The sequence below is a fragment of the Paraburkholderia sp. D15 genome (genome assembly GCF_029910215.1).
In the GTDB taxonomy this organism is placed as follows: domain Bacteria; phylum Pseudomonadota; class Gammaproteobacteria; order Burkholderiales; family Burkholderiaceae; genus Paraburkholderia.
The window spans coordinates 397,114-510,504 of sequence record NZ_CP110396.1; the positions used below are offsets into that span (position 1 = coordinate 397,114).

General features: G+C 64.2%; 101 protein-coding genes, 2 tRNA genes, 3 rRNA genes and 3 pseudogenes (1 of these 109 only partly in view). 55 read left to right on the top strand and 54 right to left on the bottom strand.

All coding sequences use genetic code 11. The features are described from left to right. The first annotated feature begins 215 nt into the window (after window positions 1-215). The 5 genes from LFL96_RS21465 to hutC (LFL96_RS21485) all read left to right on the top strand — a co-directional run bounded on the left by LFL96_RS21465 (window position 216) and on the right by hutC (LFL96_RS21485) (window position 4,196). Window positions 216-1,043 carry a transporter substrate-binding domain-containing protein gene (locus tag LFL96_RS21465; protein ID WP_281002719.1) on the top strand — a complete coding sequence of 276 codons (828 nt, stop codon included), beginning with the start codon at window positions 216-218 and terminating at the stop codon, window positions 1,041-1,043. A 25-nt stretch (window positions 1,044-1,068) separates the two neighbouring features. Continuing rightward, entirely contained in the window at window positions 1,069-1,719 is a 651-nt protein-coding gene (locus LFL96_RS21470) for an amino acid ABC transporter permease (protein ID WP_281002720.1), read from the top strand. Window positions 1,720-1,773: 54 nt separating this feature from the next. After that, window positions 1,774-2,436 (top strand): amino acid ABC transporter permease, encoded by a 663-nt coding sequence (locus LFL96_RS21475; protein WP_281002721.1) that lies wholly within the window; start codon window positions 1,774-1,776, stop codon window positions 2,434-2,436. A 19-nt stretch (window positions 2,437-2,455) separates the two neighbouring features. Next, window positions 2,456-3,316, top strand: a complete 861-nt coding sequence (locus LFL96_RS21480) for an amino acid ABC transporter ATP-binding protein (RefSeq protein WP_281002722.1) — start codon at window positions 2,456-2,458, stop codon at window positions 3,314-3,316. 106 nt (window positions 3,317-3,422) lie between these two features. Next, the gene (hutC, locus tag LFL96_RS21485; protein ID WP_281002723.1) at window positions 3,423-4,196 is read left to right on the top strand and encodes a histidine utilization repressor; all 774 of its coding nucleotides are present in this window, start codon (window positions 3,423-3,425) and stop codon (window positions 4,194-4,196) included. Window positions 4,197-4,246: 50 nt separating this feature from the next. Here hutC (LFL96_RS21485) and hutC (LFL96_RS21490) read toward each other — a convergent pair whose 3' ends face one another. The 8 genes and pseudogenes from hutC (LFL96_RS21490) to LFL96_RS21525 all read right to left on the bottom strand — a co-directional run bounded on the left by hutC (LFL96_RS21490) (window position 4,247) and on the right by LFL96_RS21525 (window position 12,150). Then, window positions 4,247-4,930, bottom strand: a complete 684-nt coding sequence (gene hutC / locus LFL96_RS21490) for a histidine utilization repressor (RefSeq protein ID WP_281002724.1) — start codon at window positions 4,928-4,930, stop codon at window positions 4,247-4,249. 487 nt (window positions 4,931-5,417) lie between these two features. Beyond that, a pseudogene (gene hutH / locus LFL96_RS21495) lies at window positions 5,418-6,932 on the bottom strand (histidine ammonia-lyase); the annotation flags it as partial. 17 nt (window positions 6,933-6,949) lie between these two features. Further along, window positions 6,950-7,741: an ATP-binding cassette domain-containing protein gene (locus tag LFL96_RS21500; protein ID WP_281002726.1), complete on the bottom strand. Its 792-nt coding sequence runs from the start codon at window positions 7,739-7,741 to the stop codon at window positions 6,950-6,952. Window positions 7,742-7,788: 47 nt separating this feature from the next. Then, window positions 7,789-8,544 (bottom strand): ABC transporter permease subunit, encoded by a 756-nt coding sequence (locus tag LFL96_RS21505; RefSeq protein WP_281002727.1) that lies wholly within the window; start codon window positions 8,542-8,544, stop codon window positions 7,789-7,791. 14 nt (window positions 8,545-8,558) lie between these two features. Further along, entirely contained in the window at window positions 8,559-9,281 is a 723-nt protein-coding gene (locus LFL96_RS21510; protein WP_281002728.1) for an ABC transporter permease subunit, read from the bottom strand. 94 nt (window positions 9,282-9,375) lie between these two features. Continuing rightward, window positions 9,376-10,236 carry a transporter substrate-binding domain-containing protein gene (locus LFL96_RS21515; RefSeq protein WP_281002729.1) on the bottom strand — a complete coding sequence of 287 codons (861 nt, stop codon included), beginning with the start codon at window positions 10,234-10,236 and terminating at the stop codon, window positions 9,376-9,378. Window positions 10,237-10,541: 305 nt separating this feature from the next. Continuing rightward, window positions 10,542-11,222: an isoprenylcysteine carboxylmethyltransferase family protein gene (locus LFL96_RS21520; protein ID WP_281002730.1), complete on the bottom strand. Its 681-nt coding sequence runs from the start codon at window positions 11,220-11,222 to the stop codon at window positions 10,542-10,544. A gap of 61 nt (window positions 11,223-11,283) precedes the next feature. Next, on the bottom strand, window positions 11,284-12,150 hold the full coding sequence (locus LFL96_RS21525; protein WP_281002731.1) for an arylamine N-acetyltransferase: 867 nt from the start codon (window positions 12,148-12,150) through the stop codon (window positions 11,284-11,286). Window positions 12,151-12,661: 511 nt separating this feature from the next. On the opposite strand from LFL96_RS21525, the gene LFL96_RS21530 reads away from it, so the two are divergent. From LFL96_RS21530 to LFL96_RS21555, 6 genes are all read left to right on the top strand, one after another. Continuing rightward, on the top strand, window positions 12,662-14,185 hold the full coding sequence (locus tag LFL96_RS21530) for a carbohydrate porin (protein ID WP_281002732.1): 1,524 nt from the start codon (window positions 12,662-12,664) through the stop codon (window positions 14,183-14,185). A gap of 100 nt (window positions 14,186-14,285) precedes the next feature. After that, window positions 14,286-15,437: a hypothetical protein gene (locus tag LFL96_RS21535; protein ID WP_281002733.1), complete on the top strand. Its 1,152-nt coding sequence runs from the start codon at window positions 14,286-14,288 to the stop codon at window positions 15,435-15,437. Window positions 15,438-15,474: 37 nt separating this feature from the next. Then, window positions 15,475-16,914, top strand: a complete 1,440-nt coding sequence (locus LFL96_RS21540; RefSeq protein ID WP_281002734.1) for a Dyp-type peroxidase — start codon at window positions 15,475-15,477, stop codon at window positions 16,912-16,914. Between the two features lie 133 nt (window positions 16,915-17,047). Beyond that, complete coding sequence (locus LFL96_RS21545; protein ID WP_281002735.1) at window positions 17,048-18,079, top strand: iron ABC transporter substrate-binding protein; 1,032 nt, start codon at window positions 17,048-17,050, stop codon at window positions 18,077-18,079. Next, window positions 18,080-19,684 carry an iron ABC transporter permease gene (locus LFL96_RS21550; RefSeq protein WP_281002736.1) on the top strand — a complete coding sequence of 535 codons (1,605 nt, stop codon included), beginning with the start codon at window positions 18,080-18,082 and terminating at the stop codon, window positions 19,682-19,684. A 75-nt stretch (window positions 19,685-19,759) separates the two neighbouring features. Next, on the top strand, window positions 19,760-20,818 hold the full coding sequence (locus LFL96_RS21555; RefSeq protein ID WP_281002737.1) for an ABC transporter ATP-binding protein: 1,059 nt from the start codon (window positions 19,760-19,762) through the stop codon (window positions 20,816-20,818). On the opposite strand, the gene LFL96_RS21560 is transcribed toward LFL96_RS21555, so the two are convergent. Then, complete coding sequence (locus tag LFL96_RS21560) at window positions 20,803-21,699, bottom strand: LysR family transcriptional regulator (RefSeq protein ID WP_281002738.1); 897 nt, start codon at window positions 21,697-21,699, stop codon at window positions 20,803-20,805. The two genes, LFL96_RS21555 and LFL96_RS21560, sit on opposite strands and share 16 nt — an antisense overlap. 115 nt (window positions 21,700-21,814) lie before the next feature. Between LFL96_RS21560 and LFL96_RS21565 the strand changes: the two genes are divergently transcribed. Continuing rightward, entirely contained in the window at window positions 21,815-22,735 is a 921-nt protein-coding gene (locus LFL96_RS21565; protein WP_281003825.1) for a DMT family transporter, read from the top strand. 82 nt (window positions 22,736-22,817) lie between these two features. On the opposite strand, the gene LFL96_RS21570 is transcribed toward LFL96_RS21565, so the two are convergent. Continuing rightward, window positions 22,818-24,116: an MFS transporter gene (locus tag LFL96_RS21570; protein ID WP_281003826.1), complete on the bottom strand. Its 1,299-nt coding sequence runs from the start codon at window positions 24,114-24,116 to the stop codon at window positions 22,818-22,820. Between the two features lie 157 nt (window positions 24,117-24,273). Between LFL96_RS21570 and LFL96_RS21575 the strand changes: the two genes are divergently transcribed. The 9 genes and pseudogenes from LFL96_RS21575 to mdcH all read left to right on the top strand — a co-directional run bounded on the left by LFL96_RS21575 (window position 24,274) and on the right by mdcH (window position 31,706). Next, a complete protein-coding gene (locus LFL96_RS21575; RefSeq protein ID WP_281003827.1) occupies window positions 24,274-25,050 on the top strand; it encodes a GntR family transcriptional regulator in 777 nt (258 codons plus the stop codon). 8 nt (window positions 25,051-25,058) lie between these two features. Further along, window positions 25,059-26,741 (top strand): malonate decarboxylase subunit alpha, encoded by a 1,683-nt coding sequence (mdcA, locus tag LFL96_RS21580; protein WP_281002739.1) that lies wholly within the window; start codon window positions 25,059-25,061, stop codon window positions 26,739-26,741. Window positions 26,742-26,743: 2 nt separating this feature from the next. Next, the gene (locus LFL96_RS21585) at window positions 26,744-27,802 is read left to right on the top strand and encodes a triphosphoribosyl-dephospho-CoA synthase (protein ID WP_281002740.1); all 1,059 of its coding nucleotides are present in this window, start codon (window positions 26,744-26,746) and stop codon (window positions 27,800-27,802) included. Further along, window positions 27,790-27,900: pseudogene (locus LFL96_RS21590) on the top strand (malonate decarboxylase acyl carrier protein); the annotation flags it as partial. The gene LFL96_RS21585 and the pseudogene LFL96_RS21590, both read left to right, overlap by 13 nt. Window positions 27,901-28,062: 162 nt before the next feature. Further along, window positions 28,063-28,257, top strand: a pseudogene (locus tag LFL96_RS21595) (malonate decarboxylase acyl carrier protein); the annotation flags it as partial. Next, entirely contained in the window at window positions 28,254-29,138 is an 885-nt protein-coding gene (locus LFL96_RS21600) for a biotin-independent malonate decarboxylase subunit beta (RefSeq protein WP_281002741.1), read from the top strand. The pseudogene LFL96_RS21595 and the gene LFL96_RS21600, both read left to right, overlap by 4 nt. Continuing rightward, window positions 29,135-30,061 (top strand): biotin-independent malonate decarboxylase subunit gamma, encoded by a 927-nt coding sequence (mdcE, locus tag LFL96_RS21605; protein ID WP_281002742.1) that lies wholly within the window; start codon window positions 29,135-29,137, stop codon window positions 30,059-30,061. The genes LFL96_RS21600 and mdcE overlap by 4 nt, the downstream gene beginning before the upstream one ends. Next, a complete protein-coding gene (locus LFL96_RS21610) occupies window positions 30,061-30,774 on the top strand; it encodes a malonate decarboxylase holo-ACP synthase (RefSeq protein ID WP_281003828.1) in 714 nt (237 codons plus the stop codon). Before mdcE ends, LFL96_RS21610 begins: the two co-directional genes overlap by 1 nt. Then, the gene (gene mdcH / locus LFL96_RS21615) at window positions 30,774-31,706 is read left to right on the top strand and encodes a malonate decarboxylase subunit epsilon (RefSeq protein WP_281002743.1); all 933 of its coding nucleotides are present in this window, start codon (window positions 30,774-30,776) and stop codon (window positions 31,704-31,706) included. Before LFL96_RS21610 ends, mdcH begins: the two co-directional genes overlap by 1 nt. Before the next feature lie 130 nt (window positions 31,707-31,836). Here mdcH and LFL96_RS21620 read toward each other — a convergent pair whose 3' ends face one another. Then, the gene (locus LFL96_RS21620) at window positions 31,837-32,436 is read right to left on the bottom strand and encodes an alpha-ketoglutarate-dependent dioxygenase AlkB (RefSeq protein WP_281002744.1); all 600 of its coding nucleotides are present in this window, start codon (window positions 32,434-32,436) and stop codon (window positions 31,837-31,839) included. A gap of 212 nt (window positions 32,437-32,648) precedes the next feature. Here LFL96_RS21620 and LFL96_RS21625 point away from each other — a divergent pair, with 212 nt between their 5' ends. Further along, on the top strand, window positions 32,649-33,233 hold the full coding sequence (locus LFL96_RS21625; RefSeq protein ID WP_281002745.1) for a malonic semialdehyde reductase: 585 nt from the start codon (window positions 32,649-32,651) through the stop codon (window positions 33,231-33,233). A 167-nt stretch (window positions 33,234-33,400) separates the two neighbouring features. Here LFL96_RS21625 and LFL96_RS21630 read toward each other — a convergent pair whose 3' ends face one another. Further along, window positions 33,401-33,730 carry a hypothetical protein gene (locus LFL96_RS21630; RefSeq protein WP_281002746.1) on the bottom strand — a complete coding sequence of 110 codons (330 nt, stop codon included), beginning with the start codon at window positions 33,728-33,730 and terminating at the stop codon, window positions 33,401-33,403. A gap of 558 nt (window positions 33,731-34,288) precedes the next feature. Here LFL96_RS21630 and LFL96_RS21635 point away from each other — a divergent pair. Continuing rightward, window positions 34,289-35,452, top strand: coding sequence for a metallophosphoesterase (locus LFL96_RS21635; protein WP_281002747.1), 1,164 nt, complete (start codon window positions 34,289-34,291; stop codon window positions 35,450-35,452). Between the two features lie 44 nt (window positions 35,453-35,496). On the opposite strand, the gene LFL96_RS21640 is transcribed toward LFL96_RS21635, so the two are convergent. Then, entirely contained in the window at window positions 35,497-36,033 is a 537-nt protein-coding gene (locus LFL96_RS21640; protein ID WP_281002748.1) for a hypothetical protein, read from the bottom strand. Window positions 36,034-36,685: 652 nt separating this feature from the next. Here LFL96_RS21640 and LFL96_RS21645 point away from each other — a divergent pair. Both LFL96_RS21645 and LFL96_RS21650 read left to right on the top strand, forming a co-directional pair. After that, window positions 36,686-37,393 (top strand): MgtC/SapB family protein, encoded by a 708-nt coding sequence (locus tag LFL96_RS21645; RefSeq protein WP_281002749.1) that lies wholly within the window; start codon window positions 36,686-36,688, stop codon window positions 37,391-37,393. A gap of 174 nt (window positions 37,394-37,567) precedes the next feature. After that, window positions 37,568-37,822: a GlsB/YeaQ/YmgE family stress response membrane protein gene (locus LFL96_RS21650; protein ID WP_105509570.1), complete on the top strand. Its 255-nt coding sequence runs from the start codon at window positions 37,568-37,570 to the stop codon at window positions 37,820-37,822. Window positions 37,823-37,943: 121 nt separating this feature from the next. Here the strand turns inward: LFL96_RS21650 and LFL96_RS21655 are convergent, their stop codons facing one another. The 3 genes from LFL96_RS21655 to LFL96_RS21665 form a co-directional block, all read right to left on the bottom strand. Further along, window positions 37,944-39,476 carry an acetyl-CoA hydrolase/transferase family protein gene (locus LFL96_RS21655; RefSeq protein WP_281002750.1) on the bottom strand — a complete coding sequence of 511 codons (1,533 nt, stop codon included), beginning with the start codon at window positions 39,474-39,476 and terminating at the stop codon, window positions 37,944-37,946. Window positions 39,477-39,625: 149 nt separating this feature from the next. Further along, a complete protein-coding gene (locus tag LFL96_RS21660; protein ID WP_281002751.1) occupies window positions 39,626-39,847 on the bottom strand; it encodes a hypothetical protein in 222 nt (73 codons plus the stop codon). A gap of 257 nt (window positions 39,848-40,104) precedes the next feature. After that, complete coding sequence (locus tag LFL96_RS21665; RefSeq protein WP_281002752.1) at window positions 40,105-42,357, bottom strand: FUSC family protein; 2,253 nt, start codon at window positions 42,355-42,357, stop codon at window positions 40,105-40,107. 256 nt (window positions 42,358-42,613) lie between these two features. Here LFL96_RS21665 and LFL96_RS21670 point away from each other — a divergent pair, with 256 nt between their 5' ends. Beyond that, the gene (locus LFL96_RS21670; RefSeq protein WP_281002753.1) at window positions 42,614-43,585 is read left to right on the top strand and encodes a LysR family transcriptional regulator; all 972 of its coding nucleotides are present in this window, start codon (window positions 42,614-42,616) and stop codon (window positions 43,583-43,585) included. A 399-nt stretch (window positions 43,586-43,984) separates the two neighbouring features. Here the strand turns inward: LFL96_RS21670 and rrf are convergent. The 14 genes from rrf to LFL96_RS21740 all read right to left on the bottom strand — a co-directional run bounded on the left by rrf (window position 43,985) and on the right by LFL96_RS21740 (window position 59,616). Further along, window positions 43,985-44,098, bottom strand: a 5S ribosomal RNA gene (gene rrf / locus LFL96_RS21675). 215 nt (window positions 44,099-44,313) lie between these two features. Continuing rightward, window positions 44,314-47,193 (bottom strand): 23S ribosomal RNA (locus LFL96_RS21680). 323 nt (window positions 47,194-47,516) lie between these two features. Further along, window positions 47,517-47,592: transfer RNA gene (locus LFL96_RS21685), tRNA-Ala, on the bottom strand. 89 nt (window positions 47,593-47,681) lie between these two features. After that, window positions 47,682-47,758, bottom strand: a tRNA-Ile gene (locus tag LFL96_RS21690). 77 nt (window positions 47,759-47,835) lie between these two features. Then, window positions 47,836-49,366: ribosomal RNA gene (locus LFL96_RS21695) — 16S ribosomal RNA — on the bottom strand. The 16S, 23S and 5S rRNA genes sit together here with 2 tRNA genes alongside, the layout of an rRNA operon. Before the next feature lie 546 nt (window positions 49,367-49,912). Then, window positions 49,913-50,479, bottom strand: a complete 567-nt coding sequence (locus tag LFL96_RS21700; protein WP_281002754.1) for a phosphonate degradation HD-domain oxygenase — start codon at window positions 50,477-50,479, stop codon at window positions 49,913-49,915. A gap of 4 nt (window positions 50,480-50,483) precedes the next feature. Next, window positions 50,484-51,935 carry a phosphonoacetaldehyde dehydrogenase gene (phnY, locus tag LFL96_RS21705; protein ID WP_281002755.1) on the bottom strand — a complete coding sequence of 484 codons (1,452 nt, stop codon included), beginning with the start codon at window positions 51,933-51,935 and terminating at the stop codon, window positions 50,484-50,486. After that, the gene (gene phnA / locus LFL96_RS21710; protein WP_281002756.1) at window positions 51,932-53,254 is read right to left on the bottom strand and encodes a phosphonoacetate hydrolase; all 1,323 of its coding nucleotides are present in this window, start codon (window positions 53,252-53,254) and stop codon (window positions 51,932-51,934) included. The genes phnY and phnA overlap by 4 nt, the downstream gene beginning before the upstream one ends. A 77-nt stretch (window positions 53,255-53,331) precedes the next feature. Next, a complete protein-coding gene (locus LFL96_RS21715; protein WP_281002757.1) occupies window positions 53,332-54,075 on the bottom strand; it encodes a phosphonate utilization associated transcriptional regulator in 744 nt (247 codons plus the stop codon). A gap of 84 nt (window positions 54,076-54,159) precedes the next feature. Further along, window positions 54,160-55,023 carry a 2-aminoethylphosphonate ABC transport system, membrane component PhnV gene (gene phnV / locus LFL96_RS21720; protein ID WP_281002758.1) on the bottom strand — a complete coding sequence of 288 codons (864 nt, stop codon included), beginning with the start codon at window positions 55,021-55,023 and terminating at the stop codon, window positions 54,160-54,162. Then, window positions 55,013-55,969: a 2-aminoethylphosphonate ABC transporter permease subunit gene (locus tag LFL96_RS21725; protein ID WP_281002759.1), complete on the bottom strand. Its 957-nt coding sequence runs from the start codon at window positions 55,967-55,969 to the stop codon at window positions 55,013-55,015. Before LFL96_RS21725 ends, phnV begins: the two co-directional genes overlap by 11 nt. Next, on the bottom strand, window positions 55,947-57,047 hold the full coding sequence (gene phnT / locus LFL96_RS21730) for a 2-aminoethylphosphonate ABC transport system ATP-binding subunit PhnT (protein ID WP_281002760.1): 1,101 nt from the start codon (window positions 57,045-57,047) through the stop codon (window positions 55,947-55,949). The genes LFL96_RS21725 and phnT overlap by 23 nt, the downstream gene beginning before the upstream one ends. Window positions 57,048-57,176: 129 nt before the next feature. Then, window positions 57,177-58,268, bottom strand: a complete 1,092-nt coding sequence (gene phnS / locus LFL96_RS21735; protein WP_281002761.1) for a 2-aminoethylphosphonate ABC transporter substrate-binding protein — start codon at window positions 58,266-58,268, stop codon at window positions 57,177-57,179. 592 nt (window positions 58,269-58,860) lie between these two features. Next, entirely contained in the window at window positions 58,861-59,616 is a 756-nt protein-coding gene (locus LFL96_RS21740) for a DeoR/GlpR family DNA-binding transcription regulator (RefSeq protein WP_281002762.1), read from the bottom strand. 181 nt (window positions 59,617-59,797) lie between these two features. On the opposite strand from LFL96_RS21740, the gene LFL96_RS21745 reads away from it, so the two are divergent. Beyond that, entirely contained in the window at window positions 59,798-61,357 is a 1,560-nt protein-coding gene (locus LFL96_RS21745; protein ID WP_281002763.1) for an AarF/UbiB family protein, read from the top strand. 194 nt (window positions 61,358-61,551) lie between these two features. Beyond that, window positions 61,552-62,424 (top strand): DMT family transporter, encoded by an 873-nt coding sequence (locus LFL96_RS21750; RefSeq protein ID WP_281002764.1) that lies wholly within the window; start codon window positions 61,552-61,554, stop codon window positions 62,422-62,424. A 17-nt stretch (window positions 62,425-62,441) separates the two neighbouring features. Here LFL96_RS21750 and LFL96_RS21755 read toward each other — a convergent pair whose 3' ends face one another. Then, window positions 62,442-63,548 (bottom strand): L,D-transpeptidase, encoded by a 1,107-nt coding sequence (locus tag LFL96_RS21755; protein ID WP_281002765.1) that lies wholly within the window; start codon window positions 63,546-63,548, stop codon window positions 62,442-62,444. A 468-nt stretch (window positions 63,549-64,016) separates the two neighbouring features. Here LFL96_RS21755 and nadE point away from each other — a divergent pair, with 468 nt between their 5' ends. Continuing rightward, window positions 64,017-64,877, top strand: a complete 861-nt coding sequence (gene nadE, locus LFL96_RS21760; protein WP_281002766.1) for an ammonia-dependent NAD(+) synthetase — start codon at window positions 64,017-64,019, stop codon at window positions 64,875-64,877. Between the two features lie 195 nt (window positions 64,878-65,072). On the opposite strand, the gene LFL96_RS21765 is transcribed toward nadE, so the two are convergent. From LFL96_RS21765 to LFL96_RS21790, 6 genes are all read right to left on the bottom strand, one after another. Then, the gene (locus LFL96_RS21765; protein WP_281002767.1) at window positions 65,073-65,339 is read right to left on the bottom strand and encodes an RNA-binding protein; all 267 of its coding nucleotides are present in this window, start codon (window positions 65,337-65,339) and stop codon (window positions 65,073-65,075) included. Between the two features lie 5 nt (window positions 65,340-65,344). After that, entirely contained in the window at window positions 65,345-65,503 is a 159-nt protein-coding gene (locus tag LFL96_RS21770) for a hypothetical protein (RefSeq protein WP_281002768.1), read from the bottom strand. Between the two features lie 294 nt (window positions 65,504-65,797). Beyond that, window positions 65,798-66,148: a hypothetical protein gene (locus LFL96_RS21775; RefSeq protein WP_281002769.1), complete on the bottom strand. Its 351-nt coding sequence runs from the start codon at window positions 66,146-66,148 to the stop codon at window positions 65,798-65,800. A gap of 187 nt (window positions 66,149-66,335) precedes the next feature. After that, window positions 66,336-66,989 (bottom strand): hypothetical protein, encoded by a 654-nt coding sequence (locus tag LFL96_RS21780; protein WP_281002770.1) that lies wholly within the window; start codon window positions 66,987-66,989, stop codon window positions 66,336-66,338. A gap of 230 nt (window positions 66,990-67,219) precedes the next feature. After that, window positions 67,220-68,926: a peptidase S1 gene (locus LFL96_RS21785; protein WP_281002771.1), complete on the bottom strand. Its 1,707-nt coding sequence runs from the start codon at window positions 68,924-68,926 to the stop codon at window positions 67,220-67,222. Window positions 68,927-68,994: 68 nt separating this feature from the next. Continuing rightward, a complete protein-coding gene (locus LFL96_RS21790) occupies window positions 68,995-70,554 on the bottom strand; it encodes a S53 family peptidase (protein WP_281002772.1) in 1,560 nt (519 codons plus the stop codon). A 381-nt stretch (window positions 70,555-70,935) separates the two neighbouring features. On the opposite strand from LFL96_RS21790, the gene LFL96_RS21795 reads away from it, so the two are divergent. Continuing rightward, complete coding sequence (locus LFL96_RS21795; RefSeq protein ID WP_281002773.1) at window positions 70,936-71,445, top strand: DUF1993 domain-containing protein; 510 nt, start codon at window positions 70,936-70,938, stop codon at window positions 71,443-71,445. 1 nt (window position 71,446) lies between these two features. Here LFL96_RS21795 and LFL96_RS21800 read toward each other — a convergent pair whose 3' ends face one another. Next, complete coding sequence (locus LFL96_RS21800; RefSeq protein WP_281002774.1) at window positions 71,447-71,767, bottom strand: YnfA family protein; 321 nt, start codon at window positions 71,765-71,767, stop codon at window positions 71,447-71,449. A gap of 144 nt (window positions 71,768-71,911) precedes the next feature. On the opposite strand from LFL96_RS21800, the gene LFL96_RS21805 reads away from it, so the two are divergent. After that, complete coding sequence (locus tag LFL96_RS21805) at window positions 71,912-72,085, top strand: DUF1289 domain-containing protein (protein ID WP_281002775.1); 174 nt, start codon at window positions 71,912-71,914, stop codon at window positions 72,083-72,085. Between the two features lie 21 nt (window positions 72,086-72,106). Here LFL96_RS21805 and LFL96_RS21810 read toward each other — a convergent pair whose 3' ends face one another. Beyond that, entirely contained in the window at window positions 72,107-72,751 is a 645-nt protein-coding gene (locus tag LFL96_RS21810) for a LysE family translocator (RefSeq protein ID WP_281002776.1), read from the bottom strand. A gap of 155 nt (window positions 72,752-72,906) precedes the next feature. On the opposite strand from LFL96_RS21810, the gene LFL96_RS21815 reads away from it, so the two are divergent. Both LFL96_RS21815 and LFL96_RS21820 read left to right on the top strand, forming a co-directional pair. After that, complete coding sequence (locus LFL96_RS21815; RefSeq protein ID WP_281002777.1) at window positions 72,907-73,374, top strand: Lrp/AsnC family transcriptional regulator; 468 nt, start codon at window positions 72,907-72,909, stop codon at window positions 73,372-73,374. Window positions 73,375-73,450: 76 nt separating this feature from the next. Then, window positions 73,451-73,684, top strand: a complete 234-nt coding sequence (locus LFL96_RS21820) for a hypothetical protein (RefSeq protein ID WP_281002778.1) — start codon at window positions 73,451-73,453, stop codon at window positions 73,682-73,684. 178 nt (window positions 73,685-73,862) lie between these two features. Here LFL96_RS21820 and LFL96_RS21825 read toward each other — a convergent pair whose 3' ends face one another. Then, window positions 73,863-75,263, bottom strand: a complete 1,401-nt coding sequence (locus LFL96_RS21825; RefSeq protein ID WP_281003829.1) for a carbohydrate porin — start codon at window positions 75,261-75,263, stop codon at window positions 73,863-73,865. Window positions 75,264-76,634: 1,371 nt separating this feature from the next. Here LFL96_RS21825 and LFL96_RS21830 point away from each other — a divergent pair. Both LFL96_RS21830 and LFL96_RS21835 read left to right on the top strand, forming a co-directional pair. After that, window positions 76,635-76,778 (top strand): hypothetical protein, encoded by a 144-nt coding sequence (locus LFL96_RS21830; RefSeq protein ID WP_281002779.1) that lies wholly within the window; start codon window positions 76,635-76,637, stop codon window positions 76,776-76,778. A gap of 160 nt (window positions 76,779-76,938) precedes the next feature. Then, window positions 76,939-78,603, top strand: coding sequence for an NRAMP family divalent metal transporter (locus LFL96_RS21835; protein ID WP_281002780.1), 1,665 nt, complete (start codon window positions 76,939-76,941; stop codon window positions 78,601-78,603). A 77-nt stretch (window positions 78,604-78,680) separates the two neighbouring features. On the opposite strand, the gene LFL96_RS21840 is transcribed toward LFL96_RS21835, so the two are convergent. Then, window positions 78,681-79,157 carry an OsmC family protein gene (locus LFL96_RS21840; protein ID WP_281002781.1) on the bottom strand — a complete coding sequence of 159 codons (477 nt, stop codon included), beginning with the start codon at window positions 79,155-79,157 and terminating at the stop codon, window positions 78,681-78,683. Window positions 79,158-79,341: 184 nt separating this feature from the next. Next, a complete protein-coding gene (locus tag LFL96_RS21845) occupies window positions 79,342-79,704 on the bottom strand; it encodes a hypothetical protein (RefSeq protein ID WP_281002782.1) in 363 nt (120 codons plus the stop codon). A gap of 215 nt (window positions 79,705-79,919) precedes the next feature. On the opposite strand from LFL96_RS21845, the gene LFL96_RS21850 reads away from it, so the two are divergent. The 5 genes from LFL96_RS21850 to LFL96_RS21870 all read left to right on the top strand — a co-directional run bounded on the left by LFL96_RS21850 (window position 79,920) and on the right by LFL96_RS21870 (window position 86,746). Next, entirely contained in the window at window positions 79,920-80,564 is a 645-nt protein-coding gene (locus LFL96_RS21850; RefSeq protein ID WP_281002783.1) for an HD domain-containing protein, read from the top strand. A 124-nt stretch (window positions 80,565-80,688) separates the two neighbouring features. Beyond that, on the top strand, window positions 80,689-81,456 hold the full coding sequence (locus LFL96_RS21855) for a glycine zipper 2TM domain-containing protein (RefSeq protein ID WP_281002784.1): 768 nt from the start codon (window positions 80,689-80,691) through the stop codon (window positions 81,454-81,456). Window positions 81,457-81,551: 95 nt separating this feature from the next. Then, window positions 81,552-83,558 carry a bifunctional DedA family/phosphatase PAP2 family protein gene (locus tag LFL96_RS21860; protein ID WP_281002785.1) on the top strand — a complete coding sequence of 669 codons (2,007 nt, stop codon included), beginning with the start codon at window positions 81,552-81,554 and terminating at the stop codon, window positions 83,556-83,558. A 504-nt stretch (window positions 83,559-84,062) separates the two neighbouring features. Further along, window positions 84,063-86,453: a DUF6531 domain-containing protein gene (locus LFL96_RS21865; protein ID WP_281002786.1), complete on the top strand. Its 2,391-nt coding sequence runs from the start codon at window positions 84,063-84,065 to the stop codon at window positions 86,451-86,453. Beyond that, entirely contained in the window at window positions 86,453-86,746 is a 294-nt protein-coding gene (locus tag LFL96_RS21870; protein WP_281002787.1) for a hypothetical protein, read from the top strand. Before LFL96_RS21865 ends, LFL96_RS21870 begins: the two co-directional genes overlap by 1 nt. A 265-nt stretch (window positions 86,747-87,011) precedes the next feature. Here LFL96_RS21870 and LFL96_RS21875 read toward each other — a convergent pair whose 3' ends face one another. Further along, complete coding sequence (locus tag LFL96_RS21875) at window positions 87,012-87,938, bottom strand: phytanoyl-CoA dioxygenase family protein (RefSeq protein WP_281002788.1); 927 nt, start codon at window positions 87,936-87,938, stop codon at window positions 87,012-87,014. Window positions 87,939-88,141: 203 nt separating this feature from the next. Between LFL96_RS21875 and LFL96_RS21880 the strand changes: the two genes are divergently transcribed. From LFL96_RS21880 to LFL96_RS21915, 8 genes are all read left to right on the top strand, one after another. Beyond that, a complete protein-coding gene (locus tag LFL96_RS21880; RefSeq protein WP_281002789.1) occupies window positions 88,142-89,308 on the top strand; it encodes a Dyp-type peroxidase in 1,167 nt (388 codons plus the stop codon). Beyond that, window positions 89,301-90,104 (top strand): family 1 encapsulin nanocompartment shell protein, encoded by an 804-nt coding sequence (locus tag LFL96_RS21885; protein ID WP_281002790.1) that lies wholly within the window; start codon window positions 89,301-89,303, stop codon window positions 90,102-90,104. The genes LFL96_RS21880 and LFL96_RS21885 overlap by 8 nt, the downstream gene beginning before the upstream one ends. Window positions 90,105-90,184: 80 nt before the next feature. Continuing rightward, on the top strand, window positions 90,185-90,859 hold the full coding sequence (locus LFL96_RS21890) for an HAD family hydrolase (protein ID WP_281002791.1): 675 nt from the start codon (window positions 90,185-90,187) through the stop codon (window positions 90,857-90,859). Between the two features lie 63 nt (window positions 90,860-90,922). Next, a complete protein-coding gene (locus tag LFL96_RS21895) occupies window positions 90,923-91,237 on the top strand; it encodes a DUF6566 family protein (RefSeq protein WP_281002792.1) in 315 nt (104 codons plus the stop codon). Between the two features lie 104 nt (window positions 91,238-91,341). Further along, window positions 91,342-91,707: a DUF2946 domain-containing protein gene (locus tag LFL96_RS21900; RefSeq protein WP_281002793.1), complete on the top strand. Its 366-nt coding sequence runs from the start codon at window positions 91,342-91,344 to the stop codon at window positions 91,705-91,707. A gap of 191 nt (window positions 91,708-91,898) precedes the next feature. After that, window positions 91,899-94,004: a TonB-dependent receptor gene (locus LFL96_RS21905; RefSeq protein WP_281002794.1), complete on the top strand. Its 2,106-nt coding sequence runs from the start codon at window positions 91,899-91,901 to the stop codon at window positions 94,002-94,004. A gap of 164 nt (window positions 94,005-94,168) precedes the next feature. After that, window positions 94,169-94,486: a helix-turn-helix transcriptional regulator gene (locus LFL96_RS21910; RefSeq protein ID WP_281002795.1), complete on the top strand. Its 318-nt coding sequence runs from the start codon at window positions 94,169-94,171 to the stop codon at window positions 94,484-94,486. Window positions 94,487-94,574: 88 nt separating this feature from the next. Then, a complete protein-coding gene (locus tag LFL96_RS21915; RefSeq protein WP_281002796.1) occupies window positions 94,575-95,636 on the top strand; it encodes an alkene reductase in 1,062 nt (353 codons plus the stop codon). 170 nt (window positions 95,637-95,806) lie between these two features. On the opposite strand, the gene LFL96_RS21920 is transcribed toward LFL96_RS21915, so the two are convergent. Then, window positions 95,807-96,340 carry a GNAT family N-acetyltransferase gene (locus LFL96_RS21920; RefSeq protein WP_281002797.1) on the bottom strand — a complete coding sequence of 178 codons (534 nt, stop codon included), beginning with the start codon at window positions 96,338-96,340 and terminating at the stop codon, window positions 95,807-95,809. Between the two features lie 143 nt (window positions 96,341-96,483). Between LFL96_RS21920 and LFL96_RS21925 the strand changes: the two genes are divergently transcribed. Together LFL96_RS21925 and LFL96_RS21930 are read left to right on the top strand one after the other, a co-directional pair. Continuing rightward, entirely contained in the window at window positions 96,484-97,125 is a 642-nt protein-coding gene (locus tag LFL96_RS21925; protein ID WP_281002798.1) for a VTT domain-containing protein, read from the top strand. 18 nt (window positions 97,126-97,143) lie between these two features. Then, window positions 97,144-97,755: a LysE family translocator gene (locus LFL96_RS21930; protein ID WP_281002799.1), complete on the top strand. Its 612-nt coding sequence runs from the start codon at window positions 97,144-97,146 to the stop codon at window positions 97,753-97,755. 1 nt (window position 97,756) lies between these two features. On the opposite strand, the gene LFL96_RS21935 is transcribed toward LFL96_RS21930, so the two are convergent. The 7 genes from LFL96_RS21935 to LFL96_RS21965 all read right to left on the bottom strand — a co-directional run bounded on the left by LFL96_RS21935 (window position 97,757) and on the right by LFL96_RS21965 (window position 104,548). Then, the gene (locus LFL96_RS21935; RefSeq protein WP_281002800.1) at window positions 97,757-98,278 is read right to left on the bottom strand and encodes an SRPBCC domain-containing protein; all 522 of its coding nucleotides are present in this window, start codon (window positions 98,276-98,278) and stop codon (window positions 97,757-97,759) included. After that, the gene (locus tag LFL96_RS21940; RefSeq protein WP_281002801.1) at window positions 98,275-98,613 is read right to left on the bottom strand and encodes a metalloregulator ArsR/SmtB family transcription factor; all 339 of its coding nucleotides are present in this window, start codon (window positions 98,611-98,613) and stop codon (window positions 98,275-98,277) included. The genes LFL96_RS21935 and LFL96_RS21940 overlap by 4 nt, the downstream gene beginning before the upstream one ends. A 3-nt stretch (window positions 98,614-98,616) precedes the next feature. Further along, a complete protein-coding gene (locus tag LFL96_RS21945; protein ID WP_281002802.1) occupies window positions 98,617-99,078 on the bottom strand; it encodes a VOC family protein in 462 nt (153 codons plus the stop codon). A gap of 252 nt (window positions 99,079-99,330) precedes the next feature. Continuing rightward, window positions 99,331-99,654, bottom strand: coding sequence for a hypothetical protein (locus tag LFL96_RS21950; protein WP_281002803.1), 324 nt, complete (start codon window positions 99,652-99,654; stop codon window positions 99,331-99,333). 18 nt (window positions 99,655-99,672) lie between these two features. After that, on the bottom strand, window positions 99,673-103,149 hold the full coding sequence (locus tag LFL96_RS21955) for a DEAD/DEAH box helicase (protein WP_281002804.1): 3,477 nt from the start codon (window positions 103,147-103,149) through the stop codon (window positions 99,673-99,675). Window positions 103,150-103,301: 152 nt separating this feature from the next. After that, a complete protein-coding gene (locus LFL96_RS21960) occupies window positions 103,302-104,255 on the bottom strand; it encodes a zinc-binding alcohol dehydrogenase family protein (protein WP_281002805.1) in 954 nt (317 codons plus the stop codon). Beyond that, on the bottom strand, window positions 104,252-104,548 hold the full coding sequence (locus tag LFL96_RS21965; protein WP_281002806.1) for a hypothetical protein: 297 nt from the start codon (window positions 104,546-104,548) through the stop codon (window positions 104,252-104,254). Before LFL96_RS21965 ends, LFL96_RS21960 begins: the two co-directional genes overlap by 4 nt. 120 nt (window positions 104,549-104,668) lie before the next feature. Here LFL96_RS21965 and LFL96_RS21970 point away from each other — a divergent pair, with 120 nt between their 5' ends. Beyond that, window positions 104,669-105,499, top strand: coding sequence for a helix-turn-helix transcriptional regulator (locus LFL96_RS21970; RefSeq protein ID WP_281002807.1), 831 nt, complete (start codon window positions 104,669-104,671; stop codon window positions 105,497-105,499). A gap of 31 nt (window positions 105,500-105,530) precedes the next feature. Here LFL96_RS21970 and LFL96_RS21975 read toward each other — a convergent pair whose 3' ends face one another. Next, window positions 105,531-106,538 (bottom strand): sterol desaturase family protein, encoded by a 1,008-nt coding sequence (locus LFL96_RS21975; RefSeq protein ID WP_281002808.1) that lies wholly within the window; start codon window positions 106,536-106,538, stop codon window positions 105,531-105,533. Between the two features lie 16 nt (window positions 106,539-106,554). Further along, complete coding sequence (locus LFL96_RS21980; RefSeq protein ID WP_281002809.1) at window positions 106,555-107,580, bottom strand: beta-propeller fold lactonase family protein; 1,026 nt, start codon at window positions 107,578-107,580, stop codon at window positions 106,555-106,557. 267 nt (window positions 107,581-107,847) lie between these two features. Here LFL96_RS21980 and LFL96_RS21985 point away from each other — a divergent pair, with 267 nt between their 5' ends. Genes LFL96_RS21985 through LFL96_RS22000 form a run of 4 tightly spaced genes read left to right on the top strand, consistent with a single transcriptional unit; the run spans window position 107,848 to window position 112,384 of the window. Next, complete coding sequence (locus LFL96_RS21985; protein WP_281002810.1) at window positions 107,848-108,993, top strand: porin; 1,146 nt, start codon at window positions 107,848-107,850, stop codon at window positions 108,991-108,993. A gap of 10 nt (window positions 108,994-109,003) precedes the next feature. Beyond that, window positions 109,004-109,684: an ABC transporter ATP-binding protein gene (locus tag LFL96_RS21990; protein WP_281002811.1), complete on the top strand. Its 681-nt coding sequence runs from the start codon at window positions 109,004-109,006 to the stop codon at window positions 109,682-109,684. Between the two features lie 13 nt (window positions 109,685-109,697). Next, window positions 109,698-110,672 (top strand): ABC transporter substrate-binding protein, encoded by a 975-nt coding sequence (locus LFL96_RS21995; protein WP_281002812.1) that lies wholly within the window; start codon window positions 109,698-109,700, stop codon window positions 110,670-110,672. Continuing rightward, window positions 110,672-112,384 carry an iron ABC transporter permease gene (locus tag LFL96_RS22000; RefSeq protein ID WP_281002813.1) on the top strand — a complete coding sequence of 571 codons (1,713 nt, stop codon included), beginning with the start codon at window positions 110,672-110,674 and terminating at the stop codon, window positions 112,382-112,384. The genes LFL96_RS21995 and LFL96_RS22000 overlap by 1 nt, the downstream gene beginning before the upstream one ends. Window positions 112,385-112,559: 175 nt before the next feature. On the opposite strand, the gene LFL96_RS22005 is transcribed toward LFL96_RS22000, so the two are convergent. Then, window positions 112,560-113,391 carry the 3' portion of a hypothetical protein gene (locus LFL96_RS22005; RefSeq protein WP_281002814.1) on the bottom strand. It continues 38 nt past the right edge of the window, so only the last 832 of its 870 coding nucleotides appear in the window; its start codon lies beyond the right edge, outside the window — the gene reads right to left on this strand; it ends in the stop codon at window positions 112,560-112,562.

A 113,391-nucleotide genomic window follows, 5' to 3' on the forward strand; every position in this document is an offset into this window, starting at 1 on the left:
ATATACCGCCAAAAGCGCGCTCGCAAGCTGCGTTGCAATGCGCGCCGCGCTCGTGCTTCGCACGCGGACGGTGCATGACGTTAGGGCTTTTCTCTACTCGCGCGTTTATTTATTTCGCGCGAAAAACGCGGTATATACTGCCTCGCATGACTCGCGCCGGCCCGCGACATGGGCGCCGTTTTCGCGCGACACCGCTTTGCCAACCGGAGAATCCCATGCGTATCCCTGCAGGCTGGAAGTGTCGTCTCGTGATGCTGGCGTTGTGCGCGGCGAGCGTCGCCGCGCATGCGGAAGACCAGCTCGCCAAAGTGAAGAAAGCCGGCGAACTGGTGGTGGGCACCGAGATGCAATTCGCCCCGTTCGACTTCCTCGAAAACGGTCAGCAGGCCGGCTTCAATAAAGACCTGTTCGCCGAGGTCGGCAAGGAAATGGGCGTGAAGGTGCGCTTCATCGACCTGCCGTGGCCGAGCGTGCTGCCCGGACTCGAAGCCGGCAAGTTCGACATGGTGGGCGGCCCGCTCACCGTCACCAAGGCGCGCATGGAACGCTACACGTACACGCTGCCCGTCGCGGATGCCACCGACGCGCTGCTCAAGCGCGCCAACGACAGCGCCCTCAAGCAATCGTCGGATATCGCCGGCAAGACCGTGGGCGCGGGCAAGGGTTCGGCCCAGCTCGATCAATTGAAGGCCTACGTCGCCACCTTGCCGAAGGCGCCGGAAATTCGCGAGTACGTCGACAACAACCAGGCCTACGCCGACCTCGCGGCCGGCCGGATCGCGGCCGTCGCGAATTCCATGACCAATATCGCGTACGTCGCCAAGCAGCGGCCGGAAACCTTCGCGGTGGTGCAGCCGCCGTTCGGCGCGAAGGTGTACTTCGCCTACTGCCTGCGTAAGGACGCGGACAGCAAGCCGCTCGCCGATGCATTCAACGCCGCGCTCGTGAAGATGCACAACGACGGCCGCCTCGCGACGCTGCAGAAGAAATGGTTCGGTGTGGCGATGGATGCGCCCACCACCATGCCGACGCCGAACTACTGACGGCCTCGCGGCGAGTGCGGCGCTCATGTTCAGCACCACGGTCTTCGTTCAGGGTTTGCCGCTGCTGCTGCATGCGGCGCTCGCCACCATCGGCATCTCGCTGACGGGACTCGCGATCGGCTTCTTCGTCGCGATCGGCGTGTGCGCGGCGCGGCTCTCGCCGAATCGCGCCGCGCGACTGTCCGGCGGCGCTTACGTGTTCTTCTTTCGCGGCGTGCCGATGCTGGTGCAACTGCTGCTGGTGTACTACCTGCTGCCGTTCGCGGGCATCAACGTATCGCCGCTCGTCGCCGCCATCAGCGCGGTCTCGCTGTGCTCCGCGTCGTATATCGCCGAGATTCTGCGTGGCGGTTTTCTCAACGTGCCGCCAGGTCATCTCGAAGCCGCGCGCATGCTCGGTCTCTCGCCGTTCGACATGCTGCGGCGCATTCTCGTGCCGCAGGCCTTCCGTTCGACGCTGCCTTCGCTAGTGAACGAAATGGTGCTGCTGATCAAGGCTTCGTCGCTGATCTCGGTGGTCGGCGTGGCCGAGTTGACGCGTACCGCGCAGAACATCGCGGCGAGTACGTATAGGCCGCTCGAAGCGTATGTCGCCGCCGGGCTGATCTACTTCGTGATCTGCGGCACGCTCGCGCTGCTCGCGCACGCCGCCGAATACCGGTTGCAGCACGCCTGATCCGAACCGGCCGAATGTGCAACGCCACCTTCCCACCCACATCGAGCCCGCGTCATGCAACAGTTCGACCCGACCGTCATCACGCACAATCTCCAGCCGATCGCGGCCGGTCTCGCGACGACGCTCGGCACCTGGCTCGCGGGCGTCGCGCTCGGCATGGCGATCGGCTTTCTGATCGCCGTGCTGCAGCTCTTTTGCGGACGCTGGGTACGCGGCATCCTGCGCTTTTACATCGAACTGTTTCGCGGCACGCCGTTTCTCGTGCAACTGTTTCTGCTGTACTACGGCGGTCCGTCGTTCGGCCTCACGCTCGAACCGTTGACGGCCGGCGTGCTCGGTTTAGGCCTGTATGGCAGCGCGTATTTCGCCGAGGCGTTCCGTTCGGGATTTCAATCGGTGCCACCGGGTCATCTCGAAGCGGCATCGTGTCTCGGCCTCACGCGCTGGCAAACGGTGCTGCGCGTCCAGGTGCCGCAAATGCTGGTGCTGATCGTGCCCGCGCTGACCAACCTGATCATCGTGCTGAGCAAGGAGACCGCGGTGCTGTCCATCGTTACCGTGCCCGAACTCACTTTCGTGCTGACCGGCATCGGCTCGGCCACCTTCGCTTTCGTCGAAACCCTGCTGGCGCTGTGCGTGTGTTATCTCGCGCTGGTCGAACTGACTTCGCGCGCGGGCATGTGGGCCGAGACCCGCATCGCGCGCTTCATGGCGTGAACGCACTACGGACTCTCTCATGAACGCTATCGCCGACATGCCCTCTTCCGCCGCCCCCGCCTCGTCCGTCAACGCGCCGCTGATCCAGGTGCGCGATCTGCGCAAACATTTCGGCGACGTCGACGTGCTGCGCGGCATCGATCTCGAGATCGCGCGCTCCGAGGTGGTGTGCATCATCGGGCCGTCGGGCTCCGGTAAAAGCACGCTGCTGCGTTGCCTCGCCGCGCTCGAAACCTACGATCAGGGGGACGTGCGGATCGAAGGCGAACTGCTCGGCTATAGCGAGCGCAACGGCAAACGCGTGCGCGCGTCGCAAGGCGAGATCAATCGCGTGCGGCGCAACGTCGGCATGGTGTTTCAGCAGTTCAATCTGTGGCCGCACATGAGCGCGCTCGGCAACGTCATGGAAGCGCTGCTGCGCGTGCGCCATCTGTCGCGCGACGAAGCGCGCCGCCGCGCGAACGCGATGCTCGATACCGTCGGCCTCGCGCACAAGGGCGATGCCTATCCGGCCAAACTATCGGGGGGTCAACAGCAGCGCGTGGCGATCGCACGCGCGCTGGCAATGGAACCACACATCATGCTGTTCGACGAACCGACCTCGGCACTCGACCCGGAACTGGTCGGCGAAGTCCTGCAGGTGATGAAGCAGCTCGCGCGCGACGGCATGACGATGGCCGTGGTCACGCATGAAATGGGGTTCGCCGCGCAGGTCGCCGACAAGGTGATGTTCATCGATCAAGGTCGCATCGCCGTGCAGGGCAAGCCGCGCGACGTGTTTCACGACGCCAGTCAGCCGCGCTTGCGGCAGTTCCTGCAGAACTACTTCGACCGCAACGCGTTCTGGGCACGCGGTCCCGACGACGCGCCCACGCCATGACGCCGCGCTTGCTCGTGCCGCTTGCGACGCTTGCGACGCTTGCGACGCTCATGTCTTCAGCGCCGCGCCCGCCGCACGCGCGCGTTCGCTAACACCAGACCCGCCGATGTCCACCACCGACCGCAGCCGCTCCCACGACAAACCGCTCGCCGCCGATGCGCCGGCCGCACGCTACGAGCAGGTCAAATCGCACATCCGCCGCCTCGTCGAATCGGGCGAGCGGCAGGCGGGCGACCGGCTGCCGTCCGAGCAGGATCTCGTCACGGCGCTCGGCGTTTCGCGCATGACGGCCAATCGCGCATTGCGCGAGCTCGCCGACGAAGGGCTCGTGACGCGGGTCTCCGGCGTCGGCACGTTCGTCGCGCCGAGCAAACCGCAATCCACGCTGCTGATGATCGCCCACATCGGCGACGAGATCCGCTCGCGCGGCCACGAATATCGCTTCGAGACCGTGCTGTCGCAACGCGAAACCGCGTCCGTGATGGTGTCGAATGCGCTGGGGCTCGCACCGGGCGCGTCGGTGTTCCATGTGATCTGCGTGCACCGCGAGAATGGCCTGCCGGTGCAACTGGAGGATCGCTACGTGAATCCCGCGACCGCGCCGGCGTTTCTCGAACAGGATTTCTCGACGCTCAGGCCGTCCGAGTATCTGTATGAAATCGTGCCGGCGCACGACGTCGAACACGTGGTCGATGCGGGCCTGCCGACGCGCGCCGAAGCCGACCTGCTCGAAATCCGCGCGGAAGAGCCCTGTCTCACGCTGATGCGCCGCACGTGGACGAGCGGCGTGGCGGTGACGTTCGCGCGCTTCGTGCATCCGGGCTCGCGTTACCGGCTGGGTTGCCGGTTTTCGCCGGATCTGTCGCAACGGCAGGGCTGATTCAGCGCCGGGCGCCGCGGCGAAACGCGCAAACCAGACGCGCAAAGCCGCTACACATTCCCCGCCAGATGAAACCGCGAGGCCGGGTGCCACAACTGCACCGACGTCGCGACATCGTCGCCGACCCACGTGCGGCGCCACAATTGCAGACAAGGCTCGCCGATTTCCATCATCAGATGACGGCGTATGTACGCATCCGGCTTCTGCGCATAGATACGAAACTCCGCGCGCTGGATCGGCGCGAGCCTCACCATGTAGTGATTCGGCGTTTCGACCGTGAAGTCCTGCGCGAGATAGTCGGGGAACACTTTCGGGTTGACGTAGCGGTCCTCGTACTGGATCGGCTCGCCCTCCTCGCTGTGCACGATGCACGAGTGAAAGGCCTCGCCGCCCGCGAGGCCGAGCGCTTCGAGCGCCTGCGGATCGTCGCTCGGTTCGAGCGTCAGCACGCGCGCCGAATGACGATGACCGCGTGCGGCGATTTCATCGGCGATATTGCGGATCTCCAGCACCGTCGATTCGTAGCGGCGCGGCGCGACGAACGTGCCCGAACCTTGCACGCGCGTCAGCACGCGCTCGGCGGTGAGTTCGCGCAGCGCGCGCGACACCGTCATGCGCGCCACGCCGAATTCCTTCACCAGTTCCGTTTCGGATGGGATCAAGCCGCCCGGCTTCCAGTCGCCCTCGCTGATGCGGCGGATCACGTAGCGTTTGATCTGTTCGTAGGCGGGCATCGCCTTCGCGGGTGTATCCGGCCGACGCTCCGATGAATGCTCCGGTTGACGCCCGGGATGATGCTGTCTCTCTGCGGCTTGCGCGTCTCGTTGCGCGTCTCGTCGCGCGTTTGTAATTGTGTTCACTCTGACCTCGTGGGTGGTAAGTGGTAGCGGGGCCATCGCGGGTTGCCGGCCCCTAAGGAAGTCCCGCGAACGGGACGCCTCGGCCGGCATGCAAGCGGATAGCCCGCACCCGGCCTTGTCTCCATCAAGCGGTGCGCGCGGCGAGCCGTGCGTCTTCGGGTGTGGGCTGCGCGAGGTTCGCGGCGGCCGCGTTTGCAATCGCGCCTGTAACTTCGTTGGTAATCTCGCCGGCAACCTCGCCCGCAATCTCGCCGGCAACGTTGGCGGCGTTCGCCGCTTCGCGCGGCTCGCCCTGCTGCGTCAGATTGCCGGCGGTTGCGGGCACAACCCGGTCCGCGCCGTTCAGCGCCCCGACCGGACGGGGCCTCATCTTACCAGGGTTCGGCAGCGGCGGCGGCATCTCGTCGGCGAGCAGGCGGAACGCGACGCTCATGTCGTGCGCGAGCGGCCGGTCGTCGCGATAGGTCGGCACCACGCGCCGCACGCGTTGCCACAGCGCTTCCGTATGCGGCGCGCGCGGCGCGTCGATACGTTGCAGGTCGTACGCCTGGGCCGCCGCCAGCAATTCGATCGCGACGATGCGCCCGGCGTTGTCGACGATTTCGAGTGCCTTCAAGGCCGCCGGCGTCGCGTGGCACAGATGGTCTTCCTGCAACGCGGACGTGATGCCGCCGTCGAGACTCGCGGGCAGCGCGAGACGCCGGTTCTGCGCGACCAGCGAGGCCGCCGTGTACTGCGCGATCATGAAGCCGGAACAGGTGCCGCCGGGCTCCGCGAGAAACGCCGGCAAGCCGCTCACCAGCGGATTGACGAGGCGATCCAGGCGCCGCTCGGCCATCGCGGCGACCTGGGCGATCGCGGTGGAGAGGCTGTCCATCGCCAGCGCGATCGATGCGCCCACCGCGTGCGCCTGCGAATACACCCGCGGCGCATCCGGCGTACCGGCGACGATCGGGTTATCGGTGATCGACGCGAGTTCGCGATTGACCACGTCGGCGGTCGCGGCGAGCACGTCGCGCGCGGCGCCGTGCACGTGCGGAATGGTCCGCATGCTGAGCGGGTCCTGGGTGCGCTGGCCGATCACCGACGCGAGAATGCCGCTGTCGGCGAGCGCCGCGCGCATCCGTTCGCCGACCTGATTCAATCCAGGCGAAATGCGCAGCGCGAGCGAATCTTCGTCGAACGCGGCGAGCTGGCCGTGCAGATTCTCGAAGCTCATCGCCGCGACCATGTCGGTCCAGTCGAGCAGACGCGCGGCGCGCGCCAGCGCGAGCGCGGCGAGACCCGTCACGCACGGCGTGCCGTTGACGAGACTCAAGCCCTCCTTCGCTTCCAGCACCAGCGGTTCGAGACCGAGCCGTTGCAGCGCATCGCGGCCCGTGAGCCGTTCGCCGCGATAGCGCACATGCCCTTCGCCGATGCACACCAGCGCGATGTGAGCCATATGACTCAGATAACCGACCGAGCCGAACGCCGGCACTTCCGGCAAACAATCGGCATCGAGCAGGCTGACCAGCTGGTCCACGACTTCGAGGCGCACGCCCGAATGGCCGTGCGCGAAGTTATTCACCGCCGCGGCCATGATCGCGCGCGTCTCGGCGACGCCGAGCGGCACGCCGACGCCGACCGCGTGGCTCATCAGAATATTGCGCGACAGCGTGCGCTGTTCGGACGGCGACACGATCACATCGCACAGCGCGCCGACGCCGGTGTTCACGCCGTACGCGCGAATCCCGCGTTCGACGATCTGCTCGACGAGTACGCGCGCCGCCGCGATGCGCGCGCGGGCCCCGGTGGACAGTTCGAGCGGCTCGCCGGCGGCGACTGCCGCCACCTGAGCCCAGTCGAGAGGACGATCGGAACGGATCACGGCCATGGTTGCGCTCTCTTCGATCAGTGGGTGGTGCGGTCCTGATGGCTCGACACGAATTGCCGGAAGCGTTCCGACTTGCAGTCGACGAACACTTCGTCCGGCGTGCCGTCCGCTTCCACCTGCCCTTGATGCAGGAACATCACGCGATTCGATACGTGGCGCGCGAAACCCATTTCGTGCGTGACGACCAGCATCGTGCGGCCTTCCTCGGCGAGCGAGCGCATCACGCGCAGCACTTCGCCGACCAGTTCCGGATCGAGCGCCGAGGTCGGCTCGTCGAACAGCATCACCTTCGGATGCATTGCCAGGGCACGCGCAATCGCCACGCGCTGCTGCTGACCGCCCGACAGATGAGCGGGATAGTGGTCGCGCTTTTCCGCGAGGCCGACTTTCGCGAGCAGCGCCTCGGCCTCCTCGACCGATTCCGCGCGGCTGCGCTTCTGCACGCGCATCGGTCCTTCGATCAGGTTCTCCAGCACCGTCATGTGCGACCAGAGATTGAAGTTCTGGAACACCATGCCGAGTTGCGAGCGCACCCGGTCCACCTGACGGCGATCGCTCGGTTGCAGTTTGCCGTCGCCGCGACGCTTCATCTTCAGCTCTTCGCCGCCGAGCGCGACCGAGCCGTCGTCCGGCGTTTCGAGCAGATTCAGGCAGCGCAGAAACGTGCTCTTGCCCGAGCCGCTCGCGCCGAGAATCGAAATCACGTCGCCCTGATGCGCGTCGAGCGAAATGCCCTTGAGCACGTGGTGCTCGCCGAACGACTTATGAATGTTCCTGACCGACAGTGCGACGGGTGCCGTAGCGTTCATCAAAATTCTCCAGTTTCATCCGGTTCATGCGGGATCGCGGCGCGCGCTCAGGACGCGGCGCGGCGTGTTTCGGTCGTGGCGGATACCGTGCGGTCCGCGGCACTTTGCGTCGGCGCGGCGCGCAGATGGCGCGACAAACGCGTTTCCAGCAAGCCGAGCAAACGCACGATCACGAAGTTCAGGAACAGATAGATCAGCGCGGCGCAGATAAAGACTTCGGTCGTGCGGTAGGTCTGCTGGATGATCTGCTGCGCGACGCCGGTCACTTCCCACACGGTGACCAGACTCGCGAGCGCGGTCGACTTGACCAGCAGCACCGCCTCGGTCGAATACGCAGGCAGACACTGGCGCAACGCGATCGGCCCGATCACGCGACGCAGCAGCGCGAAACCCGACAGCCCGATCGAATAGCCCGCCTCGATCTGCCCGACCGGCACGGCCATCAACCCGCCGCGAATGATCTCGGCGGTATAGCCCGCCGTGCACAGCGCGAGCGACAGCACCGCGCACATATACGGCTCGCGCAGCACGGGCCACAGAAAACTCTCGCGGATCACGCCGAACTGCCCCATCCCGTAGTACACGAGGAACATCTGGATCAGCAGCGGCGAACCGCGAAACACGAGGATGTAAGCGCGCGCGAAGCGGTTCGGCAGCCAGTGCGGCGACACGCGCATCGTGACGATCACGAGCGACAGCAGGCCGCCCAGGATCAATGAACAGAAGAACAGCCCGAGCGTGGTCGGCACGGCGGCCAGCAACTGCCTGAGCGTGTCGAGCAGAAAAGCGGAATCGAAGGTCATGATGGCCGTCCCGGTCAGTTACGCGCGAAGTTGCGCTTGAAGGACCGGCCCACGCGCGCCTCGGCGTGATTGAAGACCCGGTTCGAGATGCTGGTCATCAGCAGATACAGCGCGCCGCCCACCACGAAGAACGTGAAGTACTGATGCGTGGAGCCGGCCGCCACCTGGCTCGTGCGCAGCAGTTCGGCGAGACCCGTCACCGAGATCAGCGCCGAATCCTTCAGGCTCAACTGCCAGACGTTGCCGATGCCCGGCAGCGCGAAACGCAGCACCTGCGGAATCAGGATGCGGCGCGCCATGGTCAGCGTCGGCATGCCGATCGAACGCGCGGCTTCGAGTTCGCCGCGCGACACCGCCAGCACCGCCGCGCGATACACCTCGGCCTGATAGGCGCCCGAGATCATGCCGACCGCCAGCGCGCCGATCACGAACGGCGGCACGCCGACGAAACCGTCCGCGCCGAACCACTGCCCCACCGTCGTCACCAGCGTCGAGCCGCCGAAGTAGAACAGGTAGATCACGAGCAGTTCGGGCACGCCGCGAAACACCGTGGTGTAGATGTCGCCGATCACGCGCAGCGAGCGCCAGCGCGACAGTTTCGCCGCCGCCACCAGCGCGCCGAATACCGCGCCGACCGCGAGCGCCGCGAGCGTCAGCGCGACCGTCATCAAGGCCGCGAGCAGCAGCACGCCGCCCCAGCCGTCCTGGCCGAAGCCGAGCATCTGTATCAGTGCCATTCCCTACCCCTCATCCGTTACGACGGAGCGAAACCGTGGGCGCGCGGCGTGCGTTCGCCGCGTATCGCGCGCGCCCACTCACGCACTTGACGCATCAAGGCGTGACGTCGGTCTTGAACCACTTGGTGGAGAGCTTCTTGACGGTGCCGTCGGCGAGCGCCGCGCTGATCGCGGTGTCGAACTTCGCCTTCAGGTCGGCGTCCTGCTTGCGGAACGCGAGGCCTTCGCCCGGCCCCCAGATCGGGCCGCCGATCTTCGGACCAGCCATCGAGATCGACGCGGTTTCCTTCTTGTCGATGTTGGCGGCGTAGTAGGTCACGTCGTCGAACGACGCGTCGATGCGGCCGTTCGCCAGGTCGAGATCGCGCTCGGGCGAAGTCTTGTAGACGCGGATCGTGGCGATGTCCTTGAAGCCGTCGTTGATGAACTTCGTGTAGACCGTGCCCGATTGAATGCCGATGGTGCGGCCCTTCAGTTGCTTGCGCAGCGCGTCGACGGTCGGCTGGTCGGCTTTCGGATCGCCCGACAGCTTGACGACGCCAGCGCCCGGCGCGGCTTTCGGCAGCACCTTGGTATCGGCCACCGCGAAGGTGGCCGGCGTGGCCGCGTACGGCTTCGAGAAGGCGATGATTTTTTCACGCTCCGGCGTGATCGAGATCGCGTCCATCAGGACGTCGAACTTGCCCGCCTGCAAGCCCGGAATCATGCCGTCCCAGTCCTGCGCGACGAGATTGCATTGCAGCTTGATGCGCTCGCACAGATTCGCGACCAGTTCCGGTTCGAAGCCACCCAGCTTGCCGCCCGGCAAGGTCAGGTTCCACGGCGCGTAACCGCCTTCCAGCGCGATCGTCACCGTCTTCCAGTCCTTGGCCTCGGCCGGTGCCGAAAACATGGCCGCGGCGCCGAGCACGGCGCCGATCAATGCTGTTGCTAACGTCGTGCGCTTCACTTTCACGTCGAAACTCCTTGGATTGAGGAAACCGTCGAACCGAATGTTTTAACCAACGCCGAATTTGTATAGACAAGCTTGCACGAGTCAAAAAGCGGTCGCAAGGGCTGACGCATAAAAATGCGCGAATCATCGGGTAAGCCCCTAGAAATGGCTTGCCATGGGGCTTCGCGGGGTTCCATGGAGTGGAACATTTGTTACGGGAAGATTGTGACGCGCGTGACAAGCGCATCAGCGCGGTGCATTTTGTCTAGACAGGTTCGTGCGTAATGAACCAGAAGGGGGCGAGGAAACAGACGCCGGTGCGCGCGCTACCAGATGCGCGGCACGAACCGGTAGCGCACGCGCGCCGCGTAGTCGGTATAGCCGTCGAGTTGGGCGCGCAGCACGCCCTCTTCCTTCACCGCGCGCCAGCCGATGCCGGCCACCATCACCGGCACGCACGCAAGCCCCCACCACGAGCCGAGCAGCAAGGGCGTACCGACGAACAGAAACAGCGCGGCGCAATACATCGGGTGACGCACATACGCGTAGGGACCGCTATCGATCACCTTGTGGCCGCGACCCGTCTGGATCTTCACGACCGGCGCGGCATAGCTGTTGGCGCGAAACACCGCGCGACACATCAGCAGACAGACGACGATGCACAGCGACCCCAGGCTCATGAGGGCCACGGGAAACGGCGGCGACCAGTGAAAGCGCATCGCGTCGAGCGCCATCACCACCAGCCACACGCACCACGCGACCGACACGCCCACCATGAACACCCGGTCCCAGCGGCTTTGCTGTGTCTGCACGATCGGCGCGAGCCGTTCGGCGAGGAGACCCGGATCGTGACGCGAGAGCCACAACCCGATCCACAGACTCAACGCGCCCACCTCGATCAGATACCACCAGGCGGCCGGCCACGCGAACGTGCCGGCCACGCCGAACAACAACGCGCCCATGCCCGCGAGCCAGACGACCGTTTGCAGAATGAGGCGTTTGATCATGGCGGCGGGTGGAATAGTTAGCGGGAGGCGCAGGGGCGATCGCGCCGTGACCGGGCTGTCGTCAAACCGCGCCGCCGTTTTCGTTTTCGTTTTCGGTGGCCGCTTGCGGCGTACGCACGCGGTTGAATACGTCGACGAGATCGATGTCGCCGGTATTCAGCCCGAAACGCTCGCGCAGACACGCGGCAAACTCGTCCGCGTTCGTGAGCTGGTGTTGCCTGACGATCTCGCCGCTGCCGCTGCGTTCGTTCAGGTGATCGTTGAGCAGCGTGAGCCGCGCGCCGTCGATCACGCGGCAGACGATCAGATTGCTCGCGAAGATCGCTTCGGGCGAGGTGGACGTGTACCAGTTCGACGTCTCATAGTCGATCCACTCGACCGGTTGCAGATCGATCCGGTAGACCCGCGCCCAGCTCTCGTCGCGCGATTGCACTTCGAGGAAGAGCGCGTTGCGCGATGCATCCGCGAGACGGAACGTGCCGAGCGGCGTGGCTTGCGCGAGCCCCACGGTCAGACGCAGCGGCGCGGTCAACGTGACGCTGCCGAAGCCGACGTCGGCGATCCACGGCTCGTCGTCGATGTCGACGCGCAGCACCATGTGCGAGCGCGGCGTGATCGCGTCGGGCTCGCGGCCCCACACCACTCGCCCGATCAGCGGCGTGACCTTGAAGCCGAGTTGCATCAGCACGTCGGCGAACAACGCGTTCTGCTCGAAGCAATAACCGCCGCGACGGTCGGTGACGAGCTTGCGCTCGACCGATTCGAGATCGAGCTTCACCGGACGGCGCGTGAACGGATTCAGACTCTCGAACGGGATCGCGCGCGGATGCAGCCCATGCAATGCCCGCAGCACGTCAAGCGTGGCCGCGCGCGGACCGTCGTAGCCAATGCGCGCGAAGTAGTTGTCCAGACTCACGGTATGCGACATCGATCTCTTCCAGATAAGGTTGAAGCAATCGGCGGCGACAGCGCGATCGACGCAGCCGGCCGCCATCCCGGCAGACGATCATAGCCGCTTTCATTGACCCTTCGACACTTGGGTGTTTTGCCGTCGCGCGCCAGGTTTACGTCGTGTCCGCGCAACAGACGCGCGAGGATCGCGAGCTTTGATCTTCCGCAAGCGGTATCGGTCTCGATGCCGTTAATAAATCCCAGGCAAAGCGCATTGAATAGACCACATCAATACATTTTTATTACGTTTAAATTTATTTTTCATTACGCACAAATAGCCGTTAATAGCAGTCCGTAAAGATCGACGTTACATGTCAGTAATATTGATGCGAATCGTTCTCATTTGTGTTGACGCACCTATTTCGCATGCGTACGATCTCGCCATCTGCCTTGCCTGGCGTCGCGAACCGGCATCGCAATCGCGGTGGAGACAGCTCTGTCCTGCCGAGGTGCTCCGATCAGTCGATACAACACAAATAAGGATTTCGATGAAGTTCGCCCAACTCAACGGACCCGCTGTTCAAGCGCGTCCGCTTCGCGATTTCGCCTTGAGCGCCGGCGCGCTTCGCCGTTCGCGCATGCCCGCCATGCGACGCGTCGCGCTTTGCACCGCATTTGCGTGGACCTCGCTGACCGCCGGCGTGACGATGGCTGCCGCCAATCCCGATGCCACGCCCGAAGCGCCCGAAGCCGACCTGAACATTCAGGCAACCCAGACCAATCAGTGGACCGGTTTCTGGAACCGCCAGCAAATGCTCGGCGACATCGGCGGTCTGCGCCCGTGGCTCGGCAAGTACGGCGTGACGCTGCAACTCACCGAGACCAGCGAAGTGCTGTCGAATCTGCGTGGCGGCCTCGCACGCGGCGCGGACTACGACGGCCTCACCACCGCCACCGTGCAGATGGATACGCAGAAGGCCTTCGGTCTGCCGGGCGGTCTGTTCAACGTCAGCGCGCTGCAGATTCACGGCGCGAACCTCAGCGCGAACAAGCTCGGCACGTTGAACACGGCAAGCGGCATCGAAGCGCAGGACACCACCCGCCTGTGGGAGTTGTGGTATCAGCAGTCGTTCCTGAACAAGCGCATCGACGTGAAGGTCGGTCAGCAAAGTATCGACCAGGAATTCATCACCAGCACGAACTCCGCGCTGTTCGTCAACACGATGTTCGGCTGGCCCGCGCTGCCCTCGTACGACATGCCGTCGGGCGGCCCGGCCTATCCGCTGTCCGATCTCGGCGTGCGCGTGCGCGGCCAGATCACGCCGACGTTGACCGCGCTGGCCGGCGTATTCGACGGCGATCCGCTCGGCAACAACCCGAACAACAAGAGCGGCACCAACTTCAACCTGCACAACGGCACGCTGTTCATCGGCGAGTTGCAGTACGCGCTGAACCAGCCTTCCGACGGCGAAATGGTCGGCATGGGCGGCGGCGGTCTGCCGGGCACGTATAAGGTCGGCGTCTGGTACAACAACGGCAGCTTCGCCGACCAGCGTTTCGACAACACCGGCCTGTCGCTCGCGAACCCGGCCTCGAGCGGCGTCGCGCAGAATCACCATGGCGACTACAGCTTCTACGCCGTGGCCGACCAGATGATCTGGCGCCCGGACCCGGACGAGCCGCGCAGCCTGAACGTGTTCGCGCGCGTGATGGGCGCGCCCGGCGACCGCAATCTGGTGAGCGTGGCGGCGAACGTCGGCGTCGTGCTGAAGGCGCCGTTCGCGGGCCGCGACAACGACAGCGCCGGTATCGCGCTGACGTACATCAAGATCGGTAACCACGCCAACGGCCTCGACCAGGACAATCTGGCATTCAGCGGCGGCCCGTACGGCGTGCGCACCAGCGAAACCACGCTGGAAGCCACCTATCAGTATCAGGTCAATCCGTGGTGGCAGTTGCAGGCGGACGCGCAATACACGTTCAACGCCGGCGCCGGCCAGAACCCGAGCGACCCGACGCAGCCGCTGCGCAATACGTTCGTCGTCGGCGTGCGCACCAACATCACGTTCTGATGCCGCTCGCGCCCAACTTACACGCTACCTATCCATCGAATCCCATGCTTTCGATCATGACCGCAAACTTCGCTTTGTGCGCCCGCACGGAGATCCAATCATGAAGCAACCCTCGCGCCTGTTTTCGCCGCGCGCCGCGCGGGCCCTGATCGCCACCGCCGCGGGCGCCGTCGCGCTCGCCGCCGCCGGCACCGCGCTCGCCGAGCCGCAAGGTTTCCTCGAAACCATCAAGCACCACACCACGCTGATCAACACCGTGCCGGGCAACGGCGACCAGAACCCGTACGCGGTCGTGGTCGCACCGGTCAGCGCGGGCACCGTCAAGAAGGGCGACGTGCTGGTGGGCAACTTCAACAACTCGACCAACCTGCAGGGCACCGGCAGCACGATCATCAACTACCATCCGGACACCAAGGAAATGACGGTGTTCGCGACGGTGCCGCGCGATCTGAAGGCATGCCCGGGCGGCATCGGCCTGTCGACCGCGATGACCATGCTGAAATCGGGCTACGTGATCGTCGGCAGCACGCCGAGCAATGACGGCACCACCGGCACCAAGGGCGCCGGCTGCCTGATCGTGATCGATCCGCAAGGCAAGGTCGCTTCGACCATCACCAGCCCGAACATCAACGATCCGTGGGGCAACATGGCGGTCGTCGACAACGGTTCGAGCGCGACGCTGTTCGTCAGCAACGCCGGCTTCGGTGTGGGCGGCGCGGACGGCAATCCGCCGGTATTCAAGCAGGCCACCGTGCTGCGTCTGGACCTCGACGTGCCGGCCGGCAAGCCGCCCGTCGTGAAGCAGGAAACCGTGGTGGGCAGCGGCTTCGGCGCACAGGCCGACAAGGGCGTGTTCCTCGTCGGGCCGACCGGCCTCGCGCTGTCGGGCGACCAGAAACTGCTGTACGTGTCCGACGCGATCGGCAACCGCGTGACCGAGATCGACGAACCGATGACGCGCGACACCAGCGCCGGCGTCGGCCGCCAGCTGACCGCCGACGGCCTGCTGCACCGCCCGCTCGCGATGGTCACGGCGCCCAACGGCCACCTGCTGGTCACCAACGCGCTGAACGGCCAGATCGTCGAAATCGACCCGGCTACCGGCAGGCAGATTTACGCGCGCTGGATCGACACCGATAAGGCACAATCGCCCCCGGGCAATGGCGACCTGTTCGGTCTCGCCCTGACGCCGGAAGGCGACGGTTTCTACTATGTCCAGGACGACGTGAACACGTTGGTCCTCGCGAAGTAAGCAAAACACCACGCAGCGAATTGAAGGTGAAGTAGCCATGGCACACGATCAACCCCCGCGGCCCTCACGGCGCGGTTTTCTGAAGGCGGGCGGCGCCGCGGTGGCCGCCGGCGCGAGTCTCGGCGCGGCGCAAACCGCCCAGGCCGCGCTCGCCAGAACGCCGGCGCACAGCGCCGACCCACAGCAGCAGGTCGAACCGTTCTACGGTTTGCATCAAGGCGGCATCGTCACGCCGCAGCAGAGCCACACGTACGTGGCCGCGCTCGATCTGACGACCGCCAAACGCGAAGACGTGATCGCGTTGCTGCGCGCCTGGACCGAGGCCGCCGCGCGCATGACGCAGGGCAATACGGCCGCGCCCTTGCCTGCCGCTGCTACCACGGGCGCCGCGGCGAAATCCGCGCAGTCCGGCGGTAAGGGCGACGCCGGTGGCACGAGTGGCGCGAGCGCCGATGTCGCGATGAGCACCAGCCCCGACGCCGGCGACAACTACGCGAACGCCGGCAACTACAGCCAGACCAACACCAAGGCCGCGCCGGATTCCGGCGACATCCTCGGTCTCGGTCCGTGCGGCCTGACGATCACGTTCGGCTTCGGCCCGGGTCTGTTCACCAAGGACGGCAAGGACCGCTACGGCCTCGCCGCGCGCCGCCCCGCCGCGCTCGTCGATCTGCCGCGCTTTAACGGCGATCAGCTGATCGAGCAGAAGACCGGCGGCGACCTGTTCATCCAGGCCTGCGCGAACGACCAGCAGGTCGCGTTTCACGCGGTCCGGCAACTGGCGCGTCTGGCCAACGGCACCGCGGTGATGCGCTGGGGCCAGTCCGGTTTCCTGTCGGGTCCGCGCGGTCAGACGCCGCGCAATCTGATGGGCTTCAAGGACGGCACCAACAACCCGTCCACCGCGAAGCCGCAGTTGATGAACCAGTTCGTGTGGGCCGGCGCCACCGCCGACGCACCGTGGATGGAAGGCGGCACCTACACCGTGGTACGGCGCATCCGCATCACGCTCGAACACTGGGACAACACCGAGGTGGACTTCCAGGAGCAGGTGTTCGGCCGTCACAAGTACAGCGGCGCGCCGATCGGCAAGAAGAACGAGTTCGACGCGGTCGACCTGAAGGAAGAAGACAAGGACGGCAATCCGGTGATTCCGGAGAACTCGCACGTGCGTCTGTCGAATCAGGCGAGCAACAACGGCGCGCAGATTCTGCGCCGTTCGTATTCGTACAACGACGGCACGAACTTCTACATCGAGCGCTGGCCGCCATGGCGTCAGGAAACGGAATACGACGCGGGGCTGATTTTCGTCGCTCACCAGAGCGACCCGCGTACCGGCTTCATTCCGATCAACGACAGGCTCGCGAAGTTCGACCTGATGAACCAGTTCACGACCCACGTCGGCAGCGCGGTGTTCGCGGTGCCGCCGGGGGCGAAGCCGGGTTCGTATATCGGCGCGGGGCTGTTCGAGGCTTGACGCCTCCACGTCGTGCTACGCAATGCAATGCGGTGAGCCGGCGGCCTTCGGGCCGTCGTGCGGAACACACGGAAAACGTAGAACACGCAGCATCGGCAGATCAACAACACCATCACCAACGGAACACAGGATCATGGCTCAAACTGGGTTTGGCACGCGCCTGCGCCTCATCGGCAGCGCGGTGGCGCTCTCGCTCGCCGCTTTCGCAACGTTGCCCTCGGCGGCGCAAGCCGCGTCGATCACGCTCTACAACGCGCAGCACGAACAGGTCGTGAACCTGCTCGCGAAAGACTTCGAAAAGCAGTCGGGCATCTCGGTGAAGATCCGCAACGGCGAAGGCCCGGCGATGGCCGCGCAGATCGTCGCGGAAGGCTCGGCGACGCCGGCCGACGTGTACTTCACGGAAAACTCGCCCGAGCTGATGCTGCTCGAGGAGAAGGGTCTGCTGAGCAAGGTGGACAGCGCGACGCTCGCCACCGTGCCGGCGCGCTTCAGCTCGCCGGCGGGCGATTGGGTCGGCGTGACGGCGCGTGAAAACGTGCTGGCCTACAACACCACCAAGCTGCAGGCATCGCAACTGCCGCAATCGCTGTTCGATCTGGCCAGGCCGGAATGGAAGGGCAAGGTCGGCATCGCGCCGAGCGACGGCGACTTCCTGCCGCTGGTGAGCGCCGTGCTCGCGTTGAAGGGCGAAGCGCAAACGGTGCAGTGGCTCAAGGGCCTGAAAGCCAACGCGCAACTCTTCGACGACGACGAAGGCGTGGTGGCCGCCGTCAATCGCGGCGCGGTCGCGACCGGTCTGATCAACAACTACTACTGGGCGCGCCTGCACGCCGAAATCGGCGACGGCAAGACCCGCAGCGCGCTCTATCACTTCGGCAACGGCGACGCCGGCGCCGCGGTCAACGTGTCGGGCGCGGCCGTGCTGAAGTCCGCGCACAACGCGGACGGCGCGCAGAAGTTCCTCGCGTATCTGGTCAGCGACCGCGCGCAGCAACTGATGGCGAACAGCCACGTGATGTTCGAATATCCGCTGCACGCAGGCGTCGCGCCGGACCCGATCCTCAAGCCGTTCGCTGAACTGAAGCCGCCCGCGCTCACCGTCGAGCAGCTCGGCGACGACAGCCAGGCCGGCAAACTGCTTCGTCAGGCGGGTCTGCTGTAAATGAGCGAAGCCTTGTCAGCCGGGCCACCGGCTGTAACGACCCGCACGGCGCGCAGACGATTGCGCGCGCCGCGCGGTTTGTTCGCGGCAGCAGCACTCAGCGCTTTGCTGGTGCTGCTGCCGATTGCGTTTACGTTCTGGCGTGCGGCGAGCTTCGGCGCGAGTGAGGCGGTCGATCTGATCTTCCGTCCGCTGGTCGGCGAACTGCTGGTCAACACGGTGCTGATCACGGTCGCGACCACGCTGGCCTCGGCGGTGATCGGCACGGCGGCCGCGTGGTTCGTCGAGCGCACCCATCTGCCGGGGCGCCGGCTGTGGGCCGTGCTGACCGCTGCACCGCTCGCGATGCCGGCCTTCATCACGAGCTATGCGTGGGTGTCGTTGAGCCAGGATCTGCAGGACTTCAACGGCGCGCTGCTGGTGCTGACCTGCGCGTATTTCCCGCTCGTCTATCTGCCGGTGGCCGCCGCGTTGCGCGGCATGGACCCGGCGCTCGAGGAAAGCGCCCGCGCGCTCGGCTGCAACCGCTGGACCAGCTTCGTGCGCGTGGTGCTGCCGCAATTGCGGCCGGCGCTGCTCGGCGGCATGCTGCTGGTCGCGCTCGGCGTGCTGTCCGAATTCGGCGCATTCACGCTGCTGCGCTTTCACACCTTCACCACGCAGATCTACGCGGAATTCCGTACCAGTTTCGATGGCGGCGGCGCGTCGCTGCTCGCCTGTCTGCTGATCGTGATCTGCCTCGTCGTACTCGCGTTCGAGTTTCGCGTGCGCGGCGCGGCGCGTTACGAGCGCGTCGATCGCGGCACCCGGCGCGCCGTGTTGCGCTACGACCTCGGCACGTGGCGCTGGATCGTCGTGGCCGGCTTCGCGCTGCTGACGGTGACCACGCTAGGCGTGCCGCTCGGCATGATCGGCTACTGGCTCACGCAGCCGGGCGCGGCCGCCGTCACGCCGGCCGACGTGTCGCCCGAACTGCTGTTCAACGCGACCCTGTCGTCGCTCGGTTTCGGCCTCGCCGCCGCCGCGCTGACCACCCTGCTGGTGATTCCGCTCGCGTTCCTGCTGGTGCGCTATCCGGGCCGTTTCGCGACGCTGTTCGAGCGCACCGTGTTTCTCGCGCAGGGCGTGCCGGGTCTGGTGATCGCGCTGGCGATCGTGTCGCTCGCGGTGCATGCGCTGCAACCGCTGTATCAGAGCGCGACGCTGCTGGTGGTCGCGTACGCGATGCTGTTCATGCCGCTCGCGCTGGTCAGCGTGCGCGCCGCCTTCCTCCAGGCGCAGCCGCGCCTCGAGGAAACCGCGCGGGCGCTCGGCCTGAGCTGGACGCAAACGCTGTTTCGCGTGGTGTTGCCGCTCGCGGGTCCAGGGCTCGGCGCCGCCGCCGCGATGGTGTTCATCTCGGTCGTCACCGAACTGAACGCGACGCTGCTGCTCTCGCCGCTCGACACGCAGACGCTCGCCACCCAGGTCTGGGCCGACACCTCGACGATGGCGTTCGCCGCCGCCGCGCCCTACGCGGCGTTGCTGACCGGCATTTCGCTGTTCGCGTCGGGCCTGCTGTTCGCGCTGCTCGGCAGATCGGCGCTGCTCGGCGAACGCGGCTGATGCGCGCCGCCTGCATGCTGCCCTGCGCCCTGCCCCGTACCCTGCCCGACATCAAGCTTTAATCATCGGATTTTCATGAGCGAACTTCGTATCCGCGGACTGCAAAAATCGTTCGACGGCCAACCCGTGCTGCACGGCATCGATCTCTCGGTCGAGCGCGGCACCCTGCTCGCGCTGCTCGGGCCTTCGGGCAGCGGCAAGACCACACTGCTGCGTCTGCTGTGCGGCTTCGAACGCGCGGATGGCGGTAGCGTCGAGATCGACGGCCGCAGCGTGGTCGGCGACAACCTGCACGTGCCGTCCGAACAGCGCCGCATCGGCTATGTGCCGCAGGAAGGCGCGCTGTTTCCGCATCTGTCGGTGGCGGACAACATCGTGTTCGGTCTGCCGCGCACGCAACGGCGCGCCCGGCATCGGGTGGCGGAATTGCTGGAGCTGGTCGGCTTGCCGGCCGAGTTCGCCACGCGCGCGCCGCAGCAGTTGTCGGGCGGCCAGCAGCAGCGCGTCGCGCTGGCGCGGGCGCTCGCGCCAGCGCCCACGCTGGTGATGCTCGACGAACCGTTTTCATCGCTCGATGCCGCGTTGCGGCTCGAAACGCGGCAAGCGGTGGCCAGCGCGCTGGTCGCGACCGGCGCGACCGCGGTGCTGGTCACGCACGATCAATCCGAGGCCTTGTCGCTCGGTCATGAGGTCGCGGTGCTGTGGAACGGCCGGCTGATCCAGACCGACACGCCGCAGACCTTGTACCGGCGGCCGGTGACGCGCGAGCTGGCCTCGTTCGTCGGCGAGGCGGTGTTGCTGCCGGGCACGGTCACGCAGGACCGCGTGAATTGCGAGCTGGGCGATCTGCCGCTGTCCACGCCGATCGGCCAGGGCGCCGTCGACGTGATGCTGCGGCCCGAACAGATCCGCCTGTTCCGCGACGAAGACCGGTTGCTCAACGACACGAAGGCGTACGACGCGATCGTCACCAGCGTGATCTTCCAGGGGCAGGACGCGGGCGTCGCCTTGCAGATGCAGTCCGGTACGGGCACCGTGGTGCGCGCGCGCGTGCCGGGTTATCTGTCGCCGCAGCCGGGCGAACGCGTGCGGCTCTCGGTGGACGGCGAAGTGACGGCTTATCCGCGCGGCTGAAATTGCGCTTGAGACTGCGGCTGCGGCCGCACCGACAGATCCTGCATCATCTGCGCGGCCAGATAATCGCAGGTCGGCCGGTCCGATTTCGCGCTGCGCGCCACCACGATCTCCAGCGGCGCGATCTTCGGCAAGCCCTGCGCTTCGCCGAGAATCGCGAGCCGCGACGGCACGCTGCAACGGGTCAGCGCGACCACTGATAAGCCCGCATCCACCGTCGCCACCAGCCCCATCAGACTCGCGCTGCTGAACGCGGCCCGATAGCGGATGCGCGCGCCATCGAGCGCGGCGAGCGTGTGCTGACGCGCGACGCAGCCCGGCTCGTACAAGCCCACCGGCAGCGGCGAGGCCGCCAGCACCGGCGTATCCTCCGACGCCCCCACCCACACCATCGGCTCGCTGCGCACGAATTCGCCGCGCAGTTTGCGGTCGCGCGTGACGAACGCGAGATCGATCTTGTTGTCCGCCAGCATCGGCGCGAGCGACGTGCTCTGCGCGCAGACGATCTCGATCTCCACATGCGGATACAGATTCGAAAAGCGCCGCAACACCGGCGAGAGCAACGACGACACATAGTCGTCCGGCGCGCCGAGCACCACGCGCCCGGTCACTTCCGGCCGCACGATCGCCGACCACGCTTCCTCGTGCAAGGCCAGCACGCGGCGCGCGTATTCGAGCAGCGTATTGCCGGGGCGCGTCAGCGACAGGTTGCGCGTGTTGCGCGCGAACAGCGTGGTGCCGAGCATGGTTTCGAGCCGCTTGATCTGCATGCTGACCGCCGCCTGCGAACGATGCACGGTCGCCGCCGCCTTCGTGAAGCTGCCCGTTTCCACCACCGCGACGAAGCTGCGCAGTAAATCGACGTCGAACTCGGGGTGCATGATTTATCAATCCGGCTGATGGAATTGCTCAATTTAATTCGTTTGTGAAGGGCATGCAAGGCGCGCAATACTCGCAGGCATCGTTTCACGGGAGCCGTTTCACATGTCTCACAGCCTGTCCCTCACCTCGCGGCAACAAGGCGCCGTCACGCTGGCAGCCGGCGGCCTGCTGATGGGCACCATGGGCATCTTCGTCGAGGAAGCGCGGCTCGGCGCGCTCACGCTGGTGTTCTTCCGCTGCCTGTTCGGCTTCCTGTCGCTCGCCGCGTACTGCGCATGGAAAGGCTTCTTCACGCGCGCCCATTTCACGCGCCGCACGCTCGCGCTCGCATTGCTCTCGGGCGTGCTGATGGTCACGCAGTGGGTTGGTTTCTTCGACGCGATTCATCGCACCAGCATCGCGGTGGCGACCGTGGTGTTCCACGTGCAGCCGTTCTGGGTCGTGCTGATGGGCGCGGCGCTGTTCAACGAGCGGCTCGGCATCGACCGGCTCGGATGGATCGCGACGGCGTTCGTGGGTCTCGTGCTCGCGTCGGGCGTCGCGGCCGTCGCGAATCTGCAGGGTCACACGAGCTATCTGATCGGGATCGGCGAGGCGCTCGCCGGCTCGGTGCTGTATGCGTGCGTGACGCTGATCGCCAAGGGGCTCGGCGAGTTGCGGCCGCATCTGCTGACGCTCGCGCAGTGCGCGGTCGGCGTGCTGTGCCTGCCGTTCATCGCGCCGCTGACCGCCGTGCATATCGGTCCGGCGCAATGGTTCTGGCTGGTGGGCATGGGCGTGCTGCACACGGGGCTGTCGTACGTGCTGATCTATGGCGCGCTGCCCAAGCTGACCACGCCGGTCATCGCGGTGCTGCTGTTCGTCTATCCGCTGACCGCGATCGTCGTCGATGCGGTGGTGTACGGGCGAGCGCTGTCGCTGCCGCAATGCATCGGGATGGCGTTGATCGTCGTCGCGAGTCTGGGGGTGAATCTGGGCTGGCCGTTGCTGTCGTTGATGCGGCCGGGCGGCCGCGTGCGGCGTCACGCGAAATGAATCGATCGCGCGATCGCGCGACTGCACGATTGCGCGATCGCGTGCTGGACCGGACGCACGGCGTCCGGTCTGAAAACCGCCGTTACTGCGGCAACACTTCTCCCTTCGTTTCCGGCGCGAACGGAATCACGAACAGACCGATCACGAACGCGAGCGCCGTCAACGCGACCGGCACGCCGAGCGTGTGCATATGCAGCACGGCCGCGCCGAGAAGAAAGTTGACGCCCGCGCCGACGAAGCGCCCGAACGACGTGCAGAACGCGAACGCCGTCGCGCGGACGCGGGTTTCGAACTGCTCCGGCAACCACAGGCTGAACAGCGCGAAATTGCCGCCGAAGAACCCCAGCACGAACAGCCACGCGATAAACGGCGCGAGCCCGTTCGGCAGATAGAACGCCCAGCCGAAACTGCCGACGATCGCCACCGCCATCCCCGCGAAATAGATCGCCAGCGTCTTCTTGCGGCCGATGCGTTCCGCGAGCGGCGGCAATGCAAGACAGCCGAGAATCGTCGCGATCGACAGCAAACCGGTAGCGAGCGACGCGGTCCGGATCGCATCGTTCTTCGCCATGCCCGCCTTGGTGGCCAGCTGAATCACCGCCGACGGTTCATACACCGCGCCCGCCCACAGGCCGATGATCGCGATCGTCAGCAGAATGCACGCCACCCACGTGCGGCGCCGGTACGCCGGCCCCATGATTTCGCGCAGCGGTTTCGCGCGCGCGGCGCCCGCCTCGGCCTTCTGCCACTTGTCCGTTTCCTTCACGCGCAGCAGCACCAGAATCGCGACCACCACCGGCACCGCGCCGGTCAGGAACATCGCGCGCCAGCCGAAGTGCACGCCGACCGTGTAGTTCAGCGCGGCGGCGAGAAAGAAGCCCGCGTAGTAGCCCGTCTGCAGATAGCCGGCGCCCATCTTGCGGCGATCCTCCGGCCACGACTCGGCCACGTAGGTGCCCGCCAGCGCCCATTCGCCGCCGATCCCCACGCCCGCGATGAAGCGGTAGATGCCCAGCTCCCACACGTTATGCGAGGTCGCCGCGAGGCCCGTGAAGATCGCGAACGTGAAGATCGTGCCGGCCAGCACCTTGGTGCGGCCGAAGCGATCGGCGAGCGGCCCCCAGATGAACGACAGCCCCCAGCCGACTAGAAATAGCGCGAACAGGATCGACCCGGCCAGCCCGACGTTCGCCGGCGTGGCCGCGTAACCGGAACGCGGCAGCAACTCGGTCAACGCGGGCGTCAACACCAGCGCGTAGATGAACGAGTCCATGCCGTCGAGCGTCCAGCCTGCCCAGGCGCCCCAGAATCCCGCGATCTGCGAACCATTGAGCGGCGTGCGATGCCGCGCGGCCGACGCGCGGTCGGTTAGTGAATTCATCATGCTCCTCCGGCCCTACGGTTGAGGTGTGGATCTGCGTGTTGAGCTGCGTGTCGATATGCGAGTTGGTCTGAACTGCCGACGCATTCGCGGGAAGAAAAACTTTCCGGGTTTGCCCGCCTATAAAAGCGCATTTTTATATATAATATTCAATCTTATGAGCGACGCAATAGATGGTTTTCCCCTGGACAGCCCGCCGCGCAGCCCGCTTTTACCAGCCGCCGCGCCGCGCGAGAGCACGTCCCGAGTGATCGCGGAGGCGCTGCGCGCGGCGATCGTCGACGGTACGCTGGCGCCTGGCGCGCCACTGCGGCAGGACGCGATCGCCCGGCATTTCTCGGTCAGCGCGATTCCGGTGCGCGAGGCCTTGCGCCTGCTGGAAACCGAAGGCTGGGCGAGAGCCGCCGTGCACAAGGGCGCGACCGTCGCGCCGCTGTCGGCGGACGAGGCGCGCGAGATCTACGAGATCCGTTCGGCGCTGGAGAGTCTCGCCATCGGCCTCGCGATTCCGAATCACACCGCCGCCACGCTGCGCGAATCCGCCAGCCTGTGCCGCGCGGCCGAACGCGAGCCGGACCCGTCTCAATACGTGGCGCGCAATGTCGCGTTCCACATGAGCCTGTACGCGCCCGCCGCCCGTCCGCAGCTCGAGGACATGATCAGCGTGCTGCACCGGCGTGGCGAACGCTATCTGCGGCTCAAGTTCGGCTTGCCCTCGTACAAGGGCGAGTCGGACAATGAGCACGCCGCCCTGCTCGACGCCGTGCAGCGCCGCGACATTCCGGCCGCCCAGGCGCAGGTCGTCGCGCATCTGCTCGGCACCGGCGATCTGCTGCACCGTTTTCTGACCGAACGCGCGCAGGCCGAAGCCGCGCTCGCGAACCGACCCAAGCCGCGCGGCAGACGCCCGCGACTCACCACCACCGGGAGTTGACCGAGCCGATGAACCGCTCCGCCGAAACCGCCGCGTCCGCTGCCGCGCTGGCGCCTGCCGCGCGCTCGTGGACCACGCGCCGCGACGAAAAGAACCGCCGCCTCGCGGCCGTCGCGCCCTGGCTCGAAGACGGCGTGCTGCCGTCCCACCGCATCGTCGAAGCGCTCGAAACGCTGATCCAGCCCGGCGACCGCGTCGCGCTGGAAGGCGACAACCAGAAGCAGGCCGACTTCCTGTCGCGCTCGTTCGCGCAGGTCGATCCCGGCAAGATTCACGACGTGCATCTGCTGATTTCGAGCATCGGGCGGCCCGAGCATCTGACGCTGTTCGAGCGCGGCATCGCGCACAAGGTCGACTTCTCGTTCGCCGGACCGCAGAGCTTGCGGGTCGCGCAACTGCTCGAAGACGGTCAGCTCGAAATCGGCGCGATCTACACGTACGTCGAGCTGTACGCGCGCATGTTCGTCGACCTGACGCCGCACGTCGCGCTGCTGTGCGCGGAAAAGGCCGACCGGCACGGCAATCTGTACACCGGCCCGAATACCGAGGACACGCCCACCATCGCCGAGGCGGCCGCGTTCCGGCACGGCATCGTGATCGTGCAGGTCAACGAGATCGTCGACGAACTGCCGCGCGTCGACATTCCCGGCTCGTGGGTCGACGTGGTCGTGCAGGCGGACCGGCCGTTCGCCGTCGAGCCGCTGTTCACGCGCGATCCGCGCCATATCGGCGACCTCCAGGTGCTCACCGCGATGATGGTGATACGCGGCATCTACGAGCCGTACGGCGTGACCTCGCTGAATCACGGCATCGGCTTCGACACCGCCGCGATCGAACTGCTGCTGCCCACGTATGGCGAAGCGCTCGGCCTGAAGGGCAAGATCTGCCGCAACTGGACGCTCAATCCGCACCCCACCATGATTCCGGCGATCGAATCGGGCTGGGTCGACAGCATCCATTGCTTCGGCAGCGAGGTCGGCATGGAGGCGTACATCGAGGCGCGGCCCGACGTGTTCTTCACCGGCAACGACGGCAGCCTGCGCTCGAACCGCGTGCTGTGCCAGCTCGCGGGGCAATACGGGGTCGATCTGTTCATCGGCTCGACCTTGCAGATCGACGCGGACGCGAATTCGTCGACCGTCACGCGCGGGCGCCTGGCCGGCTTCGGCGGCGCGCCGAACATGGGTCACGATCCGCGCGGCCGGCGCCATTCGAGCGCGGCGTGGCTCAAGCTGCTGCGCGATCAGGGGCCGGTGTCGCGCGGCCAGAAGCTCGTCGTGCAGATGGCCGAGACGTACAAGAAAGGCGGCGAGCCGACCTTCGTCGATGAACTCGACGCGGTCGCGGTCGGCGCGAAAAGCGGCATGCCGATCGCGCCGGTGATGATCTATGGCGACGACGTCAGCCACGTGGTGACGGAGGAAGGCATCGCGCATCTGCACAAGGCCGAGGGCATCGACGAGCGGCGCGCGGCGATTGCCGCCGTGGCCGGCGTGACGCCGATCGGGTTGCGCGCGAAGCCGGAAAAGACCGCGGAGTTGCGGCGCCGCGGGATCGTCGCGTATCCGGAAGATCTCGGCATCCGGCGCGGCGAAGCGAAACGTTCGTTGCTGGCGGCGCGCAGCATCGACGATCTGGTGACGTGGTCGGGCGGCCTGTATGCGCCGCCGGCGCGCTTCAGGAGCTGGTAGCCATGGCGGCGGCCCGGTCTTTGTTGCGCGACGGGAGGATTGACGCGCGGGTGGCGGATCGCAACGTCGGCACTCCACTTTCCGATGCGCAACTCGCGCATTGCGCCGTCACCGCGTTGATCGACGAGGCGCGGCTCACGCCCAAACCCGCGCTGGTCGATCAGCGCGGCAGCGGCGCGCATCGCGACCTCGACCTCGACCTCATGCTGCGCTCGGCGCACGCGCTTGAACCGACCTTCGCGGCGCTCGCGCGCGCGGCGCGGCGGCGCGGCGAGCCGTCGGCTTTATTGCGCACGGAACTCGCGCAGATCGGCCGCAACGGCGAGCAGGACATGCTGCGCGCGACCGGTGGTAGCAATGCGCATCGCGGCGCGATCTGGATCGTCGGGTTGCTGGTTGCAGGCGCAACGATCAGCGGAAGCGATCGTTGCGACGCAGGTCGTGAAAGTGGCTGCGGCGACGGCAGCACCGGCGATGCCGGTGCTGCTAGTCGCGCTGCTGTCAACGAAAGCAACGGCAAGAACGCCCACACACAGATGCAGCAGCCGCGCCACCTCGCGCGAATCTGCACCCGCGCCGCGCAAATCGCCTGCTTCCCCGACCGCTTCGCAGCGCCGTCCGGTAGTTACGATAGTCACGGCGAACGCGCGCGCCAGCGCTATCACGTCGGCGGCGCGCGCCGCGAAGCGCAGGACGGCTTTCCGCACGTGATCGACGTCGGTCTGCCCGCGCTCGTCGCGGCGCGCGCACGCGGCGTCGACGAAAACGCCGCGCGCCTCGATGCGCTGCTCGCCATCATGGCCTCGCTCGACGACACCTGCCTGCTGCATCGTGCAGGTCTCGCGGGTTTGCACGCCGGTCAGCAAGGCGCGCAACGCGTGCTGGCCGCCGGCGGCAGTTCGACGGCCGTGGGCCGCGCCGCGCTCGCCGCGCTCGACCACACGCTGCTGACGCTCAACGCATCGCCCGGCGGCGCGGCGGATCTGCTCGCCGCCACCCTCTTTCTCGACATGCTGGCGCCTCGCGACGCCGGCCGGAGCCTCGACTCATGGAACATCTGACCTTCGACTATCCGGCGCGCCGCGCCGTCACCTATCGCGCGCACGTCGGCGTGGTGGGATCGGGCGATCTGGAAGTGCTGCTGTCGCCTGCCGATTCCGGCGGCGGTAACCAAAGCGCTCAATTTGCTCACGGCGGCCACGGCGCTGATGGCGCTGATGGCGCTGATGGTGCTCAAGACGCCCAGGCGACGTCCGGCCACAACAGCGCGCATGACACAAGCGACACGACCGGCACGCATGGCGCTACCGGCAGCCGTGGCCTGAGCGCGCACGTCGTGGTGCGCACCAGCGTCGACGGCTACAGCCACATCTGGAAGAGCGTGCTCGACCGCTTCTTCACGCGCTACGACGGCGCCGCGCGAATCGAGATCAACGACTTCGGCGCGACGCCCGGCGTGGTCGCGCTGCGCCTCGCCGAAGCCGTCGAGGCCGCCGAGGAAGGAGACGCCGCATGAGCCCGCGTGCGAGCGCCCAGCCCGCGCCGTTGCTGCGCGAGAGCTTCATCGAATTGCCGGCGCGCGAACGCGCGCGCTCGCTGCTGGATGCCGGCAGCTTCCGCGAACTGCTCGGCCCGTTCGATCGCATCGAATCGCCGTGGCTGCCGCTGCAAGGCGTCGTCTGCCAGGCCGACGACGGTTGCGTGATCGCGCGCGGCACCATCGACGGCGAGGCCGCCGTGGTCGCCGCGATCGAACCGGCGTTCCAGGGCGGCAGCATCGGCGAGGTATCGGGCAGCAAGATCGCCGCCGCGCTCGAACTCGCGTTGCGGGACTGCGAACGCGGCCGGATCGTGCGCCCCGTCGTGCTGTTCGAGACCGGCGGCGTGCGGCTGCAGGAAGCCAATCTCGGGCTCGCGGTGATCGCCGAGATGCAGGCCGCGATCGTCGCGTTGCGCCAATACGTGCCCGTGGTCGGCGTGATCGCGGGCATGGTCGGCTGTTTCGGCGGTATGTCGCTGACGGCCTCGCTGTGCTCGTATCTGGTCATGACGCGGCAGGGACGGCTCGGCATGAACGGCCCCGAGGTGATCGAGCAGGAAGCCGGCATCGACGAACTCGACGCGAGCGACCGCCGCCGCGTGTGGCAGTTGATCGGCGGCGAACAACGCGCAGCGACCGCGCTCGCCGACCAGCTGGTCGACGACGATGCCGATGCGATCCGCGCCGCCGTGCACGCTGCGTTCGCTCGCGGCGTGCCGGCCGCGCATCGCAGCGAACAGGTGGAGGCGTTTCTGCAACGGCTCGCGCAGGTCGATCCCGCGAGCATCACGCCGGAAAGCATGCGCGAGATCTATCGTCGCGACGCCGCGAGCGATTCGCGCAAGGAGCAGGCATGAACGATACGACGCTTGGTTTTGCGGGTTCCAATGGCGCTGGCGGCGCTGGTGGTTCCGCTGGCTCGTCTAGTGCCGCTGTTGTCACTGGCGCCAAGGATTCGAACGATTCCGCGACCCCGCCGAGCCGCGGCGCGCGCTGGTTCGAAGCGCTGACCGGCGCATCGTCGACCCCGGCGCCCGTGTGGAGTGGCGACGCGTCGCTCGTCGGCGAGACCGCGCGCTTCATCGCCGTCGTGCCCGACCCCGCGAACCGCTTCCCGCGCGCGACGGATAACGTCGTCGGGCTCGAACAAGGCTGGCTGCTTGCGCGCGCCGTACGCGACGCGATCGCGCAGGACCAGGCGAGCGGCACGCGCCGCCCGATCGTCGCGATCGTCGACGTGAAAAGCCAGGCGTACGGCTATCGCGAAGAGATGCTCGGCATTCACCTCGCCTGCGCAGCGGCCGTCAATGCCTATGCATCGGCACGCGATGCAGGCCACCCGGTGGTCGCGCTGATCGTCGGACCGGCGATGTCCGGCGCGTTCCTCGCGCACGGTTATCAAGCCAACCGCATCGTCGCGCTCGACGCGCCCGGCACGATGGTGCACGCAATGGGCAAGGAAGCCGCCGCGCGCGTCACGCGCCGCACGGTCGAAGCGCTCGACGCGCTCGGCGAAACCATCGTGCCGATGTCGTACACGATGGCGTCGTTCGCGAAGCTCGGCCTGCTCGACCAGTTGATCGACGGCGTCGATGCCGACGCGCCGGATGCGGCGCAGATCGAACACGTGCGCGAGGTCCTGAGCGAACAGATCCGCAGTGCCCGCGACGATCGCAGCCGCGGCTTGTCGCATCGGCTGGAATCGCCGCAGGCGCGCGAGAACCGCGCGGCATCGATCGAAGTGCGCCGGCGCCTCGCCGAACAATGGGACGCCGAGTGATGCCGGTCTGCGCCGCGCCGCCGTTTGCCGCCGATCAGGCACGAACGCCGTCGTGCAATGTAGGGTGGCGCGCGCACGATTTGTTGCGTCTGCATCGATTGGCGCTTTTCGATGGAGAACCCGAGTGGGTTCGCGAAGCATTCGACCGCGCGCCGATGGCGGTCGTGAGGCGCGCGCTGGTTGCCGAAAGCTTTGTCGCGATCGGTGTGCGCGGGACGGAGCGCTCGCAGCGGTATGGCACGTGGGCACGATGCACGGACATCGACGCGTCGGTGTCGCCGGAAGCGCTCGTCGAATGCGCGTCGTCCATGCCGAACGCGCGCGCCGTGCTGCCGCCATTCAGCGCGCTGGCCTCGTTGCGACGCGACGCGACCGGCCCATTGCATGACTTTGCATGGGGGCCGGCAGGCAGCGCGGGATTCGAACTGGCAACGCAGGTCCCCACGGTGAGCGCGTCGAGCGATCTGGATCTGCTGATCCGCACGCCGGATGCGCTCGATCGAGACCACGCGCGTGCGTTACTGGCGCAGTTACAGACGCATGCCGACGGCGCCGGGATTCGCGTGGATGCGCAACTCGACACGCCTTCCGGCGGGGTCGCGCTGGCCGAATGGGCGGCGGGCAAATCGCGCGTGATGGTCCGCCACGCGAGCGGGCCGCGCCTGATCGCCGACCCGTGGGCCACCATCGATCATCACGAGGACGTCATCTGATGCTGGCATTGATCTTCCCTGGTCAGGGCGCGCAGAGCGAGGGATTCCTGCACCGGCTACCGACGCATCGCGCGGTGCGCGACACGCTCGACGAAGCCTCGCACGTGCTCGGCATCGACGTGCTGACGCTCGACACGCCGGCCGCATTACGCTCGACCGTCGCCGTGCAGACCAGCTTGACGACGGCGGGCGTGGCCCTCACGCGTGCGCTGGCCGCCGAAGGCCTCGCGCCGGCAATCAGCGCGGGCCTGTCGGTCGGCGCGTATCCGGCGGCCGTGAGTTGCGGCGCGCTGCATTTCGGCGACGCGCTGAAGATGGTGAAGCGACGCGCCGAACTGATGGAAACGGCGTATCCGTCGGGCTATGGTCTCGCGGCCATCGCCGGCTTGACCGAGCATGAACTCGAAGCGCTCGCCGCGCGGCACGCGGCGGAAGAACGTCAGCAGGTCTATGTGGGCAACGTGAACGCGCCACGGCAGATCGTCATGGCGGGCACGAACGACGCGCTGGATCGCTTCATCGAACGCGCGCTCGCCGCCGGCGCGCGCAAGGCGACGCGCCTCGCGGTGAGCGTGCCGTCGCATTGCGAACTGCTGGCGCACGCAACGGCTGACCTTCTCGCGTACGCGAAAGCCGTGCCGTTCTTTGCCCCGCAGAGCACGTACGTGGGCAATCGCGGCGCGCGCCCGCTGCATACCGCGGAGGCCGTTCGCGACGATCTCGCCACCAACATGCGCTACACCGTGCGCTGGTTCGACGCGCTCACCGTGATGCACGAAATGGGCGCCCGCGTGCTGATCGAAGCGCCGCCGGGGCAGGTGTTGACGGATATCGTGCGCGAGTACTTTCCGGATAGCGCCGCGCTCGCGGCCGGGGGCTTCGAGTTCGATCGGCTGGTGGCGACCGCGCGGCGGCGGTTGACGCCCGGTTGACGGGATCGATGGGCCTGGCGCGGTTGATGACCGCGCGTGTGCGCTGCGTTCGTTATTGCTTTTGTACGCCTGCGGCTTTTCACGACTCACTCAGTTGACTCACTTAATTTGCCGCGCCTTTTTTGTGCGTTTATCGCGCCGTCACCCACCGAAACGTCAGATTGATCCGCTCGCCCATCACACGCGGTTCCTTCGGCACGCGATGCCGCCATGACGTCTGCGTGTCGCCCTTCATCACGAGCAGGCTGCCGCCCTTCAACGAAAACGACTGCACGACGCCCGTTTTGTTGTGCCGCAAATCGAAACGACGTGCGACGCCCAGGCTCACCGACGCGATCACGGGCCGCGCGCCGAGCTCGGGCTCGCGGTCCGCATGCCAGCCCATGCTGTCGGTGCCGCTGCGATACCGGTTCAGCAGCACGCTGTTAAAACGCGCGCCGCAAACGGCTTCGACCGCGTCCCTCAATGCCGCGACCGTCGGCGTCCATGGCTGCGGCACGTTGCGAATCCCCGAGTACACGTAGACGGCGTCGGGCTCGCCTTGCCACGCGGTCAGCCGGGGCAAGGGCACGCGACCGGCCGGCGTGCCCATCTCGTCCTGCCGCCAGGCGACTTCGTCGACCAGTTGCATCGACATTCGCACGGCATCCGTGGGTGCAAGCCACTCGGGATACCAGTCGACGTCGGGCGCCGGTAACCCGTCGGGCGAACCCGCGAAAAGATCTTTCATGAACACACCTGAATGCAAACACAAGAGCGACGAGAGCGCAAAGCCGATGGTCGGCGCGCGAATCGAAACGTTCGGCGCGACAGGCAAGCTTCGCTATTATGGCGGCACTCGGGATACGGCCGACGCCCGCCGCTTGCGCTTTCATCCACGCGTCTCGCGGCGGGCGGCTCACCCTCGCTTTCGGATTTCTCGACCTTCAAAGGACACATACCATGACGCTTTCCGACCAGGCACTCGATCAACTCTTCCGCGAAGCGCGCACCCATAACGGCTGGCAAGCCAAACCGGTCGACGACGCCCTGCTCCAGCAACTCGTCGAACTGGTCCTGCTCGGACCGACCTCGGCCAACTCGAGCCCCGGCCGCTTCGTCTTCGTCAAGACGCCGGAAGGCAAGGAAAAGCTGCGTCCGGCGCTGTCGGCGGGCAATCTGGAGAAGACGATGGCCGCGCCGGTCACGGTGATCATCGGGATGGACATGGCGTTCTACGAGCATCTGCCGAAACTGTTTCCGCACGTGGATGCGCGTAGCTGGTTCGCCGGCAACGACAAGTCGATCGCGGACACCGCTTTCCGCAATTCGACGCTGCAGGGCGGCTATCTGATTCTCGCCGCTCGCGCACTCGGCCTGGACACCGGCGCGATGTCCGGCTTCGACGCCGCCAAGGTCGACGAAGCGTTTTTCGCCGGCACGACGATCAAATCGAATTTCCTGATCAATCTCGGCTACGGCGATACGTCGAAACTGTTCCCGCGCAGCCCGCGTTTTGCCTTCGACGAAGCCGCGCGGATTGTTTGAGAAAGGTGATGGACGTCTGATGACGCGTGCCGTGCCGGCGCGTTGCGTTGCACGCGCGCGTTCGCAGGCTTCCGCGAAGATTTGCATTCGTGTGGCGCACGGGGCAAGTCAACCGCAGGCCGCGGCCGCGCGTCACACGAATCCGGCGTGGTGGTTGCAATAGCGGTTCAGGTGAAGAGCGCGACGTAAAACACCACGGCGCCGATCAACGCGCCGATGAAGCAGAAACCCTCGTCGGCTTCGTCGCCCGCTGAGCGCACCCATGCGCCGACCACGCCGAACAGTCCCGCGATACCCAGCGCCACGCACACCATGACGACATCGAAGAGCGCGCTCTTGCCTAGCTCCGAAAAGTCAAAGTCATGCACGCCGTAGTAGAGGCCGGCCGCCATCAGCGAGATGACGACGAGCGGCAGCATCACCCGCTTGCCTTCGCGCCCGACATGATGGGCGTGATGCCCGTGATGCAGTTCGGTGCCTGATCTAAGCAGTCTCATGATGCGCCTCCCGCTTCGCCCTGTTCCGGCGACGAGTCGAACCGCCGTATGGCCGCGTCTGTGCGCGCGGTCGCCGTGATACGAGGCGATTCATTTTCAGAATAGTCCACGCACGGACACAATTCAAAGCCCATTTAATTAGGTTGCCGAGACAAGCACATGGCGCAAATCGCGCCGCAAAAATGCGGCGGTGCGGTATGGGTTGGTGGCAACGTAGAGTTAGCTGCCGTACTCGCCGCAGTCGAAAATCTGGCGTCCGGCAAGGGAATACGCATGCCGGTAGAATGGTCCGGCTCGGTCGGCATAGCATTCCTTGCAAGCGTTGCCGAAGTCATGGCTGAACGGTGCGCCGCGTCGCTGCATCGCTTTTTAATCGCGGCTTCGCTAGCTTGCCGCCTTTGCTGCTTCGCTGCATTGCCGCGTCGGCTTCACTAACTTGCTGAACTGCTCAATCGCACCCTTGCTGAATCGCTGCTCCGTCGACTCGCGGTATTGTCGACTCGCTGAATCGCTGCGCGGCGCGCTATCCGCACCGCCCCTTCCCGCTTCCACATCCCTATGCGCCGCTCATCGTTTCTAGTCCGCATCATCCTGATTGGCATCCTGCTGCACATCTACGTCGGCTTGCGTCTGATTCCCGACATGCCGATCGACGCCGCCGGCCGCTGGCTCTGCGCGCTGTGGCTCGTACTGTCGATCTTCCTGATTCCGCTCGGCATGCTGGCCCGTACCATCAAGCGTCAACCGCTCGGCGACCGGCTCGCGTGGGTCGGTCTACTGGCGATGGGTTTCTTCTCCTCGCTGCTGGTGTTGACCTTCGCCCGCGACCTGATGCTCGCTTCGCTGCTGACCGTCGATGCCATCTGGCCCAACACGCTCGCTATCGCGCACTGGCGGACCGGCTCGGCGGCAGCCGTGCCGGCGCTGGCGTTGCTCTCGACGCTGGTCGGCCTGTTCAACGCCCGCCGCCGCGCGCGGGTCGTCACGATCGAAGTGCCGATCGACGATCTGCCGGCCGCACTCGACGGCTTCACGATCGTGCAGATCAGCGACATCCACGTCGGGCCGACGATCAAACGCCGCTACGTGGATGCGATCGTCGACGCGGTGAACCGCTTGAAGCCGGATCTGATCGCCGTGACCGGCGATGTCGTGGACGGCAGCGTGCCGCAATTGACCCGCCATACGCAGCCCTTGTCGCGACTCAGCGCACGCCATGGCGCGTTTCTCGTGACCGGCAATCACGAGTACTACGCCGGCGCGAACGCGTGGATCGACGAGTTCCGCCGGCTCGGCCTCAACGTGCTGCTCAACGAACACGTGATCGTGAATCACGACGGCGCGCGCGCGGTGATCGCCGGCGTGACCGACTACTCGGCGGGCCACCACGATCCGTCGCATCGCAGCGACCCGGTTGCGGCGCTGGCCGGCGCACCGGGCGACGTGCTGATCAAGGTGCTGCTCGCTCACCAGCCTCGTTCCGCCGAAGCCGCCGCTGCCGCGGGCTTCACGTTGCAGCTATCGGGTCATACGCACGGCGGTCAGTTCTTCCCGTGGAATTTCTTCGTCCGCTTCCAGCAGCCGTTCACCGCGGGCCTCGCCCGCCTGAACGGCTTGTGGGTGTACACCAGCCGCGGCACCGGCTACTGGGGGCCGCCGAAGCGTCTCGGCGCGCCGTCGGAAATCACCCGCCTGCGCCTCGTTCCGGGCGAGCCGGACTGAGCCGGCCCACGCCGACCGATAAGTTGGCGGAACCTACTACCGCGTTATTGCGCAGGCGCAACGGCCACATTCACCTGCTGCGCAAACGCCACCGACACGTGCATGCCCGTGTTCACGCCAGCGACCTTGGCCGGTTCGCGGCCCTGGATATGAAAGACCGAACCACTCGCGTCTTTCAGAACCATGACGCCGGATGCATGATCGACCGCCTGCACCTCGGCGTTGATCTGATGCAAGGTGTTCGGCTGCGCGCTGTGCGCACCGCCTGGTGCGCCTCCGCCCTGCGTGTCCGCGCCTCGCGTCACGCTGATCACCGCGTTGCGCACCATGCGGACATGCACCTTGCCGCCTTGCTTGATCTGCGCAAGATTCGCGGGATCGGTAATCGTGAACGACGCTTCGCCACCCTGCGCGTCCAGCACCGTCACCGAATGTTTCACCGGGTCGACCGATTTGACGAGGCCGTCCGCCTGCAGCGTGCTGCTGCCTTCGAAGGGCGCGGGCAAATCCGCGGCGAACGACACGAGCGGCGCGGTTGCGATCAAGGCGCCGGCGACGAGATTAATGACGATGGTTTTCATTTTTTCCTTCCATTGAACGAACGGCCGAATGACGGAACCGCCGCGAGTCAGAGTCAGAGACAAAGACAGAACGACCGGTGAGCGGACAATGCGTGCGGCCCGGCCGAAGCGCGACGCGTTCCGGCTTAGCCAGACAGTGTGTTTTTCAGGACGATTGCCGTCAACATTCGGAGTCCGTATAGATGCAAGGATCGCTCCGCATCAGTCGCCGAAACTTCCGAATTCACACGATGACTTTCGCCAGGCTTATGCGTCTTCGCTGCTTGACTTAACTTTGCAGAGCCGCCTAAAATTCGCCCAGTTCATTTACCCGGAATCACGATCTTGGACAGTAGCAGTTGTTGCCGCCGAGCTTCGATTTGCCCGATCGCCTGATCGGCAGGATTTCCGCGCCAGTCTCTTTCTGTCGCCGTCCTGCCCTTCGGCTGGACGGTGCACATCGTTAATTCCTCGTCGTTAATACCCTCGTACTACCCGCGAAGTGCCGTCGCGCTCGATGCTATGACGACACTTCCGCATTGCAGCGCCGCGCGCCTCGCTTGCGCGCGCTTCGTTACGCCTGGCCGCACCGCGTCGCCTAACATGGCGCTACGTGCTGCTGTCACGCGTCTGGTTCACACTGTGCGAACACGCGCCTCAACCTTTCTTAACGATGACAATCGAATTCGTCTGGCGGCTTCTCGCCGCATTCAGCTGCGGCGTCGCGATCGGCCTCGAACGGCAGATGCGGCAGCGCAATGCCGGCCTGCGCACCATCACGCTGGTGGCGAGCGGCGCCTGCCTGTTCGTCACGCTCGGCGTGCTGACCGGCAACGGCACGGCCGGCATCACGCAGATCGCGGCGTACGTGGTCTCCGGCGTCGGCTTTCTCGGCGGCGGCGTGATCATGCGCGACAAGGGTTCCATTCAGGGGATCAACACCGCCGCGACCTTGTGGTGTTCGGCCGCGGTCGGCGTGTTGTGCGGCGCGGGACATTACGGACCGGCGCTGGCCGGCACGATCGTCGTGTTGCTGACCAATACGGTGCTGCGCGAAGTGAGTCGCATGATCAACGCGACGCCCGTCTCGAACGCGGACCTCGTGCGCGAATACGTGCTGACGATCGTCTGTCGGGAAGCCGACGAGATTCACATCCGCACCGCCGTATCGAACTCCATGTACTCGACGCCGCTGTCGTTTCAAAGTCTGACGAGCGAAGACGTCGACGACGATTCAGGACGCATCCGCGTTACCGCGATCGTCAAGCTGCATCCGAAGGATCAACCGAAGCTCGAGCAGATGGCGAGCCGCATCAGCATGGAGAAAAGCGTGTCCAGCGTCAGCTGGACCGCTCGGGAAGCGGAGCCGACACCCGAGTGAGCGCGCGCGTGTGGATCAGCGTGTTAATTCCCTATCTCCACGCGTATCGTCTACACTTAGCTTGCAATAGATTCAGACAATGTTAATTCAGCGTCCTGAATATGGACTGTCCCATAAGCATCGACTAAGCTCTATCACCGTGAAATTTTCACACTCAACAAGGGAGTCTCGATTATGGAACACGGCATCATTGCATGGCTCATCATCGGCGCGATCGCCGGCTGGCTGGCAGGCGTGCTCGTCAAGGGCGGCGGCTTCGGCCTGATCGTCGACATCATCGTCGGGATCGTCGGCGCGTTCATCGGCGGTTGGCTCGCCGGCGTGCTGCACATTTCGCTCGGCGGCGGCTGGATCGGTTCCATCATTACCGCCGTCATCGGCGCCGTCATTCTGCTGTTCCTGATCCGGCTCGTCCGACGAGGGGCGTGAGGCGTCTGCATCGCCCGGCTCGCATTGCTTTCGAGTGACAAAGGCGTCGGCGGATAACACCGTCCGGCGCCCGAAAAACCGGCCCGCGTGGCCGGTTTTTTCTTGCCGGCCAGCAACTTTCCTACTTGATCTCGACCGGGACTTCGACCGGGACTTCGGCCGGCAGCATCGAACCCGTATCGCGCAGCCTTCCGTGCCACGCGAATGCCTGGTCCAGCCGATGCGGCGTCTGGCCGCCCCACTTCAACGCGTCCCGATAGTAATCGCGCAGTAGATCGCGATACAGCGGATGCGTGCAGTTGTCGATGATCAACACCGCCCTCTCGCGCGGCGCGAGACCGCGCAGATCGGCCAGCCCCTGCTCGGTCACGACCACGTCGACGTCGTGTTCGTTGTGATCGCAATGCGGCACCATCGGCACGACGCTGGAGATGCGGCCGTCCTTCGCGATCGATTTGGTGGCGAAGATCGCGCACGACGCATTACGCGCGAAATCGCCCGATCCGCCGATGCCGTTCATCATGTGCGTGCCGCCCACGTGGGTCGAATTCACGTTGCCGTAGATGTCGAATTCCAGCGCTGTGTTCAACGCGATCAGCCCGAGCCGGCGAATCACTTCCGGGTGATTGCTGACTTCCTGCGGACGCAGCACAAGGCGATCGCGATAGCGTTCGAGTTCGCCGAACACCTGCGCCTGGCGCGCGGCGGATAACGTGATCGACGCGCCGGACGCGAACGTCACCTTGCCCGCATCCATCAGATCGAAGGTCGAATCCTGCAGGACTTCCGAATAGATGTCGAACGGCTCGAACGGCGACTCGACAAAACCGGCCAGCACCGCGTTCGCGATCGTGCCGATGCCGGCCTGCAACGGCGGCAGACGTTTGGGCATGCGTCCGTGCGAAACCTCGTGCTGGAAAAACTCGATCAGATGGCCGGCGATCATGCGCGTGTCCTCGTCGGCGGGCAGCACTGTCGACGGGCTATCCGCCATGCCGGTGATCACGATCGCGGCGATTTTCCCGGCCGGAATCTCGATCGCCGGCGTGCCGACGCGATCGCGCGGATGCATGATCGGCAGCGGCTCGCGATGCGGCCGGCGCCCCGGAATCCAGATGTCGTGCAAGCCTTCGAGCGCGAGCGGTTGCGCGAGATTGAGTTCGACGATGACCTTGTCCGCGAGGATCGCGAAGCTGGCCGAATTGCCGACCGATGTCGTCGGCACGATGCCGCCGGTTTCGGTGATCGCGACGGCTTCGACGATCGCGATATCGAGCTTGCCTAGCTGATTCGCACGCAGCATCTCGACGGTCTCGGACAGATGCTGATCGACGAACATCACTTCGCCGCGGTTGATCGCGTCGCGCAAGGTCTTGTCGACCTGAAACGGCAAGCGGCGCGCGAGCACGTGCGCTTCGGTGAGCATGCGGTCGACGTCGTGGCCGAGCGACGCACCGGTCATCAGCGTGATCTGCAACGGCTGACCTTCCGCGCGCGCGCGTGCGGCGAGCGCGACGGGAACGGCTTTCGCGTCGCCGGCGCGCGTGAAGCCGCTGGCGCCGACGCGCATGCCGTTCTGGATCAGCCGCGCGGCGTCGGCCGCCGAGGTGATTTTGTCGCGCAACGCGGCGCAACGAATCCGGTCTTCGTACATGAAATGAGTCTCTCCATGGTCATCCGTGCGGCCCGGCGATGCACACGTCTGCGGTGCGCTATGCGTGGAGGCCGGCTTGTCGTGTCCACGTGGGGTCCGTGCGCGAACCGCAGGCGCGCCACGTGGCTCCGTGTCGCTCTGTTCGACGCCTAGCTGCCGAAGTACAGATTGCAGAAGCTCACCGGACCGACGCACTCTTCACTTTTCGCTTTCGATGCCGGTGTCACGACGTTGCTTCGCGCAGCGACGCCGTTTGCACGTTGCGCGCTCGCTTGCGCGAGTTGTTGGTCGGCGACGGGGGGCGCCATCTGCGCGTGAGCCATTGCGGCGGACAAAGTGCAGGCAATCAGGGCAATCTTCAACACGTTCATTTCGTTCTCCAGGACTTACGGTGACTGCGTGGCAGCGGCTTGTGGCGACTGCGAGGCAGTGGTCAAACTATATGACTGGCGTATGTGCGGATAAACGGGTCTGGGCGGAAGGGATCTTTCCATCTGGCGGAAGGATCGGCGGGCGGTGGGTTTATTTGCGTGTTGTCTGTGAGGGCTGGTCTCTGAGGGCTGGTCTGTGAGTCTGCCTGGAACGCTTGTGGGCTTAATGTCCGGACTCGTGTCGGGCGTCAGGCCCATTACGCAGCGTTGAACGGCGCGTCCTTGTCGAGCAACGCCGTGCGGATGAAATGCAGACAACTCAGCATGCGCTGCACGTCGTGACGTCGATTACGATCGGCATGCACGATGACCAGCACGTCCTGCGCGATCCAGGTCGCCGCTCGCACCGAGATCAGCGCAAGCTCGAGGCTTCGCGCGTCCGGCCGCGTGAAGAGTCGCGAGAGATCGTCGCACGTTCGCTCGCAGGCCTCGCGCCAGCGCGGATGCAGCGACGGCAAGTAGTCCGCGCGTGCCGCCTCGTTGCGCAGATCGATCACCGCGTGGCCGACCTCGATCGTCACGAGCATCCAGCGCAAGGCCGCGCGGCGGCGCCTTGAATGACGCGTCAAGAGCATGCGTAGCTGCGCGGTCAGATCGTGTGTGCTCGACTGGAAACGCTGGTTGAGACCGGCTAGCTCGCCGTTGCACGCGGACACGGCTTGCGCTCGCAAATCGCCCACGATTCGCTCGACGAGCCATGGCATATCGAGGGGAAAAATCACGGCAAACGCCAGCGCCGCCAGCAGCATCGACGCGGTCAACGCCATGCCGTTGTTGATCAGCAAGTCCGGCGCATAGGTGACGACGTTGTCCGGCCCGGCAAGCAGACAGAAGAACACCGAAAAACCGACGCCATATCCCGCCGCCTGCTTGCGCGTCGCGATGAATGCACCGAACGCCAGCACCGGCGCGAGCGATGCGCAAAGCAGCGGAAAGCCGTCGATGTCGGGGTAGACGTAGCAACTGAACAGATAGCCCGTCATGGTCGCGAAGACGGCGCCGACGGCCATCTGCACGGCCATTCTCGACGGATTCGGCGCCGTCGACGTCAACGCGCACACCAGCGCCGCGCCGATTACCGCGAGTCCGCCGCTCGGCCAGTCGGTTTCGATCCAGAACCAGCTGGCGATCGCCATGACGACGGCCGAGCGGATGAATGTGCAGGCGACGACGAAGTGGTTTGTTTTGCTGATGTAGCGGGTTCTGTTGTGGTGGCTGGTGGAGTTGCGGACGGAGCCGTTTTTTTCGTGTCTGTTTGGGCCGTCGTTGTTTTTGTTGTCGTTGTTTTTGTTGTCGTTGTTTTTGTGATCGCCGCTCATGCCGCGGTTATCGGCGCCCTTCCGGTCCTCGCGTTGTAAAACCGCGCTCCTGCCTGGCGCCGCCAACGACGCGTAACTCTCCGAATACCGGATCCATTCATCGACGAAGCGATACAACAATTCCGCCGATGTATCGAAGTCCGCCAGCGATTCCACTGGAACCGCTTCGAGAGGCCGCCTCGTTTCCCGCACACGACGCGGCAAGGTCGCCTGAAAATGCTTCAATCGAGCTACGGTGCGAGCCACCTCGGTCTCGTGTTCGAGCCGATGCGAAAGCAGCGCAGCCAACTCGTCGAAGTAGGGTTTTAATGGCTCGATCTTCGCGTCCGAGCCGCTCGCGCGCAGGCGTTTGAGCAACTGATGCAATGCGTGCAAACGAGCGCAAACATCCATGAATTCGCCGTTAAGCCTTGTGAAATGCGCGGCACGCGAGCGCATCGCAGGGTCTTCGAACGCAGCGAACGTGCGGGTCGCCTCGAAGCCGACGATCTCGTCGACCAGCCCCGCAAAGCGCCGTTCGAACTGGCCTCGTTCGAGCCCGCGTTGCAGCGCATCGGCAGCGAACGCAGTAAAATCCGCGTAGCGATTTTGCAGCGTGCGACGCAGCGCCAGGCTCGCACGCTGCGGCACGATCAGCGCGCTCACCGCGCTCGAACACACGATGCCCACCGCCACCTCCGCCGCGCGCGTCAGCGCCGCGAGAAACAGATCGTGTGGCGTCGTCACGTTCGGAATGCCGATTAGCGCAGCGGTATAACCCGCCAGCACGAAGCCGTACCACCTGAAATGCCGATACCGCACCGCCGCCGCAATACAGGCGCTGACCCAGCCGATCATGCCGAGCATGTACAACTCGGGCTGCTGGACGAACAGTGCGCCGAGTATCAGCGCGGCAAGCGTGCCCACCGCGGTGCCGACGATCCGATAGAAACTTTTGGCCAGCACCATCCCGCTGAAGGGTTGCATCAGGACGAACACCGTCGTCATGGCGATACGCGGCTGCGGCAAGTCGAGCAGCATCGCGATGCCGAGCGCCAGCAAGCCGGCCGCGACCGTTTTCAGCAGATGCAGCCAGATCAGCGCATCGCCGGTCGCCCAGTCGCGCAGCGCGGAACGCAATGTGTGCAACATGAAGGTCCACTGCCGACGGAGATCCGTCGTCGGTTTGATCGCATGTTGACGTTTCATCGGAAAGCAGTGCGCCCGGGATTGCCACGGAAAGAAGCGCCGCTGCGCGTGGCGCACACCGGCAAGTCAGGCGCCGATTGTAGGAGCCGCCCATGCGCGCATTAAGACCACGCTCACGGAACCTCCCTTCCAGAACGAACAACAATGCGCGCACATCGCGGGCGGACAATACGGCTTCTGCCGTGAAATAGAAGGATCGATGGATACGCTACAAAATATGCGAGTGTTCGTGCGCGTGGTCGAAGCGGGAAGTTTCACCGCCGCCGCGCAGTCGCTCAATTCGACGACTGGCGCCATGTCGCGCGCCGTTTCGGAACTCGAAGCCCACTTACGTACGCGATTGCTGAACCGTTCGACGCGCCGACTCGCCCTCACCACCGCCGGCGAGCGTTATCTGAAACGATGCCAGCAGATACTCGCCGATGTCGAGACAGCCGAAGAAGAAGCGAGTTGCGCGCATGAGCGGCCGAGCGGCGCATTACGCATGCATAGTTTCGCGAGCATTGGGCAGCATTACGTGCTGCCGGCCATTTCGCGTTATCGCGCGCTGTATCCGGAAGTGACGGTGGAGCTGACGCTATCGCAACGTATGCCCGATCTTTTTGAAGGAAGTGCGGATGTCGCGGTGATCGGCGCGTCGACATTGCCCGACTCCGACCTCGTCTCGCTGCCTCTGGGCACGACGTTCAGCATTCTTTGCGCATCGCCAGCGTATGTGCGCGCTCACGGCGCGCCGCATTTGCCGGGCGACCTTGCGCATCATGAGTGCCTGATTCTGCATACGCCGGCGTTTCCGACACACGAGTGGGTACTCGACGGGCCGAATGGCAGCGAAATGATGGAAGTGAACGGGCCGGTGCAGGTGAATATCGCCGAATCATTGATTGCGGCGATTCGGGAGGGGATGGGCATTGGCATGGTGCCGCTATACGCGGCCATTGCCGGATTACGCGATGGCACGTTAGTGCGAGTGCTGCCGGAGTACACGCTGCAGAAGATGAATGTCTACGCGCTGTATCCGTCGCGTAAATTTATCGACGCTAAAACACGGACGTGGGTCGAATTCTTGCGCACCCACCTGCCCCAAGTCATTGCACGCGATGAAGCCTTGCTCGCGGAGGTCGCCCAAACCGATTCCACCGATGAAATCGCACCTGACGGAGCAACTTGAAATAGTCGCGCGTGATGTTGGCGCGCAGTGATCGATTGAATTGATGACGCGCACCGCAGGTTTTATCGGCGGTGCCGAATCACAGAATTGACGAGAGGCGCGTAAGCCGGAATGGCGCGGATGTGGGACGGGCGTATCTGGAATTGACCGGTTACGCCGAGAGACTGCGGATCGGGGGTCCGGGGCCGTGAGGGCGGAGGTTTGCTGCAGTCGGCGTTTAGACGCTGGAGACGGTCACGTTGTTACCGGCGTCGGCCAGGGGCCAGTAATGGTTACCATCGTCGCGTGAGAACGGATACGCCCTGACCACGTTCCGGGGCCGTATTTTCACGGCGCGTAAACGCAGAAACCCCACCGTTGTAGGTGGGGTTTCTGTTTGCTGCAGTGTGCTGCTGGGGAGCCTGACGATTACCTACTTTCACACGGGCAATCCGCACTATCATCGGCGTGGAGTCGTTTCACGGTCCTGTTCGGGATGGGAAGGGGTGGTACCGACTCGCTATGGTCATCAGGCATGACTTGTTGCCGTGGCGCCTTTTGGGGCATCACGACCAATCCGGAAGAAGTAGTTTCTGATGATGTGACATCAGTGGAGGGGGTTGTGTTGTTTTATCTGGCACAACACTGATCTCAACCTGTGTGTGGTCTGCATAAGACCCTGCGCGTAGCGCAGGGTGGGGCATCCATAAGTGCTGAAGCACTAACGGCTGCCGACACACACCTGTTATAGGATCAAGCCTTACGGGCAATTAGTATCAGTTAGCTGAGCACATTACTGCGCTTACACACCTGACCTATCAACGTCCTGGTCTTGAACGACCCTTCAAGGGGCTCGAAGCCCCGGGGATATCTCATCTTAAGGCGAGTTTCCCGCTTAGATGCTTTCAGCGGTTATCTCTTCCGAACATAGCTACCCGGCGATGCCACTGGCGTGACAACCGGTACACCAGAGGTTCGTCCACTCCGGTCCTCTCGTACTAGGAGCAGCCCCCTTCAAATATCCAGCGCCCACGGCAGATAGGGACCAAACTGTCTCACGACGTTTTAAACCCAGCTCACGTACCTCTTTAAATGGCGAACAGCCATACCCTTGGGACCGGCTACAGCCCCAGGATGAGATGAGCCGACATCGAGGTGCCAAACACCGCCGTCGATATGAACTCTTGGGCGGTATCAGCCTGTTATCCCCAGAGTACCTTTTATCCGTTGAGCGATGGCCCTTCCATACAGAACCACCGGATCACTATGACCTGCTTTCGCACCTGCTCGACTTGTCGGTCTCGCAGTTAAGCACGCTTATGCCATTGCACTATCAGCACGATTTCCGACCGTACCTAGCGTACCTTCGTACTCCTCCGTTACACTTTGGGAGGAGACCGCCCCAGTCAAACTGCCTACCATGCACTGTCCCCGATCCGGATTACGGACCAAGGTTAGAACCTCAAACAAGCCAGGGTGGTATTTCAAGGTCGGCTCCACTGAAACTAGCGTTCCAGCTTCAAAGCCTCCCACCTATCCTACACAGACCGGTTCAAAGTCCAATGCAAAGCTACAGTAAAGGTTCATGGGGTCTTTCCGTCTAGCCGCGGGGAGATTGCATCATCACAAACACTTCAACTTCGCTGAGTCTCGGGAGGAGACAGTGTGGCCATCGTTACGCCATTCGTGCAGGTCGGAACTTACCCGACAAGGAATTTCGCTACCTTAGGACCGTTATAGTTACGGCCGCCGTTTACCGGGACTTCAATCAAGAGCTTGCACCCCATCATTTAATCTTCCGGCACCGGGCAGGCGTCACACCCTATACGTCCACTTTCGTGTTTGCAGAGTGCTGTGTTTTTATTAAACAGTCGCAGCCACCAGTTTATTGCAACCCCTTCACCCTCTGCGCGCAGGCGCATCAAGCTACAGGGGCGTACCTTATCCCGAAGTTACGGTACCAATTTGCCGAGTTCCTTCTCCCGAGTTCTCTCAAGCGCCTTAGAATACTCATCTCGCCCACCTGTGTCGGTTTGCGGTACGGTCTTGTTAGACTGAAGCTTAGAGGCTTTTCCTGGAACCACTTCCGATTGCTTCGTGACCTAGATCACTGGCCTCGCACCCTTGAATTCCGCGCCCGGATTTGCCAAAGCGCCTTCTCCAATGCAAGGACCGGGACTTCCAACACCCGGACAACCTTCCGCGATCCGTCCCCCCATCGCATCTAACAATGGTGCAGGAATATTAACCTGCTTCCCATCAGCTACGCATTTCTGCCTCGCCTTAGGGGCCGACTCACCCTACGCCGATGAACGTTGCGTAGGAAACCTTGGGCTTACGGCGAGGGGGCCTTTCACCCCCTTTATCGCTACTCATGTCAGCATTCGCACTTCCGATACCTCCAGCGCACTTTTCAATGCACCTTCGCAGGCTTACGGAACGCTCTCCTACCATGCACATAAATGTGCATCCGCAGCTTCGGTATATGGCTTAGCCCCGTTACATCTTCCGCGCAGGACGACTCGATCAGTGAGCTATTACGCTTTCTTTAAAGGATGGCTGCTTCTAAGCCAACCTCCTGACTGTTTTAGCCTTCCCACTTCGTTTCCCACTTAGCCATATTTGGGGACCTTAGCTGGCGGTCTGGGTTGTTTCCCTCTTGACACCGGACGTTAGCACCCGATGTCTGTCTCCCGTGATTGCACTCTTCGGTATTCGGAGTTTGCTATGGCGTAGTAATCCGCAATGGACCCCACAACCATGACAGTGCTCTACCCCCGAAGGTGATACACGAGGCACTACCTAAATAGTTTTCGGAGAGAACCAGCTATTTCCAGGTTTGTTTAGCCTTTCACCCCTATCCACAGCTCATCCCCTAACTTTTCAACGTTAGTGGGTTCGGACCTCCAGTACGTGTTACCGCACCTTCATCCTGGCCATGGATAGATCACCTGGTTTCGGGTCTACACCCAGCGACTGAATCGCCCTGTTCGGACTCGCTTTCGCTACGCCTGCCCTAATCGGTTAAGCTTGCCACTGAATGTAAGTCGCTGACCCATTATACAAAAGGTACGCCGTCACCCCTTACGAGGCTCCGACTGTTTGTATGCATGCGGTTTCAGGATCTATTTCACTCCCCTCCCGGGGTTCTTTTCGCCTTTCCCTCACGGTACTGGTTCACTATCGGTCGATCACGAGTATTTAGCCTTGGAGGATGGTCCCCCCATCTTCAGACAGGATTTCACGTGTCCCGCCCTACTTTCCGTACACCTAGTTCTTCCTCGCTGTTTTCGTCTACAGGGCTATCACCTGCTATGGCCGCACTTTCCAGAGCGTTCGACTAACAATGAAGATAAAGAGTACAGGCTGGTCCCATTTCGCTCGCCACTACTCTGGGAATCTCGGTTGATTTCTTTTCCTGCGGTTACTTAGATGTTTCAGTTCACCGCGTTCGCTTCGCGTAGCCTATGTATTCAGCTACGGATACTCCATAAGGAGTGGGTTTCCCCATTCGGATATCGGTGGATCAAAGCTCGTTTGCCAGCTCCCCACCGCTTTTCGCAGGCTACCGCGTCCTTCATCGCCTGTGATCGCCAAGGCATCCACCACATGCACTTGTTCGCTTGACCCTATAACGGGTGTGTCTTCGGCGCATTCACTCGGAACACGGCCTTCGCCACATCGTTACAGGTTGAGTATTCGTGTTGCGCCGTATTCCAAGGCAATCTTTCGATCACCTTTTCATACATTGATACAATCACAACCCTGATTCACCTACTCGCACACCCATCTCTAAGCATGCTTTCGTGAATCTCTTTACTACTTCTTCCTGATTGTTAAAGAACGACAGCCGATCACGCGGTTGCTATAACCACGTCTCGCTCTGACTGGCTCAATCGCCAATGCACAACTCTCTGCCCGTCTTGCCGGCAGAACACTATGCATTGAGGATTGGTGGAGGATGACGGGATCGAACCGACGACCCCCTGCTTGCAAAGCAGGTGCTCTCCCAGCTGAGCTAATCCCCCAGTCACATACAGACACACGATCAATTATCGTCTGCCGATGCAGTCTTCACAGATACGCCCTTCAGCGGCGAACCCCACCGCAGAAACAGTGGTGGGTCTGGATGGATTCGAACCATCGACCCCCGCCTTATCAAGACGGTGCTCTAACCGACTGAGCTACAGACCCCTGCGTCTGTCTGCGTATCTGTCTTTAATTTACAGCCGATAAGCGTGAGCGCTCAACGTTGAACACGTCAGCTCGAGAAAGGAGGTGATCCAGCCGCACCTTCCGATACGGCTACCTTGTTACGACTTCACCCCAGTCATGAATCCTACCGTGGTGACCGTCCTCCTTGCGGTTAGACTAGCCACTTCTGGTAAAACCCACTCCCATGGTGTGACGGGCGGTGTGTACAAGACCCGGGAACGTATTCACCGCGGCATGCTGATCCGCGATTACTAGCGATTCCAGCTTCACGCACTCGAGTTGCAGAGTGCGATCCGGACTACGATCGGTTTTCTGGGATTGGCTCCACCTCGCGGCTTGGCAACCCTCTGTTCCGACCATTGTATGACGTGTGAAGCCCTACCCATAAGGGCCATGAGGACTTGACGTCATCCCCACCTTCCTCCGGTTTGTCACCGGCAGTCTCCCTGGAGTGCTCTTGCGTAGCAACTAGGGACAAGGGTTGCGCTCGTTGCGGGACTTAACCCAACATCTCACGACACGAGCTGACGACAGCCATGCAGCACCTGTGTTATGGCTCCCTTTCGGGCACCCCCACCTCTCAGCAGGGTTCCATACATGTCAAGGGTAGGTAAGGTTTTTCGCGTTGCATCGAATTAATCCACATCATCCACCGCTTGTGCGGGTCCCCGTCAATTCCTTTGAGTTTTAATCTTGCGACCGTACTCCCCAGGCGGTCAACTTCACGCGTTAGCTACGTTACCAAGTCAATGAAGACCCGACAACTAGTTGACATCGTTTAGGGCGTGGACTACCAGGGTATCTAATCCTGTTTGCTCCCCACGCTTTCGTGCATGAGCGTCAGTATTGGCCCAGGGGGCTGCCTTCGCCATCGGTATTCCTCCACATCTCTACGCATTTCACTGCTACACGTGGAATTCTACCCCCCTCTGCCATACTCTAGCCCGCCAGTCACAAATGCAGTTCCCAGGTTAAGCCCGGGGATTTCACATCTGTCTTAGCGAACCGCCTGCGCACGCTTTACGCCCAGTAATTCCGATTAACGCTTGCACCCTACGTATTACCGCGGCTGCTGGCACGTAGTTAGCCGGTGCTTATTCTTCCGGTACCGTCATCCCACCACCATATTAGGGCGATGGTTTTCTTTCCGGACAAAAGTGCTTTACAACCCGAAGGCCTTCTTCACACACGCGGCATTGCTGGATCAGGGTTTCCCCCATTGTCCAAAATTCCCCACTGCTGCCTCCCGTAGGAGTCTGGGCCGTGTCTCAGTCCCAGTGTGGCTGGTCGTCCTCTCAGACCAGCTACAGATCGTCGCCTTGGTAGGCCTTTACCCCACCAACTAGCTAATCTGCCATCGGCCGCCCCTTGAGCGGGAGGTCCGAAGATCCCCCCCTTTCCTCCACAGAGCGTATGCGGTATTAATCCGGCTTTCGCCGGGCTATCCCCCACTCCAGGACACGTTCCGATGTATTACTCACCCGTTCGCCACTCGCCACCAGGATTGCTCCCGTGCTGCCGTTCGACTTGCATGTGTAAGGCATGCCGCCAGCGTTCAATCTGAGCCAGGATCAAACTCTTCAGTTCAAACCTGTTACTGTTTTTCGGGCTCTTTCGAACCCGGTCGCTCACTCAACGTACTGACGAATTGTTCGATCCATCTCTCGACGGTCAAACCTTCCTTTCATTACTGTGTGAGACTTGATACTTTTGCTTTACGCCAGACTCCGGAGAATCCGGCTCGCGTTCCGCATCAAGCGCCCACACTTATCGGCTGTTAATTTTTAAAGATCGTTCGCAAAAAGATTCAGGTGGCTTGCACCGCCCACTTCCTTCTGCGTCGCTGCATCAGCAGCAGAGAAACGAGATTATGAAGACTTTCCGCTGCGCCGTCAACAGGTTTTTGTTACTGACTGAACCTGTCGAAACCGCTGGAAGCCTTGCCATCACTGGCTTTCCCGCTCTCTGTGCCCCGCTGTCCGGAGCACGAAAGAGCGAGATTCTAGCGACCCAGGACGAGCCTTGCAAGCGTTATTTTGATCGGCCTAACTCGCACGGAAAACGTCGCGAGGTGCGAACGAAAAAAGCCGACGCGAGGTCGGCTTCAGCGCAATGATCGGAATGGGCTAAGCGTCAGACCGAGGCAGCGAGATGCCGGTGCATCGCGCGTTCGACTACGTTCATATAGTGATCGAGGTCCGGCGTCGCGTGATTTTCCTTCTTCGCCAGATCGTCCCATTTGCGCAGACGCAGCGCGTCTTCCGCGTACGGCTTGCGCAGGAACGCCTGCGCTTCCTGCTCGCTGAAAATGCCGCCCTGCAATTCCAGACTTCGCACGGAGTCGGCGGAAAGCTGGCCGAAATACGTGTCGTCGATTGCGCACAGGCAGCGCTTCGCGTCGACGTGCAGGCGAATCGGCTCCAGCACCGCGTCCGGCAACACCGGCCGCAGGAACGGCAGCGCGAAATACTGATGCAGATCGTCGATGCCCCGCTCCGTCGGCGTTTCGCCCTGCAGATTCAGCAGATGCCCGAGGTCGTGCAAAAACGCGGCAGCCACCAGTTCGTCGCTCGCGCCCGCCTGCTCCGCCAACGCGCCGCTCTGCAACGCATGTTCGAGCTGCGTCACCGGCTCGCCGCTATAGGCGAGGTTGCCGTACTGCTCGAACAGCGAGCGGATGTCGTTCAAACTCAAAGCCACGCTTCTACTCCCACGGTAATGAAAAGGTCTTCAGATTGGTGAAGCTCTTCATCGCTTCCTGCACGCCTTCCTTGTAGCCCAGTCCCGAATCCTTGATGCCGCCGAACGGCGTCAGTTCGATCCGGTAACCGGGCACTTCCCACACGTTGACGGTGCCGACGCGCAATTCGTTGATGAAGCGCGTGATCGCGTCCTGCCGGTTCGTGCACACGCCTGACGACAAACCGAACGGCGTCCCGTTGCTGATGCGGATGGCGTCGTCGAGCGTATCGAATGCGATGATCGGCGACACGGGGCCGAAGGTTTCCTCGCGTACCAGCGTCATCGACGGATCGACGTTGTCGAGCACGGTCGGCGCATACAACGCGCCGTTACGCTGATTGCCGATCCGCAGACGCGCACCGCGCGCAAGCGCTTCGTTCACGCGCGCCTCGAACAGCTGCGCGGCGGCGATGTCGATCACGGTGCCCATCTGGTTCGACGCATCGAACGGATCGCCGTACGACCATGCCCGCGTTTTCTCCACCACGAGATCGGTGAATTCCGCGGCGACGCTCTTTTGCACCAGCATTCGCTTGACCGCCGTGCAGCGTTGCCCGGAATTCTTGTACGAGCCCTGCACCGCGAGCGTCGCGGCGCGTTCGAGGTCGGCGTCTTCGAGCACGATCAGCGGATCGTTGCCGCCTAGTTCGAGTACGACGCGCCGGTATGCCGCTTTCGCCGCGATGTACTTGCCGATCGCCACGCCGCCCGTGAACGTGACGAGATCGGCCAGCGGATGCGTGATCAGTTCGTCGGCGATTTCGCGCGGATCGCCGGTCAGCACCTGCAGCATCGGCGTGGGCAAACCTGCTTCGTACAACACGTCGGCAAGATAGAAGGCGGACAACGGCACCTTTTCCGACGGCTTCAATATCACGCGATTATTGGTCGCGATAGCCGGCGCGATCTTGTGCGCGACCTGGTTCATCGGGTGATTGAACGGCGTGATCGCGACGATCACGCCGGCCAGCGGCTCGCGCTGCGAAAACACGCGTCGCGTTTTGCCGTGCGGCGTCAGATCGCAGGAGAAGCTTTGACCGTCGTCACGCAAGGCTTCGATCGACGCGAATTTGAGCACGTCGGCAACGCGGCCGATTTCATAGCGCGAGTCCTGCTTCGACAAACCCGATTCGAGCGATATCAGATCCGACGCCGCCTCGGCGCGCTCGCGCAGCAGCGCGGCCGCGCGTTCGAGAATCTGCGAGCGTTCGTAACGGGTGAGCTTCGCGTCGTAGGCGGCGGCGTAGTCGAATGCGGCGCGCACGTCGTCGATGCTGGCCAGCGGGACCGTCCCGACGCGCGTTCCGGTGAACGGGTCGAGCACGTCGAGCGTGCGCGGGCGCGACGCGCGCTCGCCTTTAAGTCGTAGCGCTTCCGCGCGAAACGCCGGATGGTCCCGCAGCGTCGCGTTCATGATGCCGCCACGCGATTCAATGCGATGTCGAAGATATCGAAGTTGCGCAACCGCTTTACGCTGGCCGCAACGGTCGCGCCATCGCCGCCCGACCCCGCCTCCACGCGACGATTGAACAGCAACGGCACCTCCTGCTCCGAGATCCCGCCATGCGAACGCAACGGCACGGTCAACCCCGACAGATCGTGTTCCGCGCGCCGCGTGCCGAGCACGACATGCTTCGTGCCGATCACGACGACATCGCCGACGCGATCGTTCGGCAGCTCGAAGCGCTCGCACGCGGTGCGGTTATCGAGCACGGCCTCGACGCCCTGCAAGCGGCCGATCCGCGCGATCACCTGCGCGACGTCGACATCGCGCGGCAGATAGATCGTCGCGAACGAACCGAGCGCGCCGTGATGCACGACGTACGGATCGGTGATCGGCAGAATCACGCGGGCTCTCTTTTCGCCGAGCCAGTCGTCCAGCACGTCCTGCAGATAGATCACGTTCGGCTCGCCGCTCGCCGGATCGTGCTTGGCGTTCATGCCGTGATCGGCGGTCAGGCCAATCACCCAGCCGAGTGCATCGAGCTGCGCGAGGTAGCGGTCCATCATCGCGTAGAACGCGTTCGCGCCTTCGGTGCCGGGCGCCCATTTGTGCTGGATGTAGTCGGTGGTCGACAGATACATCAGATCGAGCTTGCGCGTCTGGGCGAGCCGCACGCCGGCCGCGAACACGAATTCGGACAGCCCGGCGCTGTACACGTCCGGCACGGGAAGACCGACGAGATCGAGCACGCCGGCGATACCGTTTTCCTCGAGCGTGACCTTGTCGGCCTTCTCCGCCGAAAAGCAGATGCCTTCGAGCTGCCAGCCGAGCAATCGGCGCAGCTTGTCTTTCGCGGTGACGACCGCGACCGCCGCGCCGGCCTGTGCGGCGGCGGCCAGCAGCGTGCCCGCGCGCAGATACGCGGGGTCGTTCATCATCACCTCCGCGCCCGCGCCGTCGTTCGCGTCCGGGTCCCAGAAGTAGTTGCCGCAGATGCCATGCACCGACGGCGGCACGCCGCATACGATCGACAGGTTATTCGGGTTGGTGAACGACGGAATCACGCAGTCGGCCCTGAACGCCGAGCCGCCCGCGAGCATGCTGCCGATGAACGGCGCGACGCCGGCCGCGACCGCGGCTTCGAGGTAATCGAACTCGCAGCCGTCGACGCAGATCACGACGGTCGGCTGTGCGGGCAACCGGTAGCGGCGGCCGTTGACGTCGATCGTGCGTGCGCTTGCGTTCGGGTTTGCGTCTGCCGTGGTTGCCGGAGTTGCCGTGGTTGCCATCGTTACCGTCCCTGCGCGCGCATCACGCGCGCTGTAATCAAACCGTTGCCGGACTTCAATCCCGCTTCAAATCAACTTCAATCGCCCGACGCCGCCACCCGGGCCACATCGAACGACACCACCGCTTCATCCAGCGCCTCGCACGCCGCATGCGCGCGTTGCTGCCCGCCCGTCACATGCGCATGCATCAACGCGGCGGCCTGCTCGGCATCGCGCGAGGCCAGCGCCGTCAGAATCGCGCGGTGCTCGGCAAGCGAGCGCTCCATCGCGTCCTCATGCACCACCAGCGCAGCGCGGCGAAACAGACTCAACTCGCTGACCAGCCGGCGATACGTCTCATACAGCTTCACGTTGCCCGACGCCGCCACCAACGCATCGTGAAACGCGACGTTGGCGCGCGCGTACGCGTCGTGATCGCGCGCATCGAGCGCCGCGCGCATCGCGTCGAGCCAGTCGCGCAACACCGCGAGCTTCGCCGCGTCGATACGCGCCGCCAGCATCCGGCACGCCGCTTCTTCCAGCACCGCGCGAACCGCGTAAATCTCGTCCGCCTCGGCCAGCGACACGGTCCGCACGAACACGCCGCGATTCTTCTCGGTGCGCACCAGTCCGGCCTGCTCCAACGCGCGAAACGCCTCGCGCACCGGCCCGCGCGACACCTGCAGACGCGCGGCCCAATCGGCTTCGTTGAGCTTGTCGCCCGGCGCCAGCGCACCTTCGACGATGTGCCGTTCGATCTCGTCGCGCACCAGCGTGGTCAGCGAATGCCTGCGCACGACCTCGATCGGATCGACTGAAGAGGTTTGCATATATTCGGTCATTTTGACAAATTTTGCCACATCGATATGAACCGGCGTGCCGCGACGGTAGACCGCCCAGGCATACGAAAGGGGTTCGTCAGCCGGTCAATCCGTCCGGCGACGCGGCACGCGCGCGGCGATCAACAACAGCGCCGCCAGCGACACGAGCAGCAGAATCAGCGACAACGCGGACGCCGGCAGGTAATAGCCCCGCTCCACCTGACCGACGACGACGATCGGCACGGTCGCGAACCCCGGCGGATACACGGTCAAGGTGGCGCCGAGTTCGCCGAGCGAGAGCGCGAAACCGAGCGCGAGACTCGCGCGGATCGCGGGCACGAGTTGCGGCAGCACGACGCGGCGCAACACCATCGACGGCGGCGCACCGAGGCTCGCGGCCGCCTCGCGCAGAATCGTCAGCTCGGGACGCAGCGCGGCGGCCGCGCAGCGATAGCAGAACGGCAGCACCAGCGCGAGCTGCACGAACACGACGATCGCCGCCGAGCTGGACAGATCGAGCGGCCGCTTGTGATACGCGATCAGCACCGCGAGCCCGAGCACCACGCTCGGCACGCCGTTGGGCATCATCGCGATGGTGTCGACGATGGCGCCGAGGCCGCGGCGGTCGCGTCCTTCGAGCGCCAGCGCGAGCCACAGCCCGAGAATCGTGCCGAGCACCGCGACGCCCATGCCGATTTCGAGGCTGGTGGTCAGCGCGTCGAAGTCGCTCGAACCGAGGCGCTCGAACCAGCGCATGCTGAAGCCATCGGGCAGGATCGTGCCGGACCAGTGCGCGGCCACGCTCGACAACGCGACCACCAGCACGGGCAACACGAACAGCCAGAAACACAGCAGCGCGGCAAAGCCGAGAAAGAGGCCGCCCAGCATGCGCGCGAGCAGACTGCGGCGCACCGGCCGCGCTTTCTTGTGCATGACCGGCAGAACGGTCGGGTCGAGTTCAACGGCCATGGCCCGCTCCTTTCACCTTGCGACGGTTGACCTGGCGGTACAACGCGTACAGCGACAAAGACATGATCAGCATCACGACCGCGCCGGCGGCGGCGGTCGGCAGATCGAGATCGACGGTGGCGGAGCTGTAGATCGCCACCGGCAGCGTGATCAGATGCGCGCTGCCGAGCACGAGCAGAATGCCGAACTCGTTGAGCGTCAGCAGGAAACACAGGATCGTGCCGGCCGCGATACCCGGCCACGCGAGCGGCAGGATCACCTTGAGCGCGACCATCCAGCCGCCCGCGCCGAGACTGCGCGCGGCTTCGATCAGGCGCATGTCGAGCGTGGCGAACGAGGCCAGCGTCGGACGCACGACGAACGGCGCGTAGAACACCACTTCGGCGAGAATCACGCCGCCCACGCCGAACAGAAAGTCGAGCGGCGGCGCCTGCAGATGAAACAGCTTCTGCAAGCCGATGCTGACCGAACCCTGCGAGCCGTACAGAAAGATCAGCGTGAACGCGACGAGAAACGACGGGAACGCGACGAACAGTTCGAGAAAACGCGTCACCATGCGCGCGCCGGGAAACGGCTTGAAGAACAGCAGCGCGGCGAGCGCCACGCCGAGCAGCGACGCGAGTCCGGCGCTCGCGAACAGGATCCACAGCGTGGTGCCGATCACGCCGCGCGTCTCCGGATTGCCGAAGAACTGCGCGTAGGCCTGCACGCTCAGGCCGTGCGCGCCGGTCAGGCTCAACAGCACGAGACGCACGAGCGGGTAGATCACCAGCGGACCGAGCACCACCACCGCGATGAAGAGCAGATGCCATTGCGCCGCGCGCTCGCGCCGCTTCACGGCCGCCGTGTGGGCGGCGGCGCTTGCCTGACGGCGCGCGGCGGCGGCATCGGCGGCGGCTGCCGCGGCGAGCGAACCGGGCGTATCAGGGGTGGATAAGGACGACATCGTCAGCCTCGTAACGCAGGGAAACACGCGCGCCCTTCTCCGGCATCATGCCGTGGCCGCGCTGCATATGGACCAGCACCGGTTCGTTCGGCATCGCGTCGAGCGTCACCGAAACCGACAACACCGCGCCATACCATTCGACCGAGGCGATCGCGCCGTGCAGCTGGCCTTCGCCGAGCGGCACGATGCGCAGCGCTTCCGGCCGCAGGCAGGCGACGCGCTCGCGCTCGTTGTAGCGCACGTCGCCCATGCCGAAGGCGACCTGCGGCGGCAGCAGATTGGCCGCGCCGAGATAGCGCGCGACGAAACCGTCGTTCGGCGTGTCGTACAGCTGTTGCGGCGTGCCGAGCTGCGCGATGCGGCCTTCGCGCATCAGCAGCGTGCGGTCGGACAGCACCAGCGCGTCGTCCTGATCGTGCGTGACGCAGACGATCGTCAGATTCGGCAGGCGCTCGTGCAGCGCCTTCAGTTCGGAACGCACCGACGCGCGCAGATTGGCGTCGAGCGCGGAGAGGGGTTCGTCGAGCAGCAGCACGTCGGGCTCGATCACCAGCGCGCGGGCCAGCGCCACCCGCTGCTGCATGCCGCCCGACAGTTGCGCGGGCATCACGTGACCGGCGTCGCCGAGTTGCACGAGCTTCAAGGCGTCGGCGACACGGCGCGCGACGTCCTTGGCCGGCGTGCGGCGCGCACGCAGTCCGAACGCGACGTTGTCGAACACCGACAGATGCGGAAACAGCGCATAGCTCTGGAACAGCAGGCCGAGATTGCGCTTGTGCGGCGGCACGTGGGTGAGATCGTGACCGGCCACGGTCAACGTGCCCGACAGTCCGTCCGCTTCGATAAAACCGGCGATGAAACGCAGCAACGTGGTCTTGCCGCAACCGCTGCGGCCCAGCACGGTCAGCAATTCGCCGCGCTGAATGGTCAACGACAGATCGTCGAGCACCGTGCGCGAGCCGAAGCGCACCGTCAGATGGTCGATCTGCACGCCGCCCGGCGTGTTCGAACGCGCGGCGTCGAGCGCGTCCGGTGAGGCGCCGAGCGCGCCTGGGTGAGCAAGACTGGCCGTATTCACCGGGTTCATCCTCCAACTAAATGAATGCTGACGCGGCACCCCCGGAAAGCCGGAGGCGCCGCCTGATTCCTGATTCGACTACTTCAACTTCACGACTTCCACCGTTCCGTTCGTCCGAACGGCACAGGCTTACTTCGGTTTGACGACTTCGATCTGCTTGCCCGACGAACCGATCACGTCGTTCTTCCAGCGCGCCGTCCAGTCGGCCTTCTTCGCCATCACCTGGTTCCAGTCCACCGGAATCAGCTTCACGCCGGCGATCGCCTGCTTGACCGCTTCGCCGTTCTTGCCGGCGAGCGGTACGTCGGTACGGCCCGGAATGCCGAAGATGTCCGGCACCTTGGCCTGCACTTCCGTCGACATCAGATAGTCGATCAGCTTCTTGCCTTCCGCCTGGTTCGGGCCGTTCTTGATCAGACCGATCGCGTACGGCAGCTGGAACGTGGTCGGCTGGCCGCCGGCCGATGCCGCGAGGAACACCGGCTTGAGCGACAGACCGCCGTTGGCGGCGTCGTCGAGGTCCATCTGCAGATCGCCGTTGGCGACCGCGATTTCGTTGCGCGACAGCAGGACGTCGAGGTAGCCCGTGCCCTTGGTGTGGAACTTGGCGCTGTTTTCGAGCTTCTTCAGATAGTCGAACGCCTTGTCTTCACCCATCAGCGACGAGGTCAGGATGATCACGGCCATGCCGTCGCCGGCGGTGGCCGGGTTCGAGTAGGCGATCTTGCCGCTGTAGTCCGGGTGCAGCAGGTCGGCGAAGGTCTTCGGCTGGTTCTTCGTGACGTCCGGGTTGATCGCGAACGAGAAGTAGTTGTTCACGAAGGTCGCCCACGCGCCGTTCGACGCCTTGGCGATGGCCGGCACGTTCTTGTAATTGGCCGATTGATACGCCTGCAGCAGGCCGCTCTGGTCGGCTTGCTGGATGAACGGCGGCAGCGTGACGAGCACGTCGGCCTTCGGCTGATCCTTCTCGATGGTGGCGCGGTTCACCACTTCGCCGCTACCGGCCGTGACGATGTTGACCTTCACGCCTTCCTTCTTCTCGAAGGCGGGCAACACGTCCTTGTAAAGGTTTTCGAGGCCGTCGGCGGTGTACAGGACCACGGCATCGGCTGCGTGAGCCTGCATGGCCATGCCGCCGAACGCTGCCGCGGCGACCAGCGCCGGCAGCAGTTTGCGCGCGAGACCGGCGGTGGCGTGAAGGGAATTCGTCTTTGTCATGTCGCTCTCTCCGAAAGGCAGAAAAACCAGACGGTCGGGATATCCCGATACCTGTTGTGATTGAACGGCGGTAGCGCCGCGCCGCATGCGTATTGCCCGCAGCCAGTTGCCGTGCCGGTCCATGCTGGTTCGTGCGATGCGGCGTCTGTACGCATCACTTCACACGGATTGCAGATTGCCGACAACTTTGCCGCTTCTTCCCCAGCCTGACTTACAGCTCACCTACGACACTCGTGCTGCGCGGCCATGCCTGAAAGGGCACGGCAAGGATTACAGGTTTCCGTGACAACGCCATGACGATTCTGGTGAATTCCAAAAAATTACACAATTCGCCAAAAATAGCCAAACCGTTTTTTTGCTTGCGGGGGATGAAGGGTGGCGTTGGGGTGTGAGATGTGGGATGGGCCGGGTTGCGCGTTTGTCGGCACGTTTGTCGACGCGTTTGTCGGCACGTTTGCCGGCGCGTTTGTCGGCGCGTTCGCGCTCGCCTGCACGGGGACGCGCGAGCGAACCCGATGCAGGCGGGAGCAGAAACCGCCCTTGCGCGCCCTCGCCCTCGCCCGTGCGGCCGCTCTTGCGGCTCGTGCTTTTATCAGGCGATCAGTATTTCCGGCCCATGTGCGGCGATCGCCTTGCCGAGCGCGCGCTCCGGCGCCAGCTCGGTGACCAGATAACGGGCCGACTCGATTCCGTTGATGCGAACCGGCGTCACGCGCCCGAACTTCGAATGGTCGGCGACGATCACCACCGTGTCGGCCGCGGCGATCATGCGGCTGCGCACTTCGGCGGCCATGCGGCTGTAGTCGGTCAGGTAGCCGTCGGGTGAAATCCCGCCCGCGCCGATGAACGCGAAGTCCGCGTGGTACTGGGTGAGCTGATGCACGGTGTCGAGGCCGAAGGTGGCGTCCTCGATATCCGACAGCTCGCCGCCCAGCAGCGTGACGCGATTGTCGTTGCGGCGGCCGAGCAGCAGCGCGATGCGCCAGTCGTTCGTGTACACCGTGAGCCGGTGGCGGTCCAGCAGCGCGCGTGCCACCGCCTGCGTGGTGCTGCCCGAGTCGATGATCAGCGAAGCGCCGTCCGGCACGAACTCCGCCGCGCGCTCGCCGATCGCGCGCTTCGCGCCGGCGTTGGCGGCCTCGCGCGTATCGAGATCGGGCTCGCGCCGGTCGCTCGACAGCGCGCCGCCATGGGTGGTGACGAGCAGACCGCGCCCGGCCAGCGCGTTCAGGTCGCGGCGGATGGTTTCGCGCGACACGTTCAGCTCACGCACCAGTTCCGCGACCGAAAGCGCGCCGGTTTTGGCGACTTGCGCCAGGATGTATTGATGACGTTGTTCTGCGAGCATCGAATGAGGGCCGGGGGCCGGCAGGCTGGGGTTCGCTATGTTTGGCAAGGGCCGGCGTATTGTATTACGCGAGGCGCGGCGATGCGCCAATCGGCGCGCCGACCTGCTAACCTGATCGTTTTCTGGCGCGGGGCGCGAGCGGGTGTGCGTCGCGCGCCTTCGCCCACCCGCCGATCGACCGATGCCGCCACTGTTTCGCCGCCTACTGCTGTTGTTCCACGCGCTGCGCTACGGCGCGCGTCTGCTCTGGCTCGCCGCGCCGGCCGACCACAAGCTGCACTGGCTGATCGAGATGGCCGGCCGTCTGCGCGCTTCGGGCAACGGCGGCGCGAATCTGCACGGCGTGCTGCCGGCGCTCGGCCCGCTCGCCAGCAACTTCGCGCGAACGCTCGCCGACCATCCCGAACTCGCCAGCGGCACCTTGCACGATGCGCTCGACGCCATCGACCACATGGAAGCCCCGCTACCGCCCGCGGCCTCCGAGGCGGCGCTCGCACGCGCGTTCGGCCGTCCACTGGCCACGCTGTTCAGCGCCGTCGATCTCGTGCCGGTGCGCGGCGGCTTCGCCGAGCAGACGCATTTCGCGCGGCTGCTGACGCCGGTCAACGGACACTACGAGGTCGCGATCAAGCTGGTGCGCGCCGGGCAACTGCAACAGATCGGCGACGAACTCGCGCTGCTGCGCTGGGTCGCGCGCTGGCTGGAGAAACTATCGGCGAGCGCGCGCCGCCTGCAACTGCGCCATCTCGCGCAAAGCTTCACCGATGAAATCCAGCGCCGCTTCGATCTGCGCGCCGAGGCCGCCAATCTGAGCCAGACAGGCCATCACTTCGACGACGACAAACGCATCGTCGTGCCGGACGTGATCTGGGATCTCTGCACGAACCACACGCTGACGATGCAGCGCATCAACACCCTGCCGGCGAGCGACCTGCCCGGCCTGCATGCGCATCGCGTCAAGCTCGCGCCGCTGGCCGCGCATATCGTCGAGGTGACCACCGAGCAGGCGTTCGAGCATGGCTTCTTTCACGCGACGCTCGACGCGCGGCGGGTGCGCGTGAGCATCGAACCCGATACGCTGGGACGCCTCGTGCTGGCGGAGTTTTCGATCATGTCGAGTCTGTCCACCGGCGAGCGCGAGTTCTTCGTGCACGGCGCGACCGCGCTGTTCGACCAGGACTACGGACGGCTCGCCGAGCTGCATCGCGAGGCGGGCCACGTGCCGCACGACACGCGTTCGGAAATGCTCGAAGCCGAATTGCGCACGCGCGCCGAAGCGCATTTCGCGGCGGCGCCGGAAGACCGCTCGGCGGGCTCGCTGTTTCATCATCTGCTGCATGCGGTGCATCCGTTCGACGGCGCGGTGCCGGGCCGTCTCGCCACTGCCCAGCGTTCGTTCCACCAGGCGGAGATGCTGGCGCGGGCGCTGCATCCGGGCGTCGATACATGGAATATCGCGCGCGGCGTGCTGGCGGATATCGCGCGGCGCGACCTCGATCATCGCGGCTGGATCAAGCGGCTGTCGCGCGAGTTGCCGCATCTCGCGCATATGTTGCCGCGCGTGCCGCAACTGGCCGTGCGTTATCTGCAGCATGAACACGACCGGGCGCGCACGCCGCGGCAGAACGCGGAACTGATGGCGGATATCGGCCGGGAGTATCGGCGCACGCGGATGCTGTTGTGGGCGTGCGCGCTGTGCGGCGGTGTGCTGGGCGCGGGGACGGTTTTGTTGATGTGGTGAGGTGCGTAAAGCGCTGACGCACGGCGACTGCCGGTGGCTGGTGCCTGGTGCTGGTGAAAACGCTTACGCGATGAAGTTTCGATACGCGCGGTCACGTTCACACCCGATTGCAGCTTCGAACAAGACACGGCCTCGGTATCGCGACAAGATGGCGGTTTTCCATTGCCCTTGCGCCTCTTTCACCGCTACCGCCGATGCTCGTATCGTCAATCGCCGCTCTTTTCGTCGTGTTGTGGTCGACCGGGTTCGTGGTCGCCCGCGCGATCACCCCGTATGCCGATCCCAATCTCTTTCTGCTCGCGCGCTTCGGCGGCACCGCGCTGATCTTCGCGCTCGCGGCGCTCGTCGCGCGTGCCGCCTGGCCGCGCGGCCTTGACCTCGGCAAGCATCTGCTGGCAGGTGCCTTACTGCAAGGCGTCTATCTCGGCGCGGGTTATTGGGCCGTCGCACAAGGACTGAGCGCGGGCGTGATGGCCCTGCTCGGCGCGCTGCAACCGCTCGCGACCGCCGCCGTCGCGGCGCCGCTGTTCGGCGAGCGATTGTCGCGGCGCGGCTGGACCGGCATGGCGCTCGGGCTCGCCGGCGTGGTGCTGGTGCTGGCGCCGAAGCTGAATTCGGTGGCGGCGCCCGCTGCCCACGGCCATGCGCCGGCATGGCTGGTCGTATGCATTTCGATCGTCGCGGTCGGCGCGATCACGGCGGGCACGCTGTTTCAGAAGACGTCGCTGGCCAAAGCCGATATCCGCAGCGCGAGCGCCGTGCAGAACTTCGGCGCGGCGATGGTCGCGGCGCTGCTCGCGTTGGCGCTGGGCGAACATCGCTGGGTTGCGTCACCGGCGCTGTGGACGTCGCTGGCCTGGGGGATCGTGATGCTGTCGGGCATCAGCGTGACGCTGCTCGTATGGATGGTCCGGCGCGGCGACGCGGCGCGCGCCACCGCGCTGATGTTTCTCGCGCCGCCGCTTGCCGCGCTCGAAGGCTACGTTGGCTTCGGCGAAACGTTGCTGCCGGTGCAGATCGCGGGATTCGGCGTGGCGCTGGTGGGAGTGTTGCTCGCGCGTTCGTGATGGCCCGACAATCTGTCTCAATCCGCGGTGTCCGCCGCGGCGGGCACCTTCGCGCGTGCCTTGCCGCCCGGCAACGGCGCCCACGCGGGCCGGCTCTTGCGCGCCGAATCCACCACGACGATGTAACGCCCGGCCCACGGCGTCACCTGCCGGTCGCTCTTCAACACCCACAACGACTTGCCCGACGCCACCAGCGCGGCGTACTCGGCATCGAGAATGCCGTAGTGATCGAGGAAGGTATTGAGCGACGCGGGAATCCGCACGCAGCCCTTCGAGTGGCGGATGCCGAGCACGGGTTCGAGCCGGTCGGGATCGGTGGCGTGCATCTGGAAGCGCATCTGCGACACGCCGCCCTTGCCCCAGCCTCGTTCGCCCTGCGCCCAGCCGAGATCGAAGATGCGCATGTCGCGTTTGCCGTAGCCGCGAATGTGGTTTTCGTTCTGCGTGCCCTCGGAGCGGAAATCCATGTTCGCCGGCGTGTGGGCGAATACGCCGAGCGGCGTGATGAAGTGATCGTACTCGCCGGGACGGCCGGTGGAGACCGGCGACGCGCCGATCATCCGCCACGCGTCGGCGGGTGTCGCGCGGAAGTAGATGAAGAGCGCCTGCACGTTCGCGTTGCGATCGACCAGCACGACGTACTCGTTCGACAGATCGCCGAGCTTGTTGTCGGCCAGCGCGGCTTGCAGACGATCGCCGTATGCACGCTGATCGGCGGCGGGCACGTTCAGACGGCGCGTGACGTCCTTGGCGAACTGGCCGCGTAGCGATAACGCGCGATGCGGGTCGATCGTGCGGGCGGCGTCGAGCGAGGCGACGGCGGGGGTCGATGCGGATGGAGGCGCGGACGCGGTGGGTGCCGGCACAGCAGAGGCGGAGGCGGAAGCAGGTGCCGGTGCGAACGCCGCGGAGGCGGATGCCGAAGCAGGTGCCGATGTGAACGCCGCGGAGGCGGGTCTCGCGGACGAAGCCAACGGCGAAGGCCCAGCCGCAGCCATCGGCGACGATGCAGGCGCCGACGAAGATGCAACGGACGCCACAGCCGCAGTCGGCGCACTCGCCACACTCGCCGCCATCGCGGCACTACACGACAACGCGCACGCGGCACCTAAAGCGACGCTCATCGCATGCGTGACTCGCCGCAAGGACCGGACGCCATCGCTCGCTTGCGCAACAGAAGCAACCGCGGAAAAAACGGGAACAGCAGAGGAGATTGATTCGGACATACCCATCACATCATTGACTTCGCGCCGATGCGCCACACTTGCAGCGATCCGGAGATCGAAGCCAGCCTGGCCCGGCCGATTAAGGTAGTTCATCGCGTATTTGAGCAAACCTGCTTATTATTGACTGCTCGCCGGCTCAGCGGCGTTCCGGGAACGGGGATGTTACTGAGCCCGTCGCGATCTGTCGATGAAGCTTCGACCACACCGTCGATGGATCGTGCGGTCGGCGCGTCATCGATTCGAAAACCACGCGCAGGCAACTCACTGCGCCCGTCTTCCCGACACACGAGCGTTGCAACACCAACGTCAACACCAACACCAACACCGACCTTACTGCGCACGCGCGCGAGGGAGCACATCAGCATCATGACGCAACAGGATCCAGTCGCACGCCAGACCGCCATCGCCGCGGAAATGCACATGAGCGCCGAGTTCGACGCGGCGCGCGAAATCGAGCGCCGGGTCACGTTTCTCGCCGACTATCTGCGCGCCAGCGGCCTGAAGACCTACGTACTCGGCATCAGCGGCGGCGTCGATTCGACCACGGCGGGGCGGCTCGCTCAACTCGCGGTCGAGCGTCTACGGGCCGGCCAGTACGATGCCCGTTTCGTCGCGGTCCGCCTGCCCTACGGCGAACAGAAGGACGAAGCGGATGCGCAGCAGGCGTTGCGCTTCATCCGCGCGGACGAAAACGTCGCCATCGACATCAAGCCCGCCGCCGACGCGATGCTGGCCGCGCTGCATCACAGCGGCGTGCCGTTCCGCGACGACGCGCAGCAGGATTTCGTGCACGGCAACATCAAGGCGCGGCAGCGCATGATCGCGCAATACGCGGTGGCTGGCGCACGCGCCGGCGTGGTGATCGGCACCGACCACGCGGCGGAATCGTTGATGGGCTTTTTCACCAAGTTCGGCGATGGCGGCGCCGACATTCTGCCGCTCGCCGGTTTGAACAAGCGTCGCGTGCGCGCGGTGGCCAAGGCGCTCGGTGCGCCGGAAGCGCTGGCGCACAAGGTGCCGACCGCCGACCTCGAAATGTTGCGGCCGCAACGGCCCGACGAGGACGCGTACGGCATTCCCTACGACGACATCGACGACTTTCTGGAAGGCAAGCCGGTGAGCGACGCGGCGCGTGGAGTGATCCTGGGTTTCTACGAGGCGACGCGCCACAAGCGGGCTTTGCCTTATACGCCGTTCGACTGGCCCGTGAAGGCCGCCGAAGAATAAAGCGAAGTGGTGAGTGGCAAAAGCTGACGGCCCGCGCGTGCGATGCACGCTGCGGGCCGTCTAACTCGATGATGACAAGACCGGTCGAACGACGGCTTCGGTGATTAGCAGTTAGACGTAAAGTTGATTAGCGTCGAAAGCTGCAACGGCTCCCTGCCGCCACCGTCGAGCACATCAGCGCTCAGCGGGCCAACCTCACTGCGCCGCCGGCGGCTCCTCGCCGAACAGATCCGCGCTCGCCTCGAGCGCCTGCCCGCCCAACTGCTTGCCGTGTATCTGCCGCGCGATCACATCGCCGACATACGGCACGTTCGCATCCAGTTCGACGGCGGCGTACGCGGACGGTTTGCCCGCATCGACCACGTCGATATGTTTCGCGTAATGCCCGAGTTCGCGTTCGAGGAAGGCCCGCACCTCGTCGGCGCTGCACGACTCCGCGATATTGCGCACGATGAGATTCATAGGGTCTACCCTCGACGCGCGCCGCGAACGGCATCGCGATGGGCGGTGCGCACACGCACGGGACGCAGCGCCGCACGTTGCTTCGCCTGCGCGGCGGCGAGTTCGCGGATCAACGCGGCGCCCGCGATACCCAAGGCGGTCAGTGACAGATAGAAGGCAATCATTCAAATCTCCCCTGCGGATTTCGTCCTGTTTTCAGGATACCCATGATCGACAACGAATGCGATGCGACACGGTGTCGTCGACGGCACGCTTAAAAGACCGGCGTCAAGGCACTGTACCGAATAAGCCGGAACGACGACAGCGAAACGGGCATTCTGTCGGCGGCGCCGAACCCGGCACGCGTCACGCGCAATCGGCGGAACGCGTGCAGCATCACGCAAAAACCGGGCCGCGCCCGCATCGCACGGCATCCTGCGGGGGACGTACGCAACGCGCGGACTGATCGCGGGGGTCGATCAGTCCGCTGCTTGCACGTTCGCGGCGCTCACCCACCACGCGTTCTTGCCGTGCGGCACATGAACCAGCACCGCCGACGGATCGTCCACGCCATCGTCCGCGACTTCACAGACCGCGAGGCCATCGGGTAAATGCTTCACTTCGCCGGCTTCCTGAAACAGCGCGACACGTTGTGCGCTCAGCGGCCGCAACTGGCGATAGACGTCGAAGCTGATGGCGGCGGGCACGTCGCCGCGAATGTGCAGCGCATCGGCTTTACCGCACGGCATGGCTTCGGCGGCCAACGCGGCGGCGCTGCCGAACAGGCAGCAGACGGTCAGGGCCGCGGCGGCGATACGTGAATGGATCATGAGGAAACTCCGGAAAAAAATGGATAAAGCAACGCCGCGGCGAGACACGACGGCGCGATGAAAAATGAACCTGCTCTGATTCGATCCGACGCAAGCGCACGCTGCACCGGCAACAGAGCCGCAGCAAGCGTAGCGCCCGTGAACGCGAGATGGCGCTGCTTAAGGCCCAACGTTTAACGCTTTACGCTTAAGGCGCCCCATCCCGCGCAACACCGCGACCACCGCTTTCGCCAGTCGCGACATCGAGCCGGCTGACATCGCACGACGTTTGACTGAAGCCGGCGTACACCACCGACCAGTTGCCGATAATCGCCGCCTGAGCTTCCGCCAGACTCATCTTGCCCTCGCACACGCAGCGCTTGAGCATCACCGCCGCGCGCGCCTTGCGGCGTTCGCCCTGCTTACCCGCCCATGGCAGAAGATCGAGATTGGCGGGCGCGTTCGGCGAACCGCCGAGCACGATCGGCACACGCCGGTCGATCGCAAACGCGGCGCCGCTGTCGGCACCGATGCCGCGTTCGACGAGCAGCCGGTCCTTATGCGCCATCAGTTCGTCGAATGGCGGCGCCACGGTGTCAGCGTAACCAGGACGACAGATCGTTTCGTTGATGGATTGTTGCGTGACACGCTCGTCGAGCATGCCGGCATCCTGCGCGTGCGCCTCGCCGACGCGCAGCGCAAGCGCGATCGTGAAGCCGAGCAGCAGCGCGTTGCGCGCCCGGCCGCTGGAGCGCGACGCGCAGCCCCAGCGAGCGAACGCCGGAGAAGCCAACTGGGTTTTACCGCCATCCGGCTCGCCGCGTGTGGGCGAGCAACGCCTGTGTGCAATGCCTGCGTTCATTGGTCGGCGCACCGGTAGCGGCGCGCAATAGTTCAATTCGCGGACCAATTAGAACACATTCAATATGCTTACGCGAAAATGTCCGCCTCACCCTTGCCGGTAAGCAAGCGTGAGGCAGTCCACTTCACGGGCGGCTGCCGCGCAGCAACCAGGCGGCACCGGACGACCACGATCGGCCACCACGCGCCACCAAGCGCCAACTACGAGCCAACTACACGCCAACTGCGCGCCTACTTCGCCACGCGAGCCTGCAATGCGCGAATTCTGCCGAGCGCCTGGGTATTCGACACGGTCGAGTCGTACATCTTCGTGAGGTCGGCCTTGAGCGCGGTGCGCGACGCGCCGTCGAGATACACCATGTGCCCGGACGGATAGAAACGCGCCGACAGGTTCTGCCGCACCTGCTGACTGAGCAGCGGCATCTGCTGCAGATCGAGCACGGTCTGATAGAACGGCGTGACGAAATCGTAGAAGCCGTTCGCCGACAATACCTTCAGGTCCGGATTGAGCGCCATCACGGCGGCCAGATCGCCGGCCGTGTAGAGGATGATGTTGCCCTTCGCGTCCTTGCCCTTCTGCGCGCCGGTCGGATCGATATGGCTAAAGTCCCAGTACTGGAACGCCTGATCGTTCAGATCGGTGAACGACGAATTCGACGTGTACTTCAACTGCTCGTTCAGATACACGTTCCACATGGTTGTGTAGACGCCGGTGACCGCCGTCATGGTCGGGTCGTTGCCGCCGGAGTTCGGATCGATCTTGCCGGCGATGCCGGTGTCGATCGCCGTCACGCGGCCGTCATACTCGCCGAGCGCGAGTCCCTGCGACTTCAGCAAGGTGGTCAGAAACAGCGAGTTGCCGCGGCTGTCGTACGACGCGATATCGAGGCTCCACGCAAGCAGCGTGGTCTTGTCGATGCCGGTGTATTCGCTGAGCTTTTCGACCGTGGCGGTGTCGGTGGTCGGGAACTTGCGCAGCGCGGCCAGATAATCGGTGCGCGCGAACTGAGCCACCTCCTCGGCGAACGTGCCGAGATCCGTTGGCCGTGGCGCCACGCCGAGTTTCTTGTGATACCACGCGTCCGCCGCCGCGGTGGGCAATGCGCCGACCGGATTGCCCGACTGCGTGTAATCGAGAATCGACGATTGCAGCGTGATGCCGTTCAGATCCACGCCATCTTCATGCAGCCGGTAGGCCAGCACGCAACTGCGCGCGGTGCCGTACGACTCGCCGTACAGATACTTCGGCGAGTTCCAGCGATCGTTCTTGGTCAGATAGCGTTTGATGAACTGCTTGAGCGAATCCGCGTCCTGATCGACGCCCCAGAAATCGCGGTTCTTCTTCGGCGCGATTGCCGCCGAGTAGCCGGTGCCGACCGGATTGATGAAGACCAGGTCGCTCTTGTCGAGCAGGCTGTCCGGGTTGTCCTCCATCGCGTATGGCGCGGGCGGCGTGAAGCTCGGCATCGAGGTCTTGATACGGCGCGGCGCGAACGAACCCAGCAGCACGAAGACCGACGACGATCCCGGTCCGCCGTTATAGAAGAACGTGACCGGGCGCGTTTCCTCCTTCTGGTTGTCCTGCGTGAAAGCCACGTAGAACAGGCTGGCCTCCGGCTGCGAACTGCTCGGGTCGACGATCACGAGATGGCCGGCGGTGGCCGTGTAGTTGATCTTGTGCCCGCCGATCGACATCGAATGATGCGTAATCGCGGCGGTTTCGGCGGTCTCGGTGATGGAATCGTCCGGTCCGTTGCCGTAGGCGACCGGATCGAAGAACGGCTGATCGCCGTTCTTGTGCGCGGCGCCCGGCGCGGCGGACGCATGCGCGTTGCGCGGCGACTGCGCACTGGTGGAAACTGCGCCGGAAGTCGAGCCGGAAACGGATGATGAGGCTGAAGCGGAAGCTGATTCGGAAGCTGACTCGGGGTTCGTCATGATCGCTCCATGGATACGTTCACGTCTTGTTGGCCGTGCCTGCATGCCTGCTACGCAGACTAACGAGACTATAGTGCGGCCGCTACCTTCTGACCATTGGGACTGCCGAGTCCCGTGCAGGCATCCCAGCCCTCGGACGCCGCGAAACTGCCGTTGTTGCCCTGCGTGATGTCGTTGCACACGCCCGCCGCCTTGTACAGCTTCGGGTTGACGAACCCAGCCGGCTGCCCCTTGGCCGCGTTGATGCGCGCGATCAGTGCCGCCCACAGCGGCGCAACCGCGCTGGTGCCGCCGACCACCGTCTGCGAACCGTCGATCAGCACGCTGTATCCGGTGACCGGCGATGCATCTCCGGCCACGTCGGGCACGCCGCGTCCGCTGAGCGGCGTCGCGCCGCCGTCCGTCGCGGTGGACGACAAGCCCTGCTGCCACGCCGGCACCGGAAACGCCTTGCTCACGCCGCCGCCGGTCGCGCCGCCCTGCTCGCCGTCGTTCCACACCACCTCGCGGGTGATCGCGCTGCCCGACGCGGTCAGGTTGGTGCCTCCGCACGCCAGCACGTAAGGGCTCGACGCGGGAAAGTCGACCTCGTCGCCGCTACTCGCGCCGTCGCTCGAACCGCTGTCGCCGGAGGCCACGCAGACCGTCACGCCGACCGCCGCGGCCGATTGCAGCACGCTGTTGAACGCCTGCAGCGACTGGCTGGTCCAGTTCGATTCCGGGCCGCCCCAACTGATCGAGATCACCGACGGTTTATTGGTCGTGTCGTGCACCGCGCGGCTGACCGCGTCGATGAAACCGGCGTCGCTGTTCTGCGTGAAGTACATCGCGACCGTCGCGCCCGGCGCGATCGAGCCGACGATCTCGACGTCGAGCGTCACCTCGCCGTCCGGCCCCGATGGGTCGCCGCTCGGCTGATTGCTGCCTTGATCGACGCCGACCGATTTCACCGTGGGCGACCCGACGCCGAGATTCGAGAAATACGTCTTGAGATCCGACGTGTTGTAACCACCGCCCAGCTCGACGATGCCGACGCATTGCCCACTGCCGTCGCCTTGCGGATATTGATAAAGCGCGGCGATCTGCGGCGGCGTGAACGACGCTTGATGCCCGCGCGCCGGCTGGAACGGCGGCCGGATACGGAAGTGCGGCCGTGCCGGCGGACGGTTGTCGAGTCCGAGCACCGCTTCGACCACGCCGTGCAGATCGTCGGGCACGCTGATCGTGCCGGTGCGGCCGCGGAATTGCCCGGCCGTGTGGTGTTCGTAGTGCTCCAGCTTGACCGCGAACGCGCTCTGGAACTGCGCGATGGTGCCGCTCAACAGGACAGAACGCGCGGCCAGATCTTCGCGCACCACCGTCAGGCCGTGCGCAGCGGCGAACGTCTTGACCTTCGCGAGATCTTCCGGCGCGGCGCCGTAGTCTTTGGCGAGCGCTTCGCGCGACAGCGGCTGGACGCTCGCGTCGCCGGCTTCGATACGGCGCATCAACGCATCGAACTGAGCCTGCTGTTGACGGCGCACCATCACGAACACCTCGATCCGTTCCGCCGGATCGCATTGCCCCACGACTTTCGAACCCTGCTCTACGTTCCGCTCGCTGCCGGGCAGCGGGTGCTTATTGACCATGGTGTCGACTCTCCTGTTAGGGTGACGGCGCGGGCCGCGACGTGAAACCCGAAGCACTACGCGGAGCACGGCGCGCGCCTGCACAAGCTCGTTGCCGCCGCGCTCGGCTCGCGCGGCAGGTTGCCGATTCAAGGACTTCGCCATTCCGTCCGACCAATGCATTGGGCCACAGTTCCGGTACGAACGGCAGTCGCCCGAATGGCTAATGGCGCGGGATGTCGATGTGTGCATCGCAACGCGAGCGGCCACCGCATCCACCGCACGCCGATACTGACCAATACGCATCGCGACAGGCCACGCTATGATGCTGCTGCGGCAATCCAGCCGTTACATTGCCTCGCGCGCTCCCTGCGCGCACGATCGAAGAATCAGAGGAACCCCATGTCAATTTCGATGTATCAAGCTTCCCTGCCCGTGCTGATTCGCGGCCTGACGAACCTGCAGGCGATTCTGGGCAAGGCCCAGGCGCATGCGGCGGAAAAACAGATCGAGCCGTCGGTGTTCACCACGGCGCGCCTCGCGCCGGACATGCTGCCGCTGGTGCGCCAGGTCTATATCGCGAGCGACACGGCGAAGGGATGCGCCGCGCGTCTGGCCGGCGTCGAAGCGCCGAAATTCGAGGACGTCGAGCAGACGTTCGACGAGCTGCATGCCCGCCTTCAAAAGACGATCGATTATCTGAAGGAATTCAATGCGCAACAGATCGACGGTTCGGAAACGCGTCCGATCACGCTGAAAATGCGCACCGGTCCGATCGAATTCACCGGCATGTCGTACCTGCTCGGTTTTGTGCTGCCGAACTTCTTCTTCCACGTGACGACCGCGTACGACATCCTGCGCCACAACGGCGTGGAGCTCGGCAAGCTCGATTATCTCGGTGGGATCAAGTAAGTCACACGCGCGGCTGGAACGCGATGATCGCCATGCCCGCCAGCGTGAAGGCCACGCCGGCGGCGTCCCATAGCGTGGGCCGCACCTCGTCCACGCACCATAGCCACGCGATCGCCACCGCCACATACACGCCGCCGTACGCCGCGTACACGCGACCGGCGGCGGCGCCGTGCAAGGTCAGCAGCCACGCGAACAGCGCGAGACTCAATGCGCCCGGCAGCAGCAGCCAGATCGAGCCGCCCTCCTTGAGCCAGCGCCACGGCAGATAGCAGCCGACGATTTCGGCGACGGCAGTCACGACATACAGCAGGAAAGTTTTCATCGATAGAGAAGAGACGGGCGGATTGATGCGCAGCCGCGTTCTTCGTGCGCGGCGCTCTATCGACTCTATTAACACAATCAGTTGGCGCGCGGGCACGGCGCATGCGAGAGTCGCTGGATACTTTTAAGACTTTCGATCATTGCCATGAGTATCGCGTCACCCTGCATCGACATCTGCAAGTTCGACAGCAAAACCGGTTTCTGTATCGGCTGCATGCGCACGCGCGACGAGTGCAAGAGCTGGAAGAAAATGAAGGACAAGCATCGCCGGAAAATCATCGAGGACCGCTCGCGCCGCGAGCATAAGTTGAATAAATAGGCGGCGCGAGCGTCGTTCGATTCAATCCAGCGAGAGCCGCAGCGCGAAACCGATCAACGCGGCCGAAAAGGTCCAACGCTGCAAGGTCTGCGCGAGCGGATGCGCACGCATCCAGTTGGCGATGCGCGCCGCGCCGATCGAAAACGTCAGGTCGAAACACGCGCCGACCGCGAGCAGCACCAACCCGAGTTCGACCATCTGCAACGCCACCGGCCCCGCTTCCGGACGCACGAACTGCGGCAGCAGCACCGAGCAGAACAACAGCGCCTTCGGATTCAACAGGTTGGTCAGCAGCCCCTTGACGAACGACGTCCACAAAGGCCGCGACTCCGCGCCCGCCGCCGCAGTCGCCGCCGAACCGTTTTCCGGCAACGCGAACACCGGTGACCGGAAAATCTGGATGCCGACCCACGCGAGATACACCGCGCCGCCGTAGCGCACCACGTCGTACAGCCACGGCGCGTTGCGCAGCAGCGCCGCCACGCCGCAGGCCGACAGCGTCACATGCGTGGCGCGCGCGAGGCCCAGGCCGCCGGCGGCCGCGAAACCGCTGCGCATGCCGCGTCCGATACTGGTTTGCAGCACCAGTGCCATGTCCGGTCCCGGCACGGCATAAACGACGAACAATGCTGCGATATAGACAACCAACAGATGTGCGGAAATCATGGAAACCTCTCGTTTTTGACGGCTCTATCTTGCCGCTGTCGACGGAGGGTTTGCTGGCGAATTACCAGCCCGTCATCCCTGATTTTGGTGGAATGCGCTAGTATCATGCCTCGACAGAACGAATCCCCCTCACCCCTCGATATGCGTAATCAGCCATGACTGCCGACCTCGATAGAACGGACCGCGCCATTCTCGCCGCACTGCAAAAAGACGGCCGCATGTCGAATGCCAGACTCGCCGAGCTGGTCGGCTTGAGCGAGACGCCTTGCGCACGCCGGCTGAAACGGCTGGAGAGCGACGGCTATATCGACGAGTACCGCGCGGTGCTCTCGCGCGCGGCGCTCGGGCTCGGCGTGGTGGCGTTCGTCTACGTGCGCTTCGCCGTGCACGACCGCGCGCTCGCGGACCGTTTCGAACGCGAGGTGCAGGCGATCCCGCGCATCCTGTCGTGCCATAACGTGTCGGGCAGCGCCGACTACATCCTGCAAGTGGTCGCGCGCGATCTGGACGACTACGGCACCTTCATGCGCGACGAGATGCGCAGCCTGCCGGGCGTGACGTCGGTGGAATCGGCGCTGTCGTTGCGTGAGGTGAAGGCCAACGGCAGCCTGCCGCTGTTCTGAACGCGAGCGCGTTCGGTCGTGGCATAGTCACGCTTTTGACGCGGCGCGAGCCGCCCGAACGAGCACGGAGTGTTTTATGGATCACGAGAAGGCGCGAGCCGAAGAAGCCGCCGCGATGGAACGCGTCCTGACCGCCACGCAGCGGGTCAAGACGGCGTTCACGTCGCTGCAATCGCAATTTCCGCCCGCGGGCAACGGCCAGCCGTCGCAGTTCGCGCTGACCGCTTTCGACGCGGCGTTGCAGGAGCTCGAAGACGCGCAAGCCGCGTTCGATGAGTTGCTCGGCGAACTGCTGGACGGCAATCGCTGAGTCCGGCGACCGGCGGGGTTAAGTCAGGCTCAGCGGCCGGAGCGCGGGGCTGGGTTCAACTTAGGGCTCGACTTAGGGCTCGACTTAGGGCTCGACTTGGCGCTCGACTCAAGGCCCAACTCAGGCTCGCCCCCAGGCGCCACTCAGGCGCCGCCTCCAGTCCCGCCTCAGCCCCCACTCAAAAAACGATATTGGTCCGTACCCCGACCACCGCCTCGTTGCCCACCCGTTGCGCCGGGTTCAGCGCATCCGGCACACCACCCGCCGGCCGGAACACGTACTGGACATCCGCCTGCACCTGCCACCACGGCGCGACCTGATACTGATAGGTCGCCTCGACCACGGTCTCGGCGCTGCGCGACGGATAACCCGGCGTCGTCAACGCCGCGGTATCGCTCGCAAGACCTTGCGCGCGCGAACCGATTTTCGCGTAACCCACCGCCAGACCGGCGACATCGTTATCGCGTCCCTTGAACGGCGCCTTGAGCGTCACCCCGGCGTTCACACCGAGATCCACCAGATTGCGGTCGCCCGGCGCGGCCATCACGCGGGCGAACACGCCCACCGATTGCGGGCTGTCGCCGCCGCGCTGCCAGACCGTCTGATCGGCAACCGCGTAGAAGCTGTAGTCGCCGCGATGACTGGCGGCCACGCCGCCGCTCGCCGGGTCCGCGAGCGAGAGTCCGTTGACGTCGTAGCGCGGGTCCGCGAAGCGCTGCGTGTTGTACCAGAAGCCGAGCTTGTAGGTACCCGGCAGACCGCTCGCCGCCGCGCCCGAGCCACTCGCCGGCGGCGGGTTGAGCGCGTACTGCACTTCGCCGATGAACAGCGCGCCGTTGCGCAGATTGAAGTTCGTGCCGTGGTGGTTCTGCAATTGCGGATCGCCGACATCGCTGCCCGCCGGATTGCCGTCGAACACGCCCGCCAGCACAGTCCAGGCATCCGACGGTTTGACGCGCACCCGCAGTCCGAGCGACGACAACGGATAAGCCGGGCCGCCCGCCGGCAGATCGATGGACGGCAACACCGGCCAGCCGAACGTCGCGTTGATGAACGGCGTGGCGAACTGGCTGACCATGAATTCCTGATCGAGGCTTTGCTGGCCGACCTTCACGTCGACCTTGCCGGCAAGAAGCGATTGTTGATACCAGAGTTCCCACAAGCGGGTGGTGGAATCAGCTTCGATGCCGCTCGCGCTTTGCAGCGTCTGCAGATTGCGCGTGCTGAGGTTGGTGCCGTGGATCTGCAGGCCCGACACGTTGAAGGTGCCGCCCGGCAAACCGACCGCCTTCTCCGTATCGACGACGATGCCGAACTGCGTCAGGCCGTCGTACGCGCCGCCGCGTTTCGTGCCGCCGCTGAGGTTGTTCAGATACTCGCTGGTTTCCTGCAGGTTGAAGGTCACGCCGTAGTTGCCGAGCCACGGACGCAGACCGCCCATGTCGCCGAGCAGGTTCGAACGCTCCCATAGACCGCTGGGCGCGGCGGCGGATGCGCTTGCCGGCTCCGACGCGGTAGCGTCACTAGCGGCGGGGGCCGTGACGTCCGTCTGCGCCAGCACCGGCGACGCGACACACATCGCCAGCAACAGGGAAAGACCGAGCGGCGCACCGGTTTTCCAGCGTAGCGCGTGCCCTGCTTCGGCCACGTTGGCCGCCTCGGCAGTGCCGGCATCGGCAAGCTGAGCCGCCACCGCTCCGCCTACACCAGCCATCCGATTGCGCGCACGGCGCGCCGCCCCACCCCAACCCCGACCATCCAACGACGTTTTGACGAACATAAGCTCACTCCCATCCAGCCAGGCTTTAACCGGGCGATGTAAAGACGTGACCGTCCCTCGCAGTCGACGAAGCGACGTGGCGATGGCGATCGAAAGAATAGAGAGAGCGTGCTGCCGACCGACCGGCGAGAACCGGTCAAAAGAGAAGCGCGCTAACCCGAACAGAGCGAGTTAGCGGCGAAGGAAGACCCTGCTGCTAACCCGCGGATACTGCGCCGGCGTAGACCGGCATCGGACTTCCACTACTAGAGCATGTGTCCACGAGGGACTCCATTTGACGAGACGGGGCGGATTGTATTCGGCACATCTGGAAAATCGCAAGTAAAAACCGCATCAAAACGACGTAAAGGAAATCGCACTCCGAATCCTCGTGGGAACACGCATCGAAGCAGACGGCCTAGCCATCGAATACCCAGCGCAAGACGACCGCATGCTCCTTCATCCGCCTTTCCTTCCTGTCGGCCTTGAAAGACTTCATGGCCTTTTAGCAACGCCCGGCGAGCCGTTTGCGGGCCAGGGAATAAATATTTGCTTCGCTTAACGAAGTATGTTGACTTCCTCGTAACGCAGTGCATAAAATTCGCCCGTCTTCACAAACGGGGCCAATGCCTTGGACTCAAGCAGTAGTCGATCTTCGAACAGTTTCACTGCCTGAACGGCACGACGTCCGCGCTCCCTTTTCTCAGCCGCCGTCTTGCCAGCAGGCAGACGGTGCGCGCCGTAGTCTCTCTCTCCGTGCACCTTAACTAGCGCCAGTCGGGCGCGGTGTGCTTTCGTCTTTTCGTCTTTCGCACATCCGCAGACCGTCTGGCATCGCGTCGCGAGCCTTAGGCTCGCGGCTGCGCCGGCTCGCGCCGCGCCGTGTCGTGTCGTTCGATTCGTCGAATCCGTCCGGCTTGCGGTGCGTCCCGGCGCGTGGCTAAACACGTGCGTAGCAAGCGTCGAGGCATGAACGATTTCGCCTCACGCCAGCCCCACGCGCTTCGCACCGCTAATAAGGAGCCGCCATGCCGGACAGTGACAGTTATCCCATATGCCCATCACTCGCCATTCGAGTTTTTTATTGCCTGAGGAAAGCAGGTAGACGTACGCCGCCGCGCGCCTAGCCGGCCGCTCCGTGTCCGCCCGCTTTCCGCGCAACGCGTAAAGCTTTACGCACGGAGAAACACCATGTACATCGCCATCCTCGTTCCGACGCTGCAACAGACCCACATCCACAGCGACGCGGCACTCGCGCTGCACAGCATCAAGCCGCACTGGCTGGCCGTGTGCTGGCACCGCGTCAAGGCGCTGGCCGCCTGCACCGGCGCGTAAGCGGTTTCGTCTTTTTTTTCGTCGGCAGCACGCCTTCGCGATTCGCTCGCGCACCAGTCGCGCCGGTCATCTGCGCGGCCGGTACGCGGCGAACCCTGAAGGCGCGTCGCTCTTCTCCATCGACATATCGATCAACCACACAGATCAACAGGCGGCAAACATGTCCACTCCCATCAACGTTTCACCACCACGCAGCGCGGTTCTCGACGACGCGCACATCGGCGACATCAAGGGCGCGCTGGGCACGATCGCCCATCACGACATCGCACCGCGCAACAGCTGGTGGGCGCGCTTCCGTACGCTGCTCGCGATTCTCGGCCCCGGCCTGATCGTGATGGTCGGCGATAACGACGCCGGCGCTTTCGGCACCTACACGCAGGCCGGCCAGAACTACGGCACGACTTTGCTGTGGACGATGCTGCTGCTCGTACCCGTGCTGTTCGTCAATCAGGAAATGGTGCTGCGCCTGGGCGCCGTGACCGGCGTCGGCCATGCGCGTCTGATCTTCGAGCGCTTCGGCAAGTTCTGGGGTGCGTTCAGCGTCGTCGATCTGTTCATCCTGAATGCGCTGACCATCGTCACCGAGTTCATCGGCATTACCTTCGTGCTGAATTTCTTCGGCATCTCGAAGGTGATGGGCGTGTGCATCGCGGCGGCCGTGACCATGGCCGCGGTCAGTACCGGCAACTTCCGGCGCTTCGAGCGTTTCGCGGTGGTGCTGTGTCTGCTGAGCCTGCTGCTGGTGCCGGTGCTGGTGTCGATTCATCCGCCCGTCAGCCAGATGGCGCACGACTTATTCATTCCGAACTGGCCTGCCCACTCGAAGCTGAGCGACGTGATGCTGCTCGTGATCGGCATCGTCGGCACGACGGTTGCGCCGTGGCAGTTGTTCTTCCAGCAAAGCTATATCGTCGACAAGCGCATCACGCCGCGCTTCATGAAGTACGAGAAAGCGGACCTGTGGATCGGCATCGTCTTCGTGATGATCGGCGCGGTCGCGATGATCTCGTTCTGCGCCGCGCTGTACGCAGGCAAGCCGGAGTTCGGCAATTTCACCGATGCCGGCGGCGTGCTCAACGATCTGCAAAAGTACGCGGGCCGCACGCCGGCCGTGCTGTTCGCGGTGGCGCTGCTGGACGCGTGCATCATCGGCGCGGCAGCGGTGTCGCTGTCGACCGCGTATGCGATCGGCGACGTGTTCAAGATCCGTCACTCGCTGCATCGCGGCGTGTCGGACGCGAAGGGTTTCTACCTCGTGTACTTCGGCATCGTCGCGGCGGCCGCGGCGCTGGTGCTGATTCCCGGCAGCCCGCTCGGTCTGCTGACGGAAGCGGTGCAAACGCTCGCGGGCGTGCTGCTGCCGAGCGCGACCGTGTTCCTGCTGCTGTTGTGCAACGACCGCGCGGTGCTCGGTCCGTGGGTCAATTCGAAGAAACTCAATCTCTTCACCGGCGCGGTGGTGTGGGTACTCGTCATGCTCTCCATCATTCTGACGGCATCGGTCATGTACCCGGACATCACCGGCGAAACGATCATGGAAGTGCTCGCGGGCGGCACGCTGATGGCGGTAGCCGGCTACGCGGCGACGCTGGTGGTGCGCAAGCGCCGCGTCGCGATCGCCGCGGCCAACGGCATGGGTTACGACGCCACGCCGGTCTACTCGAAGGGCGCGCGCGACACGTGGCGCATGCCGCCGCTGGAGGAGCTGCCGGCGCCGCAATTGACGCTGTCCAAGCGCGTGTGGATGGGCGTGCTGCGCGGCTATCTGATCGTCGCGGTCGCGCTGGTGATCGTGAAGGTCGTGCAGATGACTCTGCTGCACTGAACGGGTGAAACGGCCGTCGCCGCGAGAAAGCCGCAATACGGCAGCACTCGCGGCGACGAAGCCTATCTATCTGACGATCACGACGCGGCGGTCGAGATTGTCGGTTCGCAGAGAATCGGGAAATTGACCGAGTTCGCGACGTAGCATTTCTCGTGCGCCTGGTGATGCAGATGCGCGGCCAGTTCGGCGTCGCCGCCCGCGCGGATCGTCACCTGCGGGCGCAGCACGATCTGCGTGAAGCGGCCCTGGTTGGGGTCGTCGATCATGGTGCCCTCGGCGTCGTCGCGATAGTCGAGCACGACGATGCCGGCGTCCGAGCACAGATGCAGATACCACAGCTTATGACACGCGCTGGCGGCGGCGACTACGAGGTCCTCGGGATTCCAGCGGTTGGCGTCGCCGAGAAAGGCCGCGTCGGCCGAGCCGGGAATCGCCGGCTTGCCGCCCGACGTGATCACATGATCGCGGCCGTAAGCGCGATATCCCGAGGTGCCGCTGCCGCGGTTGCCTGTCCATTGCACCGATACGTCGTACTTGTGCTCGCCGTGCGCCATGCGTTTCTCCTTGTGGGTTGAAGCGGATCCGGTAGCGGGACGTGCATTTTATAGGCAGACGAATATGGCTGCCGCGAAGCGGGCAATGGCGGGCGGGTTTCTAGCGGAGGCGTGGTAACGGACTGCGCCGGCATAGCCGCGCTGACGGTGTGACGCCGGCGCTGCGGTGCGGATGTCACCTACGCTAACGGGTCGGCGCCGTCCTTCCCGCGAGGCCCGGTGCACGCGGATTGGGACTCGCATTCAGACTCGTGCCGTTCGCACGCATGCCGCTCAATGTCGAACCTGTTCCCAGGCCCGTCGACGCATTGGGCGACAGCGACGAGGTTCCGGGAACGGTAGCCGCGCCGGGCAGCAACCCCGAACCGGCGGGCGTAGCCGCGCCCCCGCCTCCACCGCCTGCGCTTCCGCTATTTGCGGCGGAAGGCTGCGCACCGCCCGCACCATTTCCACCCGACTGTGCGTACACGGCGCCACCGACACCCAATCCAAGTGCCGCCACCAGCCCCACGGCCACAAACCCGCCCCATCCATTCGCGATCTTCATCATCGACTCCATTGCTTCATTGAACGACGGGCCGCACGCATCGCGCGCGCAACGGTTACACGGACGCTCAACCCCGAAGGTTCGACCCGCGCCGTTCAAACCCAGGCCCTTGCAGAGTAAGACGACACGCGGCCCGCATCGTTCAGCCGCGCCGCCGCGAGCACCCGAATCCGGCGATGCGCGATAATCGCCGGCTTTCTTCACGGACCGCACCGATGACCCGCACCGCCTTCGCCCCCTTCCAGGACCTCGCGCAAACGCTGTTGCCGCACGCCTACGACGACAACGGCGACGGCTCGCACGACACCTCGCATCTGCAGCGCGTATGGAAAAACGCGGCGGCGATTCACGCGCAGGAAGGCGGCGACGCACAGGTGCTGTTCGCGGCCACGCTGCTGCACGACTGCGTGGCGGTCGAGAAGAACTCGCCGCTGCGCGCCCAGGCGTCGCGCCTGTCGGCGGAGAAAGCGACGCGCGTGCTGAGCGCGCTCGGCTGGTCCACGGCTCAGGTCGAGGCGACCGCCCACGCGATCGAAGCGCACAGCTTCTCGGCAGGTGTCACGCCCGTCACGCTCGAAGCGAAAACCCTGCAGGACGCCGACCGTCTCGACGCGCTCGGCATGCTCGGCGTGGCGCGCTGCTTCTACGTCGCGGGACGCATGGGCCGTGCGCTGTACGACCCGGCGGACCCGCATGCAGAAAACCGTCCGCTCGACGACATGCGCTACACGCTCGACCATTTCCATACCAAGCTGCTGAAGCTCGCGTCCGGTTTCCAGACCGCGACCGGTGCGCGCCTGGCGGACATCCGGCACGCGCGTCTGCAGCGTTTTCTCGACGAATTCAGCGACGAAATCTGAATCTGTAACAAGCGGCGGGAAGCTATACAAATCCTTACAAAGGCGTTTCGTTTTCGCGTGCACCGACGGTTCGTCTGCGGCGTTATTGCAGGCACCTACACGGCACAACGACGCGGAGTCCGCCATGAACACGAACCTCACTTCCACCCAGTCGCAACGCAGCCGCATCCATCCTCTGGTTGCCGGCGCCGCGGTCTCCGTCATCCTGGCGAGCGCCACCGGTATTGCGGCGATGACCGGCTTGCTGCCGGTTTCGCATGCCGTCACGGAGCCTTCGGCGATCACGTCGAATGGCAGCGCGGGTACGATCGCCACGCAGACCAGCGCCGCGCCGGTTGCCGCGCCGCAGTCCGTGGCCGCACCGGCCCAACCAACCACGCAGCAAGCCGCTCAGCAACCGGCGTATCAACCTGCCTATCAACCGGCCTATCAACCCGCACCCGCACGCCCTCCGGTTCATCACACGCGCCCTCGTCCGCCCGTCAGCGCGCCGGTCTACGCGAACAATCAGGATGACCAGGCGCAGTATCAGCCTGCGGTGCCGCGACCGGTCGCGCTCGATCCGTATGCGGGCGAAGTCGTCGCCATCAACACGGTGCAGTCGCCCGAGCCGGCCACCGGACTCGGCGCGCTGGGCGGCGCGGTCGCGGGCGGACTGGTCGGCAACCAGATCGGCGGCGGACGCGGCAAGATTTTCACGACCATCGCGGGCGTGGTCGGCGGCGGCCTCGCCGGCAACGGCATCGAACACGCGATGCGCAAGCAGACCAGCTATCAGGTCCAGGTGCGCATGCGGGACGGCAGCTACCGCAACTTCAACTACGACACGCAGCCGCCCGTGCAGATCGGCGAACGCGTGCATGTGTCCGGCGATTCGCTGAGCGCGTCGTAGCCCGGTCCGGTGCGCCGACGTCCATCGAAGAGGAATAACAACGCTCCCGTGCGCGTTATGATCAGGCGTCAAGCCAGAACGGCCATTCGCGCACGATGGAGCACGCCTACCTGCACTTCCTGCATCAGCTCGCCGGTCATCCGGCGTGGATGCTCGCGGTCGTCTTTCTGGCGGCCTTCCTGGAAGCGGTCGCCGTCATCGGCACCTTCATTCCCGGCAGTACCGCGATGTTCCTGGCCGGCGCGCTGACCGGCACCGGCTCGCTAAGTCTGCCGTGGGTATTCGTCTGGGCCATCGTGGGTGCGATTGCCGGCGACGGCATGAGCTTCTGGCTCGGCGGCCGCTACAAGGAGCACATCGTCCAGATGTGGCCGTTTTGCCGACACCCCGAAGTGCTCGAAGCGGGTCAGCGATTTTTCCGCAAGCATGGCGCGAAGAGTGTGGTGCTGGCGCGTTTCATCGGACCGTTGCGCGCGATCGTGCCGGTGGTGGCGGGCATGATGGGCATGTCCCCGCTGCGCTTCTACGCGATGAACGTGCTTTCCGCGCTGCTGTGGGCGCCCGCCCATATCCTGCCGGGCGTGGTGTTCGGCGCGTCGGTGCTGCTGGCGGGCGCGGTGTCGTTCCGGCTCGTCGTGATCCTCGCGCTGCTGGTGGCGATCGTGTGGCTGAGCTTTCGCGCCGCGCGCTTTCTGCTCTCGCATGCGAACGCGTGGTCGGGCGCGGCGGGACGCTTCGTCGGCGGCTGGGCGTGCCGGCATCCGGGTCCGCTCGGCCGTTTCGCGCGCCGCATGCTCGATCCGCACACGCCGGACGCGAGCAGCATCCTGTTGACCTCGCTCGTCGTGCTGGTGTCGGGCGCGCTGTTCTTCGGCGTGCTGCAGGACGTGATCAGCGGCGATCCGCTGACGCAGGTCGATCAATCCGTCTATCACTTCATGCAGTCGATCCGCACGCCGTGGGGCGATACCGTGCTCGCGAGTCTCGCCACGCTCGGCAGCGGCCTCACGCTCGCGGCGCTGATCGTGACGGTGGTCGTGTGGATGCTGGTGGAGCGGCGCTGGCGCACGATCGGCTACTGGCTCGCCGCCGTGGTGTTCTCGCAATTGCTGATCTTCGCGCTGCAGTTCGCGATGCATCGCGCGCCGCCGAACGAATTGATGTCCGACGCGTACGCGTTTCCGAGCGACCACGTCGCCGCGACGGTGATCGTCTACGGCTTTCTGGCCTTTCTGCTCGCGCGCCGGGTCGGCAAGATGGAAGGCGTGGTCGTCGCGACCGTCAGCACGATCGTGGTGATCGTGGTCGCGCTGGCCGGGCTGTACTTCGGCCGCTACTGGGTGTCGGACGCGATCGGCGGCGCGGCGCTCGCCTACGTGTGGGTCGCGATCGTCGCGCTGACCGCGATGTGGCGGCATCCGGAAGCGCCACCGGAACGTACGCTGATGCCGGCCGTCGTGCTGGCGGTCGTGCTGGTCAGCGTCGGCGTGCAACTGGGTGTCGCGATGCCCGCGCCGCGGCCCGACACCTCGCTGCGCAGACCGCCCGTGCTGGTGACGCAGGCGCAGTGGCTCGACTCGGCGGGGCGGCGCCTGCCCTGCCATCGCTCGGACATGGGTGGCGATCGCAAGGAGCCGCTGACGTTGCAATGGGTGTCGAGCGCGGCGTCGATTCGCGGCCAGTTGCGCGCGCAAGGCTGGGTCGAGGGCACCGATCTGTCCGCGCACAGTCTGTTGTCGCTGGCGTCGCCGAATGTCGCGGCGGTGTCGCTGCCGGTTTTGCCGAAGCTCAACAACGGCGTGCCGTCGACGCTGGTCTTCATGCGTCCCGGCGCGACCCGCGACGAACGCGACGTGCTGCGTTTCTGGCCGAGCGGCTATGCGGTGGGCAGCGATGCGTCGTCCGCGCCGTTGTGGGTCGGCTCGTTCGCGCACGAGCGGCTGTCGCGGGCGTCGTGGCCGATCAATATTCTGCGGGTCGATCGCGCGGTGAGCCTCGCCGATGTCCGTGCGAATCCCGGCGCGACGCTCGGCGCGCAGGTCGTGGGCCAGGCGAATTGCCATGGCGTGCCGGTGACGCTGCTGGCATCGCCGGAGGAATAAGGCCGCGACGGTGGATTTTTTTCGACGCCATGTCGAGGCATGTGGCGGATCGGCACGCAGCATCGGAAAGCCTGGCTGTCCCTACGCTGTTGCTTAGCTGTCCACACGCGACGCGCTGAGCCCGTTCGCTGCACCGCAAAAGAAAAACGCTATCCGCTCAAGCAGTTGCCAGGGTTGGCCAGGAGTTTTCCACAAGGATATGAACAATTTCTGTGGATAAGTTTGGGGGAGGCGAAGGCACTGAGAACGGGCCACGCGACTGCGCTCGCAAAGCTTTCTGGTGATATTTCTGGAAGGCCATTCTCCCGGACAACTACCCCGTGTTCAATGCACAAGCTGCAACCAATCATTCGCTTCTTCTGTCCGGCGAATTGATAAAACACGCGCGTCACATCCAGCCTATGCGATCCTGATTTTCGGATTAGTCGGATAGCCATTTATTTAATCATCCTTAAGAGTTGTGACCGGTTTCATCGATCACCACAACAAAACTTAAGGAGAAACATGAAATCGCGGAACCTCAGTCGACGATTGACGCGTAGCCGTGGCCGGCTGTGCATCGCGGCGTGCGTGTCAGCGACAAGCCTCTTAGCCAATGCTGCAGATTATTTGCAATGCATGCAGACCTATCAGAAGTCTCTCGGTATTCCTGGAAGCCCCATCTGCGTCACCCAGGTAGCCGGGACGTCGCCGATGTCGCGGGGTAGCGACGATCCTTATAACTCGATGAATTACTACAACTGTCCCAACGCGTCGAACTGGATCAAGGACTATTGCAACGGCGTTCCGGTTCCACCACAAGCAGACGAATCATGTCCAGTGGCGGACCCCGTCTTGCCGGCGAAGGGCATCGTCACGTTGTCCGAATCTGATTTCACAAGCGGCGATACGTCGCCGCTGGTTTTTAAGCGTACCTATCTTTCGAAATCTGTCGACACCTCGCAGACGCTGATGGGAAGCAACTGGGTGAACAACTGGCAACGGCGCATCGAACTGGCCGGTGCCTATGCCAGTGAGCCACACATCGTCGCGTATCGGGGGAATCAGCAGCCGTTGACGTTCCGTTGGAACGGAGCAGCATGGGTAGTGACAGGGAAAAACTGGCTATCCCTGGCGAAAGCCGCAAACGGAGACTTCTATTTGAAGGACGAGTTGCGAGGTACGACGGAGGCGTACAAGGGAACGACTGGTCAGTTCTATTCCGAATCGACCCGTACGGGAATGATCCGTGAAGTGAGCTATGACGAAAAGCAACGTATCGTGGACATCGGTGAGGCGCCGATTGATCGCCCGACGCAATCAGGATTGGTAATCAGCCTGAAGTACGACAGTAAAAATCGCATCTCGACCATCGTCGATCCATTGGGCAATGCGACGCATTATGCATACGACGTCAAAGGCAATCTCACGTCAGTGACGGGTCCCGACGGCTACATGCGCCAGTATCTCTATGAAGACGCGCGCTTCCCCGAAGCGCTGACTGGTGTAGTCGACGAGACCGGATCGCGTACAGCAACCTGGGTCTATGATTCCAGCGGTCGGGCCAGTGCAGCTACGCACCCCGATACGACGCGCAATACGGCATTGAGCTACGGTCTGGCGAGAACGACACTCAAGGATATGTTGGGCACAAGCAACTACGTTTTCGACGATGTCGACACGTTGCGGCCTCGTTCGATCGAAACACCTCATGGCACGGTCTCGCGATCGTGGGACGCAACAGGAAATCTTAAGCGGCGGCAGACTCCCGAGGGCGACATTCAGTACACGTGGGATAGCGTCAATCGCCCAGTAAAGTCCGTCGCAACAGTTGCAGGCAAGAAGACGGTAACGACCATCGAATACAACGACGGCAAATCGCTGCGCCCACATCTGGTAGCCACGCCAGGTAAGGTACGCGCCTTTGTTTACGATGCGGCTGGCAACGTCACCGGTTACGCGGAGCGGGCAACAACGGACCCGACAGGCGAGTCGGGAATGCAGGCGGCTGGAACGGGAAGTCAGTTGACGGTCGGTGCGCGTTATGACCCGGCGGGTCGCCTCTTGTCTGCCACAGTTGTTGACGACGGCAGAAAAACCGAAGACTGGACTTATTCGTACGACATGCGGGGCAATATCGCCCTCGTGCGGGACGCGGTGTCGGGCTGGGAAATGCGAACTCTTAGCCGTAATGCTGCGAATCGTGCAACTCAGATCGCGGGCAACAGTGGTCAGGCCGGTATTGCTTACGATGTACGGGGACGCGTATCTTCGTTTCAATACACCGAAAAGGCGGCTGCCGCAAATGGCGGTTTGGCTCGATACCTGAAAGTCGACTATAGCTACGCTCCTGACGGCACCGTTCTGAGTCGAAAAGCGCTCGTTTCGACGAACGACTGGTTTCCCCAACAAGTGACCGACGCCGAACTGGATATATGGCTAACCAACTGGGCCTTAGGCATCGATCCAGTATCACCACCCGCTAATCTCACGGGCCTGAAGTCAGACGCGAACGCATTCATTCCAGCGCTGTGCGTCGAATGCTACATGCCGTGGAAAGCCAACGTGACGGTAAGACTTTTCGGCGACGAATTGAGCGACGCGCTGCCGAAGTGGGGAGACACGGCTGAGCTCATGCTGGCAGATCAGTCGCAGGTTCCGTATCCTGTTCTTGTGCCGGATTTGACGAGTTCGGCGAAGCGGTCAATGCTTTTCTCCACTCCGTATGGCGCATCAAATGACGAAGGCGGTATGGTGAAGTGCGGTGGGCGTGAAAGCCAGCATGCCCAGTGTTATGAAAAATACGAGAATGATATGGACGCGTGTAGATTGATGGCCAAACCAAGAGGTATGCGAAATTACAAGATATGTTTGGCAAACGCTTTTGACAGATATCAACAGTGCCGAGGGTTTTGATGATTAAACATCCCCCATATTCCGTGGTTCTGACGTACACCGAGGAACCCCAGCAGTTGATCATGCAGGCCGTTGACACCACAAAGCTGGCTTCCGTGTTGGCCGGCTGCATGGAAGTGCCATTTTTTCTGGACGATGAGGAGTTCCGGTTTGACGACGAACTGGCTCGACAGCTCGGTGTCGCAATGCTCAATGTGCTCGCGGCAGGCCGCCCTCAGATCGAGCAACGTCTGACCTTGACCCAACATCCCCTAGATCGACCCGATGACGAAGACACGAGCGATGTTGAATGATCGACCGCGTTCCGTAGTTTGAGCTAACCGAAAATCAGACAGCACATGACGGTCTCACAGCAACCGATCGACTAGACGCCGCAAGCACGGCCCTTTAACCTGATGCGAGGCGGGCAATAGCCCGCTTCTGTACCTACCCACGAAAACTCCGAAGCATCAACCACCTGGCCCTGTTACCGAACAGTTTTCCACAGCCTTGCGAACAATTTCTGTGGATAAACCAACATCGCGCCAAAACCTGGGGTAACTCACCAACCCAACGCCCCTACCGCATCGCCCCCTTCCGCCCCTCCGCATTCGTCGCCACCGCAATCTCATCCAGATTCTGCGGATAAGGAAAATTCAACCCAAGCAACTGACGCATCGTCGGACTGGCCCGCCGCACGAAGTCTTCGCCCGCCATCGCGCGCAGATCCTCCATCGGCTTCACGAACTTCGGCAGGTACTGGATCAACACCGCGCTGCGATCCCGTGTGCTGCGGTTCGGCATCGCGCAATGCCAGGTCGCGCCGAAGAAGATGATCGCGTCGCCCGGCTCCGCGATCATGCGCTCGCAACGTTCGAAGAAGCGATCGCTTTCCGCGGGGTAGCGCAACTCGTGCTGCGTGTGCGGCACGAACGCGGTCGCACCGGTTTCGGCCGTGAACGGATCGAGCGGAATCGTCACCTGCGCGTTGAGCGGAAACGTCGTGTTGATGCCGCGCGGAAAAGTGGCCGGCATGTGGTAATCCCAGTACGGGTAATCGATGTGCGGTTCCTGGCCAGGCCCGTTCGGCAGAATCCGGTTGGCCGCGATCGAGCCCATGATGAAATCGTCGCCGAGAAACTGCCGCATCGCGCCGACGATCACCGCCTGCTCCGCCATCTGCGAAAACACGTCGCCCTTCGCCAGCAGATTCCACACGCGCCGCTGCAGATGCAGCCGCTGCTCCTCGGCGGCCTGACCCTGAAAGTGCGTGACCGTTTGCGCGCGATCCTCCGAGTGCGCCATCACGATGCGACGCGCGTCCGCGATCTGGCTCGCGCTGAACAGCCCGCGCACGCAGATCGCACCGGGACCTTGCGTGAGTGCGTCGACCACGACGTCGGGGGTCGCTTGCTGAGGATCGATCCGGTTCACTGCTGTCTCCTGAGATGCCGCCACGCGTCGATAGTCGAGCGTGGAGCGTCGTGCGTATTTGCTGTCAAGCATAGGAGACGACCGGACTGCAATGCAAGAAAAATTGCTTAAAATTTTTATCGTGGAATTTATTTTCCATTTTCAGGCAACGCCACCTTCATGACAGGCCGCCTGAACATTGTCATGACGCCGCGCATGCAACGAAGTCGATCGCCGGTATAACATCCGGTGGCAGGGTGCCAGTCGACCATCACGAGCCATTCACACTCATTCCGATGACCATTGAAAAGCCCCAGACTCCCGAACGCGCCGATCCGCCAGAGCCGCAAGGCATCTGTAAAGACCTCTCCCGCAGCGCGATTTTCCTAGTTGCCACGATTGCGCACGGCGCCGATGCCGCGGACACCGTCCGCGCGTGGTGCGGCGACCTCGCGGCGCTGGTGCGCGCGGTCGGCAAGCGCGTGCCGGGCGGCAACCTCTCCTGCGTGTGCGGCTTCGGTTCCGTCGCGTGGGACCGCCTGTTCGGCGCGCCTCGCCCGGCAAGCCTGCATCCGTTCCGCGAATTCCGCGGGGACGATCGCCATGCGCTCGCGACGCCCGGCGACATCCTGCTGCACATTCGCGCGGAACACATGGACCTGTGTTTCGAACTCGCGACGCAACTGCTGACGCCGCTCGGCGATGCAGTGACCGTCGTCGACGAAGTGCATGGCTTCCGCTACTTCGACATGCGCGATCTGGTCGGTTTCGTCGACGGCACCGAGAATCCGACGGGCCGCGAAGCCGTACAGTTCACGCTGATCGGCGACGAAGATCCGGACTTCGAAAGCGGCAGCTACGTGATCGTGCAGAAATATCTTCACGACATGGCGGGCTGGAATGCACTGCCGGTCGAAGCGCAGGAACGCATCATCGGACGCAAGAAATTGTCGGACATCGAACTCGACGACGCGGTGAAACCGTCGTGTTCGCACAGTTCGCTGACCACGCTCGTCGAGAACGGCAAGGAAGTGAAGATCCTGCGCGACAACATGTCGTTCGGGCGGCCCGGCTCGAACGAGTTCGGCACGTACTTCATCGGCTATGCGCGCTCGCCCGCGCCGATCGAGCAGATGCTGGAGAACATGTTCGTCGGCCGGCCGCCCGGCAACTACGACCGGCTACTCGACTACAGCCGCGCGGTCACGGGCGGCTTGTTCTTCACGCCGTCGGCGACCATGCTCGACGAACTCGCGGACCGCGTGCCGCCGCCATCCGCCGACATGGCCGATGGCGATGAAACCGAAAACGCGGCGGAAACGAAAACCACCGTTTCCGCCGTTTCCGCCGTTTCCGCCAGCAAGGCCGAAGCGCAACCCCACCCCTCCTCCGCACCCACCGAGCCGGAACGCGATGGCTCGCTGAACATTGGCTCACTCAAGGGAATCGCCCAACATGAATAACCTGCATCGCGAGCTTGCCCCCATCTCCCGCGCCGCCTGGTCGCAGCTCGAAGAGGAAGTGGCGCGCACCTTCAAACGCAGTGTGGCCGGACGCCGCGTAGTCGATGTCAAGGGCCCGGGCGGCGCCGAACTCTCCGCCATCGGCACCGGTCATCAGATCGCGATCGGCGCGCCGCACGACGGCGTGGTCGCGAAGCTCGCCGAAGTGAAAAGTCTCGTCGAGCTGACCGTGCCGTTCGAACTGTCGCGCGAAGCGATCGACAGCGTCGTGCGCGGCGCGAAAGACGCCGACTGGCAACCCGCGAAGGAAGCAGCGAAGCAGCTCGCGTACGCCGAGGACCGGGCGATTTTCGACGGCTACCGGGCGGCGGATATCGAAGGCTTGCGCGAGGGTTCGTCGAACCCGGTGCTCGCGTTGCCGGCCGACGTCAGCGACTATCCGGACGCGATCAGCCACGCGCTCGAACAGCTGCGGCTCGCGGGCGTCGACGGCCCCTACTCCGTGCTGCTCGGCGCCGATGCCTACACGGCGCTCGGCGAAGCGCGCGACCAGGGCTATCCGATCATCGGCCACATCAAGCGGATCGTGAACGGCGACATCATCTGGGCGCCGGCGCTGGCAGGCGGCAGCGTGCTGTCCACGCGCGGCGGCGACTTCGAACTGCATCTCGGCGAGGACGTGTCGATCGGCTACACGAGCCATACCGATACGACGGTGCGGCTCTATCTGCGCGAATCGCTGACGTTTCTGATGCTGACGAGCGAGGCGTCGGTATCGCTGACGCAGGCCGGGTAGGCCGTTCGTTTTTCGCGTCCGCTTCTCGCGTTCGCTTCTTGCGTTCGTCTCACGTCATCCATCCGATCAAGGACGCCGTCATGCGCATTCAAACTTCCTTTCTGTTCGATCTCGACGGCACGCTCGTCGATAGCGTCTATCAGCACGTGCTCGCGTGGAAGCAGGCGCTCGACAGCGAGGGCATTCCGCTGTCGGTCTGGCGCATTCACCGCAAGATCGGCATGAGCGGCGGCCTCTTCACGAACCAGTTGCTGCGCGAAACGCATCAGGACATCAGCGTGGAGCTCGGCGAACGGCTGCGGCGCGCACATGCCGCCGCATATCTGCAATTGCGCGATCAGGTCTGCCCGCTGCCCGGCGCGCGCGAACTGCTCGCCGCGCTCACGCAGGCCGGCACGCCTTGGGCCGTGGCGACCAGCGGACGGATGGAGACCGCCGCGCTCAATCTCGAAGCGCTCGGCGTCGATCCGGCGAAAGCGGTCGTCGTCACGCGCGACGACGTGAAGTACGCGAAGCCCGATCCCGATCTGTTCATCGCCGCCGCCTTGCGGCTCGGCGTGCCGATCGAACAGAGCGTCGTGGTCGGCGACAGCATCTGGGACATGCTGGCCGCGCAACGCTGCCGCGCGCTCGGCGTCGGCTTGCTGTCGGGCGGGTACGGCACGGAGGAACTGGAACGTGCCGGCGCGTTGCGCGTCTATGACGATCCGGCGGATCTGCTGGAACACCTGGATGAGGTCGCCTCGCGGCCCTAGGTCCGACTGTCCGTACAGACACAGGTACGCGCTGAGGTGCGTGCGCGCTCTCAGGAGACGACGATGAACGAAAGCACGGAGACTTACGGCGAGTTCGACATCATCGTGCACGCCGAGACCAACCCATTCGGCGCATGGATCGCGCGCGTGAGCGTGCGGCGCGGCACGACGACCCTCGTCGATGTCCGTCCCGCGACGGTTCAACCGCAGTGGCGCACGGAGCCGGAAGCGACGCGCGACGGCATCGAATGGGGACGCCGCTTCATCGATCGTGAACTCGACGCGCGGCCTTCGCGCTCATGGGTGTCCGATCGGGCACATGCGGAGAACTGGTTTCGCGACGCAGCGCAAACGCGCAGCGATAACGACGATACGTGAGCGCTATACCGACAATAAATCCATCACAGGTCCTTTCGCGGCTCGACCGATTGAAACGATTCTTACGGACTGTTAAAGTACGCCGCACACTATTTCAGTCCGACATGAACCTTCGCGCCCGCACACTCACGACCGCATGGCTTGGCCTGTTCGCCATGCTGCTCATCGTGCTTGCGCCGCTGGTCAGTCAATTGATCGTCGCGCATCGCGCGGATCAACCCGAGGCGGCATTGTGTTCCGCTGCGCTGCCTGGTGGCGCGAGTCATCACGCAGCCGCGCAGGATCTGCTGTCCGCTTGCAGCTATTGCGATCTGCTCGCCACGCATGCGGCCATGCCGCCTATTCCCACCGTCACGCTTGCCCTGCTGACGCTCATCGTCGTCGCGACCGTCAGCGCGCACTTCACCCGCTTCACGCCGCTCGGCGCGTTCCCCTCCGGACGCCCGAGAGACCCGCCGTCCTTCCGCTGATTTTCTTGCGCTTCCGGTAACGACTTTTTCTTTCGCTCGCCAGCCGGGCGAGTGAACGGGCATGCCCGCGCTGCATCGCGCGGCGTGCGGGCGTTGCCTGTCTGCGCATGGCTGCTTACTGCTCACCGCGTGGGGCACGTGCCCGCACGCCGGTGCTTCACGTCTGTACACCGATAAACGACTCAATCAACATGTTCGAGACCATCCGACTCCGGATCGCCCTGTCCAGCGCGGCCGCCCTCCTCGCCTCGCACGCATGGGCCGACACGACCGATCAAACCCGCCCCGATAACGAAACCACGCTCGCGCCGGTGATCGTGCGCGATCAGGCGCCCCGCTCGCTGACGTCGCCATCGGTCAGCGAGATCAAACGCGTACTCGACGGAACCGTCGGCTCGGTCGGCTTCGTCGATAGCGACAGTTATGCGAACACCTATGCGTTCACCTTGCGCGATGTGCTGAAGGAGGTGCCGGGCGTTTTTGTGCAGAACCGTTACGGCCAGGAGCTTCGGCTGTCGATCCGTGGCTCCGGCATCGCGCGCAGCTATCACACGCGCGGCCTGGAGATTCTTCAGGACGGCATTCCGACGAATCTCGCCGACGGCAGCGGCGACTACTACCAGATCGATCCGCTCGCGCTGCGGGCCGCCGAAGTCTACAAAGGCGGCAACGGACTCGCGTACGGCGCGTCGACGCTCGGCGGCGCCATCGACTTCATCACGCCCACCGCCTATACCGCGGATGCGCCCAACATGGTGCGACTCGAAGGTGGCAGCTACGGCACGGTACGCGCGAGCGCGCAGTTCTCGCGCGTGGTTGGCCCGCTCGACTACATCGCCACCTTCTCGACCCATCACGCGTCCGGCTATCGCGACCACGAGCGCGGCAACTATCAGCAGTTCAACGCGAACGTCGGCTACCGTTTCAGCCCGACGCTCGACACGCGCTTCTACGTGGGGGTGTATGTCGTCAATCAATTGCTGCCCGGCACGCTGTCGCTGAACGACGCGCTCAACAATCCGACCAGGGCGGCAACCAGCGCGGTGACGGGCGACCAGGCCCGCAATACGCGCACGGAACGCATTGCCAACCGCACCACGCTCAAGCTCGACACCGGCGAACTCACGTTCGATACCTGGGCGATTCACAAGAGCCTGTATCACCCGATCTTTCAGGCGCTCGAACAGGATGGCTGGACCTACGGCTTCGCGCCGCGCTACACGGCTACGCTCGATCTCGGCGGACTGCGCAACGACGTGATTGCCGGCGCGCGTTTCTTCGGCGGCAATACGCAGGCGCGGCAGTACGTAAACGTGTCCGGCAATCGCGGCGCGCAGACGCTGGACTCGTCGCAAAACGCCTACAACTACGAGGCTTACGTCGAGAACCGTTTGTTCTTCCTGCCCACCGTCGCATTGATGACGGGCGTGAAAGCCCTGCGCGACGTCCGCGAGTACGTCGATCATGGCGGGCTGGCCGCCGATCCCACCTACAGATCGACCAGCGAAACGTTCAATGGCATCAATCCCAAGCTCGGGTTGCTGTGGCAACCGAATCGCGACATCCAGGCGTTCGCGGATATCACACGCAGCCAGGACGTTCCCGACTTCACCGATCTGATGCAGACCTTCAGTTCGACCACACGCTTCACGCCGCTCGCCGCGCAGCATGCGTGGACCGTCGAGCTCGGCACGCGCGGCACGCACGATCGCGTGAGCTGGGACGTCACCGCATGGCGCTCGCTGGTGCGGGATCAGTTGCTGCAATACACGACGAATCCAAATATCCCGGCAACGACGTTCAACGCCAATCAGACCGTGTTGCAGGGCATCGAGGCGGGGGTGTCGGTGGATCTGCTGCGCGACATCGCAGGGCGCGGCGCGGGCGACAGGATCACGCTGTCGGGCGTGTGGAACCTGAACGATTTCCGCTTCAAGGGCGATCCGCAATACGGCTCGAATCGCATCGCCGGCGTACCGGTCAATGTGGTGCGCGCGGCGCTCGGCTATTCGCGGCCGGACGGGTTTCATCTGTCGGCGTCGGTGGACTGGGTGCCCGCGGGTGCCTGGGCCGACGATGCGAATACCTTGCGCGTACCGGGTTATGCGCTGCTGGGCGTGCAGGCGGGATGGGATTTTCGCAACGGCGTGTCGGTGTATGTCGACGCGCGCAATTTGACGAACAAGCGCTATGTGAGCGATATCAGCACGGTGGCGGACGCGCGCACGGCATCGACGGCGATCTTCTATCCGGGTGAGGGACGCAGTGTGTTCGCGGGGGTGCGGTACGCGTTTTGAGGGGGTTGAGGGAGGGGGGGCGGCGGTAATCGCCGCCCCCCCATCACCCCCACCGCCAGTAATGCCATCGTGCATATCGTCAAAATACGATATATGATTCGTCCTGTAGCGATGCAGGACGCATGGGCGCAGACGTGTGCCCAGTCTGCACGCGGTTGACGATCATGAAACGAACTGACTCCATCCCCGACATCGACGCGATTCACAAGGCGTTGGCCAACCCGGTGCGCCGGGAGATTCTCGGCTGGCTGCGCGAGCCTTACGCGCATTTCGCCGATCAGGAACTGCCGCTCGACCATGGCGTTTGCGCCGGCAAGATCGACGCGCGCTGCGGTCTGTCGCAGTCCACCGTGTCGGCGCATCTCGCGGCTTTGCAGCGCGCGGGACTCGTCACGTCGAAGCGCGTCGGGCAGTGGGTGTTTTTCAAGCGTAATGAGTCCGTCATCCAGGCATTCCTCGAGCACGTGAACACACAGCTCTGAGGGCGTCGTCCGCATCGCCGCGCTTCTTTCCTGTCACGCAGTCTTTTTCAGGCTCGGGCCACAAGCTCGTCGCCGAAGGTGAACTCACATGCCGACTCTTTTCGATCCGTTGCAAATTGGCGATCTCACGCTGTCGAACCGCATCATCATGGCGCCGCTGACGCGTCAGCGCGCCGAGGAAATCCGCGTGCCGAACGCGTTGATGGCGCGTTACTACGCCGAGCGCGCAAGCGCCGGTCTGATCATCAGCGAGGCCACCTCGGTCACGCCGCAAGGCATCGGCTATGCGGATACGCCGGGCATCTGGTCGCAGGAACAGGTCGAGGGGTGGAAGCTCGTCACGAACGCGGTGCACGCCGCCGGCGGCAAGATCTTTCTGCAACTGTGGCACGTCGGCCGCATTTCCGATCCGCTGTTCCTGGACGGCGAACTGCCGGTCGCGCCGAGCGCGATCGCCGCGAAGGGCCACGTGAGCCTCGTGCGTCCGGAACGTCCGTACGTGACGCCGCGCGCGCTGGGTCTCGATGAAATCGCCGGTCTGGTCGACGCGTATCGCAAGGGCGCGGAAAACGCGAAGGCAGCGGGCTTCGACGGCGTCGAAGTGCACGGCGCGAACGGCTATCTACTCGACCAGTTCCTGCAGGACAGCACCAATCAGCGCACCGACGCCTACGGCGGCCCGATCGAAAACCGCGCCCGCCTGCTGCTCGAAGTCACCGACGCCTGCATCGCCGTGTGGGGCGCGGACCGCGTCGGCGTGCACCTCGCGCCGCGCCGCGACGCGCACGACATGGGCGACTCCGATCCGGCCGCGACCTTCGGCTACGTGGCACGCGAACTCGGCAAGCGCGAGATCGCCTTCATCGCGGCACGCGAAGCGCTCGGCGACGATCGCCTCGGCCCGCAACTGAAGCAGGCGTTCGGCGGCCCGTACATCGCGAACGAAAAGTTCACGAAGGACACCGCGCAGCAGGTGCTCGACGCCGGTGAAGCGGACGCGGTGGCCTGGGGCCAACTGTTCATCGCGAATCCGGATCTGGTGCGCCGCTTCGAAATCGACGCGCCGTTGAACAAGCCGAATCCGGCCACGTACTATGCGCGCGGCGAAACCGGCTACGTGGATTATCCGGCGCTGGAAACGGTGGAATAAAGCGGGGGCAAACGTGATCGCTCCAGATTCGGTTTGCCGCTGAAATCGTAGCGGCACGCTGAAGAAACAACGCGGCGGGTGTGACCTGATGGATCAGGGTCACACCCGCCGCGTTTTTGTTTGTCTCGTTTCGAGGCGTTGACGGGGGGGTTCATGCGTCGCGCCTCGCATCACGCGAAATCGCGCCGCATGAACACGCGCTTCGATTCGTCGAGCCCGTGCGCGATGTGCATGTCACGCCGCTCGATCAGCGACGCGTCGAGATCGTTTGGTGCGATATCGCGAAACCCCAGCCGACGGTAATACGGCGCGTTCCATGGGACGTCGCGAAACGTCGACAACACCAGTTGCATGACGCCCCGCTCGCGCGCGAGCCCCGCGACCTCGTCGATCAACGCCGCGCCGATGCGCTGCCCTCCATGCGAGGTCAGCACATCGAGTTCCTGAACATAGAAGCGTGCGGGTTCCGGCTCGAACATCACGAAGCCGACGCACGCTGCATCCGCGTCCGCATTCACGGCGACGACGATCTCGCGCGCCGCGATCTTGCGTTCGACGAGCGCGATCTCCATCGGCGGGGCATCGGCGATGCCCACCATGTCGACGCTGACGAAACGCTGCCCCGCTTCGAACTCGATCGCGCGAATGGCGGCGGCATCGTGGGGCGCGGCAAAGCGGAAGGTGAGGGTGGACGTAGGCGGCATGGAGAAATCACGGTAACGTTGCGGGTCCGGCTCCGCGCCGGCATCGCGCGATATTGACATCAACGACGGCAAATAAACAAGTGTCCGCCGGGCCCGCGAGCTACACTCCCGAACATCCCACTACCTCCCTTCCCGCGCCCAAGATGGATCTGATGCATGTGCTGCAGGTCGCCCTGCACTTCGACCGGCACCTGAGCGATTTGATCGTGCAATACGGCACCGCCGTCTACGCGATGCTATTCCTCGTCGTGTTCGTCGAGATCGGTTTTCTGCCGCTGTTCTTCCTGCCCGGCGATCCGCTGATTTTCATTTGCGGCGGGCTCGCCGCAACCGGCGCGCTCAACGTGTGGCTCGTGATTCCCGTGTTGTTTGCCGCGACCGTGGCAGGTAGCATCGTGGACTATGCGATCGGCCGTGCGATCGGCGAAAAGGTCTATACGGCCGACTATCGCTGGCTCGACAAGAATGCATTACGTAAGGCGCACGCGTTCTACGAAGCGCGCGGCGGGTTGACGTTTCTGCTGTCGCCGTTCATCGCGGTCGTGCGCACTTTCGCGCCGTTCGTCGCGGGCGTATCGCGCATGACGTTCGCGCGTTTTGTGTCGTACGTGAGTGCGGGCGCGGCGCTGTGGATCGTGTCGCTGGTGACGGCCGGTTATCTGTTCGGCAACGTGCCGCTGGTGCGCGATCATATGAGTTCGATCGTGTTGCTGGGCGTCGCGCTCGGTGTCGGTTCGCTGCTGGTCAGTGCCGTGTGGCGCTTCGTCGGCCGGCGCCTTCGTTAATGTCTCCGGAGATTTTCGATGACGGTATCTGCCTTGCTGGTTTTCGCTCTCGCGTTGATCGTCGCGGCCGGCACGCCCGGTCCTAGCGTCGCCGCGCTGGTCGCGCGCGTGCTGACCAACGGCTTTCGCGACGTGCTGCCGTTTCTCGCCGCGATGTGGCTCGGCGAAGCGTTGTGGCTCACCTGCGCGGTGGCCGGGCTCGCGGTACTGGCGCGCAGCTTCGGCATGCTGTTCATGGTGTTGAAGTTCGCCGGCGCCGCGTATCTGTTGTTTCTTGCATGGAAGATGTGGCGTGCGCCAGCCGATGTCGCGGGCGACGACCTGCCGCGCGGCCAGTCGCCGTGGCGGATGTTCGTCGCCGGGTTGCTCGTCACGCTCGGCAATCCGAAGATCATGGTGTTCTATCTCGCGCTGCTGCCGACCATCATCGATCTATCGCGCGTCGGGACGTTCGCGTGGATCGAGTTGACGCTGACCATGCTGTTCGTGCTGGCCGCGGTCGACATCACATGGGCAATGCTGGCCACGCGTGCACGCAAGCTGTTGACCACACGGCGCGCGGTCAGGATCACGAACCGCGCGAGCGCAACGTTGATGGCGGGCGTGGCGGCGGCGATCGCGGCGCGGTGAATCAAGCTCGCGGCTCAGATGCCTGCACCACCCCTCGTAACGCCGCCAGCAGCGCCTGCCACCACTCCCCATGCCGCAGCAGAAACACCTGCTCCGGAAAATGATGACGCGCCACGTGATCCTGCGGCACCGTATCCCAGCCGCGATGCTCGACCGTCACGCGAGTTTCGTCGCCCACTGCTTCGAAGCGCACTTCGACATGCGTGTCCTGCCCGGCCGAAAAGCTCGCCTGCCGCCAGCCAAACGCCAGACGCTCGCCCGGTTCCCACGCGGTGACGCGGCCGATCTCGAACACGCTGCCATCCGCCTGTGTTTCGATCAGCCGCCTGCCTTCGCCCGTATTCGACGCGTCTTCAGCACCACCGCAGTCACCCGCCTCGAACGACAGCACCCCCGCCCCGCGCGGCGTGAACTGGAACAAGCCATTCGGCCGCCACCACTTGCCGATCTCGCGCGTGAACACCTCGAACGCGCGCAACGGCGACGCCGCGACCCGCAACGACACCTGCACGCGCGAGCTCATTCCTGCGCCTCCAGATGCGCCTTGAACGACAGCAATTGCTCGGACCACAACGCCTCGGTCTGTTCGAGCCACTGCTTCAACTCGTTCATCGGCGTGGCGCACAGGACGTAAAGCCGTACGCGCGCATCGACGCCATCGCGCGCTTCCTCGATCAGTTCGCTCGATCGCAGCACCCGCAGATGACGGCTCATCGCTTGCGGCGACAGACCGGTGGCCTCCGCGAGTTCGCCGGCGCGCATCGGCTGCCGGCTCAGCAGATCGACCACCTGACGCCGGTTCGGATCGGCAAGCGCGGACAACGTGCGGTCGAGCGACGCGCTGGCAGGCAGTCCCATGCGCTACACCCAGCCGTCGATTTTCAAGCCACTGACGCGCTCGGCTTCCTCGCGCGACACCTCGCGGATGGTCTGCGCAAAACTCCACGCGTGCCCTCCCGGATCGCGCGCCACATACACGCGGTCGCCGTAAAACTGATCGGCGAGTTCGCGCGTGATGACCGCGCCCGCCGCCCGCGCGCGCGCGCAGTGTTCGTCGATGCCCTCGCGTAGTTGCACGTGCACCGACTGCGTGTTCTTGCCGCCGATCGACGCGGGGCTCGCCATGTCCTCGGACCATTCGCGGCAAATCATCACGTAGCTGTTGCCGAAGCGCATTTCCGAGTGGGCGAGTTGCCCGTCGTTGTCGGTGATGACCATCTGGCGCTCGAAGCCGAACGCCTTTTCAAGCCAGTCGAGCGCGGCAAACGCGTCCTTGTAATACACCGATGCGCCCAGCGAAGGACGTTCGAACGTTCCGCTCATGGTTGCCTCCTTGCAGTAGCTTCTTTGTTAAACCTGACGGTTAATATTTAACATTATAGTTAAACAAATGAGCAATGCAAGGACATCATGACCTGACGTTCCAACCACATCAGACAGACTGAATTGGCTCGAAGTATTCCCGGATCAATGCACCACCTCAGGTAGACGTAGCGCATCGAAATTGAAGAGCGCGCCGAATTCCAGCTCACATATCGACACCATCCGACGCGTCCCGCCCCTGCGCCGTTCCCGTTATGAATAAAGCTCGTCGCGCAGTCCTTGAGTGGTGTTGAGCAGATCTTCGAGTTCTTGCTGCTTCTCCTCGAGTCGCTCCTTTTCCTCCCTCAACCTTTCTTCCTCATCGACATTTTGGCCGTCTGCGTCTCCCTGCGCTTCGATCGCCGCCTCGATCGCGTGGATCGCCTTCTGCAAGTCCTTCAACCACTGTTCGATCTGCGCGATCTGACTATCGAGCTCGGCCTGCGTCGGGTCAGTACCCGGTACGGCTTCGCTTTCCCAGTCGCCGATCACTTCGTCGATGTTCCGCAACAACGCCCCGATTTCCTTGTCGTTCACCGCGATTCTCCTTAAAGGTCATTTGCCTACTGTTACATTCACATCCGGCACACCAAGCTCCGCTTCACGCAATTCAGCCGTAGTGCCAACTCGAGCGAGCCACTGCTGCGCCGTGATCGGCGTGCCAAGTTTCTCCCGCGCGACACTGAAGTACTTCAGCTCGCCCCACAGCGATGCATCGCCCACCACAAAAATCCGCTGCTGCGCACGCGTGAGCGCGACGTTGAGTAGATTGGGCTTCGAGACCGCCCAGTTCGCCGAACCCGCATTGTCGTGATCCGCGCCGAGCACGAAAATCACCACACTCTCTTCCTTCCCCTGGAACGTGTGCACCGTACCGATCCGTTTGCTGCACCACGACGCCCAATCTTTTTTCGAGGGGCCGGCACGTCTGCTCGCGACCGCCAGATCAAGCTGTTCGAGACGGCTCAGCAGTGCTTTTTTGATTGCCTTGAACGGCGATATCACATAAAGCGGCGGCAATTTGCCGGACTCGGCGTAGAGCCGCACGATCATTTTCTCCACGATCTCGATCTGCTGCGGCACAACCTGCTTGTCTGCGGTCTTGCCGCGCACGTCGACCCACGCGCTGTCGCCAAGGTGCAGAGGATCGCTGTCGGGAACGCGGGACTTGAGGCCGAATACCATCTTGTCGTGATAGGCGATCCGGTTCGCAATCGAGAACATCGGATCGACACAACGCCGATGCACCCGCAACGGGCTACCGATCCACAACGGCCCCTCGCCTTCAACCGCGACGTAGGTGCCAAACGGATTCGCGTCGTCCGCGAGCCGCTGCACTGATACCTTGGCGGGCGAATAACGGCCGTCCGACGTAGGCACCGACAGATTCGCCAATGCCGTGATCAGTTGCGTGGGCACGGTGAAGACCGGTTCGATCTGCAACGGGTCGCCGACCACCATCGCGCGACGGGCACGCCACAACGCACCGACTGCGGCCTGAGGCACGGCCTGACCCGCTTCGTCGATAAACAGCCAGCCGATCGAACCGGGGCCCATGCCGCGGAACTGCCGCGCGAACGATGCGAACGTCGACGACACGACCGGCACCACCATGAAGAAGCTCTGCCAGACCAGCGATGCGTCGGCGGGATTTTCCAGCCGGCCGCCACGAAGCAGCTTGCTGATCGCGAACAGGTTGCCGCCGAAACCCTCGCCGCCCGTTTGCGCGACTTCCGCCAGCCAGGCCTCGTGGAGCGCAAGCGCCGCCACAAATACGCGCGTGCGCAATTGCGCCAGTTCGGCGTCCTGCCAGAAACCGTCGCACTGTACCTTGTCTGTCTCGACCCGCTCCGGCGATTCCGGCAAGCGCATGCCGGCGAATTTCGCGCGCCCTTGTTCGAGTAGCGCATCATTTTTCCGCCAGACCGCGGTGGCGTCCGCCAGCGCCGCATCCGCGAGATCTTTTTCGGCCTGGGCTGCGCGAACAGCATCGAGCGCGGGATCGATCAGTTCGCCGCTTGTCGTGATCCGATCGTGCGCGACGATCTGGTCGCCCGCATTTTTCTTAACTTTTTGCTCGTGCTCAGTTGCGTCTTTCGTTCGCCTCAGTCTTGCAAAAATACCCGGCCGTTGGCGATCGATCAATCGCTCCTGGTCCTGGAGCGTGGCGAGCGCCGCTCTGGCCTTCTGAAGCGCGGTTACGCATTTCGTGTGCTCCGCCGACGCCTGGTTCAGCGCGCGACCCGCCTCCGTCAAGCGGTCCGTGGCTGCCTGCGTGAATTGCGCTTCCGGCACATCGGCCCATGCCGTATGCAAGTCGGCGTAGCGCAAGCGTTCGTCGAGCGCCAGTTGAAACGACGCGCGCGCGTCGAGAAAAGCCGTTTTCGCCGCCGCGAAACCCGGACCGGCATAGTGCTTGAGCCAGTCGCGTATCGCGTGAGGATCGTCTTTTCCACCGCGCTCGTCTTCCGGTCGCCAGTCGTCGAAGAAACGGTTGCAGAAACGCCGCCGGTTTTTGGCATTGCCGAGCGCGCACGAGATCATGCCCCACGGCACATCGGACGACGCCAGCTTCAGATAGTCTTTTTCGCCGTTTTGCGCCGCGACCTTGTGCGCAACGGGCTGCAGATATCGCACGTCGCGCCACGCAGCGCCGAGTTGCTTGCGCTTGGGCAGATCGTTGGAAATATTTTCGACCGCGGCATTGTTCGAGGACGCCACCACCATCTCGAATCCGGTCAACGCCGGCCGGAGCTTACGGATCGTCGCTGAGTTGCCGTCAGCGAATGGGATTTTGCTACGCGTCTGTTCGAACCCGTCGGCAGCGTTCGCGAGCTTCGCCAGTTCGCTCGCGCGCCGCACGATGTTCTCGCAGATCATGTCCCGCAGCAGCGTCGTCTTGCCGGTGCCAGGCGGCCCATTGACCGAAAATATCGCCCCCGATTCCAGATGCTCGAACGCCGTATTGATCGCGAACTGCTGCATCAGGCTCATCGTTCGCGACGAATCTTCCGGCCAGTGCCCCACGTTGGTTTTCGTGGGATGCTGCGCGCGGACGATTGCTTCGCGGCCGGCGTCGATGTAGAGGTCAAGGCGCTTATTGACATCCGCGGGCAACAGGTAGGCGCGTATCGTGGCCGGCAAATCGCCCCGATCAAGCGACGCCATGCAACGCTCGATATCCTCAATGTAGAAACTGTTCAGAATGTCGACGGTCTGCTCGTCGGCGGCGTCGCTCTCCTCGTCGTCGTCTTCGTCCGGCTCCGCCGCACCCGACGAGGACGACGCGGCGCGCGTGGGCGTTTTGCCCTGGCCCGCGGCGGCCGCTGCCGCTTTCGGCTTGCCATTATTTTTCTTGCGCGTGACGATTTCCAGCAGCGCGACGGAAGACTGCACCGGCAAGGCCCAACCTGCCCACTCGGCCAGCAAGGTCCGCAACGCGATAATTTCATCGCCCGATAACGGAACCGGAACCGGGACCGGGCCGTGCTTCGGCGTCGCGCTGTCGGCGTCGCGCAGCCGGAGTCTGCGGCGTTCGGCTTCGTAGTTGCTCAGCCGCCCGGACAGGTCCTGCCGCGCGGCGTCGAATGCCGCCGACGTCAGCGCGGCCAAACCGTCGCGTCGGGCAGTGCCCAACGCCCACGGCACGCTCGATACCGACAGCGACGCGAAGTCGGGTTGCCCATGCACGTCCAGCGTCACTTTCGCGATACAGGTTTCGCCGTCGAGCGCGGTGCGCTCGGCTTCATCAATCGAATCGACGGGTTCGGCGCCCGGCAATTCGCGAGCAAAATCCGCGATGACCTGCATGTCGAAAATGCCGACATACAGTCTGAACCCGGCCAGCTCGCGCTCCGCCCCCACCTCGACCCGCCATGGCGACTTGGCGCCCGCATTTAAATCAGACGCCTTGAGGCAAGTCAGATTTTCCCTGGCGGTGTTGTCCCATACCTGCTTCAAATCGAAAGGAATAAAGAACTCGATCTTGTGCCAGTAATCGAGAATATCGCGCAGTGTCTGGGCTTCCGTCATTCGCTGGTTCGTCGCATCGTCAATACGAAGACCAGAACCTTATCAGTTTGCGGAGAACTATTTATGCCTTTGCCACGCGGGAACGATTGCTTTACGTCGATTTAAACTCAATCAATTCAAATTGCATGAACAACACATAAAAATCGATGCCCTCACGGCACAAAAACCGTCCTGCACGCGCTATCCGCACACCCCCAATGCACTGCCAACTCCGCAAGCGGCACCGCCTTCGCCTCGACCCGCAAACCCGCCGGACCCGCTGCATCGAAAACCGCTTTCAGCGTCGCGAACAAACGCGCCAGCGGCACGCTGCCGATGCCACTGCCAAGCAACGTGATATCCGCCGAACGCAGCACCGCCGACGGCAGCGCCATCTCCGCGCCGCTGATCGCGCCGATCTGCACGACGCGCACTGGCCGGTCGTCCGCCGACGCCTTCGCCGCCGCGATCAGCAACGCCCGCGCGCTCGCGCCCCACAGATAATCGAGCACGACGTCCACGCCATCGCGGAACGCCGCTTCGAACGCGCGGTTCATATCGGCTTCGCTCTGCTCGAGCGAAATCGTCACGTCGGCGCCCGCCTGCTTCAATGCTTCCAGCGCCGCCGCGTTACGCCCGGTCGCGACGATCCGCGCGGCACCGAGGTGTCTCGCGATCTGCACGGCAAGCCGTCCCGAGGTACCGGTCGCGCCGTTCACCAGCACCGTTTCGCCCGCGACGAAACGCGCCCGTTCGACCAGCGCCGCCCACGACGACATGCCCGGAATCGCCAACGCCGCGGCCGTCACGTCGTCGAGCGTGTCGGGCAACGCAATGCAATGCGAGTCCGCGACGAGGCTCTGTTCCGCCATCGCGCCGAACGGGGCGCGCGGTTTGAAGAAGTACACGCGCCGGCCATAGTCGAGGCGCCCCGTGCCGTCCACGCCGGCCACGAACGGAAACGCACCGGTCGACGAATAATGCGAGCCGGCCGCCCGCGAGCGCGTCACATGACTCAGCGACGAGGCCGTCACGTGGACGACCCGCAAGCCATCGGCCGCCTCGGGTTGCGCGAAATCCGCGTAGACGGGCGCCTCGCCCGCCGCGTTGACGATCGCCGCTTTCATGACTGCACCTCGCCGCCGGTTGCGGATGACGCGCCCGGCTGATGCCGCGCCCGCACCCATTCGCGCAGCGCCGGCTCGCGAATTTCCAGCACCTCGAACAGCCCCAGCAGATGCAGCGCAGGCAACGCGTCGAGCATGTCGGTTTCGGCTTCGGCACGGGCCGCGTCGCTCGCGTGGCTGTCGCACCAGACCCGCGCATTGGCGAGAAAAGCCGCGACGGTGCCCTTGCGCAGCATCACGCCGTCGAGGCTGACCTGATTGATATTGTCGGGAAGAACCTGTTCTGCTCGCATCGCACTCACTCCTGGTTAAGGATCGATCGGAACGTCGATCAAACATCCATGGAAACCAGTTTAGTGATGCGCGCGCGGCCAGACTCCGGTATAAAGGCCAATCAATACGGTGATCTGGCCATGTCTCAACCTATCATTCGCGCGGATCTCGTCATCTCGCCTGACGGCCCGTTTCTCGCGGCGGCCGAGCTGACGGAGAAAGAGGCGCGCAACACGTCGTCGCATAGCCACGCGCGCGGTCAGTTGATGGGCGCGTTGAGCGGGCTCGTGTCGGTCGGGCTCGACAAACAGCAGTGGGTCGTGCCCGCGATCCACGCGATCTGGATTCCGCCGCACTACACGCACTCGGTGCGCTCGTACGGGCCCTTCTCGGGCTGGAGCGTGTTCATCACCGAGGCGCGCTGCGCGCAGTTGCCGCGCGAACCGCGCGCGATCAAGACCACGCCGCTGCTGCGCGAGGCGGTGCGGCGCGCGGCGAGCTGGCCGGGCAAGGAACTCGACGCCACGCAGGCGCGCATCGCCGAAGTGATCGTCGACGAACTCGCGGCATCGAAGGAAGAATCGCTGGATCTGCCGCGTCCAGACGACGCGCGGCTCATCCGCATCACGGACGCGCTGGTCGGCGATCTGTCGGACAACCGGCGCCTGGAGGAATGGGCGGTGTGGGCGGGTCTCGCGCCGCGCACGCTGAGCCGGCGCTTCGTCGCGGAGACGGGGATGACGTTCGCGCAGTGGCGTCAGCAGGCGCGTCTGCTGCGTGCCCTCGAACTGGTCGCGGATGGCGTGCCGGTGACGACGATCGCGCTGGAACTCGGTTACGACAATGTCAGCGCGTTCATCGACATGTTCCGGCGCGCGTTGGGAACGACTCCGGGGCGCTATCTCGCGGCTGAAGCGCAGGAAACGCGAGAAGCGCGAGAAGTGCGAGAAGCGCCGCCGGAGAAAACATAAGCGGAAAGTCCAGCTGAAGGCCGGAAGTCGCTTACTCCGCCGCACCGCCCGCATAGTGACGCCGGCCGCGCAAACGCTGCGCGATGCGGCCGAACGCGAACCACTGCTGCGCGAGCAAACCCGCGCCATACGAGCGGCCGATACCTTGCGGCGCGGGCAACTGATCGCGAATCCCGGTCGGCTCGACCGTGCGGTCCCACGACGCGGTACGGAACATCATGTCCCACCACGGAAACAGCACGCCGAAGTTGCAGCCGTAGCGCGTGCCTTCATGCCCATAGCCGACCGCATGATGCCGGCGATGAAAGATCGGGCTGACGATCGCCCGTTCCAGCAGCCAGCCATACGGCAGACGCGCATTCACGTGCTGCACGCTCTGCATGAAATTGCCGACGGCGACCAGCACGACGAACTGCGTCGGCTGCACGCCGATGAACAGCGAAATCGCAGCGAAAAACGCCGCCTGCACGATGTCGTCGAGAAAGTGATTGCGGTCGTCGGCCCACAGCGACATCTGCTGCTGGCTGTGATGCACCGCGTGCAATTCCCACCAGACGCCGAAGCGATGCTGCCAGCGGTGATACCAGTAGCCGAAGAAATCGAGCACGACCAGATAGATCAGGAACGACACCACCGGCTGATCGGTCACGCCGGGCCACAGACTATCCACGTCGATGTTCGGCACGTTGTAGATCGCCATCAGGCTTTGCCAGTGATTGAACAGCGGCTGCAGCATGAAGAAGAACGCGATATTGATGATGCCGAGCTTGGCGATCCACGTGTAGATCACGTCGGCACGCAGCGCCTTGCGATCGGTCCACGCCTCGACCGGGCGCAGCGCTTCGAGCGGCCGCAACGCCGCATACGTGACGACGATTTCGAGCACGCCGATGATGACCCAGTACAGCGCGTCGTACGTGTCTTCGTCGTAGCCCATCAGGCCGACCTTGAAGAAGAACGGCTGCACCACGTCGACATACAGCAGCGTTTGCAACGCCGAGATGCCGTTGTCGAGCAGCGCGAGAACTTCGTTAATCATCGATAAAACCCTCTCGTCAATCCGGATTCGGCGCGCTCACCGGCGCGCGGTTGGCGAAATACAAGCCATGTGGCGAACGTCCGACCGCAATCGTGTCGATAAGTTTTCGCGTCGTCAGATCGATGATGCCGACGTGCTTCGCGAAGCGGAACGTCACCCACAGATAACGGCGATCGGCGGACAACTCCATGTCGTCGGGCCCGGGCAGCAGACCGGTGATGTCGCCGACTTTCGTCAGCGTGTTGTAATCGAGAATGCTGATCGTGCTCTCGACGCGATTCGTGACCGCGATGTGCTGGCCATCGTCGAGATTGCGGAAGTTGTGCGCGCCGCGGCCGGTCTGAATCTTCTTCACGAGCTGCTGCTTGCGCCAGTCCACCACCGCCACGTCGTCCTCGCCGGTCATGCCGATCAACAGATAGCGGTCGCCCGGCGTCATCCACAAACCGGCGGGCGTATCGCCGATATGCAGTTTCCACAGCACCGTCTGCGTGGCGAGATCGATCGCCGCGACTTCGCCGGTGTCCTGCAAGGTGACGAACACGGTGCGGCTATCCGACGAGAACGTCATGTGGCTCGGCGTTTTCGACAGCGGCACGCGTTTGGCGAGCAGCACGTTCTGCCCGTCGTAGCGATAGATGTCCACGCGGTCGAGGCGCAAGCCCGCCGTCACGAACCATTTGTGGTCCGGCGAAAAACCCAGTTGATACGGATCCTCGATCCCTTCGACGCGGCGTTGCACCTGGCCGCTGTGCGGATCGAGAAACATCAGGTCGTTGGACACCGAATCGGCGACGATCAGCGAGCGGCCATCCGGCGTAATCATCAGATGGTGCGGCTCCTTGCCGGTCGGCTCGGCACCGACGACCTGGCGAGACGCCTCGTCGATCAGCTGCAGGCGCGCTTCACCGGAATCGAGCACGATGACTTTATCCGCGGCCTGCGCGACACCGCTCGCGAGGAAGCCGCACAGCAGCGCGGCGCGCACGCCTGCCTGCGCGATCGTGTTGATCGTTGCGATGGTTGAAATGGGAAATGACATGAAGTGGAATTCGCGCGCGAAATGAAATAAACGAAAGAGGGGCAGACTGGTGCGCGCTGGCGTCGAATCGGCGAGCACGCACGGCCGTCCCTTCATAACGTGACAACCCGCCTCGCCGATGACACGAATCGGTCACGGCACACGGGAAATCCCGGGAAAAACGCGAAAAAAACCGGGGAAAGATGACGCACGCCGCGCTGTCATTCATTTGACTTAAGCCCAGCTTACATTCACGGCTCAAACTTAATCCCAAAGAGGACACAATCCGTGAACCACTCCTACCGCATCGCGGCGGTCGGCTGCTGTCTGGCCGTTTCCGTCTGTCTGCCGAACACCGGCTTTGCCGCATCCGATTCTTCCTCCTCCTCGTCCGTCACCCTGTACGGCATCCTCGATACCGGCGTCGAATTCCTTAACAATGCCGCGGCCACGGGCAAGCAGACGCACGACGTCACGCGCCTCACCTCCGGCAATATGTCGGGCTCGCGCTGGGGCGTCACCGGCACCGAAGATCTCGGTGGCGGCTCGAAGACATTCTTCCGCCTCGAAAGCGGCATCAACGTCGACAGCGGCGCACTGCTGCAAGGCGGCCGCGAATTCGGCCGGCTCGCCTACGTGGGGCTGTCGAACAACGCGTACGGTTCGCTGTCGCTCGGCCGCCAGGGCGGCATGTTCCTCGACTGGCTGAGCGTCTACAACCCGCTCGGCAACGCGGTGTACGCGATCAAGATGCAGGACCCGGCGTTCTCCGACCGGCTCGACAACACGGTGCGCTACGAACATCACTTCGGCCCGGTCACCGCGCTCGTCCAGTACAGCCTCGGCTACGACAACGTGACGTATGGCGCGCAACCCGCCGGCGACACCCGCAACGCGCGCGTGATCGAGGCCGGTCTGCGCTATAAGAGCGGCCCGTTGAGCGCCGCGCTCGTGTACGACCAGAAGAACGGCGGCAGCACGAGCCCGAGCGCCGCGCACACCACCAAGGCCGGCGGCTACGAAGGCGACCTCGATCGCCGCATCGGCGTGGGTGTGCGCTACACGCTGGCCTCCACCGATCTGTTCGGCGGCTACCGCTACCTGAATTCGCAGGCGATCCATCTGAGCACGCTGTCCACGGGGCCGGTCGAAGCGACCAGCCTCTACTGGCTCGGCGCGACATATCACGCCAGCGCCGCGCTGAATCTGTCGAGCACCGCGATGTATCAGAACTTCTATGGCACGTCGCGCGATCCGTGGTCGTTCCAGGTGGATGCCGACTACTTCCTGTCGAAGCGCACGGACCTGTACGTGAACCTCGCGTACGCGCTGAACCGCAACGGCTCGAACCTCGGGTTGAACGGTTTCGGCACCGACGTGGTGGCGGGCAAGAACCAGATCGGTCTGCAGGCCGGCATTCGCCACACGTTCTGAGGATCACGGCATGAATAGCGCGAGTGTTGCGATCCGCGTGCGCGGACTTCGTCAGACTTTCGGCACGCAGAACGTGCTCGACGGCATCGATCTCGACGTGCCGGCGGGCACCACGCTCGCGCTGCTCGGACCCTCCGGCTGCGGCAAGAGCACGCTGCTCAAACTGCTGGCCGGTCTGCTGCAACCCGACGCGGGCCAGGTGATGTTCGGCCACGATACGGTCGCCGACGCGTCGACCTGCGTGCCGCCGGAAGCGCGCGGCCTCGGCATGGTGTTTCAGGACTACGCGCTGTGGCCGCATATGACGGTGGCCGGCAACGTGTCGTTTCCGCTCGAAATGCGCGGCGTCGGCCGGCGCGAACGCGCGCAACGGGTCGCGGCGGCGCTCGCGCGCGTCGGTCTCGACGGCATGGGCGCGCGCCGTCCGTCGGCCTTATCGGGCGGTCAGCAGCAGCGCGTCGCGCTCGCCCGCGCGATCGTCGCCGAGCCGCGCATCCTGCTGTTCGACGAACCGCTGTCGAATCTCGATAGCGCCTTACGTGCGAGCCTGTGCGACGAAATCGGCGCACTGCTCGCGCAACTCGGCACCACCGCGGTCTATGTGACCCACGAGCGCAAGGAAGCCGAAGCCCTCGCCCATACGATCGTCACGCTGGCGCAAGGGCGCGTGGAAAGCATCCTTCATCGCTAAAGGAATCGCTACAATGTTCAAGTCAATTTTCTTCGTTATTCTCACCATGTCGTTGACCCTCGGGCTGGGCGCTGTCCCGGCCGAAGCCGCTACGCTCACTGTCTACACCGCCGGTCCCGGCAATCTCAGCAAGAAACTCGCGCTCGGCTTCGAGCGCAAGACCGGCGTCAAGGTCGATCTGTTCCAGGCCACCACCGGCAAGGTGATGGCGCGTCTCGAAGCGGAAGCGAGCAATCCGCACGTGGACGTCCTGATTTCCGCGTCATGGGACACCGCGCAGGATCTGGAAAAACGCGGCTGGCTGCTCGACTATCAGAGCCCGAACGCTACCCGCGTATCGCCGATGTTCAAAGGTCCGGGCTATGTCGCGCAAGGCATCTCCGCGCTCGGCATCGTGTGGAATACGCGCACCGGCAAACCGGAACCGCACGACTGGCGCGATCTCGCGGGCCCCGCCTATCGCAATCAGGTGACCACGCCGAACCCGGCGCTGTCGGGCGCATCGCTCGATCTGCTGCTCGGTTTGCAGGATCGTCTCGGCGAAGCGGCCTGGTCGCTGTTCGATAGCCTGCACAAGAACGGCATGGTCGTGCTCGGACCGAATGCGCAGGCCATCAATCCGGTGCTGCAAGGCGCGAAATCGGCGGTGTTCGGCGCGGTCGATTACGTCGCGTACGGCGCGGCATCGAACGGCGAATCGGTGAAGGTGATTTTCCCGAGCAGCGGCACCGTGATCGCGCCGCGTCCGATGATGATTCTGAAAACCTCGCGCGCGCAGACCGAAGCGCGGGCGTTCATCGACTATGTGTTGTCCGACGAAGGCCAGAAGCTCGTCGCCGATGCGTGGCTGATTCCGGCGCGCGACGATATCGCCGGCACGCGTCCGCCGCTGAAAGACCTGAAGCTGCTGCCGCAGGACGACGGTTCGAACACCAAGACGCGCGCCGAAGTGCTCGCACGCTTTAACGCGCTGTTCGGCGAGCACTGATGGCCCGCGTGATGACGCGCGGCACGCCCAACGTGCGCGCGGTTCGGGCGAAACGCGGCGGCTCGGCGTGGTGGCTCACGCCGCTCTTCGCCGCGCTCGCGGTGCTGATCGCGTTGCCGGTCGGCTTCGTCGTGTTGCAGGCGGTCTTTCCGTTGCTCAATCGCGGTTCGTTCGCCCATCCGTTCGGCGCATTCGCGCAGACATTGATGCATGCGGATACGTTGCCCTTGCTCGGTAACACCGTGCGCTTCGGTGTGGGCGTATCGCTCGCGAGCGTCGCGCTCGGTCTGCCGCTCGGCGCGCTGCGCGGACTGTTCCGCTTGCCGGGCGCGCGCATCTGGGATCTGCTGTTTCTCGCGCCGTTCCTGATTCCGCCGTATCTCGCCGCGTTCGGCTGGATTCTGCTGCTGCAGCCCAACGGCTATCTTGAGCAACTGACCGGCGTGAACCTCGGCCGCTTTCTGTTCTCGTTCAATGGCGTGGTCGCGGCCATGACGTTCGGCGTGTTTCCGGTCGTCTACTTCTCGGTGTCGCGCACGCTCGCCGCGTTGGGCGGTCGCCTCGCGGAAGTCGCGCGCGTGTTCGGCGCGGGACCGTGGCGCGGCTTCATGCGCATCACGCTGCCGTTGATGCTGCCCGCGATCGCCGCCAGCGCGTTGCTGACCTTCACGATGGCGATCGAGGAATTCGGCGTGCCGTCCGCGCTCGGTTCGCGCGCCGGCTTCACTTTGATGGTGACGTCGATCGAGGAGCGCTTCTCGGACTGGCCGATCGATCTGCCCGGCGCGTCCGTGCTCTCGTTGCTGCTGGCGTTGCTTGCGCTCGCCGCTTTCGTGCTGCAGCGGCGCGTACTCGCGGGCCGCGATTTCGAAACGCAGACCGGCAAACCGAATGCGCTGTTGCGGCGCGAGCTGGGCCGCTGGCGCTGGCCGGTGTTGCTGCTGTTCGGTTTTGTCGCGTTGTGCGCGGCCATCGCACCGTTGTTCGCGATCGTCACGACCGCGTTTTCGCGCACCCTGTCCGGCGGTTTTGCATCCGGCAATCTGACGCTCGCGCATTTCGCGGCGCTCTCGTCGGGTAGCGACGGCGCGAGCGCGCTCGGCACGAGTCTCGCGCTCGCCGCCGCGACCGCGCTCGTGACCGGCGGGCTGGGTTTCGTCAGCGCATGGGTGGTCGTGAAAACGCGCGTGCGCGGCCGCGCGGCGCTCGACGCGTTGACGCTGCTGCCGCATGCGCTGCCCGGCATCGTCGTCGGCGTGGGTTTGATTCTGGCGTGGAATCTGCCGCTCTGGCCGCTCACGCCATACAACACGTGGGGCATTCTGCTGCTGTCGTATTGCTGCCTGCTGCTGCCCTACCCGATCCGCTACACGAGCGCGGCGCTGCGTCAGCTCGGTTCGGGTCTGGAAGCCGCGGCGCGCGTGCATGGCGCGACCCAGACGCGGGTGTTGGCGAGGATTGTGATGCCGCTGGTCGCGCCGGCGCTGATCTCGTCGATGATGATCGTGTTCGCGGTCGCTTCGCGCGAACTGGTGACGTCGCTGCTGCTCGCGCCGAGCGGCGTGCAGACCGCGTCGATCTTCATCTGGCAGCAGTTCGAGCAGGGTTCGATCGGCGATGGCATGGCCATGGGCACCGTGACGCTGTTGATCAGCGGCGCATTGCTGGGCTGCGGCGCGCGCTGGGCCAGACGGTTCGACGACGCGCTTTGAGCGTGGTGCGCTGTGGGCGCTGCTGCGAAGCAGCGTCAACGCGCATCGCGGCGCGATGAGCAAACGATAGGCAAACGATAAGCAAGCGATAAGCAAACGATGAACTAGCGGCTAGATGGCGGCGAACCATCTGCAAGCGGGGCGGTAACCACATCACCGCCCCGCGCCCTACCGCTTACTGACTACAGAACGTCGGCTGATACTTGTACACCCACGCGGTCTTCGTCGAACTCGGCGACTGCACCCAGTTCGTCATCCCCTGAATCACGCTGAACATCAACTGCGAACGCGACGTCACCTTGTCGGTGAAGTCTCCGTCGCTGTTCACATCGACTTCGAACGAGATTTCCGCGAGCGCGGGCGTGGTCGAACCGTTCGCATACCAGACCGTCATCGTGAAGTCGGCGTTTTCCTGGCCGAGATCGCTGACCGGACCGTCGTACGTCACCTCGTGAATCGACAGCCCGCTCACCGGCACCAGCGACTGGCTGCTGATGCTGTCGAACACATGCGTGGTCGGGAACAGGTCCTTGATGTCGCTCAGGTGGTTGATGTTCTTCGAGTCCGACAGCGGCTCGCTGGTGGAGTGCGAAAAGGTTTCGTTCGATGGCGGCGTGATGTCGTCTTCGAGTTTGCTCTTCGCCTTGGATGAACTGCCGCTCACGTCGGTCTTCGCCGAGGTCGTCTGGTTCGGCGAGCCGAACTTCAGTTCGATGTTGCGGCCGCTGCTGTCGTCGCGCTCGCGCATCGAATAGCCGGCCTGCTTGACCGCGCAGGTGCCCGGCGCATCGTAGTACAGCACGGTGCGATCGTTGTCGGCCACGAAGCTGCCGGTGACGGTGCGGTCGAAACCGTTGGCCGCCAGACTCGCCTGCAGATCGGTGAGGAAACGGTTGGCCGCATCGGCCGGCTGGCTCGCGAAATTCACAGGGTTAAGCAGCACTTTGTATTCGCGGCTGCCTACCGACGGCGTGCCTGCGTGCGCAATCGTGCTCGCGCAAAGCAAA

What these genes read in the sequence shown, in the direction of transcription:
- LFL96_RS21585 (WP_281002740.1), top strand. Translation starts at nt 26,744, where the DNA reads ATGGCGGCGGCCCGGTCTTTGTTGCGCGACGGGAGGATTGACGCGCGG.
- LFL96_RS21725 (WP_281002759.1), bottom strand. Translation starts at nt 55,969, where the DNA reads ATGTCGTCCTTATCCACCCCTGATACGCCCGGTTCGCTCGCCGCGGCA.
- LFL96_RS21560 (WP_281002738.1), bottom strand. Translation starts at nt 21,699, where the DNA reads ATGCACCCCGAGTTCGACGTCGATTTACTGCGCAGCTTCGTCGCGGTG.
- LFL96_RS21635 (WP_281002747.1), top strand. Translation starts at nt 34,289, where the DNA reads ATGCGCCGCTCATCGTTTCTAGTCCGCATCATCCTGATTGGCATCCTG.
- LFL96_RS21880 (WP_281002789.1), top strand. Translation starts at nt 88,142, where the DNA reads ATGACCATTGAAAAGCCCCAGACTCCCGAACGCGCCGATCCGCCAGAG.
- LFL96_RS21900 (WP_281002793.1), top strand. Translation starts at nt 91,342, where the DNA reads ATGAACCTTCGCGCCCGCACACTCACGACCGCATGGCTTGGCCTGTTC.
- LFL96_RS21610 (WP_281003828.1), top strand. Translation starts at nt 30,061, where the DNA reads ATGCCGGTCTGCGCCGCGCCGCCGTTTGCCGCCGATCAGGCACGAACG.
- LFL96_RS21840 (WP_281002781.1), bottom strand. Translation starts at nt 79,157, where the DNA reads ATGGCGCACGGCGAGCACAAGTACGACGTATCGGTGCAATGGACAGGC.
- LFL96_RS21650 (WP_105509570.1), top strand. Translation starts at nt 37,568, where the DNA reads ATGGAACACGGCATCATTGCATGGCTCATCATCGGCGCGATCGCCGGC.
- LFL96_RS21825 (WP_281003829.1), bottom strand. Translation starts at nt 75,263, where the DNA reads ATGTGTGTCGCGTCGCCGGTGCTGGCGCAGACGGACGTCACGGCCCCC.
- LFL96_RS21545 (WP_281002735.1), top strand. Translation starts at nt 17,048, where the DNA reads ATGGCTCAAACTGGGTTTGGCACGCGCCTGCGCCTCATCGGCAGCGCG.
- LFL96_RS21835 (WP_281002780.1), top strand. Translation starts at nt 76,939, where the DNA reads ATGTCCACTCCCATCAACGTTTCACCACCACGCAGCGCGGTTCTCGAC.
- LFL96_RS21665 (WP_281002752.1), bottom strand. Translation starts at nt 42,357, where the DNA reads ATGTTGCACACATTGCGTTCCGCGCTGCGCGACTGGGCGACCGGCGAT.
- LFL96_RS21470 (WP_281002720.1), top strand. Translation starts at nt 1,069, where the DNA reads ATGTTCAGCACCACGGTCTTCGTTCAGGGTTTGCCGCTGCTGCTGCAT.
- LFL96_RS21785 (WP_281002771.1), bottom strand. Translation starts at nt 68,926, where the DNA reads ATGACGAACCCCGAGTCAGCTTCCGAATCAGCTTCCGCTTCAGCCTCA.
- LFL96_RS21775 (WP_281002769.1), bottom strand. Translation starts at nt 66,148, where the DNA reads ATGATCCATTCACGTATCGCCGCCGCGGCCCTGACCGTCTGCTGCCTG.
- LFL96_RS21550 (WP_281002736.1), top strand. Translation starts at nt 18,080, where the DNA reads ATGAGCGAAGCCTTGTCAGCCGGGCCACCGGCTGTAACGACCCGCACG.
- LFL96_RS21510 (WP_281002728.1), bottom strand. Translation starts at nt 9,281, where the DNA reads ATGGCACTGATACAGATGCTCGGCTTCGGCCAGGACGGCTGGGGCGGC.
- LFL96_RS21875 (WP_281002788.1), bottom strand. Translation starts at nt 87,938, where the DNA reads ATGCTTGACAGCAAATACGCACGACGCTCCACGCTCGACTATCGACGC.
- LFL96_RS21890 (WP_281002791.1), top strand. Translation starts at nt 90,185, where the DNA reads ATGCGCATTCAAACTTCCTTTCTGTTCGATCTCGACGGCACGCTCGTC.
- LFL96_RS21740 (WP_281002762.1), bottom strand. Translation starts at nt 59,616, where the DNA reads ATGCTCGCAGAACAACGTCATCAATACATCCTGGCGCAAGTCGCCAAA.
- phnS (WP_281002761.1), bottom strand. Translation starts at nt 58,268, where the DNA reads ATGACAAAGACGAATTCCCTTCACGCCACCGCCGGTCTCGCGCGCAAA.
- LFL96_RS21925 (WP_281002798.1), top strand. Translation starts at nt 96,484, where the DNA reads ATGGATCTGATGCATGTGCTGCAGGTCGCCCTGCACTTCGACCGGCAC.
- LFL96_RS21870 (WP_281002787.1), top strand. Translation starts at nt 86,453, where the DNA reads ATGATTAAACATCCCCCATATTCCGTGGTTCTGACGTACACCGAGGAA.
- LFL96_RS21520 (WP_281002730.1), bottom strand. Translation starts at nt 11,222, where the DNA reads ATGATCAAACGCCTCATTCTGCAAACGGTCGTCTGGCTCGCGGGCATG.
- LFL96_RS21895 (WP_281002792.1), top strand. Translation starts at nt 90,923, where the DNA reads ATGAACGAAAGCACGGAGACTTACGGCGAGTTCGACATCATCGTGCAC.
- LFL96_RS21865 (WP_281002786.1), top strand. Translation starts at nt 84,063, where the DNA reads ATGAAATCGCGGAACCTCAGTCGACGATTGACGCGTAGCCGTGGCCGG.
- LFL96_RS21535 (WP_281002733.1), top strand. Translation starts at nt 14,286, where the DNA reads ATGAAGCAACCCTCGCGCCTGTTTTCGCCGCGCGCCGCGCGGGCCCTG.
- phnA (WP_281002756.1), bottom strand. Translation starts at nt 53,254, where the DNA reads ATGGCAACCACGGCAACTCCGGCAACCACGGCAGACGCAAACCCGAAC.
- LFL96_RS21945 (WP_281002802.1), bottom strand. Translation starts at nt 99,078, where the DNA reads ATGAGCGGAACGTTCGAACGTCCTTCGCTGGGCGCATCGGTGTATTAC.
- LFL96_RS21940 (WP_281002801.1), bottom strand. Translation starts at nt 98,613, where the DNA reads ATGGGACTGCCTGCCAGCGCGTCGCTCGACCGCACGTTGTCCGCGCTT.
- hutC (WP_281002723.1), top strand. Translation starts at nt 3,423, where the DNA reads ATGTCCACCACCGACCGCAGCCGCTCCCACGACAAACCGCTCGCCGCC.
- hutC (WP_281002724.1), bottom strand. Translation starts at nt 4,930, where the DNA reads ATGCCCGCCTACGAACAGATCAAACGCTACGTGATCCGCCGCATCAGC.
- LFL96_RS21815 (WP_281002777.1), top strand. Translation starts at nt 72,907, where the DNA reads ATGACTGCCGACCTCGATAGAACGGACCGCGCCATTCTCGCCGCACTG.
- LFL96_RS21505 (WP_281002727.1), bottom strand. Translation starts at nt 8,544, where the DNA reads ATGACCTTCGATTCCGCTTTTCTGCTCGACACGCTCAGGCAGTTGCTG.
- LFL96_RS21910 (WP_281002795.1), top strand. Translation starts at nt 94,169, where the DNA reads ATGAAACGAACTGACTCCATCCCCGACATCGACGCGATTCACAAGGCG.
- LFL96_RS21915 (WP_281002796.1), top strand. Translation starts at nt 94,575, where the DNA reads ATGCCGACTCTTTTCGATCCGTTGCAAATTGGCGATCTCACGCTGTCG.
- LFL96_RS21755 (WP_281002765.1), bottom strand. Translation starts at nt 63,548, where the DNA reads ATGAGCGTCGCTTTAGGTGCCGCGTGCGCGTTGTCGTGTAGTGCCGCG.
- LFL96_RS21475 (WP_281002721.1), top strand. Translation starts at nt 1,774, where the DNA reads ATGCAACAGTTCGACCCGACCGTCATCACGCACAATCTCCAGCCGATC.
- LFL96_RS21930 (WP_281002799.1), top strand. Translation starts at nt 97,144, where the DNA reads ATGACGGTATCTGCCTTGCTGGTTTTCGCTCTCGCGTTGATCGTCGCG.
- LFL96_RS21845 (WP_281002782.1), bottom strand. Translation starts at nt 79,704, where the DNA reads ATGAAGATCGCGAATGGATGGGGCGGGTTTGTGGCCGTGGGGCTGGTG.
- LFL96_RS21625 (WP_281002745.1), top strand. Translation starts at nt 32,649, where the DNA reads ATGACGCTTTCCGACCAGGCACTCGATCAACTCTTCCGCGAAGCGCGC.
- LFL96_RS21540 (WP_281002734.1), top strand. Translation starts at nt 15,475, where the DNA reads ATGGCACACGATCAACCCCCGCGGCCCTCACGGCGCGGTTTTCTGAAG.
- LFL96_RS21620 (WP_281002744.1), bottom strand. Translation starts at nt 32,436, where the DNA reads ATGAAAGATCTTTTCGCGGGTTCGCCCGACGGGTTACCGGCGCCCGAC.
- LFL96_RS21570 (WP_281003826.1), bottom strand. Translation starts at nt 24,116, where the DNA reads ATGAATTCACTAACCGACCGCGCGTCGGCCGCGCGGCATCGCACGCCG.
- LFL96_RS21855 (WP_281002784.1), top strand. Translation starts at nt 80,689, where the DNA reads ATGAACACGAACCTCACTTCCACCCAGTCGCAACGCAGCCGCATCCAT.
- phnV (WP_281002758.1), bottom strand. Translation starts at nt 55,023, where the DNA reads ATGGCCGTTGAACTCGACCCGACCGTTCTGCCGGTCATGCACAAGAAA.
- LFL96_RS21555 (WP_281002737.1), top strand. Translation starts at nt 19,760, where the DNA reads ATGAGCGAACTTCGTATCCGCGGACTGCAAAAATCGTTCGACGGCCAA.
- LFL96_RS21765 (WP_281002767.1), bottom strand. Translation starts at nt 65,339, where the DNA reads ATGAATCTCATCGTGCGCAATATCGCGGAGTCGTGCAGCGCCGACGAG.
- LFL96_RS21575 (WP_281003827.1), top strand. Translation starts at nt 24,274, where the DNA reads ATGAGCGACGCAATAGATGGTTTTCCCCTGGACAGCCCGCCGCGCAGC.
- LFL96_RS21750 (WP_281002764.1), top strand. Translation starts at nt 61,552, where the DNA reads ATGCTCGTATCGTCAATCGCCGCTCTTTTCGTCGTGTTGTGGTCGACC.
- LFL96_RS21640 (WP_281002748.1), bottom strand. Translation starts at nt 36,033, where the DNA reads ATGAAAACCATCGTCATTAATCTCGTCGCCGGCGCCTTGATCGCAACC.
- LFL96_RS21885 (WP_281002790.1), top strand. Translation starts at nt 89,301, where the DNA reads ATGAATAACCTGCATCGCGAGCTTGCCCCCATCTCCCGCGCCGCCTGG.
- LFL96_RS21850 (WP_281002783.1), top strand. Translation starts at nt 79,920, where the DNA reads ATGACCCGCACCGCCTTCGCCCCCTTCCAGGACCTCGCGCAAACGCTG.
- LFL96_RS21480 (WP_281002722.1), top strand. Translation starts at nt 2,456, where the DNA reads ATGAACGCTATCGCCGACATGCCCTCTTCCGCCGCCCCCGCCTCGTCC.
- LFL96_RS21525 (WP_281002731.1), bottom strand. Translation starts at nt 12,150, where the DNA reads ATGTCGCATACCGTGAGTCTGGACAACTACTTCGCGCGCATTGGCTAC.
- nadE (WP_281002766.1), top strand. Translation starts at nt 64,017, where the DNA reads ATGACGCAACAGGATCCAGTCGCACGCCAGACCGCCATCGCCGCGGAA.
- LFL96_RS21975 (WP_281002808.1), bottom strand. Translation starts at nt 106,538, where the DNA reads ATGATTAACGAAGTTCTCGCGCTGCTCGACAACGGCATCTCGGCGTTG.
- LFL96_RS21715 (WP_281002757.1), bottom strand. Translation starts at nt 54,075, where the DNA reads ATGACCGAATATATGCAAACCTCTTCAGTCGATCCGATCGAGGTCGTG.
- LFL96_RS21600 (WP_281002741.1), top strand. Translation starts at nt 28,254, where the DNA reads ATGAGCCCGCGTGCGAGCGCCCAGCCCGCGCCGTTGCTGCGCGAGAGC.
- LFL96_RS21800 (WP_281002774.1), bottom strand. Translation starts at nt 71,767, where the DNA reads ATGAAAACTTTCCTGCTGTATGTCGTGACTGCCGTCGCCGAAATCGTC.
- LFL96_RS21905 (WP_281002794.1), top strand. Translation starts at nt 91,899, where the DNA reads ATGTTCGAGACCATCCGACTCCGGATCGCCCTGTCCAGCGCGGCCGCC.
- LFL96_RS21670 (WP_281002753.1), top strand. Translation starts at nt 42,614, where the DNA reads ATGGATACGCTACAAAATATGCGAGTGTTCGTGCGCGTGGTCGAAGCG.
- LFL96_RS21965 (WP_281002806.1), bottom strand. Translation starts at nt 104,548, where the DNA reads ATGCGAGCAGAACAGGTTCTTCCCGACAATATCAATCAGGTCAGCCTC.
- LFL96_RS21860 (WP_281002785.1), top strand. Translation starts at nt 81,552, where the DNA reads ATGGAGCACGCCTACCTGCACTTCCTGCATCAGCTCGCCGGTCATCCG.
- mdcE (WP_281002742.1), top strand. Translation starts at nt 29,135, where the DNA reads ATGAACGATACGACGCTTGGTTTTGCGGGTTCCAATGGCGCTGGCGGC.
- LFL96_RS21780 (WP_281002770.1), bottom strand. Translation starts at nt 66,989, where the DNA reads ATGAACGCAGGCATTGCACACAGGCGTTGCTCGCCCACACGCGGCGAG.
- LFL96_RS21530 (WP_281002732.1), top strand. Translation starts at nt 12,662, where the DNA reads ATGAAGTTCGCCCAACTCAACGGACCCGCTGTTCAAGCGCGTCCGCTT.
- LFL96_RS21960 (WP_281002805.1), bottom strand. Translation starts at nt 104,255, where the DNA reads ATGAAAGCGGCGATCGTCAACGCGGCGGGCGAGGCGCCCGTCTACGCG.
- LFL96_RS21955 (WP_281002804.1), bottom strand. Translation starts at nt 103,149, where the DNA reads ATGACGGAAGCCCAGACACTGCGCGATATTCTCGATTACTGGCACAAG.
- mdcA (WP_281002739.1), top strand. Translation starts at nt 25,059, where the DNA reads ATGAACCGCTCCGCCGAAACCGCCGCGTCCGCTGCCGCGCTGGCGCCT.
- LFL96_RS21745 (WP_281002763.1), top strand. Translation starts at nt 59,798, where the DNA reads ATGCCGCCACTGTTTCGCCGCCTACTGCTGTTGTTCCACGCGCTGCGC.
- LFL96_RS21990 (WP_281002811.1), top strand. Translation starts at nt 109,004, where the DNA reads ATGAATAGCGCGAGTGTTGCGATCCGCGTGCGCGGACTTCGTCAGACT.
- LFL96_RS21980 (WP_281002809.1), bottom strand. Translation starts at nt 107,580, where the DNA reads ATGTCATTTCCCATTTCAACCATCGCAACGATCAACACGATCGCGCAG.
- LFL96_RS22000 (WP_281002813.1), top strand. Translation starts at nt 110,672, where the DNA reads ATGGCCCGCGTGATGACGCGCGGCACGCCCAACGTGCGCGCGGTTCGG.
- LFL96_RS21805 (WP_281002775.1), top strand. Translation starts at nt 71,912, where the DNA reads ATGAGTATCGCGTCACCCTGCATCGACATCTGCAAGTTCGACAGCAAA.
- LFL96_RS21995 (WP_281002812.1), top strand. Translation starts at nt 109,698, where the DNA reads ATGTTCAAGTCAATTTTCTTCGTTATTCTCACCATGTCGTTGACCCTC.
- LFL96_RS21630 (WP_281002746.1), bottom strand. Translation starts at nt 33,730, where the DNA reads ATGAGACTGCTTAGATCAGGCACCGAACTGCATCACGGGCATCACGCC.
- LFL96_RS21645 (WP_281002749.1), top strand. Translation starts at nt 36,686, where the DNA reads ATGACAATCGAATTCGTCTGGCGGCTTCTCGCCGCATTCAGCTGCGGC.
- mdcH (WP_281002743.1), top strand. Translation starts at nt 30,774, where the DNA reads ATGCTGGCATTGATCTTCCCTGGTCAGGGCGCGCAGAGCGAGGGATTC.
- LFL96_RS21655 (WP_281002750.1), bottom strand. Translation starts at nt 39,476, where the DNA reads ATGTACGAAGACCGGATTCGTTGCGCCGCGTTGCGCGACAAAATCACC.
- LFL96_RS21770 (WP_281002768.1), bottom strand. Translation starts at nt 65,503, where the DNA reads ATGATTGCCTTCTATCTGTCACTGACCGCCTTGGGTATCGCGGGCGCC.
- LFL96_RS21465 (WP_281002719.1), top strand. Translation starts at nt 216, where the DNA reads ATGCGTATCCCTGCAGGCTGGAAGTGTCGTCTCGTGATGCTGGCGTTG.
- LFL96_RS21660 (WP_281002751.1), bottom strand. Translation starts at nt 39,847, where the DNA reads ATGAACGTGTTGAAGATTGCCCTGATTGCCTGCACTTTGTCCGCCGCA.
- LFL96_RS21790 (WP_281002772.1), bottom strand. Translation starts at nt 70,554, where the DNA reads ATGGTCAATAAGCACCCGCTGCCCGGCAGCGAGCGGAACGTAGAGCAG.
- LFL96_RS21820 (WP_281002778.1), top strand. Translation starts at nt 73,451, where the DNA reads ATGGATCACGAGAAGGCGCGAGCCGAAGAAGCCGCCGCGATGGAACGC.
- LFL96_RS21795 (WP_281002773.1), top strand. Translation starts at nt 70,936, where the DNA reads ATGTCAATTTCGATGTATCAAGCTTCCCTGCCCGTGCTGATTCGCGGC.
- LFL96_RS21935 (WP_281002800.1), bottom strand. Translation starts at nt 98,278, where the DNA reads ATGAGCTCGCGCGTGCAGGTGTCGTTGCGGGTCGCGGCGTCGCCGTTG.
- LFL96_RS21970 (WP_281002807.1), top strand. Translation starts at nt 104,669, where the DNA reads ATGTCTCAACCTATCATTCGCGCGGATCTCGTCATCTCGCCTGACGGC.
- LFL96_RS21920 (WP_281002797.1), bottom strand. Translation starts at nt 96,340, where the DNA reads ATGCCGCCTACGTCCACCCTCACCTTCCGCTTTGCCGCGCCCCACGAT.
- LFL96_RS21500 (WP_281002726.1), bottom strand. Translation starts at nt 7,741, where the DNA reads ATGAACGCTACGGCACCCGTCGCACTGTCGGTCAGGAACATTCATAAG.
- LFL96_RS21810 (WP_281002776.1), bottom strand. Translation starts at nt 72,751, where the DNA reads ATGATTTCCGCACATCTGTTGGTTGTCTATATCGCAGCATTGTTCGTC.
- phnY (WP_281002755.1), bottom strand. Translation starts at nt 51,935, where the DNA reads ATGAACGCGACGCTGCGGGACCATCCGGCGTTTCGCGCGGAAGCGCTA.
- LFL96_RS21830 (WP_281002779.1), top strand. Translation starts at nt 76,635, where the DNA reads ATGTACATCGCCATCCTCGTTCCGACGCTGCAACAGACCCACATCCAC.